The organism is Pseudomonas donghuensis (genome assembly GCF_000696345.2).
Lineage (GTDB): Bacteria > Pseudomonadota > Gammaproteobacteria > Pseudomonadales > Pseudomonadaceae > Aquipseudomonas > Aquipseudomonas donghuensis.
In genome coordinates this window covers 2,598,577-2,713,512 of record NZ_CP071706.1, presented here as the reverse complement: position 1 = coordinate 2,713,512, position 114,936 = coordinate 2,598,577, and the positions used below count along the sequence as shown (strand labels likewise).

Below are 114,936 nucleotides of genomic sequence, written 5' to 3'. Positions count from 1 at the left end.
TTCGAGCGTCGCCAGGGCCTGGGTGATGCGCTGCTTGGTGGTGTCGATGGCCTGCTGTACTTGCAGGTTGTCCTTGTCCAGCAACAGGTCGCGGGTGTTGCGCGCGTTGTCGCGCACACCGGTGGCGATGACCATGATCGGCTCGATCTTCGGCCAATCCTGTTTGACGATCACTACCGCCTGCTCCTTGAGCGTGGCCAGGTCGTGCAGTGCATAGAAGGCCAGGCCCAGGAGCGCCAGGGGCGCGATGGCAAAGCCGATGAGGATACGTTGTGCTGTGGTCAATCTGGTCATTTCAAAGCCTTACTAGTCGCGTACTTCGAACGCGGGAAACAGCGCGTGGAGGGTGCCCCACAGCTCAGGCAGCAAGCTTTGTGCCGAAGCACTGGGCAATTGCGCATCGAGCATGCGTGCCGTGCGCACCAACTGCACGACGAAGCGTTTGACCCCGAGCGCGTTCAAGCGCCGGGCCAGGGTGATGAGTCGGGGGGGATCGATCAGGTGCCAGTGCACCGTGGTGCGGCATTCGTAGTCGACGCCGCTGGCCAGCAGGTAGTCGAGGCTGCGCCAGTTGGCCTGGCCACTGCCGCGCACGCCGGTGACCGTCTGGCCGTCCTCGGCCAGCGCCTTGACGTCAAAGCCCACCCAGTCGGCGCCGGGCAGCACCCGGGCAAAGGCCTCGGGCTTGATCCCGGCACTGTGCAGGCCGATGGCAAAACCCATGGCCCGCACTTGGGCCATGGCCTCGGCCAGGCTGTCTTGCAGGGTCGGTTCGCCGCCGCTGAACACCACGGCGTCGAGCAGGCCCTGACGCCGCTGCAAAAATGTCAGCACCTGCGCCCAGGGCAGTTCATCGCTGCCCCGGGGCGGGATCAGTTGCGGGTTGTGGCAGTAACGACAGCGCCAGGCGCAGCCCTGGCAGAACAGCACACAGGCCAGCCTGCCGGGGTAATCGAGGGTGGTCAGGGGCACCATGCCCCCGACCCGTAGCGCTCGATTCATGGATGCCCGGCCGTTGCCGCACCCTCATTGAAGTGCAGCCGCTCGTGGTGCTCGGACTGTTTGCCGGGGTTGAACGCCGACACCGGGCGGTGATAGCCCATGACCCGGGTCCAGACTTCGCACCGTTGGCGTTGCGCCACGGCCGGGGTTTGCTGTGCAGTCATGATGAAGCTCCTAGCGGTTGAGGGTAAGGGGTCAGTGCACGCTGCCCTGCTGCTGGGCCAGCAGCAGCGCTTCGTCGCACTTGGGGCAGAACTCGTGTTCGCCATCCAGGTAGCCGTGTACCGGGCAAATCGAGAAGGTCGGGGTGATCGTCAGGTACGGCAGGCGAAAACGCTCCAGGGCCCTGCGCACCAGTTGCTTGCAGGCCTGGGCCGAGGAGATCCGCTCGGCCATGTACAGGTGCAGGACGGTGCCGCCGGTGTATTTGCATTGCAGCTCGTCCTGCAGTTCCAGGGCCTCGAACGGGTCGTCGGTGTAGCCCACCGGCAGCTGCGAGGAGTTGGTGTAGTACGGCGCCTGGCTGCAGCCGGCCTGGAGGATGTCGGGGAAGCGCTTGAGGTCTTCCTTGGCAAAGCGGTAGGTGGTGCCCTCGGCCGGGGTGGCCTCAAGGTTGTACAGGTGGCCGGTTTCTTCCTGGAAACGCACCAGGGTGGCGCGCACGTGGTCCAGCAGGTTCAGGGCGAAGCGCCGGCCCTGGGCGGTGTGCAGGCCCATCTGGTCATCGCTGAAGTTGCGCAGCATCTCGTGCAGGCCGTTGACGCCGATGGTCGAGAAGTGATTGCGCAAGGTGCCCAGATAACGCTTGGTGTACGGATAGAGCCCGGCATCCATATGGTGCTGGATGACCTTGCGCTTGACCTCAAGGCTCTCCATGGCCAGCTCCATCAGCGCGTCCAGGCGTTGCAGCAGGCCACTGATGTCGCCCTTGTACAGGTAGCCCAGGCGCGCGCAGTTGATCGTCACCACGCCGAGCGAGCCGGTCTGCTCGGCCGAACCGAACAGGCCGCCACCGCGCTTGAGCAACTCGCGCACATCCAGCTGCAGGCGACAACACATCGAGCGCACCTGGTTGGGCTGCATGTCCGAGTTGAGGAAGTTCTGGAAGTACGGCAGGCCATAGCGGGCGGTCATGGCGAACAGGCGCTCGGCGTTGTCGCTGTCCCAGGGGAAGTCATGGGTGATGTTGTAGGTCGGAATCGGAAAGGTGAACACCCGGCCCTTGGCGTCGCCAGCCTGCATCACTTCAATGTAGGCGCGGTTGAGCAGGTCCATTTCGGCCTGCAGCTGGCCATAGGCAAAGGGCATTTCCTCACCGCCGATCACCGGGATCTGCTCGCGCAGGTCCTGCGGGCAGACCCAATCGAAGGTCAGGTTGGTAAAGGGGGTTTGCGTGCCCCAGCGCGACGGCACGTTGAGGTTGTAGATGAACTCCTGGATGGCCTGGCGCACCTCTTCAAAGCTCAATTGATCCTTGCGCACATAGGGCGCGAGGTAGGTGTCGAACGAGCTGAAGGCCTGGGCCCCGGCCCACTCGTTCTGCAGGGTGCCGAGAAAGTTGACCATCTGCCCCAAGGCGCTGCTCAAGTGCTTGGGCGGCCCGGCCTCGACCCGCCCCGGCACGCCATTGAGGCCCTCGTGCAGCAAGCTGCGCAGCGACCAGCCGGCGCAGTAGCCAGCGAGCATGTCGAGGTCGTGGATATGCAGGTCGGCCTCGCGGTGGGCGCGGCCGATGGCTTCGCTGTAGACCTCGTCGAGCCAGTAGTTGGCAGTGACCTTGCCGGAGACATTGAGTACCAGGCCGCCGAGGGAGTAACCCTGGTTGGCGTTGGCCTGCACCCGCCAGTCTTCGCGGTTGAGGTACTCGTTCATCGAGGTGGCCACCTCGACCAGGGTCTTGCGATCGCGGCGCAGGCGCCCGTGCTGTTCGCGGTAGACGATATAGGCGCGTAGCGAAAGGAAATGGCCGGCGTCCATCAATACCCGCTCGACCCGGTCCTGGATCTGTTCGACGTGCAGTTTCGAATAGCCCTCCAGATGGGCAAGCACGGCATCGAGTAAACCGTCCGCCTCGGCTTCGGCGTATTCGCCGGTGGCCTTGCCGGCGGCGATCAACGCCTGGCGGATCTTGTCCGCGTCAAAGGCCACCAGGCTGCCATCGCGCTTGTGCAACCGGTTATGCCCTACCCTGATCAGCGTGCTGTGCATTTGCCCTCCAGACACTACATATAGGTGTTTATTTATTTAGAAACACAATATGCAGTGAAGGCTACGGGTAAAGCGGGTGGAAGAAATTGATCGATATCAAGAATCGCGGGGCAAGCCCGCTCCTACAGGGTGGGAGCGGGCTTGCCCCGCGATGAGGCCCTGACGGCCACCCTCACCCGCCGCTCATGTTCATGAACCGCAAGATCTGCACCTCCCCCTGCGGGTTGAAATCATGGCGCAAGGGTTTGCGCCGCAACGCCTGTTGCAGCGCGCTGACAATCGGCTGGTCATCCAGCGGATAGCGGCGCAACAAGCCGCGTAAATCCAGCGAGTCCTCCTGCCCCAGGCACAGCAACAAGCGCCCTTCCACCGTCATCCGCACCCGGTTGCAGCTGGCGCAGAAGTTGTGGCTGTTGGGCGAGATAAAACCGATGCGGGTCGCCGGGTGCTGCGCCAGACGCACGTAGCGCGCCGGCCCGCCGCTGTGCTCGGCGCTGTCGAGCAGGGCGTGGCGGCTGGCAATCAGCGCCCGCACCTCGTCGCTGGCGCAGAACGACTCGCCGCGCGAACGGCCAACGTCGCCCAAGGGCATCTCCTCGATGAAGGTGATGTCGATGCGCTGGTCGATGGCGTACTGCACCAGGGGCAATACTTCATCGAAGTTGCGCCCTTTCATCACCACGCAGTTGAGCTTGACGCCCTCGAAGCCGGCATCACCCGCCGCCTCGATGCCGCGCAGGACCTGATCGAGATCGCCATTGCGGGTAATCGCCCGGAAGCGTTCGCCGTCCAGGCTGTCGAGGCTGATGTTCATGCGCTTGACCCCGGCGTCTACCAGCGGCCGGGCCAGGCGCTGCAGTTGCGAACCATTGCTGGTCATCACCAGTTCGCGCAGGCCCGGCAAGGCACTCATGTGACGGCACAGCTCGACGATACCGGGGCGAATCAACGGTTCGCCGCCGGTCAGGCGGATCTTGCGCACGCCCTGGCCAACGAACAGCGTGGCCAGGCGCTGCAACTCCTCAAGGGTCAGCACCTGCTGGCGCGGCAGGAAGGTCATGTGCTTGGCCATGCAGTACACACAGCGAAAATCACAGCGATCGGTCACCGACATGCGCAAGTAATCGATCTGCCGCCCGAAGCCGTCCTGCATCACAGTGCTCATCACCGTCCCCTTATTGCACCAGCGGTGAGTCGGCGCCCTGCAAGCGGATGCCGCGAATATCGGCGGCACCGATCAGGGTTTGCAGGTACTGCACCAACGCCTTTTGCCACACGCCCTGCTGCAACTGGGTGCGAATCGCCGTGGCCACTGCCTCGTACGGCAAGGCCTGGCCTTCGATGCGCTGGTCGACACTGACCAGGTGCCAGCCGTAGCGGCTTTCCAGCGGCTTGACGGCCAGCCCCGGCGCCAGGGTGAACAGTTGGCGTTCCAGCTCCGGCACGGTCTGGCCCTTGCTGATCTGTCCCAGCTCACCGCCCTGGGCCTTCGACGGGCAGGCCGAGTACTTCTGCGCAAGCTCGGCGAACTGCTCGGGGAACTGCATCAGGCGCTCATGGAGAATCTCGGCCTGCACCAGCGCCAGGCTGCGCGCCTCGGCATCGTCCGGCGCGCATTCGAGCAGGATGTGCCGCACCGCCAGCAGCGGTGCGCTGTGAAAGCGCCCGCGGTTGCTGTCGTAATAACGCAGGCAGGTGGCCTCGTCACACACCGGCACCTGCACTTCGCGCTCCAGCAACAGGCGCGTGGCGGCTTCCTCTTGGTTCTCGCCGGCGCCAACCTGCACCGACAGCCCCAACTCGGCAATCCGCTGCTGCATCAGCTCGCGGATCACCAGGGCGCGGGCGGCCATGTACATGGCCTCCTCGCGATCGACCGCCGGGTGGTACTGCAGCTCCTGGGCCAAGGCCTCGGGGCCGATGGCGACGCCATTGACGCTGATCACCGGCCACTCCTGCTCGCTGCTGGCGATCAGTTGCGCGGGCACCTCGACCGCCACCGCCTGCTCGCCCGCCTCGGGCACAGGCGGCGTCGACAAAGCGCAGCCACCGCCACCACCATTACCGCCACCACATCCGCATCCGCTAGTCATGGCAACCTCCTCAGGCTTTCTGCCGCACGATTTGATAACGCCGGCCCAGGTACCACACCGGTGCGCTGATGATGTGCACCAGGCGGGTGAACGGGAACAGCACGAACAGGGTCAGGCCCAGCAGCACGTGCAGCTTGTACACCAGGCTTACCGGGGCAATCGCCGCCGCCGCGTCCACCGGCCGCAGCAACACGGTGTTCTGCGCCCAGTCGGCGAGCATGACCATGACCGAACCATCCATATGGCCGGTGGAGGCAACGATGGTCAGCAGGCCGAGCACCAGCTGCGCCAGCAACACCAGCAGGATGAGAATGTCCGAGGTGCTGGAGGTGGCGCGTACCCGCGGCTCAGTCAGCCGCCGGTGCAGCAGCATGATCAGGCCGATCAGGCACAGCAGGCCGAAGAAGCCACCGGAGACCATCGCCAGCAGTTGCTTGTGCTCGGTGCTGATCACATGGTGATAGACCGACGCAGGGGTCAGCAGGCCGACAAAATGCCCCGCCAGCACGAACAGCACGCCGATGTGAAAGAAGTTGCTCGCCACGCGCATGCCGCGCTTGTCGAGCATCTGGCTGGAGCCGGCCTTCCAGCTGTATTGCGAGAGGTCAAAGCGCGCCCAGCTGCCGAGCAAGCAGATGGCCAGCGCCACGTAGGGATAAATCCCGAACAACAACAGGTTCCACTTAGACATTACCCACCTCCCCGACCGGCGCGCCGGCCTGGCCTTGATGCTGAAAATCGACCCAGTGCAGCGGTACCGCGCTCTCTTCGCGCGCCTTGCCCGGGGCACTTGGCATTGAGCTGCAACGCTCCTGCTGTTCGGCCTTGAGAAAGTCCACGGCCTCTTCCTCCCAGATCTTGTCCAGGGCTTCGAGGGAGTCGTCGCGTTGCTCGGCGGCCACCTGCTCGCGCAGGTCGGCCACCGCCTGGTGCGGCTCGGCGCCGGCAATCTGCAGCAGCGCCCGGAAGCAACTGGCGTAGGCGCTCTCGCGCTCCTCCAGGCGTGCGGCAAGCAGCGCCAGCAGGTGCGCGACATCGGCCAGGCCCTCGCGGGCCTCGAGGTCTTCGCGGGTCGAGAGGTATTCCAGGTACAGCGGAATGTAGTCCGGCAGCTCCTTGACGCCGATGGCAAAGCCCGCGTCTTCATACTGGGCGAGCATGTCGACCATGGCCTGGCCGCGGTCGCGGGACTCGCCATGCACATGCTCGAACAGCAACAGCGACAACGAGCGGCCACGACCGAACAGCGCGCCGTAATGTTCCTGGCCATCCATCAGGTCGTTGTTGCAGATCAGCTCCAGCAACTCGAACAGGGCGCCGCGCTGGCGCGGGCTGATTTCCCGCGCCTGGATGATCGCCTGCTCCAGCTCGTCGCGGCCGGCCACCAGGGTTTCGCTCGGGTAATCGAGCAGCAGCGAAATCACTTTAAGGATGCGCATGCTCAGTCCTCCCACAGCTGTACGGTTTTGAGGATGTCGCGGCGGTTGGCCTTCTTCGCCCCGAACATGTTGGTGTCCGAGCTGCCACTGCAGCCGCTGCCGAAACTGAAGCCGCAACCGGAGCGCTCGGCGAAGGCATCGCTCATGGCTTCTTCGCGGTGGGCACTGGGTACCACGTAGCGGTCCTCGTAGTTGGCGATGGCCAGGTAGCGGTACATCTCCTCGACCTGGTTGACGCTCAAGCCGACGTCACTGAGCACCTTGAGGTCCTGCACGCCTTCGACCTGTTCGGCGCGCTTGTAGGCGCGCATGGCCAGCAGGCGCTTGAGGGCGCGTTTCACCGGTTTTTCGTCGCCGGCGGTCAGCAGGTTGGCCAGGTAGCGCAGCGGAATGCGCAGGCTGTCGACATCCGGGATCACCCCGTTCATGCCCACGGTGCCAGCGGCCGCAGCGTTCTGGATCGGCGACAGCGGCGGTACGTACCAGACCATCGGCAAGGTGCGGTATTCCGGGTGCAGCGGCAGCGCCAGCTTCCAGTCGACGGCCATCTTGTACACCGGCGAGCGTTGTGCGGCGTCGATCACCGACTGCGGCACGCCGTCTGCCAGGGCCTGGCGGATCACCGCCGGGTCGTTGGGGTCGAGGAAGATTTCCAGCTGCTTCTCGTACAGGTCGTGCTCGTTGGCGGTGCTGGCCACCTCGCTGATGCGGTCGGCGTCATACAGCAGCACGCCGAGGTAGCGGATACGGCCGACGCAGGTTTCGGCACACACGGTGGGCATGCCCGCTTCGATGCGCGGGTAGCAGAAGATGCATTTTTCCGACTTGCCGCTCTTCCAGTTGAAGTAAATCTTCTTGTACGGGCAGCCGCTGATGCACATGCGCCAGCCGCGGCATTTTTCCTGGTCGATGAGAACGATGCCGTCCTCCTCGCGCTTGTAGATCGCCCCGCTCGGGCAGGACGCCGCGCACGCCGGGTTCAGGCAGTGCTCGCACAGGCGCGGCAGGTACATCATGAAGGTGTTTTCGTACTCCCCGTAGATGTCGGCCTGGATCTGGTCGAAGTTCTTGTCCTTGCGCCGCTTGGCGAACTCGGTGCCGAGGATTTCTTCCCAGTTCGGGCCCCACTCGATCTTCTCCATGCGCTTGCCGGACACCACCGAGCGCGGCCGCGCCGTCGGTTGGTGCTCGCCCAGCGGCGCGGTGTGCAGGTGCTGGTAGTCGAAGTCGAACGGCTCGTAGTAGTCATCCAGGCTCGGCAGGTCGGGGTTGGCGAAGATGTTCGCCAGCACCCGGAACTTGCCGCCGATGCGCGGGTTGATCGAGCCGTTGGCGTTGCGCACCCAGCCGCCCTTCCACTTGTCCTGGTTTTCCCACTCTTTCGGGTAGCCGACCCCGGGCTTGGATTCAACGTTGTTGAACCAGGCGTACTCCATGCCTTCGCGGCTGGTCCAGACGTTCTTGCAGGTGATCGAGCAAGTGTGGCAACCGATGCATTTGTCCAGGTTCAGGACCATGCCAATTTGTGAACGGATCTTCATGACAGCACTCCTCATTCCATCTCGGTCGGCAGCGGACCTGGCAGCTCATCGCCGCGCGAACCGTCGAGCCAGTCGACCTTGGCCATCTTGCGCACCACGACGAATTCGTCGCGGTTGCAGCCGACCGTGCCGTAATAGTTGAAGCCATAGGCCTGTTGGGCATAACCGCCGATCATGTGGGTCGGCTTGAGCACCACGCGGGTGACCGAGTTGTGGTGGCCGCCGCGGGTCTTGGTGGTCTCGGCGCCTGGCACGTTCACGATCCGTTCCTGGGCGTGGTACATCATCACCATGCCTTCCTTGACCCGCTGGCTGACCACCGCCCGCGCGGTCAGCGCGCCGTTGGCGTTGAAGCACTCGATCCAGTCGTTGTCCTCGATGCCGGCCTTCTTCGCGTCGATTTCCGAGAGCCAGACGATCGGCCCGCCGCGGCTGAGGGTGAGCATCAGCAGGTTGTCGCTGTAGGTGCTGTGGATGCCCCACTTCTGGTGCGGGGTGATCCAGTTGAGAACGATCTCGGTCTCGCCGTTGCTGCGCTTGCCTTTCACCCCGGCGATGGTGCGGGTGTTGACCGGTGGCCGGTAGCTCATCAACTGCTCGCCGAACGCCTGCATCCACGGGTGATCCTGGTAGAACTGCTGGCGGCCGGTGATGGTCCGCCACGGGATGTTCTCGTGCACGTTGGTGTAGCCGGCGTTGTAGCTGACATGATCATCCTCGAGCCCCGACCAGGTCGGGCTGGAGATGATCTTGCGCGGCTGCGCCTGGATATCGCGAAAGCGGATCGCTTCGTGGGCCTTGGACAGCGCCAGGTGGCTGTGGTCGATGCCGGTGAATTGCGACAGTGCCGCCCAGGCCTTGACCGCGACATGGCCATTGGTTTCCGGTGCCAGCGAGAGGATCACCTCGGCGGCGTCGATGGCGGTGTCGATCTTCGGCCGGCCCTGGCTGATGCCCGCCTCCACTTCGCGGTAGTTCAGCTCACCGAGGAACTTCACTTCCTCATCGGTGTTCCAGTTGATGCCCTTGCCGCCGTTGCCGAGTTTTTCCAGCAGTGGGCCAAGCGAGGTGAACTGCTTGTAGATGTTCGGGTAATCACGCTCGACCACCTGCAGGTTCGGCGCGTTCTTGCCCGGCTGCGGAGCGACGCCGGCGGTTTTCCAGTCGGTGCCGCCAAACGGCTGGGCCAGTTCGCCGACGCTGTCATGCATCAGCGGTACGGTGACCAGGTCCTGCTCGATGCCCAGGTGCCCTTCGGCCATGGCCGAGAAGGCCTTGGCGATGCCTTTGTAGATCTCCCAGTCCGAACGCGATTCCCAGGCCGGGTCAATCGCTGCCGACAGCGGGTGGATGAAGGGGTGCATGTCCGAGGTGTTCATGTCGTCCTTCTCGTACCAGGTCGCGGTCGGCAGGACGATGTCGGAATACACGCAGGTCGAGGACATGCGGAAATCCAGGGTGGTGACCAGGTCGAGCTTGCCGATGGCGCCCTCGTCGACCCATTCGGCCTCTTGCGGCTTGCAGTCGCCGACCTGGCCGATGTCTTCGTTCATCACCCCGTTGCGGGTGCCCAGCAGGTACTTGAGCATGTACTCGTGGCCCTTGCCCGACGAGCCCAGCAGGTTGGAACGCCAGATGAACATGTTGCGCGGGAAGTTGACCGGGTTGTCGGGCTGTTCGCAGGCAAAGCGCAGGCTGCCTTCGTGCAGGCCCTTGACCACGTAGTCCTTGGGCGCCATACCGGCCGCCGCAGCGTCACGGCAGATGTGCAACGGGTTGGTGTTGAGCTGTGGCGCGCTGGGCAGCCAGCCGGCGCGTTCGGCGCGGATGTTGTAGTCCAGGGCGTGTTCGGGGAACTGGCGCTTGTCGGCCAGTGGCGAGAGCACGTCGTGCATGCTCATCTTCTCGTGGCGCCATTGCGAGCTGTGGGCATAGAAGAAACTGGTGCCGTTCATCTGCCGTGGCGGCCGGCTCCAGTCCAGGCCGAAGGCCAGTGGCAGCCAGCCGCACTGCGGGCGCAGTTTCTCCTGGCCGACGTAGTGGGCCCAACCGCCACCGGTCTGGCCGACGCAACCGCAGAGCATGAGCATGTTGATCAGCCCGCGGTAGTTCATGTCCATGTGGTACCAGTGGTTCATCGCCGCCCCGACGATGATCATCGAGCGGCCACGGGTCTTGTCGGCGTTGTCGGCAAACTCGCGGGCGATCTGGATGGCCTTCTCGCGGCTGACACCGGTGATCTGCTCCTGCCAGGCCGGGGTGCCGGGCACGCTGGCATCGTCATAGTCGCGGGCGACGTTGGCGCCACCCAGGCCACGGTCGATGGCAAGGTTGGCCGCCGACAGGTCGAACACGGTCGCCACCTTGACCTGGCTGCCGTCGGCCAGGGTCAGGCTGCGCACCGGCACGCGGCGGTACTGCACCGCATCGCCGGCGACATGCTGGAAGTGCTCCTGGCTTTCACCGGCGAAATACGGGAAGGCCACTTCCGCGACATCGCCGCCAATCAGGCTCAGGGTCAGGTCGATCTCGCGGCCCTCGCCGCCTTCACGGGCCAGGATGTTCCACTTGCCCTGCTCGCCCCAGCGATAGCCGATCGAGCCCTGGGGCGAGACCAGCTCGCCGCCGGCATCGACGGCGATGGTTTTCCATTCCGGGTTGTTGTCCTGGCCGAGGTTGTCGGCCAGGTCCGAGGCGCGCAGGAAGCGGTCCGGCTGGTAACCGTTGCCCGGTGCGGTACCGAGCATCGGCTTGAGCAGCACCAGCACCGGCAGGTCGGTATAGCGCTTGGCGTACTCGGTGAAGTAGGCGCTTGGCTGGTCCAGGTGAAATTCTTTGAAGATCACATGGTTGAAGGCCTGGGCCAGGGCGGCGTCGGTGCCCTGCTTGGGGTTGAGCCAGAGGTCGGTGAGCTTGGCCACTTCCGAATAGTCGGGGGTGATGGCCACGGTCTTGGTGCCCTTGTAACGCACTTCGGTAAAGAAGTGCGCATCGGGGGTGCGGGTTTGTGGAACGTTCGAGCCCCAGGCGATGATGTAGTTGGAGTTGTACCAGTCGGCCGACTCCGGCACGTCGGTCTGTTCGCCCCAGACCATTGGTGAAGCCGGCGGCAGGTCGCAGTACCAGTCGTAGAAGCTCAGGCAGGTGCCGCCCAGCAGCGACAGGTAACGGGCACCGGCGGCGTAGCTGACCATCGACATCGCCGGGATCGGCGAGAAGCCCACCACCCGGTCGGGGCCGTACTGCTTGATGGTGTAGACGTTGGCGGCGGCGATGATCTCGGTGACTTCATCCCAGCTGGAGCGAATGAAGCCGCCCATGCCGCGCTTGCTCTTGTAGCTGTCAGCCTTGGCCTTGTTCTCGACGATGGACGCCCAGGCCTCGACCGGCGCCATGCTCTGGCGCGCCTCGCGCCACAGCTTGAGCAGCGGCTTGCGGATCTTCGGGTACTTCAGGCGGTTGGCGCTGTAGATGTACCAGCTGTAGCTGGCACCGCGCGGGCAACCGCGTGGCTCGTGGTTGGGCAGATCGTTACGGGTACGCGGGTAGTCGGTCTGCTGGGTTTCCCAGGTGATCAGGCCGTTCTTCACGTAGATTTTCCACGAGCAGGAGCCGGTGCAGTTGACCCCGTGGGTGGAGCGCACGATCTTGTCGTACTGCCAGCGCGAACGGTAGACGTTCTCCCAGTCGCGCGACTCCTTGCGGGTCTCGCCATGCCCCTGGGCAAACTCGCCTTGCTTGCGGTTGAAGAACCGCAGTTGATCCAGTAAATGACTCATGGTGCTTTCCTCTCAGGCTTGCTGCGGGGTTCTGTGCCCCGCCCGTGCAAGATGTGAATTCGGGGTCATGTCAGCAGGGCGTCGCGGCGCCTTTACGCGCGTACCACCACCAGGTCACGACGATGCAGCTCAGGTAGAAGCCGACGAACATGTAGAAGGCCATCTGCGGGCCACCGGTCAGGGCCATGGAAGAGCCAAAGGTCTTGGGAATGAAGAACGCGCCGAAAGCGCCCATGGCCGAGCTGAAGCCGAGCACCGCGGCCGACTCCTTGCCGGCGTCCTTGAGCGCTTGTTCGCGGGCGGCGGCGCCTTTGCCGCTGGCGGCTTTTTCGTGCAGGGTGCGGAAAATCACCGGGATCATGCGAAAGGTCGAACCGTTGCCGATGCCGGTGGTGATGAACAGCAGCATGAACATGCCGAGAAAACCGTAGAAGTTGCCGCTCTCGCCCTGCGCGGGGATGAACGCCAGCACACCGAAGACCATGACGATCATCAGCACGAAGTTCCACAGGGTCACCCGCGCACCACCGAGCTTGTCCGCCAGCCAGCCGCCCAGCGGGCGTACCAGGGCGCCGACCAGCGGGCCTAAGAAGGCAAAGGTCAGGGCGTTGACCTGCGGGAAGGCGGTCTTGATCAGCAGCGGAAAGGCTGCCGAGAAGCCGATGAACGAGCCGAAGGTGGCCAGGTACAACCAGCACATCAGCCAGTTGTGCTTGCGCTTGAAGATCACCGCCTGCTCGCTGAACGAGGCCTTGGCGCTGGACAGGTCGTTCATGCCGAACCAGGCCAGCAAGGTGACCAGGATAATGAACGGCACCCAGATGAAGCCTGCGTTCTGCAGCCACAGTTGGCCACCGTCGGCGAGCGCCTGCGGCTGGCCACCGAACGCACCGAACAGGCCGAAGGTGATCACCAGCGGCACGCAGAACTGCATCACCGAGACGCCGAGATTACCCAGGCCGGCGTTCAGGCCCAGGGCGGTGCCCTGCTGCGACTTGGGGTAGAAGAAGCTGATGTTGGACATGCTCGAGGCGAAGTTGCCGCCGCCAAAGCCGCACAGCAGCGCAATCATCACGAACACGCTGTAGGGCGTGCCCGGGTCCTGCACGGCAAAGCCCATCCACAGCGACGGCGCCAGCAGCGAGGCGGTGCTCAGGGCGGTCCAGCGGCGGCCGCCGAAGATCGGCACCATGAACGAGTAGAACACCCGGAAGGTCGCCCCCGACAGCCCCGGCAAGGCCGCCAGCCAGAACAGCTGGTCGGTGCTGAAGCTGAAGCCGATGGCATTCAGGCGCACGATCACCGTGCTCCACACCATCCACACGGCAAAGGCCAGCAGCAGTGCGGGGATCGAGATCCACAGGTTGCGGGTAGCGGTCTTTTTGCCGCTACGGCCCCAGAACGCGGGATCTTCCGGGCGCCAGTCGTGAATCACCGGGCCTTTGTCAGGCGTGTTAAGAACCGACATGGTCTTCTCCTTGGGCAATGCTGGAAAACGGGGACGCGGTCGCTGGAGGCTGTTTGCCCAGCAGCGGGCGCTTGCGGATTTCGCTGAAGTACATCCAGGTGAGCGACACCCAGACCACGCCGTACATCAACATGAAGCAGGAGGAGCGCACGCCGGTGAGGTCGACCAGCGCGCCGAACAGAATCGGCAGGATGAAGCCGCCCAGGCCGCCGGCCAGGCCGACGATGCCGGACACCGCGCCCATGTTGTGCGGGTAATCGTTGGCGATGTACTTGAACACCGAGGCCTTGCCGAAGGCGAAGGCGATGCCCATGACGAACAGCAGCACGGTGAACAGCGCCGGGTTCAGGCCGATGTGAAAGTCCAACGGGCCGTTGATGGTCTGCACCTGCAGCTGGGTTTGCGGGTACGACAGCAGGAACAGGCAGATCCAGCTGACCCACAGCACCCACCAGGTCACGCTCTGCGCGCCCCAGCGGTCGGACATCCAGCCACCGACGGCGCGCAGCACCCCGCCCGGCAGCGAGAAGCAGGCGGCCAGCAACGCCGCGCTTTGCAGGCTGAAGCCGTATTCCTGGACGTAGTACTTGGTCATCCACAGCGCCAGGGCCACGTAACCGCCGAAGACGATCGAGTAGTACTGGCAGTAGCGCCACACCGCAGGCTCGGCCAGGGCCTTGAGCTGTTCGCCCAGGCTCGCCCCCGAAGCGCTGCGGTGGGCCTTGTTGTCGGCACTGAGAAACCAGAACAGCAAGGCAGTGATGAACAGGATGGCGCTGAACACCTTCGGTACCAGTTGCCAGCTGCCGGCGGCAATCAACGCCGGGGCGAGGAACTTGGTCACCGCCGCCCCGGCGTTGCCGGCGCCGAAGATGCCCATGGCCAGGCCCTGGTTGTCCTGCTCGAACCACTTGGCGACATAAGCGATGCCGACCGAGAACGAGCCACCGGCAAGCCCGACGAACAAGCCCAGGACCAGGAACTGCCAATAGGCGCTGGCGTGGCTGATCAGGTACAGCGGCAGCACGCAGGCCAGCATCAGCAGAAAGAACACACTGCGCCCGCCGAAGCGGTCGGTGAGCATGCCCAGCGGCAAGCGCACCAGCGAGCCGGTCAGCACCGGGGTGGCGGCCAGCAGGCCGAACTGGGTTTCGTTGAGCTGCAGCAGTTCCTTGATCGGCACGCCGAGCACGGCAAACATCATCCAGACCATGAAGCAGACGGTGAAGGCCAGCGTACTCATGCCCAGCACCAGGCCTTGGCGTATTCGCGGTTGAGTCATCTTGGGTCTCCAGTCAGGTAGCCATGGCCGGCAGACTAGAGAGGCAAACCCCGAGAAAACTTGACCCCGATCAAAGAAGCCCTGGCGCCCCTGGGCCTATGCTTGTACTGCCTACCTCCAACGAGGTAGCACCGAAAAACCTCTAAACCCTTTGTTTATCAGGGTGTTGCCAGTTTCCCACCGGGCTTGGCGGTAAAACTGGCGGTTGAAAACTCTTTAGAGGTAGAGCGCCAGGGACAGGCTGCGAAACGATCAGTTGCAACACCCTGGAGTGCTCCATGTACCGTTTTCCCCTCCTCACCCCTGGCCCGCGTCCATGATCGGCTGGCTGCGCAGCTCGTTGCCCGCGCGCGCGGGCCTGGCGGTGATTCTGATCGCCGTGCTGGCCCTGGCCAGTTCGCTCAGTGCCGGCCTGATCGCCTGGTTCAGCCAGGGCGATGCCGCCGCCATCAACACCGCCGGCTCCGTGCGCATGGAGACCTACCACCTGAGCTGGAAGCTGGCCGCCGGCGCCGAGCGCGCCGACCTCGAACGCATTCGCGACAGCCTGCAGCAGCGGCTCAACAGTCAGGCGCTCATAGCCGTGCTCGAAGACGGCAACAACCTCGAGCTGCAGGCCAGCTACCAGCAATTGCAGCAGTACTGGCAGCAGACCCTGCTGCCGGCCTTGCAACGTGGTGACGCCACGGCTTTTCAGGCCAGTACCCTGCCCTTCGTCAACCAGCTCAATCAGTTCGTCAACCTGCTGCAGCGCCAGAGCGAACACAAGCAGGGCTGGCAACAGGTGATCCAGGGCGCGGCGCTGTTCACCACCATGATCGTCCTGCTGTTCGGCCTGTACGAGCTGCAATACAACGTCATCACACCGTTGAAAGAGTTGGTGGACGCCACCCAGCGCTTTCGCCGCGGCGAGTTCCAGGCGCGGGTCAACCACCAGTCCGAGGACGAGCTCGGCGAGCTGGCCACCAGTTTCAACGCCATGGCCGAGACCATCGAACAATCCCACCGCACCCTGGAAACCCAAGTCCGGCAAAAAACCCTCAACCTGCAGCAGGCCAACGCCGCCCTCGAGCTGCTGTACCAAAGCAGCCGCAGCCTGGCCACCCGGCTGGCCAACGCCGAGGGCCTGGATGAGCTGATCCGGCGCTTTCAGCAACGCTTGCCGGGCCTGCGCCTGTCGCTGTGCCTGCAAGGCCAGTTACAGGCCCCGGCCCAACAACTGCTGGCCCTGCATGGCGCCGACAGCCGCAAGATCTGCGCCAGCAGCGATTGCGCCAGCTGCCAACGCCACCAGCGCACCCACCATCACACGTTCAGCATCAGCAACCAGGGCAGTACCCTCGGTGAGCTGAAGGCGCACTTTATCGACGGCCACGAGCCGCAAGCCTGGGAGACCGAGCTGATCCAGGCCCTGGCCAACCTGATCGGCACCTCGCTGTCGCTCAAGCGCCAGCGTGAACAGGACCACCGCCTGGTGCTGCTCGAAGAGCGCGCGATCATCGCCCGCGAACTGCACGATTCCCTGGCCCAGGCGCTGTCGTACATGAAGCTGCAGGTCAGCCGCATGCAGACGTTGATGCGTCGTGGCGAGCCGGTGGCGACCCTGGAGAACGTCACCGCCGAGCTGCGCGAAGGCCTGAACAACGCCTATCGCCAGTTGCGTGAACTGCTCACCACCTTCCGCCTGCAGATTCACGACGCCGGCCTTGTGCAGGAGCTCAAGGACACCGCCGAGGAGTTCTCCCGCCGTGGCGAATTCCAGGTGCACCTGCACGTCGACAGCCTGGCCTTCGAGCTGTCGGCCAGCGAGCAGATCCACATCCTGCAGATCACCCGCGAGGCGCTGTCCAACTGCCTGCGCCATGCCCATGCGCAGAACGCCTGGCTGCAATTGCGCCAGTATGGCGAAACCGTCTGCCTGTCGATCGAGGACGACGGCCGTGGTTTCAGCGGCACCCACGACCTGCGCGAACACCACGGCCTGAACATCATGGACGAGCGGGCCCGCAGCCTGCGCGGCCAGTTGCAGATTGTTGGCCGGGAGCCGCAAGGCACCCGGGTACAGATGGAATTTCGCCCGGAGTTTCTCGGGCACCTGACAGAAGGTAACCCTGCATGACCCCCTCCCCGCGCTACCGAATCCTGCTGGTCGACGACCACCCGATGATGCGCCGCGGCATCCGCCAGATGCTCGAACTGGAAGACGACTTCGAGATCGTCGGCGAAGCCGGCCACGGCGAAGAAGCCCTAGCCCTGATCCCGGCGCTGCAACCGGACCTGGTGCTGCTGGACAACAACATGCCGCAGATGAACGGCATCGAAACCCTGCGCCATCTGCGCAGCCAGGGCTTTGCCGGCAAGGTGCTGCTGTTCACCGTGTCCGATGCCGAGGACGACATTCGCGACGCCCTGCGCCTGGATGCCGACGGTTACCTGCTCAAGGACATGGAACCGGAGCTGTTGATCCAGTATATCCGCGACGCCATGAACGGCGCCCTGGTGATCAGCCCCGGGCTGACCCGGGTGATGGCCCAGGCCCTGCGCTCACCGCCGCGCCAGCCGGAGGTGGAGCTGACCGAGCGCGAGCGCCAGGTGCTCAAGACCATCGCCAGCGGCTACAGCAACAAGGTCATCGGCCACAAGCTGGGCATCACCGAGGGCACGGTCAAGGTCCATGTGAAAAACCTGCTGCACAAGCTCGGCCTGCGTTCGCGGGTAGAGGCGGCGGTGTGGGCCATGGAGCATCTGCGCCAAAGCGCCTGAGCCCCTGTTGCAGATGCCCCTTTGGAGGTAGACCGGCGGAGGCATAGGCCGCCGGCGTCGGGGGTTTTACCATAGGCGCCAGCGGAGGTACGCCATGCTGACCCACCCTTCTACCGTTCTGGTTTTACGTCGTCATCACTTGTTCAGCCAACTGCCGGACAACGTTTTCGAAGCCGTCTGTGGCCTGGCCATGCTCAGGCGCCTGAGCTGCCATGACACGCTCATGCACCAGGGCGACCCGGCCAAGCGCTTCTTCTTGCTGGTCAGTGGCCAGATCAAGCTGTACCGGCTCAGCGCCGAGGGCCAGGAACATCTGGTGGAGATCATCCAGCCGGGCCAGACCTTTGCCGAAGCGCTGCTGTTCAGCCAGGCGCGCAGTTACCCGGTGACGGCCACGGCGCTCAAGGACTGCGTGTTGATCAGCATCGATGGCGCCCATTACCGCAATGCCCTGGAAGACCAGCCACAGGTGTGCCTGGCCATTCTGGCGAGCATGAGCATCCACCTGCACCAGCGCCTCAGGGACATCGACACCCTGACCTCGGCCAGCGCCAGCCGCCGGGTGATCAACTTCTTGCTGCAGGAATGCGACCCCGACAGTGGCCGGGTCGAGTTGCAGGTGTCCAAGCGCCTGGTGGCCTCCAAGCTGGGCATCCAGCCAGAGACCTTTTCGCGCACCCTGCACCGTCTGGTGGAACGCGGCCTGATCGCCATGGAACGGCGCAGCATCCACATCCTCGCCGCCGATGAGCTGGCCGGTTACTCGGGTTAGCCCCAGTAGCCGGCCCTGCCCTCAACTGGCCGCCAGGCCCTTGCCGGCGCGCTCCAGGTTGCGCCACAACCACACCGGCAACACCTCGGGGTCGAGGCTGTCGATCAGGTTCTTCAGGGTCAAACCCAGCTCGGTGTCGCCCTCGATCACCAGGCGGCGGCGGAAGAACAGCGTGTCCGGGTCCTCCTGACGGCTGGCCAGCAAGAGAAACTCGCGCCAGTTGCCGCGAATGGTGACATCGGCCTTGGCCCGCTCGGCGATCTGCAGGCCATCGCGGTTGCGGGTCAGGTACCAGGCCAGGTCCAGGTCGGGAATCCGCAGGCACAACCAGCGCCCGCGCAGCAGGTCGAACTCACCGTCGCGCAGGGGCTCGGCCAGGCAGCGATTAAGCGCCTGCTGCAAAGCAACCCGCTGAATCACGAACGGCACCCGACGGATCAGCGGCAGCACCCGGTCGGCACCTTTCAACAGCCATTGCGTGCGGTTCAGCACAGGCCCACCTCCTCGACCCGCAACATGCCCGCCTGGCCGTGCCAGTAGCCGTTGCAACCTTCGACAAACAACGGCGGCGCCTCGCCCTGGCGCACCCGGGCAAAGGCCTGAACCACCTCGACCATGCCCTGGGCCCGCGGGCTCAGGCGCAACAGGTCGGCGCCGCAGGCCTCAAGCCCCGGGTAGTCGGCCAGCAAGTTGGTGACCTCGGCCGACATGGTCTGGATGCCGTTCAGGGTGAACAGCGCCTGGCCTTCCTGGCTACTCAGGGCCAGGCCGTCGGGGTAGTTGATGCAGCAGAACTGGCAGTCGTCCTTGGGCCGGTTTTCGGCACGGGCGGTAAAACAGCGCGCCGAGTAAGCCAGCGGCAGATGCCCATAGGCAAAGACTTCAACCTCAGGCAACTCACGGTTCAACTCAACGGCCTGGTCGAGCACCGCGCGGATCAGTGTGGCCGAACACTCCACCGGCGGCACCCAGCGGATCATCCCGCAATCGAGCAGCTTGGCCAACGCGTGGCCGTTGTACAGGTTGAGCGCGGGGCCGGCCACGAACGGCAGCTTGCGCTCGGCCAGGTACTGCACCGCACCCATGTCGTTGGCCTCCACCAGCAGCTCGCCGTTGTCGCACAAGCGGCGCAGGCTGGAGAGCTCGGAAGCGGCTTCGATCAGGGTCAGGCTCGACAACACGATCTGCGCCGGGCTGCAGGCCTGCAGCTCGCGGCCCAGACCAAGCCAGTGATCGAGGTTCATGGCCCGGCGTTTCGAGCACACGGTTTCCCCCAGATAAATCACATCCAGGGGCAAGGCCGACATCTCGCTGTAGAAACGCCCCAGTTGTTCCTTGTCCCAGTAATACAGGACGGGTCCCAGGCTGAGCTTCATGTCCAGTCCCTCATTGCCATGATCGATGGTAAGCACCCAGGGTGGTCTGGCTGCCTTCGGACAAACCGGCCAGCACCTGACGCCACTGGTCCTTGACCGTGAAGCGTTGCGGTGCCAGGCGATGGGCGTCGAGCGCGGCACGCCAGACCTGGGTGACCTGCTCGACATAGGCCGGGCTGCGCTGGCGGCCCTCGATCTTCACCGCCTCGACGCCCATGGCGGCGAGTTCCGGCAGCAGGTCGAGGGTGTCGAGGCTGGTGGGCTCTTCCAGGGCATGGAAGCGCTTGCCATCCACCAGGAAACGGCCCTTGCACAGGGTCGGGTAACCGGCCGGCTCGTCGGGTTGATAGCGGTCGATCAGCACTTCGCTCAGGCGTGCACTCAAGCCCTCGGCGTCTTCGCTCCAGCGCACCGCCTTGGCCGGCGAACAGACGCCGCACAGGTTCGGCGACTCGCCGGTGATGTACGACGACAGGTGGCAACGCCCTTCGGCCATGATGCACAGGCTGCCGAAGGCAAAGACCTCGATGGGCACCGTGCTGTTGGCTGCCACCTGGCGTACCTGGGCCAGCGACAGCACCCGTGGCAGCACGGCGCGGCGGATGTTGTAGTGCTGGGCGTAGAACGCCAGGGCGCTGGCGTTGGTGGCCGAGCCTTGCACCGAGAGGTGCAGGCTCAACTGCGGGTGGCGCTGGGCCGCATAGCCGAGCACACCCGGGTCGGCGGCGATCAGGGCATCGACACCATGGTCGGCGGCACGGTCGACCGCGCGCTGCCAGCGTTCCCAACCCTGGGGTTGCGGGTAGGTGTTGACCGCGACATAGAGCTTGCGTTGGTGTTGGCGGATATGGGCAACAGCGGCGTCGAACTGCTTGTCGTCCATGTTCAGCCCGGCGAAATGCCGGGCGTTGGTGTCATCGCGAAAACCGACGTAAACAGCATCGGCGCCTTGGCGCACCGCGGCTTTAAGCGCAGGCAGGTTGCCTGCCGGGCAGACCAGTTGCATGGGGTTTCCTCATCAAAGAAGCTGCTGCCATGCGCCTGCGATGCACAACACGAGCAGGCTCGGAGCAATCGAAAAAAGCGCTGCCAGTCTAGCCACAGTGCCCGGCAGGACCTTGACGGCAATCAAGGTCGCTCACTGCATCAGCTGCGCGAAAGAAAGGAACTGCACGTTGTCGTGCTTGTGCAGCTGTTGCTCGCACTCCACCACCGCCAGGCCATCGGCCCAGCAGGCGGCGCTGAGCATTGCCGAGCTTTGTTGTGGGTGCAGTTGTACGCTGGACTGGCCGTTGGCCTCGGGCAACAAGCGGGCCCGCAGGTACTGGCGGCGCTTGTTGCGTTGCAGCCAGTCGAAACCGGCTGGCAGCGCCAGCGGCCGGGGCAACACATCGCGCACGCCCTGGGCGCGCAACAGGAACGGCCGTACCACCACCAGCGCGGTAATCAGCGCCGCTGCCGGGTTGCCGGGCATGCCGATCCACGGCCGGCCCGCCACCTCGCCAAAAGCCAGGGGCTTGCCCGGCTGGATCGCCAGACGCCAGAAATCGACACTGCCCAGGTCCTGGATGGCCTGCTTGAGGTGATCTTCCTCACCCACCGAGACACCGCCGGAGGTCAGCAGCAGGTCGCATTCGGACGCAGCCAGATTCAGCGCGTGCTTGCTGGCCGCCAGTTCGTCGGCCATCACCCCGTAGTCGTGCACCTCCACGCCCCAGCCCTGCAGCAAAGCCATCAGGCAATAGCGGTTGCTGTTGTAGATCTGCCCCGGGGCCAGGGGTTGGCCGGGCTCGCGCAGTTCGTCGCCGCTGCTCAGCAAACCGACGCGCAAGGGCCGATGGACCTCGACCCAGGCCACGCCCGAAGCGGCCAGCAGGCCCAGCTCCTGGGCACGCAGGCGCTTGCCGGCCTGCAGCAACAGATGGCCTTCGCGCACCTCCTCGCCAGCCTTGCGCACGTGGTCGCCAAGGCCGGCGGCGGGTAGCCAGACCTGCTCGCCTTCCACCCGGCATAGCTCCTGGGGCGCTACCGTGTCGGCACCCGGCGGCAAGGGTGCACCGGTGAAGATCCGCACCGCCTGCCCAGGTTGCAACGCGGTGCTGGCCTGCTGGCCGGCGGCGATGCGCCCGGCCAGGCTCAGGCAACCGCCAGCAGCTGGCAGGTCGGCCACCCTGAAGGCAAAACCGTCCATGGCGCTGTTGTCCCAGCCCGGCAGACTGCGCGGGGCATGGATATCAACCGCCAGCACCCGGCCCAGGGCTTTGTCCAGCAACACCATCTGCGCAGCCGGTGGCGGTGGCGCCTGCTCGAGCAAATGGCGGATGGCCTGGTCGACCGGGATCAACTTGCCGCTGTCGCATACCCGCCCGCTCATGGCCGCGCCCCACAGGCCTCAATGGCCTGCCCGGCCTGGGCCTTGAGGTGCGGGGCGAAATTGCACGGGCCGGTACGGCTGTCGAGCTGGCTATGCAGGATTTGCGTCCAGGCGGTGCGACAGGCGCCGGGCGAACCCGGCACGCAGCACACCAGCACGCCATTGCTCATCCCCGCCAGGGCACGGGACTGCAGGCTGGACATGCCGATTTCGGCCAGCGACACCTGGCGGAACAACTCACCAAAGCCTTCGACGTGTTTATCCAGCAATGGCTGCACCGCTTGCGGGGTGTTGTCGCGGGCGGTAAAACCGGTGCCGCCGGTGGTCAGCACCACCTGTACCCTGGGGTCGGCGATCCAGCGCGAGAGGGTCGCGCGGATCTGGTAGATATCGTCCTTGACCAGGTCGCGCTCGACCAGCACATGCCCTGCTGCTTGCAGCAGGTCGATGAGGGTCTGGCCGGAGCTGTCGGTGTCGTAGGTGCGCGTGTCGCTGATGGTCAGCACGGCGATGTTCAGGGGTTCAAACGTGCGTTGTGCCAAATGGGCCATGGCCTGGGCTTCCCGTGAAAGGTGGATGGGCCCAAGCCTGAACCTAAAGCCTGGGCGAACCTATTCCTCCTTGGAGGTATCTCTTCGGGCTCACGGCGCCAGGCGCTGGCGCGTCCACTGCCCACCCTGGCAGCGATAATCGAGACGGTCATGCAGGCGATCGGCGCGGCCCTGCCAGAACTCCATGCGTTCAGGCCTCAGGCAATAGCCGCCCCAATGCTCGGGGCGACGCAGCGGCTGCTCGACGAAGCGGCGGATGGTCTGCGCCAGCAGCGCCTGCAGTTCGCCGCGGTCGGTCAACACCCGGCTTTGTGGTGAAGCCCAGGCGCCCAGGCGACTGGCTTCGGGACGCGAATCGAAGTAGGCATCGGATAACTGCGGATCGAGCCGCGTCACCGGCCCCTCAATTCGTACCTGGCGCTCCAGCCCCGGCCAGAAGAAGGTCATCGCCGCATAGGGGTTGGCCGCCAGTTCCTGGCCCTTGGCACTCTGGTAGTTGCCGAAGAAGGTAAAGCCCTGCTGGTCAAAGCCCTTGAGCAGCAGCACCCGGCAGTGCGGCCTGCCCAGGCTGTCGACGGTGGCCAGGTGCATGCTATTGGCCTCCACCGGCTCGCGCTCGGTCTCGCGGGCCTGTTGCAGCCACTGCGCAAACAGCGGCAGCGGTTCGAGCGGCGCCGCCTCCTCCTGCAGGCCACCGAGGGTGTAGTTACGGCGCATCTGGGCAAGGGACAGCGGCATGGCAGTGATCTCCTGGGAAGTTGTACGCAGTCTGTAAGCTGCGACACCGGCAGGCCTTGATCACCATCAACGCTCCGAGTGTTACTTGAGGCGCAAGCGCCTGGCCAGTTTGTGCAGGTTGCTCGGGTCGACCGCCAACAGCCGCGCGGCACTGGCCCAGTTATCCCCGCTCAGGCGCAGCGCCTGGGCAATGGCCTGGCGCTGGCAGGCATCGACGGCGTCGCTCAGGGAGGGATGCGCCAAGCTGGCGGCAACCGGTTGATCCGCCAGCGGCGCCGCTGCCGGCGCGCTATCGAGGTCGAGCACCTCCGGCTCCAGGGTAATGATCAGGCTACGGCTGCCTTCGCGGCTCAATTGCTTGAGCGCGGCGCGGCTGATCACATGCTCAAGCTCACGCACGTTGCCCGGCCAGTGGTAGGCCAGCAGCGCCCGCTCGGCCGCCGCCGACAGGCGCAAACCGCGCAGCCCCAGACGGGTGCGGTTGAGTTCGAGGAACTGCCCGGCAATCATCAACACATCGTTGCCGCGCTCGCGCAACGGTGGAATCGGTAGCGGGTACACCGACAGGCGATGGTAGAGGTCGGCGCGAAACAGGCCGTCGCGAATGCTGTCGGGCAAATGCCGGTTGGTCGCGGCGATGATGCGCACATCCACGTGCAGCGGCTTGTCGGCGCCCAGGCGCTGGATCTCGCCGTTTTGCAGGGTGCGCAACAGTTTGGCCTGTACGCTCAGGGGCAGCTCGCCGACTTCATCGAGAAACAACGTACCGCCATTGGCTGCATCGAAGCGCCCGGCGCGGTCGCTGCTGGCGCCGGAGAACGCGCCTTTGACATGGCCGAACAGCTCGCTCTCGGCCAGCGACTCGGGCAAGGCCGCGCAGTTGACCTGGATCAGCGGCTTGTGGCTGCGTCGCGACAGGCGATGCAGGCGGCGGGCGAACAGCTCCTTGCCGACCCCGGTCTCGCCCAGCAGCAATACCGGCAGATCGGCATCGGCCAGTACTTCAATCTCGTTGAGCAACTGCTGCAACACCGCACTGTGACCGAGGATCTCGCCCTCTTCCACAGGCCTGCGCAAGTCCTGGGGCTCGCTGCGCGACAGGCGCAGGCTGCGGTTCTCCTGCTCCAGGCGGGTGACCCGCAAGGCAGCCTCGATCTGCAGGGTGCAGCGCTTGAGTTCATCGCGGGCATCGCTGCCGAAGGTCCCGGCCTTAAGCGCATCGAGGGTGATCGCGCCCCAGACCTGGCCTTCCACGTAGAGGCTGACGCCCATGCAGTCGTGAACGGCCAAGGGTTCGTGCAGCGCGGTCTCGAGCAGGCCATCGTAGGGGTCCGGCAGGCGGCTGTCGGGCTCGAACCAGGTCGGCTCGCGCGAGGCCATGATCGCTGCCAGGCGCGGATGCTGGGCGATCACGAAGCGCCTGCCGAGGGCTTCGTGGACCAGGCCGACACAGGCCAGCGGCCGCAGGCTGTCGCCTTCGAGCCGGAGCAGGCCGACGGCGCCGCAGTTGAAGTATTCGCGCAGCGTCTGCACCAGACGCTGCAAGCGCACGGCATTGGGCAGCTCGACGATCAGGTCGGCGGCAAGGCTTTCACGCAGCATGGTAGTCATCACCCTCTGTGGTTATCGCTACCCTGAGGTATTCGGGTGAATTTCACCACATCCACAGCAACGGCCCTTGATTTCGGGCAATTAAAGCTGGCATGGGCGATGCAATGGTCCTGGGGAACCTTTGCCAACAGACCAGGAGCCCTGATGAACCCGACACTCTCCCCGGCCGAACTGATTGCCTACATCCTCTCCCGCTACCACGACCGCCACCGCCAGCAGTTGCCGGAACTGATCCGCCTGGCCCGACGTGTGGAGCAGGTCCACGGTGGCCATGACCATTGCCCCAACGGCCTGGCCGATCACCTGCAGGACATGCAGCAGGAACTTGAAGGGCACATGCTCAAGGAAGAACAGGTGCTGTTCCCCTTGCTGCAACGGGGCATGGGCCGCCAGGCCGGTGCGCCGATCCAGGTTATGCGTCTGGAGCATGATCAACATGGCCAGGCGCTGGAGCGCTTGAGCTTGCTGACCAACGAAATAACCGCGCCGGAGGGCGCCTGCAACACCTGGCGCACCCTGTACCGCGGGCTGGAGGAGTTTCGCGAGGATCTGCTGCAGCATATTCATCTGGAGAACGATGTGCTGTTCGTCAACGCACTGGCCTGATGGCTGGCCTTTGTGGGAGCTGGCCTTGCCCGCGGCCGTAATTCAGACGCCACTTGATGTGCTGGCTGTACCGGCCTCATCGCTGGCAAAGCCAGCTCCTACAAGTAGTGCCCGCCTTAGTACGGCGCAGGCTAGTGCCAATAGAACATCGCCTTGGCCAGGATCACGATCACCAGCATATGGCCAAGAATGCTGCAGCGGATCCAACGCGCCCGCCCCTGGCTCAAGCGTCCGCGTTTGAGCCAGAACGCCAGCAACAGGTAATGACCAATGATGCTCAGGGCCAGGACGATCTTCAGGCTCAGCAGGCTGGCAAAGCTGCTGGCCAACGGCTGGCTCAAGGCCGCGCGGTGATGCCAGGCCAGGCCAACACCGGCGCCATACAGCAGCAACACCACGCCATGCAGCACCTTGCGCGAACGCACCGACAGCGCCTGGTCGACCCCGGCCTGCGCCGCAACCGGCACATGCCGGCGCGCCGCTTGCCAGATGAGCACTTCGAAAAACAGCGTGCCGATAAAGGCGATGGCCGCCAGTAGATGAATCACCAACAAATACGGATACAACATCCTTCGCCTCTAGGCGCTTAACCAGGATGCCCGTCAACCCGGGCGCGCAGCAGCATCGGTGCATAGCGCCAGGTATACACGGCAAACGCCAGCACCCAGCACGCCCCGGCCAGCCACAAGCCCGCCATCGGCATCCACGGCACCAACAGCACCCGGCTGAGCGCAGCCAGGTTGAGCAGAGCGAACGCCAGGGTCATTCCCGCCGGCGGCTGCAACGCCCGCCCGGTATGACCCAGGCTGACCCGGGCAATCATCGCCAGGATCAACCCGGCCATGGCGCCGATAGTCAGGCAATGCACCGCCAGGCTCGGGTTCAACGGCACGCCGAAATGCCACAGGGCCATGCCCAGGCAGGCCAGGGCCAACCAGCCGTAGGCCAGGTGCAACGACCACAGCAGCGGCACCTGCCAAATCCCGCGATCGTGCCAGCGCCACAGGCGCACTACATGCCCGAGCGCCAGGGCGGCAAACAGCAGGCCGACCCCGGCATTGGCCGTCAGGGCAGGCCCTGCCGCATACAGCACCGCTACCAGCGCCGACCCCGTCAGCAACAGCCAGTCGAGCCAGGGCCAGGGCACTACCGCCTCGGTCCGACCCAAGCCGCGCTGGGTGAAGAACGGAATCACCCGCCCGCCAATCAGGCCCATCATCGCCGCCACCAGCCAGATGCCGCCGAGCACGCCCTGGCGCTGCCAGCCATCGTGGCCTTGCACCAGGCCATACACCGCCAGGCCATCGACCGCCGTCAACAACAGCAAGACCATCACTATCGGGTAGTTGCGCTTTTGCCGTACCTGCCACAGAGTGCTGCCCATCAACACCGCCACCAGCAACGGGAAGCCCAGTTCCAGCAGCGCCAGCAACGGCCAGGGCGCATTCGCCAGCCACGCCACCCGCCCGGCCAGCCACAGTAGCGCCAGGCCAGCCAGCGGCTTGCCACTCAGCCCCGGTTGCCCGGTCCAGGTCTGCACCGCCGTAAGCAAAAAGCCGGCGATGATCGCCAGGCCGAAACCGAACACCAGTTCATGCCGGTGCCAGGCCAGCCAACCGCCGGCCGGCTGCCAGGTGCCAAGGGCGCCGTTCAGCGCCGCCAGCCACAGCGGTATCGCCAACACTGCCAGCGCACAGCCAGCGAGGAACAACGGCCGGAACGCCAGGCGCAAGAGTGGCACGATGGCCAGCGCTTTACGGCGATCAAGTACTTGCATCAAGCCTCTCCTTACCTTGTTGCCGGGTCGTACTGAGCCCGGCCTCATCATCTGCCATCGGCAGGCTGCCACCCTTGTCGCACGTCAAGGCGCGCGGCGTGCAACGGCGTAGGCTGCCAATCGCTGTTGAATACGCCAGTGCAAGGGTTGTGCCCTGGCGTGATTGCGGGCTGAAGCAGGAGAAACAAGGGTAAAAATAACCCTGTAACGGTCAATTTCACCCAAGCGCCGTGGGTATTTTTCACCCTCAAGTATCAGCACGCCATACAACCCGGGGCTTGCCGCCTGGCCCGGCTCTTGCTCGACGCCTACATCCAGGTTCGAGCCCCACCCCTTTTCCGCTTGAGGATGAAATGCCATGGTGCTTCACCGCGTCCACCACCAGATCCTGCGTACTCACCACCTGTTCGAGCCCTTGAACGACGAGCAGCTCGATGAATTGATGGGCAGCAGCCAACTGCTCAGCGTCGACAAGGGCGAGCCGCTGTTCCGTCAGGGCGAGCCGGCCGAGGCGTTCTACTTCGTGATTGCCGGTGCGGTGAAGATCTACCGTTTGACCCCGGACGGCCAGGAGAAGGTCTTCGAAGTCATCGGCCCGCGGCAGACCTTCGCCGAAGCGATGATGCTGATGGACACGCCCAATTATGTCGCCTCGGCCGAAGCGGTCGGGCAAACGCAGCTCTATCGGCTCTCGACCAGCACCTACATGCGCCTGCTGCAGAGCAACAGCCGGCTGACCTTCGCCCTGCTCGGCAAGCTCTGTGTGCGCCTGCACCAGCGGGTCAATGAAATCGAGACGTTGTCGCTGAAAAATGCCACCCACCGGGTGGTGCGCTACCTGTTGGCGCAACTGATGCACGCCGAGCCGGTGCAGCGCCAGTTCGAACTGCCGATGGCCAAGCAACTGATAGCCGGCCACCTGTCGATCCAGCCGGAGACCTTTTCAAGGATCATCCGCCGCCTGATTGATGAAAAGATCATCACTCAGGACGGTCGGCGCATCGCCATTCTCGATCGGCCGCGGCTGGAGCAATTCGAATGAATGCCCTGCCGGTATGCCTGTACTGCGAACACACCAATCCCGCCAAGGCCAGCACCTGTGAGCACTGCGGCATGCCGCTGCCCGCTACCGCAGCATTGGCCGGTGCGCGACAACAGTTGCGCTTCCTGTGGTTCTGCATCGGCCTGACGCTGTTCTGTGTGGCAATGGTGTTCTGGTTGCCGCGCTAAGGCTGGGTCAACTGCCGATACAGCTGCGGCAAACGCTGCGGCAGTTGCTCAGGCTGGTGTATCAGGGCGTAGCCGTTGCTGCCGAACATGTACGGCAGGTAGGCACCGGCCTTGCGGTCGATGGTGATGCAAAAGGGTGTCAGGCCCAGGCGCCGGGCTTCACGCACCGCTTCGCGGGTGTCTTCAACGCCATATCGGCCTTCGTAAAGGTCCAGGTCATTGGGCTTGCCATCGCTGAGCAGCAGCAACAGCTTGCGCTGTCGCTTACGGCCACCAAGCACTTGGCTTGCCTGGCGAATCGCAGCGCCCATGCGCGTGTAGTAACCCGGTTTGAGCCCCTGGATCTTGCCGCGCGTGACATCGTCATAGCGCTGATCGAACACTTTGAGTTGCTGCATGCGCACCTGCTGGCGACGCAACGAAGAAAACCCGTACAGGGCAAACTCATCCCCCAGCGTCGACAGGGTTTCGCCGAACAGCAGCAGGCTGTCGCGGATCACGTCGATCACCCGCTGCTCATCGTTCAAGTGGGCGTCGGTGGACATCGATACATCGGCCAGCAACAGGCAGGCAAGATCGCGGCGAACGCGGCGCTGCTCCAGGAACAGGCCACGCTCGGCGCACTGCCCATGCACACGTTCGACATGAAAATCCAGCCAGGCCTGCAGGTCAGGTTCGCTGCCCTGGGGCTGCTGACGCAACCACTGGCGATCCGTGCGCAGGTGCTCGAACTGCCGGCGCAGGCGCCGTGCCGGGCCTTGCAGCCGCGCCGGTAGCGGTTGGGGCATGCAATCACGCGGTTCGAGCAACTGCAGGTTGACGAAACCGGCTTGCAGGCGGCCTTGGCGATAGTCCCATTCCGGCAACTTGATGCCTGCACCCAGGGGGATGTCGTCGACGTCCGCCGGCGGCAGGTCCAGGTGCAGTTTCAGGCCACCACCCTTGCGGATACGGGTGCGCGACAGGGTCAATTGATCGAGGTCTTCGGCCACCCGGGCAGCGTCCGGGTCCTGGCTATCGTCCTCCCAGCGGTCGAGGTCGACGTGTTCGGTCCAACTGAACAGGTTCTCCAGGCGCACGATCAACAGGCCGCCCTTGGCCGGGCTGTCATCGACACGGCTGGCGCGTTTGCGTCCGCCCTGCTGCTGGCCGGGGGTGTTGGGCAGCTCGTTTTGCGCGTCTTCAAGGTCACCCGCCTGAGGGCTGGCAAGGTGCAGCGGCGGATACAACCACAGCGGCAGCGGCCAGGCCGCCCGTTCACTGCGCGGAAACACCTCGACGCTGCCCGGCTCGCGCAGGGCCTGGCGCAAGGCGCGTTCAAGCAGCGCAGCATCCGGGCTTAGCGAGGCCGGATCCGGGCGCAGTTGCAGGTGCGCATCGACCAGCCGTTGGTAGCGGCTCGCCAACCCCGGAAAGCGTTGCAGCAGCTCACGCGTCCAGCGCTGGTTGTCTCGCCCCCAGTGGCGCATCGGCCCCGATTGCGCCGCGAGCAAGGCCAGCCAGCGATACAGCTCTTCGTTCAAGGCAGCGTCGGGGAATACTGCCAGGTGCGCCGGCAAGCGCACGTTGTGCGCGTCACACCAGGCCAGCGGCGCCTGCTTGCAGGTGCCGGCGATCTGCTGCAACAGGCTGCGGCGCAGCAGCAGGTCACGCTCGCTGGCGGCCTCCACACCGATGCCGCCCGCCCCGCCCATGGCCCTGAACAACAGCGCCAGGCGCCGTTGCCTGGGGGCCAGTTCGACCCGTGCCTCGGGGAAATCGACACTCGCCCGGCGGGTAATGAAACGATGCCAGAGACTGCCGACCCATTCTTCCAATTCGACCGTGAAGGCCATGCTGCCTCCTGTGTACAACGCAGAAAGCGGCCCGCTGCATCAGCCGGGCCGCAGGTGTTCAAACACTAATGCCGTTCACGAAGGCACTACCCTGGCCGGTGCGCGCAAGGCGGCGCGGCCACGCTGGCGAAAACTCAGCAGGTAGCACAACAGCCCCGCGAGAAAGCCCACGCCGCTGACCAGCCGCGCCCAGAACAGCCCGCGCAACTGATCGGTGGTGGACATGAACGGCAAGGCGCTGCCGTCTTCGGCCCAGCGCTGCAACAGCACCTGGACCACGCCGGCGGCGGTGAGCAGCAAGGTGATCATCACCATCGACAGGGTCATCAGCCAGAAGCCCCACACCTCAAGGGTCTGCGAGCGCTCATCGGCGGCCTCGCCGAGCCCGCGCAGGCGCGGCATGGCATAGCTGATCAAGGTCATGACGATCATTGCGTAGGCGCCGTAGAAGGCCAGGTGGCCATGGGCGGCGGTGAGCTGGGTACCATGGGTGTAGTAGTTGACCGGCGCCAGGGTGTGCAGGAAACCCCAGACGCCGGCGCCGAAGAACGCCGTGACCGTGGTGCCCTTGGCCCACAGGGTGGCGGCGCGGTTGGGGTGCTGGCGGCGGCGGTTTTTCACCATGCTGAAGGCGAACATGACCATGGCCAGGAACGGCAGCGGCTCCAGTGCCGAGAAGATCGAGCCGACCCACAGCCACACCTCGGGCGCACCGATCCAGAAGAAGTGGTGGCCGGTACCGATGATGCCGGTAATCAACGCCATGGCGATGATCACATACAGCCATTTTTCCACCACCTCGCGGTCAACCCCGGTGATCTTGATCAGCACGAAGGCCAGCATCGAGCCCATGATCAGCTCCCACACGCCCTCGACCCAAAGATGCACCACCCACCACCAGTAGAACTTGTCGCGGGCAAGGTTGCCGGGGTTGTAGAAGGAGAACAGGAAGAACACCGCAAGGCCGATCAGGCCGGTCATCATCACCATGCTCACGGTGGTCTTGCGGCCTTTGAGCAGGGTCATGCCGATGTTGTAGAGAAAGCCCAGGCAGACCACGACGATGCCCAGCTTGGTGATGGTCGGCTGCTCGAGGAACTCGCGGCCCATGGTCGGCAGCAGCTCGTTGTGGGTCAGCCGCGCAAGGCCGGCATAGGGCACCAGCAGATAGCCGAGGATGGTCAGCACACCGGCGGCGGCGAACACCCAGAACAGCAGGATCGCCAGCCTTGGGCTGTGCAGCTCGCGGTCGGCTTCTTCCGGCACCAGGTAATACGCCGCGCCCATGAAGCCGAACAGCAGCCAGACGATCAGCAGGTTGGTGTGCACCATGCGCGCCACGTTGAACGGAATGGCCGGGAACAGGAAGTCCCCGATCACGTATTGCAGGCCCATGATCAAACCGAACAGCACCTGGCCGAGGAATAGGATCAGGGCGAACACGAAGTAGGGTTTGGCAACGGCCTGGGAGGCAAATTTAAGATGCGGATTGGCAACGTTCATCACTCAGCCCTCCTGGTTTGGCGGCCAGCCATTGGTGTTGATGTTCGAGCTCCATTTGAGGAATTCGGCGATGTCGTCGACTTCCTGTTCGCTCAGGTTGAACTGCGGCATGGCCCGGCGGCCGGGCACGCCCAGCGGCTGCATCTTCATCCAGGCATGCATGAACGGCTTGAAGCCTTCTTCGCCGCCACGGCGCTTGAACACATTGCCCAGCTCCGGCGCAAAGTACGCGCCCTCGCCCAGCAGCGTGTGGCAGCCGACGCAGTTGTTCTGCTCCCAGACCGTCTTGCCGCGCACCACCGCGTCGGTCAATTGCGCGGCGTTGCTGCGTTCGGGAAAGGTCTGTTCGGTGTGGTAGGTCAAAGCCAGGAATATCAGGAAGAAGAACACGCTTCCCCCGAAATAGATGTTCCTGGCCATGCCCTTGGTGAAGGTCTCTGACATGGTCGCTTCCTCATTGCTTGGCCTGGCCATGATAGAAAGCGCGGGGTAAAAACCTGCTTGATGGCGATCAAGAAACGCCGATGGTTTTACTCAGGTATTAGCGACCAGGCTCAGGCCCACCAGCGCGGCCAACACCAGGGCCCAGCTCAGCAGCAACCAGCGCCAGCGCTGCGGACCGTGGCGCAGTTCCATGAAGCCATCGGTGATCAACCAGGCCTTGGCCACTGCCAGCAGCAGGATCAGCGCGCCCTGGCCGAGCATCACCGTGCCCAGGCTCAGGCATGTCAAGGCAAGCCAGCACAGCAGCAGGAATATCGATGTCGGCATGCGCCCTCCTCACCCGAGCAGGTAAACCAGCGGGAACAGCAACACCCAGACCAGATCGACCATGTGCCAGTACAGCACCCCGGATTCAAAGCCGCTGCAGGTGCCCGGGCCAAGGCTGCGACGCCAGGCCATCTGCGCCAGCCAGGCCAGGATCAGCATGCCGAGCAGGACATGGAGAAAGTGAAAGCCGGTGAGGATCCAGTACAAGGTGAAGAAAGTGTTGTGCTCGATGCCCAGCCCGGCGCCGAGCAAGTGGCGGTATTCGCCGAGCTTGAGCGCCACATAGACACTGGCCACCAGCAAGGCGGCCAGCAGCAACACTGCCGCCCGCCGCGACCGGTGCTTGCGCACCTGCACCTGGGCCAGCGCCGCCAGCAGCCCGGCGCTGAGCAGGCTCAGGGTCATCGCCAGGCCGGTGGAGCTGTCGAGCAAGGCGCGGCTGGTGGCAAACAGCTGCGGCTTGAGTTGCCGGGTCACGGCAAAGGCCAGGATCAGGATGGCGAACACCGAAAGCTCGGCGAGGATGAACAGCCACATCGCCAGGTCGCCCGGCAGTTGCCGGGGCATTGGCTCAAGGGAAGTGGACATCGACCACGTCCATCAACGCCGCGACCGTCAGCGGGTCATCGGTGAGCGGCTCGGCCAGGCAGGCCAGGCACGCTTCTCGCGGGTGCATGCCGGCAGCGATCATGCGCGCGGTAAAAATCAGCAGGCGGGTCGAGGCCACCTCTTCCAGGTCGTGTTGGTCCAGGCGGCGCAGCGCCTGGCCGAGCTTGACGATCTGGTTGGCCAGGGCGCCATCGACCCCGGCCTCACGGCGTACGATGTGCGCTTCTTCGGCTGCGGGCAGGTAGTCGAAGCGCATCGCCACGAAGCGCTGGCGGGTGCTGGGCTTCATACCCTTGAGCAGGTTCTGGTAGCCGGGGTTATAGGACACCACCAGCATAAACGACGGCGGCGCCTGCAACACTTCGCCGGTGCGTTCGAGAAACAGCTCGCGGCGGCCATCGGCCAGCGGGTGCAACACCACCACCGTGTCCTGACGCGCCTCGACCACTTCGTCGAGGTAGCAGATGCCGCCTTCGCGCACCGCACGGGTCAGCGGGCCGTCCTGCCACCAGGTGCCTTGGGCGCCGATCAGGTGGCGGCCGACCAGGTCGGCGGCGCTGAGGTCATCGTGGCAGGCCACGGTGTGCAGCGGCAGGTGCAGGCGCTGGGCCATGTGCTGGACGAAGCGGGTCTTGCCACAGCCGGTGGGGCCTTTGATCAGCACCGGCATGCCGTGGCGCCAGGCCTGTTCGAACAATGCCCGTTCGTTGCCGTGCGCTTGATAGAAGGGTTCGCAGCGAGGTTCTGTGAGGTCCATGGCTTACCTGGGTAGACAGCGGGTTCGACCACCACGCTAAGAGCCCCTGCGACAACCTGGCAAGCACCATGGCCGGCAAACTTGATCGCCGTCAAGCGGTCCGCGGCCTGCTCCGGCATAGCCTTTCCCGGCACCAAGAACCTGCGCTCTGTCCTGGCGTTCCAGCACATCGCAAAGGTCTAGCCTGAGGAGAGAAGGAATGCTGATCAGTAATCGAAAAATCTTTGCCCTGAGCCTCGCCAGCCTCTGTTCGGCGCTGGCGCTGGCGTTGCCCACCAGCGTCGGCGCCGAGCAGAAAAGCGCTGCCGCGCAACCGGCCATGGTCACCACGGCCGGCGCGCCGGACATGACCCAGGCCGATTTCGATGCCGCCAAGGAGATCTACTTCCAGCGCTGCGCCGGTTGTCATGGCGTGCTGCGCAAGGGCGCCACCGGCAAGCCGCTGACCCCGGACATCACCCAGGCCCGTGGCCAGGCCTACCTGGAAGCGCTGATCAGCTATGGCTCGCCAGCCGGTATGCCGAACTGGGGCACCTCCAACGCGCTGACCAAGGCGCAGATCACCAGCATGGCCCAGTTCATCCAGCACACCCCGCCAACGCCGCCGGAGTGGGGCATGGCCGAAACCCGCAACACCTGGAAGCTGCTGGTCAAGCCCGAAGACCGCCCTACCCGCCAGCTGAGTACGCTCAACCTGCAGAACCTGTTCTCGGTGACCCTGCGCGACGACGGCAAGATCGCCCTGATCGATGGCGACAGCAAGCAGATCGTCAAGCTCATCGAGACCGGCTACGCCGTGCACATCTCGCGGATCTCGGCGTCCGGCCGTTACCTGCTGGTGATCGGCCGCGACGCGCGCATCGACATGATCGACCTGTGGCCCAAAGAGCCGACCAAGGTCGCCGAGATCAAGGTCGGCATCGAGGCGCGCTCGGTGGAGACCTCCAAGTTCAAGGGCTTCGAAGACAAGTACACCATCGCCGGTTCCTACTGGCCGCCGCAGTTCACCATCATGGACGGCGAGACCCTGGAGCCCAAGCAGATCGTCTCGACCCGCGGCATGACCGTCGACAAGCAGGAGTACCACCCCGAGCCACGAGTGGCGGCGATCATCGCCTCCCACGAATGGCCGGAGTTCATCGTCAACGTCAAGGAAACCGGCAAGGTCATGCTGGTCAACTACGAAGACATCAAGAACCTCACCATCACCAGCATCGACGCGGCGCCGTTCCTGCATGACGGCGGCTGGGACAGCAGCCACCGCTACTTCATGACGGCGGCCAACAACGCCAACAAGGTCGCGGTGATCGACTCCAAGGAGCGCCGCCTGACTGCCCTGGTCGACGTCGGCAAGACTCCGCACCCCGGCCGTGGCGCCAACTTCGTGCACCCGCAGTTCGGCCCGGTGTGGGCCACCAGCCACCTGGGCGATGCCGGCATCTCGATGATCGGCACCGACCCGCTCAAGCACCCGCAGTACGCCTGGAAACAGGTCGGCTCGCTCAAGGGCCAGGGCGGCGGCTCGCTGTTCATCAAGACCCACCCCGACTCGCGCCACCTGTACGTCGATACCACCCTCAACCCGGACGCCAAGCTCAGCCAGTCGGTGGCGGTGTTCGACATCGACAAGCTCGACGCCGGCTACAAGGTGCTGCCGATCGCCGAGTACTCGGGGATCAAGCAAGGCGCCCTGCGCGTGGTCCAGCCCGAATACAACAAGGCCGGTGACGAGGTGTGGTTCTCGGTATGGAACGGCCAGACCGAAGAGTCGGCGCTGGTGGTGATCGACGACAAGACCCTGGCGCTCAAGCAGGTGATCAAGGACAAGCGGCTGATCACGCCAACCGGCAAGTTCAATGTCTACAACACCCAACACGACATTTATTGAGCTTCATCAACGCAAGGAGTCGTCATGAAAAATACCCTGCTGTCACTGTGCACCCTGGCCGCTGCGTTGAGCCTGCAAACGGCCCTGGCCGATGACGGGCTGGCGCTGTTCCAGAGCAAGTCCTGCGTTGCCTGCCATGCCGTCGACGCCAAGCTGGTAGGCCCGGCGCTCAAGGACGTGGCGGCCAAGAACGCCGGCGTCAGTGGCGCCGCCGACACCCTGGCCAGCCATATCAAGAACGGTACCCAAGGCAACTGGGGGCCGATCCCGATGCCGGCCAATGCGGTCAGTGATGATGAAGCAAAACAGTTGGCCAACTGGGTCTTGAGCCTCAAGTAACCCACCCAAGGAGGGCGTCATGAAAACTCACCGCGCTGTTATGTGCCTGGCGGCCCTCCTGCTCTGCCCCCCCGTTTTCAGCGCGCCTGACGCCCTGCGCCAGGCGCAGCTCAAACACCTGCTGGCCCAGGACTGCGGCGCCTGCCATGGCCTGCACCTGACCGGCGGCCTGGGCCCGGAACTGACCCCGGCGGCCCTGGCCGGCAAACCCCGTGACGGCCTGATCGCTACCGTGCGCCTGGGCCGCCCCGGCACCGCCATGCCCGCCTGGGAGGCGCTGTTGAGCGCCGACGACATCGGTTGGCTGGTCGATCACCTTGTGCAAGGAGCCCCCGCCCCATGATCCGACGCGTACTGATACCCGCCACCTGCGCACTGCTGGTGTCCGCCTGTACCCAGGCGCCGCCGCGCGGCAGTGGCGACCTGGGCCTGGTGGTGGAGCGCGCCAGCGGTAGCGTGCAAATCATCGAAAGCACCGCGGGCAAGGCCCTGGCGCGGATCGACGGGCTGGGCGATTTGTCCCATGCCTCGGCGGTGTTTTCCCGCGATCAACGTTATGCCTACGTGTTCGGCCGCGACGGCGGCCTGAGCAAGCTCGACCTGCTCGAACAACGCATCGACAAACGCCTGATCCAAGGCGGCAACAGCATCGGCGGTGCGATCAGCCAGGACGGCAAGCTGATCGCGGTGTCCAACTATGTGCCCGGCGGGGTCAAGGTCTTCGATGCGCACAGCCTGGAACTGGTCGCGGACATTCCCGCCACCCTGCTCGCCGACGGTAAAAAGCGCTCGCGGGTGGTCGGCCTGGTGGACGCGCCCGGCCAGCGCTTCGTGTTCAGCCTGTTCGACAGCGGCGAGATCTGGAGTGCCGATTTCAGCCTGGGCAACACGCCGAAGATCACCCGCTTTGCCAATATCGGCCAGCAGCCCTACGACGCGCTGATCAGCGCCGATGGCCGCTATTACATGGCCGGCCTGTTCGGCGAAGACGGCATGGCCCAGCTTGACCTCTGGCACCCTGAGCGCGGGGTCAAGCGCGTGCTCGGCGACTATGGTCGCGGCCAGGAAAAACTGCCGGTGTACAAAATGCCGCACCTGGAAGGCTGGGCGCTGGCCGACAACCAGGCCTTCGTCCCGGCGGTGGGACGCCATCAGGTACTGGTGATGGATGCCCGCACCTGGCAGCAGACCGCCGCCATCGCCGTCGCCGGGCAACCGGTGTTTGTCACCGCGCGCCCGGACGGACGCCAGCTGTGGGTCAACTTTGCCTACCCGGACAACGACCGGGTGCAGGTCATCGATACCGAGAGCCACGCCCTGGTCGCCGACCTCAAGCCAGGCCCCGCCGTGCTGCACATGGAGTTCACCGCCCGCGGCGACCAGCTGTGGCTGTCGGTACGTGACGGCAACCAGGTGCAGGTCTGGGACCCGTACAGCCTCAAGCGCCTCGCCACCCTGCCGGCCGCGGCCCCCAGTGGCATCTTCTTTAGCAGCCGCGCCCAGCAGATGGGGTACTGAGATGCCGCTACTCGCCCTTGAACAGCGCCTGATCGAACGTTTCCAGCATGGCATGCCGATCTGCGCCGAGCCCTACCTTGAGATGGCCCAGGTGCTGGACTGCAGCGAAGCGCAGGTGATTGCCTGCCTGCAGCAGATGGCCGAGCGCGGCAGCCTGTCGCGCATCGGCCCGGTGTTCGATCACCACCGCGCCGGCGCCAGCACCCTGGCTGCCTTGGCCGTGCCTGCCGAACGCCTGCAACAGGTGGCCGAACGCGTCAGCCAGTACCCCGAGGTCAACCACAACTATGCCCGCGAGCATCACTACAACCTCTGGTTCGTGCTGACCGGGCCGGACCGCCCGCACCTGCAGCGGGTGCTCGACGAACTGGAAGCCGACACCGGCCTGACCCCGCTGGACCTGCCGATGCTCACCGCCTACCGCATCGACCTGGGCTTCGCCCTGGGAGACGCACCATGAGTTGCCCGCTCGATTCCACGCAGCGCCTGGCCCTGCGACGGTTGCTCGAAAGCGGCCTGCCGTTGCTGCCCCGGCCTTACCAGGCCCTGGCGCAGCAGATCGGTGCCCAAGAGCAGCAGGTATTGGCGCAGCTCGACCAGTGGCAGCAGCAAGGCCTGTTCCGCCGCCTGGGCCTGGTGCTCAATCACCGCGCCCTGGGCTTTACCGCCAACGCCATGCTGGTGCTGGACATCCCCGATGCGCTGATCGACGAAGTCGGCCAGCGCCTGGGGCGCGAGCCGCAGGTCAGCCTCTGCTACCAGCGGCCGCGGCGCTTGCCGCAGTGGCGCTACAACCTGTTCTGCATGGTTCATGGCCGCCAGCGCGAGCGGGTCGAGGCGCAGATCGCAGGGTTGCTCGAACGGCACCAGCTCAGCGACCTGCCCTATCAACTGCTGTTCAGCACCCAGGCGTTCAAACAATGCGGCGGCCGCTTCGCCCCTGTTGGAGCCCGCCCCCATGGATGAACTCGACCGTCGCCTGATCAACCGCCTGCAACTGGGCCTGCCGCTGGTGCCTCAGCCCTGGCAGGTGCTGGCCGAGGAGCTGGGCAGCAGCAGCGAGCAGCTGCGCGAACGCCTGCAACGCCTGCTCGACGACGGCACCCTGACCCGCTTTGGGCCGATGTTCGACATCGAGCGCCTGGGTGGTGCCTTTACCCTGGCGGCGCTGAAGGTCCCCGAGGCGCGCTTCGAGGCCGTCGCCGCGGTACTTGCGGCCATGCCTGAAGTCGCCCACAACTACCGACGCGAACACCCCTGGAACATGTGGTTCGTGCTCGGCTGCGCCAGCCTCGAAGCCCTCAACGACGCGCTACGGCGCATCGAACAGGGCACCGGCCTGACCCCGCTGAACCTGCCCAAGGAGCAGACTTACCATGTCGGCTTGTACTTCCCGGTCTGAACAGGCCCTGGCCCTGCGCCTGGTGGAACTGACCCAGGCCGGCCTGCCGCTGGTCGACGACCCATGGGTCTGGCTGGCCGAACAGTTACAGCTGAGCGTCGAGGCGACCCTGGCGCTGCTCAAGCGCCTGCAGGCCGACGGCGCCATCCGCCGTATCGCTGCGGTGCCCAACCACTACCGCCTGGGCTATTGCTGCAACGGCATGACCGTCTGGGATGTCGACGATTCGCAGATGCCCCGCCTGGGCCGGCTGATCGGCGCCCAGCCCTTCGTCAGCCACTGCTACCAGCGCCCGCGCAGCGGCGACTGGCGCTACAACCTGTTCGCCATGGTCCATGGCCGCAGCAGCGCTGAAATCAACAGCTACCGCGAGCACCTGCGCTACCTGCTGGGCGATGCCTGCCGGGCCGACGACATGCTGGTGAGCAGCCGCATTCTGAAAAAAACCGGTTTACGCCTACCCACCGGCCCCTGAACCAAGGAGCGTTGCATGTTGAGGATCAGCCACTACCTGCGCACCCTGGCCGGCCACAGCCCGGCCCCTCGTACCAGCCCGGCGGGCAGCACGCGCCCGCCGGTGGTGATCTGGAATCTTCTGCGCCGTTGCAACCTGACGTGCAAGCACTGCTACGCCACCTCGGCCGATAGCGCGTTTCGCGACGAGCTGGACACCGAAGCGGCCCTGCAGGTAATCGACGACTTGGCCGAGGCCGGGGTCAAGGTGCTGATCCTCTCCGGCGGCGAGCCGCTGCTGCGCGGCGACCTGTTCCTGCTCAGCGCCCATGCCCGCGACAAAGGCATGTTCGTCGCCCTGTCGAGCAACGGCACGCTGATCGATGAAGGCAACATTGCCCAGGTACGCGCGGCCCGCTTCGATTACGTCGGCATCAGCATCGATGGCCTTGAGGCCACCCACGATGCCTTTCGCCAGCTCAACGGCAGCTTCGCCCGTTCACTGAAGGCTATGCGCCTGTGCCGCGAACACGGTATTCGGGTCGGCATGCGCACCACCCTGACCCAGGACAACCACGCGCAATTGCCGCAGCTGCTGGCGTTGATGCGCGACTGTGACGTGCACAAGTTTTACCTCTCGCACCTGAACTACAGCGGCCGCGGCAAGCGCAGCCGCAAGCTCGACGCACTGCAGCAGATGAGCCGCGAGGCGATGAACCTGCTGTTCGACCAGGCCTGGGATGATATCCAGCACGGGCGCGACAGCGACTTCGTCAGCGGCAACAACGATGCCGATGCCATCCTCTTGCTGCAATGGACCGCGCGTCGCCTACCCGAACACTACGCGCAACTGGAACAGATGCTGCGCGCCTGGGGCGGCAATGCCTCAGGCTGCGCCATCGCCAATATCGACAACACCGGCGAGGTGCACCCCGACACCTACTGGTGGCAGCACTCGGTGGGCAATGTACGCCGCACGCCGTTCCGCACCCTGTGGCTGGAACAGCCCGCCCCTCTGCTGCTGCGCCTGCGCGAGCATCCCCGGGCGGTGACCGGGCGCTGCGCCGCCTGCCGCTGGCTGAGCATCTGCAACGGCAACACCCGCACCCGCGCCTGGGCCGCCGGTGACCTCTGGGGCCAGGACCCCGGCTGCCACCTGAGCGATGAAGAAATCGGCCTGCCGCCGCCCCCCTGCATTCCTTGCGTCACGCATTGACAACCTGACCGGGCAAGCCGCCGACACAGGCGACAACCCGGCGCCCCTGATGATGGATCAAGGAACGCCCTCATGCATTGTGCCTCCGTTCTACCTGCCGCCCTGCACTCGCCCTTCAACCCCGGGGAAGTCGCCCTGGTCGGCGCCGGGCCCGGTGACCCGCGCCTGCTTACCCTGCGCGCCTGGAGCCTGCTGATGCAGGCCGATGCCGTGGTGTACGACCGGCTGATCAGCGGCGAACTGCTGGCGCTGATCCCTACCGCCTGCAGCCGCCACTACGTCGGCAAGATCAGCGGCTACCACAGCCTGCCCCAGGCACAGATCAACCAGTTGCTGGTCGACCTTGCGGCCCGGGGCCAGCGGGTGGTGCGGCTCAAGGGTGGCGACCCGTTCATCTTCGGCCGTGGCGCCGAAGAGCTCGATCACCTCCTGCAGCACGGCATCGATTGCCAGGTGGTGCCGGGCATCACTGCCGCCGCCGGCTGCAGCGCCTATGCCGGCATCCCCCTGACCCACCGCGACCTGGTCAACTCCTGCCGCTTTATCACCGGCCACTTGCAGCACGACGGCGAACTCAACCTGCCCTGGCATAACCTGGCCGACAGCAGCCAGACCCTGGTGTTCTATATGGGCCTGTCCAACCTGCGGCTGATCGCCGAGCAATTGATCGGCGCCGGGCTTGCCGCCGACACGCCGGCGGCGCTGATCAGCCGGGGCACGTGCGCCGATCAGCAGGTGCTGCGCGGCAGCCTGGCGCAGTTGCCAATGCTGGCCCGCCAATGCCCCGCCGCCACGCCGACGCTGACGGTGATCGGCCAGGTGGTCGGGCTGTTCGCCGAGCAGGCGCTGCGCTACCCGGCGCACTTTGCCGGTGCCGCGCTGGCCGCCGAGGTCGCGCCATGAAAGCCCTGGCCCTTGTCCCATGGTTATGGATGGCTTCGGCCCAAGGCGGCCCGGCCCTTGACCAGGCCGCCGCGGACTACCAACAACATTGCCAGCAGTGCCATGGCACCCATCGCTTCGGTGCCAGCGGCCCGGCCCTGCTGCCGGAGAGCCTGAGCCGGATCAAACCCGCCGAGATCCGCCAGGTGATCACCGGCGGTCGCCCGGCCAGCCAGATGAACGGTTTTGCCCAGGTATTGAGCGCAGCCCGGATCGACGACCTGGTGGCCTACCTGCAACGGCCTCCGGCCACGCCACCGACCTGGAGCGACAGCGAGATCCGCGCCAGCCACCAGGTGTTCAACGCTATCGACAGCCTGCCCGGCCCCCCCCAGCACGGCGCCGACCCGCTGAACCTGTTCGTGGTGGTCGAAGCCGGCGACCATCACATCAACATCCTCGACGGCGACCGCTTTACCGTACTGGCCCGTTTTGCCTCGCACTTTGCCGTGCATGGCGGGCCGAAATTCTCCCCTGACGGGCGCTTTGTCTACTTCGCCTCCCGCGACGGCTGGGTCAGCCAGTACGACCTGCACAACCTCAAGCTGATCGCCGAAGTGCGCACCGGGCTCAACACCCGCAACCTGGCGGTGAGCAAGGACGGGCGCTGGGTGCTGGTGGGCAACTACCTGCCGGGCAACCTGGTGCTGCTCGATGCCCGCGACCTGAGGCCGGTGAAAACCATCGCCGCCGTTGGCCAGGACGGCACGCCGTCGCGGGTCAGCGCGGTGTACACGGCGCCGCCGCGAGACAGCTTCATCGTTGCGCTCAAGGACGTGAAAGAGGTGTGGGAACTGTCCAGCGCCGGCCAGCCCGACTTCGTGCCGCGGCGCATTGCCGCCGAGGACTTTCTCGACGACTTCTCCTTCTCGCCGGACTACCGGCAGCTGCTGGCCACCTCACGCAAGGCCAACGGCGGCCAGGTGATCGACCTTGACAGCGGCCAGGTGCTCAGCCGCATCGCCCTGCCCGGCATGCCGCACCTGGGCTCCGGCACCTGGTGGCGACGCGGCGGCGACTGGGTGTTCGCCACACCGAACATCAGCAAGGGGCTGATCTCGGTGATCGACCTCAAGACCTGGAACGTGATCAAGGAGATCCCGACCCTGGGCCCGGGCTTCTTCATGCGCAGCCACGCCAACTCGGCCTATGCCTGGACCGATGTATTCTTCGGCCCCGACAACGATGCCATCCACCTGATCGACAAGCAGACCCTGGAGATCGCCCACACCCTGCGACCGGTACCGGGCAAGACCGCCGCCCACGTCGAGTTCAGCCACGACGGCCGCTACCTGTTGCTGAGCATCTGGGCTAACGACGGCGCGCTGATCGTCTACGACAGCCAGACCCTCAAGGAGCTCAAGCGCATCCCGATGAACAAGCCCTCGGGCAAGTACAACGTCGGCAACAAGATCGAGTTCGCCGAAGGTACCTCGCATTAAACCGTGCGCGAGAACTGGCCTTTGCGCCCACCGCCCAGGTAGGCGTCAAAGGCCATGGCGGTGTTGCGCATCATCAAGTGGCCCTGGGGCAGCAACTGCAAGGCGTGCCGGTCAAGCGCCAGCAACTGGTCATCCACCTGCTCGGCCAACTGCTCCAGGGCCTCGGCGAAGTAGTCGTTGAAGCGGATGCCATGGGCCGCCTCGAAGGTGGCGAAATCGACACGGCCATGGCACATCAACTGGTTGATCACCTCGCGGCGCAACAGGTCGTCGGCGTTCAGGCGGTAGCCGCGCTGGATCGGCAACAGGCCCTGGTCGAGCCGCGCATAGTACTGCGACAGCAGCTTGACGCTCTGGCTGTAACTGTCGCCGACCTTGCCGATGGCCGACACGCCCAGGCCGATCAGGTCGCAGTCGGCGTGGGTCGAGTAACCCTGAAAATTACGCTGCAGGGTGCCCTTGGCGCGGGCCAGGGCCAGTTCGTCGTCCGGCAAGGCAAAGTGGTCCATGCCGATGTACACGTAACCGGCTTCAGTCAGGCGCTGGATGGTCAGCTCCAGCAGCTCCAGCTTGCGCTCCGGCGGCGGCATGTCTTCGCGGCGGATCATCCGCTGGGCGCGGACCTGCTCGGGCAGGTGGGCGTAGCTGTAGGCGGCAATGCGGTCCGGGCGCAGGGCGATGATCTTTTCCAGGGTCACGTCGAAGCTCTGCACCGTTTGCAGTGGCAGGCCATAGATCAGATCGACGCTGATCGACTTGAAGCGCGCGTGGCGCGCGGCGGCGACCAAGGCGTAAATCTGCGCCTCGCTTTGCCGGCGATTGACCGCGGCCTGCACGTCGGCATCGAAATCCTGCACGCCGAAACTCAGGCGATTAAAGCCCAGGCCGCGCAGCATCTGGATTTGCCCGGTACTGACGGTGCGCGGGTCGACCTCGATGGAAAACTCGTGCTCGTCGCTGTCATCGAGGTTAAAGGCCTGGTGCAGGCAATCCATCAACTCGGCCAGTTGCGCATTGCTCAGGTAGGTCGGCGTGCCGCCGCCCAGGTGCAGCTGGGTCAGCTTGCGGCTGCGCTCGAACAGCGCGCCCTGCAAAGCGATCTCCCGCTTCAGGTAGCCCAGGTACTCGGCCGCGCGGTGTGTCTTGCCGGTGATGATCTTGTTACAGGCGCAGTAATAGCAAAGGCTCTGGCAGAACGGGATATGGATATAGGCCGACAGCGGTTTGGCCATCGGCGCCTGGTTGCTGGCCTGCACCGCCTGCAGGTAGTCATCGAGGGCAAAGGCCGGGTGAAACTGCGGTGCGGTCGGGTACGAGGTGTAGCGCGGGCCCGGACGGTCGTACTTTTGCACCAGGGCGCGGTTGAATTCAAAGGCTGGCATCGTGATCGACCCATTGCTGATGGAGGGAAAGCCCCGGGCTGCTCTGTTCGAACAACTGGCAGATGGCATCCACTTCCACTCGGCCTGCGGGCAATATGCTGATGTAACCTGCGCCCAACTCGACCAGCCCGGCGCGGCTCATGGCCTCCAGCTGGCGCCAGGCGCTGGCGAAGTGCTGGCGAAAGTCCAGGCCATAGCGGCTTTCGATGGCCTGGATATCCAGCTCCAGATCACAGGCCAGGCGTTCCATTACCCGCTGGCACACCTGGTCGTCGGCCTCGCAGCGCCAGCCGCGGCAGGTGGCCAGCTGGTCGTTGCCCAGCTGTTGCAGATAGTGCGCCAGGGTTAGCGCATTTTGCGCATAGAGCGCGTCGAACTGGCTGATCGCCCCCAGCCCGAAGCCGACATGGTCACAGTAACCATGGCGGGTAAAACCCTGACAATTGCGGCGCAGTCGCCCGCGCTCCTGGGCGATGGCCAGGTCGTCGTCGGCGCGCACGAACTGGCCCAGGCCGATGGGCTGGTAGCCCGCCTGTAACAGTTGCTCAAAACAGATGCGCCGCATCTGCGCCTTGTCCTGCTCGCTGCAGGGCGCTTGCCGGGCACTGCGGGCATAGCGTGGCGGCGGTTGGCTGTAATCGAACACCTGCAGGCGGTCGGGCTCAAGCTCGATCAGGGTGGCGAGCTTGCGGGCGAAGCTGTCCGGGGTCTGCCAGGCGTGGCCGTAGCCCAGGTCGACACTGACCGAGCGAAAATCAAAGGTCCGCGCCGCATCGATCAGCGAGTGAATCGGCGCCGGGTTCTGCCAGCGCGCGGCCGACAGCGCACCGTCCGATGTGCAATCCGGCACGCCGATGCTGACCTGGTTGAAGCCCAGCTCACGCAACAGGCCCATGCTCGCCCAATCGGTGTGCTGCAGATCGACCTCGACGCCGTAGTCACCGAGCTCATGCTCAAGGAAGGTAAAGCGCCTGCGCAGGTGCGCCATCAATTGCTGCAACGCTGCAGCGTCCAGCCGGGTAGCGCTCAGCTGGAACTGCTCGACGCGCTGCTCGGCACTCAGGTGACAGCCCACCAGGGCGATTTCCCGCCGCAGGCAGTGCAGATAGCGCTCCTGCTCCAGATTCTCGAGCCCGGCCGGCACTTGCAGGCTCAAGGACAACGGGCGCAGTTGCTGGCGGCTGGCACGCAGCGCACGCAATACGTCCAGCGAACCGATCCCGGCGTGAAACCTGCGGGTATCGGCATGCCCCCTGGGCTCGCTCGGCCACTGCCCATACGGGGGTATCTGCGCGGGGTAGCGATGAAGAGTATCGAGCATTGCAGGGCTCCGAGACAGGCTGCGGAACCTGAGTGTCTGCCCAGAGCGGCCGGGGGGCCTTGATTTGCATCAAGCGCCGTGCGACTGGCTACCAGGTCAGGTAGAACATGGCCTTGGCCAGCACCAGAATCAGCAGCAGATGCGCGAAAACGCTGTGATGAATGAACTTCACCCGGCCGCTGCTCATCTGCCCGGTCCTGAACAGCAGCATGGCAATCAGAAAATGCACCAGTACGCTACCGGCAACGATGACCTTCACCAGCAGCAAGGTGCCGAACGACGAGCTCAGCGGCGCGGCCAGCACCGGCAGGTAACGCTGCCAGACCATCCCCACCCCGGCGCCGAACAGTACCAGCAGCACCCAGGGCATCAACTGCCGGGCGCGCTGGCCGATGGCCTGTTCGAGCAAGAGCATGAGTTTGGCCGGCAGCTGTTTGCGGATGTGCTCCAGGAACAACAGCTCGAAGAACACCGTACCGATGAACATCACTGCGGCGAACAGGTGCAGGGTTAACAGCAGCGGGTAAAGCATCGGGGCCTCGGCGCGAGTGTGGTACTGGGCTGGAGACTAGCGCGGCGGGCAGTAGCCTGCGTTGATGGCAATCAACAAAGCGCAGCCAACGTTCATTGCCGGCCCCCACACAAGAAATGCAATCTGCCCTGCTCTATGCTGACCTGTGTGAGTGCACATTCAACGCTGCAAGGGAGCGACAACATGGCTGATCCCTTCAATCTCTCTCGTTTCGTCGACGCCCAGGAGCCGGTGTATGAGCGGGTTATGCAGGAGCTGCAGGCGGCTCGCAAGACCAGCCACTGGATGTGGTTCATCTTCCCGCAGCTGCGGGGCCTGGGGCACAGCGAAACCGCCGAGCGCTACGCCATCAGCGGCGCCGAGGAAGCCCGGGCTTACCTGCAGCATGAACTGTTGGGGCCACGCCTGGAGCGCTGCGTTGCAACCCTGCTGCAGCACCCGGACAAAAGCGCGTTGCAGATCCTTGGCCACCCCGACGAACTCAAACTGCGATCCTGCCTGACCCTGTTTGCCCGGGTAGCGCCCGAGCCGCTGCTGTTCCAGCGGGCGCTCACGCAATTTTATGACGGCAAGACGGACACCCGGACGTTGGCGCTGCTCGGCGACTGAACAGCAGCCACAGCCGACAAGCTGTCCTCCCCCTGGGTTTTTTGCGTTTCTGCGCCGCTTTTACATTTCTGTGCGACACATCCCACTTCAGGGACTCCCGTACCAGGCCCTCATGGTGGTAGCTTGGAAATGTTTTGTTGCACCTATCCTTTCTCATTATTTGCCTGCAAAGGAATGCCCCCCGCAATGAATTTCGCCCTGAAAAAACTGGCTGCGGCCACCCTGATGCTGGCTGGCCTGGCATCCATCACTTCGCCTGCCCATGCCAACATCACCGCGCAGCAGAGCGCGGCCATTCTCAAGCGCTTCAGCGACGCATCGGTCAAGGATTTCCGTCAGTTCCTCGCCAGTGTGGCGAAAAGCGAACTCGGCAAGGCCGACAAGCTCGACCAGAGCATCGCCGCCTTCCTCGGCAACAAGCAGCTGACAGCTGAACAACAGAACGAAATCCATCGCCTGCTGGGTATCTATGCGCGGGTGAAGTACGGCGATGCGGCCACCCAGACCTTGCGTGAACTGGTAGCCATTCCGACCTTTCGCGTCGACGGTGTTGCCCAGCACGACAACCCCGAGTTCATCAAGATCGCCGACAAGATCAAGGGCCTGGCCCAGGCCTTCAACCTGAACTTCCGTAACATCGACAACCGTGTCTATGAAATCTCCCTGGAAGGCCAAGGCGATGAAGTGGTCGGCATTCATGCCCACGCCGACGTGGTGCCGGTGACGCCGGAGAACTGGGTACTCAAGGACGGCACCCGCCTCGACCCGTTCAAGGTCACCCTGATCGGTGATCGCATGTACGGCCGTGGTACCGAAGACGACAAAAACGGTATCGTCGTGGCGATGTATGCGATGAAGATCATCAAGGAAGAAAAGCTGCCGCTGGCACGCAACTTCAAACTGCTGGTCGACACCACCGAAGAGACCACCGGCGACGCCATCCCCTATTACTTCGAGCGCAACCCGACGCCCAACTACAACCTGGCGCTGGACGGTGGCTACCCGGTGGTGATCGCCGAGAAAGGTTATGGCACGGTCATGGCCAGCTTTGCCCGGCGCGCAGGCGAAGGCAAAGGCGCTGAAATCATCGCGCTGACCGGCGGCCTGGCCACCAACCAGATCCCGTCCACCTCGGTGGCGACCCTGGTGACCGACAAGCCCGCCGAATTGGCTGCCAGCCTGCAAAAAGCCGGCGCTGAGTATGCCAAGGCCAATGGCGGCAACTTCGAGGTAAGCGCCAAGGTCGACGGCAAGGACGTCAAACTGACCGTCACCGGGGTCTCGGCGCACTCCTCGGAGCCGGAGTCCGGGGTCAACCCGGTGGCGCGGATGCTCGACTTCCTCAACAGCCTCGAAGGCAAGGTCGCGCTCAAGCACAACCACATCACCGACGCCGCCCGCTACGCCGCCGACAACTGGGGCCTGGACTACCTGGGGGGCAAGCTGGGAGTCGGTTTCGCGGACACATTCATGGGCCCGCTGACCACCTCGCTGACCTACGTCGGCCTCGACGACAAAGCCTTGAAGCTGGCGGTCAACCTGCGTGTGCCGAAGGGCAAAAGCCCGCAAACCCTGAAGAGTGAAATCGCTGGCAAGCTGGATGCGTGGAGCAAACAGAGCCACATCACACCGACCTTCGACTACTCGATCGCCGAGCCGATGTACCGCAACCCCGAGGGCGAATGGGTCAAGGCGCTGCTGGCAGTCGCCAGCGAGAACCTGGGGATGAAGCACGAGTTCGGCACCTCCGCTGGCGCCACCTCGGTGCATGAACTGCCCAATGGCGTGCAGTTCGGCCTGGCCATGCCCGACGTCAAGTACACCGGGCATAACGACAACGAGTTCAAGACCGTGGAGCAGTTCCTGCTGGACCTGCAAGTCGTGACGGAAATGATGGGGCGTGTGGGGCAGATGCCCAAGCTTTGACGCGCCTGGCAGGCCCGCTGTGGTGGCGGGCCCGCCTTGTTGACGGTGTTGCGCAGTTTCTTCAGCGATGTCGCCGTGCTGCAGGTTATGATCCCCACCCCACCATGGAATGGATCAAACATGCAAAAGACCTCGCCCCGGCCAAGGTTGCTCAGGGCCACACTGTTGGCATTGGCTGCGCTGAGCAGCGCCAGCATCAGTGGCTGCCTGACCAGCGCGCTGTATAAGCCGCGGGCCAGCGATGAAGTCTATACAGAGCAGGTTGGCCAGCTTTATGTCACGGCTGACCAGAAGAGCCTTGTGGTGCTGGGCAAAAAATACCACTACGTCATCCTGGTCGAACCCGAACTGTTGCAGGCGATCCGCTCAGGGCTGCATGCAAAGATGCAGGCTGAGTTTCTGCCGGTCCACGTCGGCATGTTTAAAACCCTGGATGGCGAGTTCGTACTCAAGATTCCCGGGCTTGGGCAACTTGATCCACACGAGCTCAACGAGGCACAAGCGCTGGGCTTCGTTGCGTCGGCGCAGCAGGACGCCCTGCTGCATCGCTACAGAATCCGCGGCAGCCGGTTTGAGTCCGCCAAGGACATCACGGGTTTTCAGGGCAATACGCTGAACAGCACGTACACCCTTCAGGTGTCGGCCTACAGGGAAAAGAGCAAGGTTACCCAGGTACTGCTGACGCCGGTCACCGTCACCGCTGATGGCGTGTTGATGATCCTCGCCGCACCGCTGTTGCCGGTGGCGTTCATGGTGGCTCAACCGTTCCGGGTCAAGTAGCGGTCACGCAATCAAATAATATCATTTTGACATCAACTCATTTACCATCGCCGCGCTCTTCTGCGTGGCCCCACCTTTTTTGTCGCAACGAGGTCCAGCCCCGCACGGAAGCGAAGCACCCAAAACGCCGTTAAAGGAATGAACCGTGACCCCCGTGATGTTTCGCAAGACCCTGCTCGCCCTGGCCGTAACCACCACTGCCCTGCCCGCCTTCGCAGACACTGTCCAGCTGACCAACGCCGGCTTTAAAAGCGAGCACCAGCACTACAGCGGCAATCTCGAGATCACCGGCGCCTACAACGGCCGCAGCGCTGAAGATGCCATCGAACTCAACGGTTCGAGCATCGAGAAAGACCTGATTCTCAATGCCACCATCAACAGCACCGGCGACTTCGCCGGCGGCGTCGACATGGACGTGTGGGAAGGCACGCAGCCGTGGGTCGCCAACAGCGTTGGTGGCGACGTGATCAACAAGGGCAGCATTTCTGCCATTGGTGGCGGCGCCAACGCGCTGATGATCGACCCGGCGAAGATCGGCGGCAGCGTCATCAACGAAGGCCTGCTGTACGCCGAAGGTGCGCCATTGAGCGACGACGGCGGCCGCGATGTCGCCCGCGCCGTGGATTTCTCCGGCTCGTCGGTGATCAACGGCGACCTGCTCAATGCCGCCAGCGGCAAGATCATCGCCAAGGGTGAAGATGCCAAAGGCATCAACCTTGAAGGCGGCGAGATCGTCGGCAAGGTCATCAACCGTGGCCTGATCGAAGTCACCGGCGCAGGCGCCACCGGCATCGACGCCACCACCAGCGGCTCGGGCGCGTACACCGACATGGTCGACCTGGCCGGCATCGAGAACCACGGCACCATCATTGCCAACGGCGACGACGCCGAGGGTATCCGCATCGACGGCGCCAGCTTCACCGGCATGAACAACCACCTGGTCAACACCGGCACCATCCGCGCCGAAGACGCCGCCATCGCCATCGGCTTCAGCGACTTCGACAGCCCGGGCGCCCAGCCCTGGTACAAAGAAGAAGGCGATTTCAACATCTTCAACAGCGGTTCGATCATTTCTGCCGACGAGGCCATCGACGCCTCGGAAAGCAACCGCCCGGTCGAGCTGATCCTGCGCAAAGGCAGCGTGATCGTCGGCAACCTGATCGACCTGAGCAATATCGAGATCGAAGGCGACACCTCGTTCACCGGTACCGACAGCCGGGCTGACGGCGCCAACATTCGTATGAAAGACGGCGGCTGGATCGATGTCGGCAGCGTCAGCGACAACCTGAAAACCACCCTGACCCTCGAAGCCCCGCACACCAGCATCGACGGCAACCTGTACGTCGCCGGCAATTCGGCCCTGGGCCTGAACCTGAGCAGCGCCACCGACGCCAACACGGCCGTGCTCAAGGTCACCGGCACCACCCAGTTCGGCCAGGGCGCCCAGGTGCAACTGGCGGCCAAAGGCGAAGACTTCAACGCCAATGGCAGCACCTACAAACTGATCGAAGCCGGCCAGATTGAGCTGCTGGGCGCCGACGGCGAAAGCGTCGACCCGAACGGCAAACTCAACCTGGTCAGCAGCTCGGCGCTGCTCAAGGTCGACAGCTTCACCGTCGACAACAATCAGGTGGTGGCTGTCGTCACCGGCAAGGGCAAGGAAGAAGTCGAGCAGATCATCACCAACCAGGGTGGTTCGGCCAACAGCCAGAAAGCCTTGGGCAGCCTGACCGCCGACGGCATGATCGGCAAGCTGGCCAACAACGACCCGTTCAAGCAGGCATTGCTCAACGCCGATGAAGCCCAGGTCGCCAAGCTGGCCTCGGAACTGACCCCGGAAACCAACGGCGGCGCGACCCAGGCCGCCACCACCAGCCAGAACCTGGTGAGCAACGTCACCGGCAGCCGCACCAGCTCGCTGCGCGGCGCCTCCTCGGGCGAGGGCTTCAAGGAAGCCGGTGTCTGGGTCCAGTCGCTGTACAGCGATGCCTCGCAAGACCTGCGCGACGGCGTGGCCGGCTACAACGCCTACAGCCGCGGTATCGCCGTGGGTGCCGATGGCAAGCTGAACGACAACCTGACCCTGGGCCTGGCGTACAGCTTCATCAACACCGACGTAAACGGCAAAAGCGGCAACCAGACCGAAGTCGACAGCCATGCCTTTACCCTCTACGGTGGGTTCGAGCAGGGTAACTATTTCGTTGATGCCAGCCTGACCTACGGCTTCAACGACAACGAAAGCAAGCGCAACATTGCCGGCACTCGCGCCAAGGCTGACTACGACAGCGACCTGCTGGGCCTGAACCTGATCGGTGGCTACACCTACCGTATCAACCCGCAGGTACTGCTTGAGCCACGCCTGGCCGCACGCTACAGCCTGGTGAACATCGACGGCTACCGCGAGAAAGGCTCTTCGGCAGCACTGAAGGTCGAAGATCAGCGTTACGAAGCCATCGAGCTGGGTGCCGGCCTGCGTGTGGCGGGCAGCTTCGCCCTGGGCGCCGGTACCCTGGAGCCGCAAGCCAAGCTGATGGCGTATCACGACTTCGCCGCTGACGAAGCGAAAAGCACCTCGACCTTCCTGCTCGGCAGCACGCCGTTCGTGACCAGCGGTGCCAAGGCAGCACGCAACAGCTACGAAGCCGGCGTGGGTGCCGACTACAAGCTGGGCGCGGTGACCCTGGGCGTCAACTACGACTACATCGGCAAGTCGGGCTTCGATGCCGACGTGTTCTCGGCGAAAGTCCGTTACGACTTCTGATGAGCAACCGCCTTGCCGGCCCACGCCCGTGGGCCGGCGTCTGTCGAACCGTGGGGGCGCTGCTGGTCAGCGCCCTTCTCTGTGCCTGCCAATCCTCCTTTCAAACGCTGCAGCAACTGGCTGAACAGCACGGTCGACACCTGGAGGTAGTACCGGGACAGCCATTTCCGCTCGCCATGCTGGCACCACCTGACCAGCGTGCAACCGAGCGTCTGCGGGTGTACCTGGAAGGCGACGGCCATGCCTGGGCCACGGCGACTCAGCCCAGCCTTGATCCGAGCCCGCGCAACCTGCTGGTGGCACGACTGGCGCTTGAGGACCCGACCCCGAATGCCTATCTCGCACGGCCTTGCCAGTTCGTCACCGCAGCAGGCTGTAGCTCTGCGCTGTGGACTGATCGGCGCTTCTCCCAGGAAGTGGTCAGCAGCCTCAGCCAGGCGCTGGACCGGCTCAAACAGCGCTTCGGCAATCGCGAGTTCGAGTTGGTGGGGTATTCGGGCGGCGCGGCGTTGGCGGTGCTGCTGGCCGGGCAACGGGACGATGTCACGCAGATCCAGACCATCGCCGGCAATCTTGATCCAGGCTTATGGGTACAGCTCAAAGGCTTGTCGCCGCTGAACGGTTCGCTGGACCCGATGGCCTATCGGGACCGGGTGAAATCATTGCCCCAGCGGCATCTGCTGGGAGGTCGCGACCAGGTGATTGCGGGTGAGATCGCCGCCAGCTTTCGCGGCAATCTGCGTTCGAGCGACTGCAATCAACGGGTGATCATCCCTGGCGCAACGCATGAGTCAGGCTGGGAAGCTGCGTGGAGGGTTTGGCGAAGCCAGCCGATCGACAGGTGCAACCAACACGGAAACCGCGCTGAGTCGCCGCGTGCTGAAGATCGAGACCCACCGCGGCCGGCCGGTTCAGGAGTATGACGTGCGGAACCGCTGGTTCAACCTGGTCGATCGCTCACCTGTGACTGATGACAAACCCTTCGACGACTAGCCAGCGCAGTTTGTTTATCTTGAATCTGGCCTCCCGCTTGCAGCGCCGGCAACCATGCTCAGGTATGCATTAGCAGCTTCAGTAAACCATCTACATCAGCTAGTGCAGGAGCATGGGCTCCGGCATGACGGCACGATATGGATGCGCAAGCCGCTGAAAATCGCAGGCGCTCTTTCAAGTCTGCGATCCCCAGCATCTGCGCAGCCAGCCAACCCGCCATACAAGCATCTCCTGCTCCTACCGTGTCTTCCACTTCCACGGCAATCGCTGGCTGATCAAGTTGGCTGTCCGGGGTGTGGAGAGTCATCCCGTGTTCCCCTCGGGTAAAAAGGATCTGCGCCTGAGAATTCAGAGCACGCAGCTCATCCATTGCCTGGTATTCGGTCAGCCCTGGATAAATATGCCGGAGGTCTTCGTCGGACAGCTTGATCATGTCAGCAAGGGTGGTCATCGTAGTGAAGGTCTGCTCCCGATAATGGCGATCCATTAACGTGCGCCAATTGGGATCATAGCTAATCCGTTTACCGGCGCCCTTGGCCTCCTGAGCAATTTTAACCAGCCTGTCTGCGAGTGGTTGTCGAGCCAAACTGATGCAACTGAAGTGGCACAGCTCTGCGTGGTTGAGCCATCCTTCGGGCATCTGATCTGGATCGAAAAAAAGATCGGCATCTCCCGCAAAAAAGTAACGTGGAGGACGGCTCGATAGAACAATGGCGACCAAAGGATCTCGATCTACCCGTTGGATGAAGTTCATATCCAGCCCTGCAGCTTTCGACTGCGAGACTATCTCGTCGCCCATTGAATCTTTGCTCACTGCCCCAGCAAAAGCGCTGCTAACACCCAAGCGACCTAGTGCTCGTGCAACGTTCCAAGGAGCACCACCTGGGTAGCCCTTCCACTGTCCAGGGGTGCCTTGGACAAGGTCCGTCAGGGCTTCGCCAAATACTACTGCGCGAGGCAATACCATCGTCATTTCCTCAGTTTTTTATCGTAGGGATAACTGCAGGCTCATCAGCGTTGACCGGTAAACAATGACTCAATACGCAGGGTGAAAAGCCGGGTTTGATGCGTGAAGGCGGGGTGGCCGACACGTTCAAATATTAAAACCAGGTTTCCATCTGTATACCGTATTGCCATACACCTCCGGCGTTGAAGTCCGTCGTGCCGAAGTTGTCTGTGGCGCTGTACCTGTCCAGATCCGAAGACCAGTTCATGAGACTTGCGAACACGCGCAACTCGGGACGTGTGAGAAGGTCTCCAACATCAGGTTTGAATGTCGGGGCAACCGTGAATTTCCAGAAGTTACCGTCGACCGCATTACGTTGCATATAGCCCTTGGGATCGAGGTCCATGGTTTGCCAGCTCATTTCGTAGGCCATCTCGAAATTGCTGTTGATTTCATTGGCCAAGCGCACGTTCAGGGTCATCCAACGGTAGTCGTCACCCTTGACGTATCTGTCCTTGCTTTGTTCGGCCAGCACGCTGGGACCGATGCGCCAGCCAGGTGCAATGGGTGTCTCACCGTAAAGCGCCAGACGCAAAGCGCGGGCATCGTCGATCAGTTCGCCATCCGAGCCGATGTTCTTGACCTCTGCACCCAGACCTTGCCCATAGAGCAGTGCCGTTTTGAAGAAGCCTTCCCTGCCAAGAAAGTTTTTCTGGTGATTGGCCAGCATGCTGTGCAAGCCTGAATCCGCAGGCGTCAGGCCCGCTTCATTGCTGCGGGTGCCAATGTCGTTTTTCTTTGAGCCAATGGCATTGAACATCCACTGCCACTGACCATTATCAAAGAACTGGTTAGAGGTCAGGATGTAGCTTTCCACATCGGCGTTGATACCGCCTTCACTGAAATCCCCGTAGTTACGCCCGATCAAGGAATAATTCGAGCGCCAATGCTTGTTCATCTGCATATCGTAGATTCCACCCCCGGTGCCAGCCAGATAGACGACGTCCGAGTCCAGCCAGTGGATGTCGAAGTTATCCCTGTCGAATCGCTTGCCTGCCCACAGGGTGGCGTTCTCAAACACTGAGTTCCCCTTGAATGCAGCAAGATGGTCGAGCTCTGCAAATACCTGACGCACGTTCAGGTTACTTTCATTGGCCGTCCAGTCATTGGAGCTTTCCACTCCATCGGCGATAGAAACCGTGAATTTGGAACGGGTGCCGTTTTGCGCATAGGCTTCTTTCGAGAGGTCTATGCGCATGTAGGTGTCGTCTTCGTTACCGAGTCGCCCGACGGCCCCGCCGACCGAACCGGCAGGGGTTGTATAAGGGCCACCACGACCACCGCCACGTCCATCGTTGATCAGCAGTCCGGAACGGGCGTAGCCCTTGAAACTGAAGCCGTCAGTAAGGTGTCCGCTGCTGCCCTGCTTCTCCATGCTTTGCTGACGGGCTTCCAATGTTGCAACCCGGGCATCCAACGTGGGCGCCGCAATCGCTGTCGAAGTAGACGCAGGCGGCAAGGTGGGCGTTGCACGTTTGAGCTGCTGCAATTCCCTGGCGAGTGCTTGGGTCTGCTGTTCGGCTGCGGCTGCGCGCTTTTCCGCTGCGCTGGCACGGGCTTCAAACGCGGCCATGCGTTCTTCCAGAGTCGCGGCCTCAGAGGTCGCAGCCGATGTGCCGAGCACACCTGCAAGTAGCCAGCTTGATGCTTTCTGCATGTGGGTTTCCTATCTTGTTTTTATTGTTTGCTCCTGCGACCAGCCCTTTCTACGTGCGTTTCGATTTGTTGCGGTCGACGTAAAAAAAAGGATGCCTCATCGCAAAGACGCTGCTACATTTGGCAATGTTAACGTTAACTTTTTTAAAAACAAAAATAAAGGGTCCGCAATGAAACAGCTGAAATCTGTCCTTCCAGCAGCACTCATTACCCTCTGCGCCGGACTGCCATCCGCCTCGAGCGCAGCAGATTTGACGATTTCGTGCGGTGCGGTGGGTGCGGAATTAGCACTCTGCAAGGAGGCTGTCGAGGCGTGGTCGAAACAGACCGGCAATAACGTCGAGGTGGTTTCCACGCCTAATTCGGCGACCGAGCGGCTGTCGTTCTACCAACAGATCCTCAGTGCGCAGTCCACCGATATCGACATCATCCAAATCGATATGGTGTGGCCGGGGATGCTGGCCAAACACCTGATGGATCTGCGCGAGGTGCTTCCTGCCAACGCTACCCAGGGCTACTTCCAGGCACAGGTGGATAACGCCACAGTGAACGGGCGGCTGGTGACGATGCCATGGTTCACCGACTCGGGCCTGCTGTATTACCGCAAGGACTTGCTCGAGAAGTACAACCAGCAGGTTCCCCAGACCTGGGAGGAAATGACCGCTACCGCCAGGAATATTCAACAGGCCGAGCGCACTGCTGGGAACCCCAATGCCTGGGGTTACATCTTTCAGGGACGCGCCTACGAGGGCCTGACGTGTAACGCGCTGGAGTGGATCAGCAGCCAACCGGACGGCGGACTGGTCAACCCACGCGGTGACATCGTGGTCAACACTCAGGCCTCAAGAGCGGCTTTGACCCTGGCGGAAAGCTGGGTGGGAGACATCTCCCCGCGAGGCGTACTCAACTACACCGAGGAAGAAGGACGTGGCGTATTCCAATCGGGAAATGCGTTGTTCATGCGTAACTGGCCTTATGTCTGGGCCTTGGTACAAAGCCCGGACAGTGCCGTAAAAGACAAGGTCGGGGTCGCCCCCCTGCCCCGTGGAGGCATAACCGGCACCCATGCCTCCACCCTCGGCGGATGGGGCCTGGCAGTATCGCGCTACAGCGCCCATCCCAAACTTGCCGCAGAGTTAGTGAGCTACTTGAGCAGTGCCCAGCAGCAGAAACATCGTGCCCTGGTCGGCGCCTATAACCCGGTTATCGAGTCGCTGTATCAAGATCCCGACCTGCTCGCGGCAATGCCTTATTACAGTCAGCTGCACAGCATTCTCAACGATGGGGTGATGCGCCCCTCCTCAATAACCGCCGATCGCTATCCACGGGTCTCCAATGCGTTCTTCGATCGAGTGCATGGCGTGCTGGCGGGCGAGCAGCCTGTCGATCAGGCGCTGAGCGAACTGGAAGGTGAGCTCACTCGCATCAAACGTCGGAGCTGGTAAGCCACAAGGAAGGAAATCGCCATGCCTGTCTCTACTACCCATGCCCCCCGTGAGCAGCTCCTGCTCACCCGGGAAACGCCTGTACAGCGCCGCCAAGTACGCACCGCCTGGCTGTTTCTGACACCGATGTTGCTGTGTCTGGCTCTGGTGGCGGTTTGGCCGCTACTGCGCACATTCTGGTTCAGCCTGACGGACGCCAACCTAGCGGACACCAGTGAAGGATCCTTCGTAGGCTTGAGCAATTATCTGTTCCACAACGGTTCCAACTGGTCGGGCATCCTGGTTGATCCTCAATGGTGGAACGCTGTTCGCAACACCTTGCATTTCACCGTGGTGTCAGTGGGACTGGAAGTCGTCCTGGGCCTACTGGTGGCGTTGCTGTTGAACATCAAGTTCACCGGCCGCGCCTTGGTGCGTGCGTTGATTCTGATTCCTTGGGCGATTCCTACCATTGTCTCGGCGAAGATCTGGTCGTGGATGCTCAACGACCAGTTCGGCATCATCAATCACCTGATGCTGAGCGTCGGCCTGATTGACGCGCCCCTGGCCTGGACGGCAGATGCGGATCTGTCGATGTGGGCGGTGATCATCGTCGATGTCTGGAAGACCGTCCCGTTTGTCACGCTGCTGATGCTGGCGGCCTTGCAGATGTTGCCGAGCGATTGCTACGACGCCGCCAGGGTCGATGGCATTCACCCGCTGAAGGTGTTCTGGAGTGTCACGCTTCCTCTGTTGATGCCTGCATTGTTGGTGGCGGCGATCTTCCGCATCCTCGATTCCCTGCGAGTGTTCGACGTGATCTATGTGCTGACCTCGAATTCTTCGAGCACCATGAGCATGTCGGTCTATGCCCGCCAACACCTGGTGGAGTTCCAGGATGTTGGCTATGGCAGCGCGGCCTCGACTCTGCTGTTTCTGGTCGTTGCGGTAATCGCCATGCTTTATCTCTACCTCGGACGCCGTCAAATGGAGGTTCGGTCATGAGCCTGCGCCTACTCAAAAAAACGCTGTTACGTCTCGGGTTCTGGTGTCTGATCGGGGTTTTGCTGCTGTATGCGGTCTTCCCTTTCTACTATGCCATCGTGACTTCGCTAAAGCCGTCTGGTGCCTTGTTCCAGGTGAGCTACTGGGTCGAAAGCCCCGACTTCTCCAATTACGCGGCGGTACTCCACCAAGCCTCATTCCTGCGAGCGATCGGTAACTCGCTGGTGGTTGCGCTTTGCGTGGTGACCCTGGCGCTGTTCCTCAGTGTGACCGCCGCCTATGCCTTAGGAAGGGTGAAGTTCCGTGGGCGTGGCACGGTATTGATGATGGTGCTTGGCGTGTCGATGTTTCCCCAGGTTGCCGTGCTGTCGGGGCTGTTCGAAGTGATACGTGCCCTGGGCCTGTACAACACGTCTTGGGCATTGATCCTGAGCTACACGATTTTCACCCTGCCGTTCACCGTCTGGGTGCTGACCACGTTCATGGGCCAACTGCCACATGAACTGGAAGAAGCGGCAATCATGGATGGCGCTTCGCCCTGGGTAACCCTTACCCGGGTGCTGTTGCCGCTGCTATGGCCTGCACTGATCACCACGGGTTTGTTGGCTTTTATTGCAGCGTGGAACGAGTTCCTGTTTGCCTTGACCTTCACCCTCACCGACACACAACGCACGGTGCCGGTCGCCATTGCCTTGATTTCCGGCGGTAGCCCCCATGAACTGCCGTGGGGGCTGTTGATGGCCGCATCGGTGCTGGTCACCGTCCCTCTGGTAATTCTGGTGCTGATCTTCCAGCGCCGAATCGTATCCGGTCTCACTGCCGGCGCGTTAAAGGGTTGATGCCCAACAAGTACAAGGAACAGCATCGTGATCAAACTGAAACTAGACAACGTGAACAAGCAACTGGGCGGCATGCAGATACTTCGCGACGTTAACCTGGAGATCGCTGCGGGTGAATTCGTAGTATTCATTGGCCCTTCGGGCTGCGGAAAGTCGACCCTGCTGCGACTGATCGCCGGACTGGATTCGATCTGCGCCGGCAACCTGCTGATCGACGGGCAACGGGTCAACGACCTGGAACCGCGTGAGCGTGGCGTCGGCATGGTGTTTCAGTCTTATGCGCTGTATCCGCACATGAGCGTCTACGACAACATCAGCTTTGGCCTCAAACTGGCCAAGACCGAAAAGAGCACCCTGCGCGAACGCGTGCTGAAAACAGCGCAGATCCTTCAATTGGACAAATTGCTGCAACGCAAACCAAAGGAACTGTCTGGAGGACAGCGTCAGCGTGTAGCAATGGGCAGAGCCATGGCGCGGGAGCCGGACATTTTGTTGTTCGATGAACCCCTCTCCAATCTGGATGCATCTTTACGGGTGCAGATGCGCAACGAAATCGCCCGGCTGCATGATCGACTGAGCTCGACCATGATCTACGTCACCCACGATCAAGTGGAAGCGATGACCCTTGCCGACAAAATTGTTGTGCTCAATGGCGGTCATATAGAGCAGATCGGCTCACCGCGCGAACTCTATGAGCGCCCAGCGAGCCGCTTTGTCGCCGGCTTTCTCGGTTCGCCAAAAATGAACTTTCTAGCGGCGCGCCTGCATACCCCGGGCGAAACCAGCCTGGTCGATACCCCCGTTTTGGGTATGACCTCCCTACCCTTCGACAGCTCACACCTGGCGGCAGGCACGTTACTGAGCCTGGGGGTTCGCCCGGAGCATGTTTCGCTCAAAGCGGCAGGGGGGGCAGTCGGGATCGTCGTGGCCGGGGTCGAATACCTTGGCAGCGAAACGTATGTGCACCTCGAAACAGGCCAGGAGGAGCCACTGATCTGTCGTTGCGAGGTCAGCGCCGGCTGGCAGGCGGGCGATCGGGTCGAACTGCAGCTGGACATCGACAACCTGCACCTGTTCGACAACGACGGTACGGTCTTGGAGCGTCATCCACAAGCCATTGAAACCCGTCCGAATGAAGTCTCTCTGCGCTCAGACCGAGCACCGGCCCTATGACCTTGTCTTCGAACAACATGAGCGATCCAATGTCTTCTTCCCTTGATCTTGCGCAGCAGGCACTGAGTGACGGCCTGTCTCGTGTCATCCAGGATTATCGGCCCGGTTATCATATCGCTCCCCCGGCAGGTTGGATGAACGACCCTAACGGGGTCGTGTACTTTCGTGGCGAATATCACGTTTTCTATCAACATTACCCCTTCGAAGCGAAATGGGGCCCGATGTATTGGGGGCACGCCAAAAGCGCCGATCTGGTTCATTGGCAGCACCTGCCCATTGCACTGGCACCCGGCGATGACTTCGACCGTGATGGATGTTTTTCCGGTAGTGCGGTGGTGTACGGGGATACCCTCGCACTGATCTACACCGGACACACCTGGCTGGGGGAAGTGGGTGACGAACGCTTGATCCGTCAAGTACAGTGCCTGGCCACCAGTATCGACGGCATCCGGTTCGTCAAGCAGGGCGCAGTCATCGAAACCGCGCCGCACGACACGATAATGCACTTTCGTGACCCCAAGGTATGGAAAGAGGATGACTATTGGTACCTCATTGCCGGCGCACGTCTGGGCGATAGGCCGCTGCTCCCGCTGTACCGTTCTACGGACCTGTTCACCTGGGAGTTCCTCGATTACGTGTCCAGTGGCAGCGAGGGCGATGGCTACATGTGGGAGTGCCCGGATCTGTTTCGACTGAACGGACGCGATGTGCTGCTGTACTCCCCCCAAGGCATGCAACCCCAAGGTTATGAACGGCTCAACAAGTACCAGACCGGTTATCGAGTGGGCCGACTCAACAGCGAGTGGCACTTCACTGGCGGGCCTTTTATCGAGCTGGATAACGGCCACGATTTCTATGCAGCGCAAACGTTGATAGCCGCCGATGGTCGACGACTTTTGTGGGCGTGGCTCGACATGTGGGAAAGCCCGATGCCGAGCAGAGCCCATCACTGGTGCGGCATGCTCGGTTTACCGCGCGAACTTGAACTGCGCGCAGATCGCCTGCACGTGTATCCGGCACGGGAGCTCAGCGCTCTACGCAAGGCGCCATTGCCGAGTACGCCATGGTGGGATGGGTCGGGAACCCGGCGGGTGCCGCAAGTGAAGGGCGATATGCTCGAACTCCATGTGCATCTGGATTTGCTCGGCTGCACCGATGGGCACTTGGGAATCGCCTTGCGCTGCAGCGACGATGGCCATGAAGAAACCCTACTCTACTATGATGCGTCGTTACGTCGTCTGGTGCTTGACCGCAGCCACTCGGGTGCGCAAGCCACAGGTCAGCGCAGTGTGGCGATAGACGCAAGGCAGGAGCGACTCGAACTGCGCGTGTTCCTGGATCGCTCGTCCATCGAGGTGTTCGACGAAAGCGGGTGCTTTAGCCTCAGCAGTCGCCTCTATCCGCAGCCCGACAGTCTGGGGGTGAAGCTCCTTGCAAGCGGGAATGGCGGGCGTGTCTGCATTCCCAGAGCATGGCCTCTCGCCTCGGGATGGCTATGAGCTGCGTCATTCGGATCGCAAGAAGCGCAGGCCATGTGTCATGATTCTCCGCAAACCTGACCGGTCTCGCCTCGTATGACTTCAGTGAAAGACGTTGCACAACTGGCCGGCGTGTCCCTGATGACGGTTTCTAGAGCGCTCAACAATCCGGAAAAATTGAGCCCCGAAACCTATCAGCGGGTACGTCGCGCCATTGATGAACTGCAATTCGTTCCGAGCCTGTCGGCGCGCAAGATTCGCGGCGACAACCTCCAGACACGAACCATCGGTGTGTTCGCGCTGGACACTGCGACCACGCCGTTCGCCGTCGAGCTGCTGCTGTCCATCGAACAGACCGCGCAGCAAGCAGGCTGGAACGTCTTTATCCTTAACCTGCTAAGCAACCCGCCTACCGACCAGAACATCGACCTTATGTTGTCACACCGCCCTGACGGGTTGATCTTCAGCGCCATGGGGTTGCGCCAGGTGTGCATTCCCGAGCGGTTGAAGAGCAAACCCCTGGTACTCGCCAATTGCCTGGCGGACGACAGCCACCTGGTCAGTTATGTGCCCGACGACGAAACGGGGCAGTATCGAGCCGTGCATCACGCATTGAGCCAAGGCTATCAGCGTCCTCTGTTTATCAACCTGCCCAAACAGAGTCTGGCCTGGGGGCTGCGTCAGAAAGGCATGCAGCGTGCTTGTCAGGCATTCGGACTGGCGCCTGACGCACTCCTGCAGTACGACCTGTCCGATCATGACGCCTATGGTGAAACCGCAGCCATCCTCGACCGGCACATCACTGATGGTCGTCCCCAATTCGACATTCTGATCTGTGGCAACGACCGCATTGCTTTTTGTGCCTATCAAGTGCTGTTGGGCCGTGGTCTGAAAATTCCCGACGATGTCGCCGTGCTCGGCTACGACAACATGATCGGTATTGCTGAGCTGTTCATCCCGCCGCTGACCACGGTGCAACTGCCGTACTACGAAATCGGTCGCAAGGCTGCCCGGCACTTGATCGACAGCCTCGAGGAATCGGGAGCTCAGCCAGTGGATTGTCCATTGGTGGTCAGGGCATCAGTATAAGAATGAGGTAATTCGGGAGGCTTCAACCAGGGTTGGCCAATCGCGTTGCAGCCCGCCGTCGCGTCTTGGCACAAATAGCCAGGGATAACGGGCTGGCTAAGAAGTTCGATGAACCGGGTGATGTTTTTCTCGTCGTTGGAGGCAACATGGCGTTCCTTTTCCAGGCTATTTCCTCCTCGGAAAAGTAATGAGCCTCAGGCAGCTTCATTGTCCTTGGGAACGAGCAATACCATCGCACCGACGATCACTTCGAAAATCCCGCTACCGAGGATGACCATACCGGTTTCGAACCGCGCATAAAGTGCCGCGCCGCAGGCCCCGGCAATGAGAATGGAGGCACCCAGCGCAGCAAAGCGCAACCTTGCCAGCCCGGCGATCTCGCTTTGCCTGAATGTGGTTTGAATCAGCAGAATGAATGAAATGTCGATCAGTGGCCCACCGAGCGCGGCCAGGCCGGCGCCGAACATCATCCCGGCCAGGACGTACTCCGCTGGCAAATACATCACCGCCGCACCGATCGTCGCAATGCCCAGGCCGTTGACCACGGAGCCAAAGGTAAAGCCACCATACAGGCGGTGGATATGCAGGTTCCCGACGACGAAAATAGAGATCAGGTTGCCGCAGCCATAGGCGCCCATGATCAGGCCGTAGGCGGCAAAGTCCTGTACACCGAAGCCCTGGATGTCGTATTTGACCACGGCCAGCGCCATGCCGATAGAAATGCCCAGACTCCAGGCGATGTTGCCCAATCCAGCACACACATACACCGCCTGCATCTGCCGGCGACCGACCAGGCTGCGCCAACCGGCAGTGAAGGCGGCACGCCGGCTCGTCACCTTGAGCGGTTGACGAGGCAATGCCTTGCTCAGCCTCATCACCGCCCAAGCCGAGATCAGGAAAGTCAGGCTATTGAGGGTAAACAGATGCTCAAGCGGAATCAGCAGCGTAATTGCCGCGGCCAGCATCGGCCCGATCACTCGAGCCACCCGGATGATCGCGTCGAATAGCGCATTGACGGCCTGCAACTGGTCCGACGCCACGACAATGCGTGGCAGGCTGGCGCGCAAGGCCGGTTCGAACAAAGCGTTGACAATCATCATGAGCATGACCGGCACTGCCAGCATCCACAGGCTCATGATGCCCAGCGTCCAGGCCAGCATCGGAAGCAGGGCGAGCCCGGCCCGCGTCAGGTCGGCACCGATCATCGTGCGCCGATGGTCCCAACGCTCAGCCCAGATCCCTCCCAGCAGCGCCCCCGCCAACGCGGCCCCACCGCGCAACGCACTAAGCCAACTCGCATCGGTGCCGGCGATCTGCACTGCCATCCAGGCGACGGCGATCGCGAACAACTCGTCGCCGATCGAAGATAGCGCCAGCCCTCCCCATAACAACGCCACCGGCCGCTGAAGTAACGGTCTAAACAACTTCATATAATCAATTCCGCCAATAAAGACCCGTCACACAACGCAGCTGTAAGCCCACCCTTATCGGCGCGTCAAACGTCGAAGCCGGGGCTACTCCAGCGCAGTCTGCTGTTTATATGTTCGGGCACTCCTTACAGACTGCCGGCCTCTGAAGCATGCACAGGTACTCTACCTGACGACGGGGCTCAATGAGCGTGGCCTTCACGCCTATCCACCCTGCACCACCAGAACCGCGCATAGCAGGCCCTGAGCCTCAACAGGTGGATGAGAGTACGCTGCACCTAAGCATAAATTCAGCGCCTTGGCGATCGTGCAAGCTTTCTGCTACGAGCTGTCTGCGGACGAGATCTTCAGAGAGAGAGGTTACTGGCGCAGTTGTTTTGGGGAGGCGTTCAACAGGCGGCGCATAAGTCGCCGTAGGGCTGTGGCATCCTGATATCCCACCTGCTCGGCGATGAACTCAACGGAGTACCTGCTGGTTTCCAGCAGCACGCGGGCCCTGTTCAGTTGTACACGCTGGATCAAATTCCGAGTTGAAAGACCGGTTGCTTTTTGAAGGTGCCGGGACAGCGTTCGCTCAGACATGCCGACGTACGCTGCAAGGCTCGGGACACTGGGCGGATGGGGCAGTCGTGCTTCTATGTAGGCGGTGAGGTTGGCGACCAGCGTATTGCCCTGGGCCATGATTGCCGGGTTGATGAATGGGGATTGCAACTGCCGGCCATCGAGTAGAAGGGCCTTGCCCACAACGTCGGCGAGCTCCGGTGACAGACGTCTGCGCAGCAGGTGCAGCATCAGGTCAGTTTGCGCGAAGGCTGCGCCGGCGGTCGTCAAGGGCGGGTCGCAGAGCACCATGACATTGGGGTCGACAATGCAGTCAGGCGCAATGCTCGACAGCCAAGGGGCGAGCCACCAGGACGTCGTCACCCGTCGCCCCGTCAGTAGCCCTGCGGCATGCAGGAGAAAGACCGCCGAGCACGAGGCTGCAATCTCCTTGCTTTGATTCACATGCGCCTTCAGCGCTGGCAGTGTCTGAAGGACCCAGTCGTCCTCAAGACGCTGCAGCAGCGCGTCGAAGTCGCTGATGCCAAGGCCCGGAATGACCCAGCAGGAGTTGTCCTCGACGTCTGTGGTCAGCGCGTCAACCTGCAGCAGCATGCCTTGGCCCAGCGTAATCAGCCCTGGCTGCGGCCCACAAACGCGCCAGCGTGGCACGGCAAGGCCGCGCCGTTGCGCAAGTGTGGCGGCGGTGCCGAGGATGTCCAGGGTGGCTGCGACGCTCGAGGCGAACGCCCCGGGAAAGACGAGGACAGTGAAATCGTACATTGTCCGATTATGCCCGAAAGAAGACGAATCGGTCACTTATCGAGTAGAGCAATAACTGGCCCAATAGCGCCTCCAGTTAACCGCGAGGTTTCGCCATGCCAAATATCCTGATCAAGGTGCCTACCGGCGCTTTCAACCAGCCACAGCGCCAGCAACTGCTTCGAAGCGTAAGCGACGTGGCAATGCTTAATGAGCACATGGGCGATGCCCCTCAGCAGCGTGCGCTGTGCTGGGTGCTCATCGAGGAAGTTCAGGCCGATGAATGGCTGTGCGCAGGCGTTGCTCCTCATGCCCGGGTTGTCCCCTGCATTGTCATCGTCAAGGTGCCTGCCGGCGTTCTTGATGCACCGATGCGTCAGCGCTACGTGCGTGAACTGCATTGCGCCATACAATCGAGCCTGGCAGCGGAGGATCAGCGCCAGTTGCTGAGCTCGATACAGATCGAGGAGGTTGTTGACGGAACTTGGGGGGCGAACGGTGATATCTGGCATTTGGCCGACTTCACCCGGGCAGCCGGATACGGACATCTCTAGGCCCTCCTCCCACTTCCATCCGAATCCCTGCGCTGAGTCAGCTATAGGAAAAAGCTGCTGGAGCGCATCTGGCAATATACGGGAGGCAACGCGGTGTGGAGCGCAACCGTAGAATACCAAGGCCCTGATGAAAGCAGCGGGGATGTCATAATCAATCCCCCCGAGATGCTGACGGCAATGAGCGTTGGAGTCGGTGATGAGCAAAGTCACCGGAAGTAGACATGCGCCCACACAGTCAACCCAATTGATCAACCATGACCGCATTGCTGTAGAACAGCGCACCGTCAGCAGCACGATGCCCGACCAAATGAAATTGACCGCGTTGGTCACGAGCACTTAAATAAACCCGAAATTGGCAATCAGATAATGGGCCACACTCCTGAGGCAGGATCAAATCCATCTGACTGATATCGACATCGACCATCACCTCGGACGCTTGGGTCCTTTTCAGCTGTTCTTCAGCCTCCTCAAGCCGCAGATGATCCGCCCCACTGACGTGAAAATGGATTTGCCCCAGTTCAATGGGTGTATCCTCGCTACTGGTCTTACACCAGCCTTCTATGGTCAGGGTATTCATCGGCATTGCTCCCGAGATGAACGCCCCGACAGTGATCGGGGCGTGCGCTGGGCTAGCGCTTGATGAGCGAAATCTTGGTGCCCTCAATGCTGATACCCGCCATCAATCCTTGCTGATCGAAGACAAACGCATAGGCATCCTGTTGCAACGACGAACTCGATAAATTTTTCGCCACGCCCTGATCGACAACCACGACAGTGGGCCCTACGCCGACCTCCCAGCCCTTCGTATCACGCACGTACTGAAGGGCTTTGTCGGTCATCAAGAACACGGCATAAGCGTAGGATTGCGCACCTGCCTGCAACCCCCAGGAGCCCGTCACAGAGTTGTAATAGCCGTCTACTTTAGAACCTATCAACAACTCACCCTCACCATAACTACCACCAAACACCAGGCCCGCCTTGACGATGTTGGGGAATACGAGCACAGCCTTGGCGGTGCGCGACATGGTTTCGGCCAATGGGTGTGCCTTGTAGAGTATCTGTAAGGCCTGTTGGGAGTCCTTGTCTAGGTCAGCGGCCGTTGCAGCACTCGCGCTGTTAATGAGACCTGCTGATGCCAATGACAAAACGACAAAAACTATCGAAAACAACAATCGCAATGAATTTTTCATTGTTGAACTCCAATACCAGTAATTGAAAGGAAGTGATCGTTGGTTGTGCGACTGACAGCGGCCAGTCGGTTATATCCACCCCATCAGCAGCAATACGAGGACAATGATTACCACGATACCCAACCCGCCAGTCGGTGCATATCCCCAGTTCCTGCTGTGCGGCCAGCTCGGGAGCACACCGATCAGTAGCAGGATTAAGACGATTAATAGAATTGTACCCACGCCCATGACTATTTCCTCAAGTGCGCGAAAGAACAGGTTTGATCGCTGTCGCGCATGCCCAACGATATAACGACACCAGAGTGAACCCTTTACTGGCGGCGATCTGTACGGCACCGCACACAGTACACATCGTTGGAAACAATGGGTGCCAGAAACAAGTGAGTACAACAACAGTTCCGGACCACTGGTCTGCAGGTATGTGTGTTGCCGTACAGACTTAAAACTCTTTTGCACCGAACCTCTTGTACGTGGTCGCTATAAACGCGTGACAACAAGCACGCTGTATTGCAAGCCGACACTGGAGTGCACCATGAACAAGAATCAAGTAAAAGGCAGGGTTAAAAAAATTGAAGGTACGATCAAGGAAGTCGCAGGCAAAGCCTTTGGCAACGAACACCTGGAGGAACGAGGAAAGATTGAGAAAACCGTTGGCGCTATTCAAGCGGGTCTCGGGGACCTGAAAGAAGATTTGAATCGCTGATCCAACTCAATAGTCTGGTGCATTCAGGAAACACAAACAGCGTGGCCGGCGTACAGAGCGCTGAACGCACTCTCGCAACCACACGAGAGCGTGCTGTAGCGAACAAACTGTTAGGCGAACGTCGTCCAGACTTTCTGCACGAGGCCATACAGCACCTCTGTTGCCACCGTCACAGTGCTGCAGGACAAACGCGTGCTAGCCAAAACACCACGGCAGGTGGAGAACCGACTGCTCCAGGGCCTGTCTAAAAAGGGCTATAACTCAATAGTGGATCAGTGCGAGCGCGTCGACCTGGCCTTTGGTACGGTGTTGTGTCAGCCCGGCCAGCCCCTGCTGCATGTGTACTTCCCAGGTACCGCATTTATTTCCCTGATGACGGGGTTGCGCGGCCGTCCCCCCCTTGAGATAGGTCTGATCGGCTATGAAGGCATGCTCGGTGCGACCCTTGCCCTAGGGATCGACACTGCCCCCATGCACGCGATCGTACACGGGGCCGGCAGCAGCCTGCGAATGAGTTGCGCGCAGTTGCAGGTCGCGCTCCGCGATAACCCCTTGCTGTTGCATCGGCTGAACAAATACTTGTATGAGTTGCTCAAGCAACTGGCGCAATCGGTAGCCTGCATCCATTTCCATGAGATCGAGCCGCGTCTAGCACGTTGGCTACTGATGGCCCATGACCGTGCGCACGCCAACCATTTTTATCTAACACACGCACTCCTGGCCAACATGCTTGGCGTAAGGCGCAGTGGAGTGACCTTGGCTGCTGGTGCACTGCAGCAGCGCAACTTGATTCGATACACCCGCGGTGACATTACCATCCTTGACCGCAAGGGATTAGAGGCTGCGTCATGCGAATGCTATCGCGCGATCAACACCGAAACCTGAAAATCACGCCTGGGTTGAGGTATGCGATGGCACACGTCATAGCAAAGGCGTAACGCCCGACTGGGCCAAGCAATACACCATGACAGCCGAAACAGGAAAGCTCTTCGTTTACAAGCCTCACGACGGGATAGCACGATAGTGACAGGTACACAGGCGCACTGTGAGCCTGGCTGTTGGACCTGTTCAGTGCGAAGTGGTTTGGCTGAAGGCAGTATGCACAAGAAGACGATCGGTTTCTTTCTTTACAACTGCATAACACTCGCAACACAGCATTTCAAGCTTCGCGCGATTTAACACCTCAATATGACCACGGCTGTACTCGATCACACCGAGTTTCTGCAATTTACCCGCAGCTTCCGTGACGCCCTCGCGGCGAACGCCAAGCATGTTAGCGATCAGCTCCTGGGTCATGATCAACTGATTACTCGGCAAGCGATCCAGCGATAGCAACAACCAACGACAAAGCTGCTGGTCGATTGAATGATGGCGGTTGCACACTGCCGTTTGTGCCATTTGAGTAATTAACGCCTGGGTGTAGCGCAGCAGCAGCTGCATCATTTCACCATGCCGGTTGAACTCACTTTTCAGGCGCTGCCCCGCCAGCCGGTAGGCGTTCCCGGCGCTCTGCACAATAGCCCGGCTTGGGGTGCTTTCGCCGCCCATGAAGACGGCTATACCAACGAGCCCTTCGTTGCCCACCACGGATATTTCCGCCGAGGCACCGTCTTCCATCACGTAAAGCAGGGAAATAATGGTGTCGGTAGGGAAATAGACATACTGCAGAGAATCACCTGACTCATACACAACCTTGCCCAAGGGCAAGGCCACCAACTCTAACTGGGGAATCAGCCGCTCTTGAATCTCTATGGGTAAGGCCGCCAGCAGACGGTTCTGCAGCGGGTGGGGAAGCTCAGACATGGTTTCTCCAACGGTGCCAATGGCCTGCGAACACACGTGCTTTCACAATGATAGCCCCGCAGGGGATTTCCACCTACCGGCGACGTGGGCATAGGGACTCAATTTTCTGTAGTACCTGGCCCTCCGGTAGAGGATGCTAGACAAGGTTACAACGCGCTCCAGGTTAACTGACTGCCATGTCTATTGCCCTATGGTCACTACTCCTCGGGACTTTACTCATCACCATGGTGCTGGGGGCAACCCTACTCGCTCGGTTACTGTTGAGCAGCGCCATGGTCTACCTTCTAGTCGGCTACATGCTAGGACCTGCGGTGTTCGCGGTGATCACCTTGGACCCTGCGCATCATGCCGATGTGCTGGAATGGGTCGCCGAGGTCGCAGTGCTTATCTCACTGTTCAATGTGGGATTAAAGATGGGGGCTGTTCCATTCTCCGACCGAAGCTGGAGGCTGCCGCTACGCTTGGCGCTCATATCCATGGTGCTCACGGTAGGGCTTATCACAGCCGTCGGTTTCTGGGGACTGGGGCTTCCGCTGGGGGCAGCTGTGTTGCTAGGGGGCATCCTTGCCCCGACAGACCCTGTGCTGGCCTCAGGGGTGCAAACTAACAGTGAAGTACATCCAGATCGCCTGCGTTTCAGCCTTTCCGGGGAAGGTGGCTTGAACGACGGAACGGCGTTCCCCTTCGTGATACTAGGCCTCGGGCTCCTGGGGCTGCACGACCTCGGCAGAGGTGGCTGGCGTTGGTGGGCAATAGACCTGATCTGGGCCACAGCAGGAGGCCTGCTGATCGGCGTTACGTTAGGTGCAATCATCGGTAGCCTCGTTGTTCACCTGCGTACGCGCTATAGACTGGCCGTAGGTCTGGACGAATTCCTCTCACTCGGTCTGCTGGCGATGGCTTATGGCGCTGCGCAACTGAGCCTGGCATCCGGCTTCCTGGCAGTATTCGCCGCGGGTCTGGCGCTACAAAGGGTCAAGGAACAACCGCAGCCCGACGCGGCATCACTGAGCACGAGACCTGGTGTGAGCGGCCACGCCTACAAGGCATTGGCCACGCACTCCCACCATGCCAGCGCGACCATGACCAACGCAGTGATCGGGTTCAATGAGCAACTCGAAAAGCTGGCCGAGCTTGGGATGGTGCTGTTCGTAGGGGCATTACTGCCCTACGTGGTGTATTGGCCAGCGTTGTGGTGGTTCATACCCTTGTTGTTCATGCTCCTGCGCTCGCTAGCTGTTGCGATTGGGATGCTGGGTGAATACGTGCCCAAACCACAGCGCATGATGATCTGCTGGTTCGGGATACGAGGAATAGGTTCCATCTTTTACCTGATGTTCGCCATTCGCCATGGTCTGCCCCCCACCTTGGCTCAACAATTGATAACGCTGACGTTGGTGACCGTCACTGTCTCTATCGTGGTACACGGCATGTCGGTTCTGCCTCTGATGAAGTGGTATGAGCGGCAAGACCAACCCTTGCACTAACGCTGATGTGCCCTTTCCTGGCCGGCCAGCACCGGCTCAGTCCACTCTCTGCCGCAGGTATGTGCTTCAGCGAACAGAACATCGGCCCACTATCCGTCAGACTCGGAAAACTGGATTACTGGGGGCACTTCCCGCACCACGTATCGGATTGCTCCCAGCACCGCACTTACCACGAGGAAGCTCACCAATGATCACTCACTTCAAGGTCGCCGGACATCTCGCCTGCGGCCATCATGGCGATAATCTAATCTCAACCACTGAACTGACGCGGGTGAAATGCCGCAGCTGTCGTAGCACCGACGCATTCAAAGATGCCCGCAAAGATGCACGCAACGCAGCGCGCAGAGCCGCGCGGAAAGCCAAGGGCCTTCACATCGCTAGTAATTGGCGCGAAGCCTGGAGGGACAAACTCACCGCCATGCCGGGGCTGCAGCGACTCCCAAGGGGATTTGGTGGTCAACCCTACGTTTAGCTGGGCTAAGACCTGTACGAAAAATCGCCGAACGGCGCTTAGGCAAGGCGAAAACAGGCGAGCAACGGCCGGGGTCGCGCACGACTTGACTGGCTGTCAATGAGCATTCCGAATCTGTTTTCAACGCAGCATAAGTGTCGCGCAGGCATATTTCGTACAGACCCTAGTATTTATCTCAGTCCTAAACACCTTGGTGGATAACCACAACCTCCCTCCTCAGACGTCCTGCCGACCGAACACAATCCCCTCTGTCTGCCACCCAGCGCCCTAAGTTATAGCCCTTAGCCGCGGGAAGGTCGCGGTGAATGTAGTACCCAATTCAACAGTGGAACTGACAGTGATCTCACCATGATGAGCCCTTACAATTTCACGAACGATAAACAGCCCCAGTCCCACGCTGCGTAGCTCTGCGTTATCATGGCTACCGCGAATCATAGGCTCGAATAGATTTTTCAGAAGCCCAGTGGGAATCGGCGCTCCGACGTTGTGCACGGAAATGGTGACGGTTTCTTCCTCAACATGGGTAGACACCGTGACAGTGGAGCCCTCTGCGCCATAGGCGATGGCGTTAGCCGCAAGATTACCGACCATCTGATACAACCGATCACTGTCTGCAAAGAAATCCCCCTGGCCGCTGTGTACATGAACCAAATCGCTCGTGGGAAACGACAGCCGGATTTCCTTAAGGCAGTCTGCAACGACCTCATGGAAGCTTAGAGGCGCACAAACCACGGCGATCCCACGACCAACCTGTACGAGCGTAAAATCCAACAGGTCAGCTACAAGTCGCTGAGCCCGCTCGACCGAATGGGTGATGTGACCCAGCATCTGGATAGACTTGGCATCCTGATCACGACGTGACAAAATTTCAGCCGCCATTCTGATTGCCGAAAGCGGATTGCGCAGATCGTGGCTTACGATCCCGACCATCTGTTCGGCGAAGAGCGCCCGACCTTCGGCGGCGGCATAAATTGTCCGCAGCTTACCTTGCGTGATCTCTTGAGACCTTTGAGCTTTCAGACTTTTGGCCAAATGCCCTTCAGCGAGCATTCGAGCATTAACCAGCCCCCGCTCATACCTTCGCCGATCTTCAGCTTTAAATAGTGTCAACTCATGAAATATGCCGTTTGAATGCTCGCAACTAATGGCGCTGAGCATCATGGGGATTGAGTAGCCTGCTCGATGAACAAGATCAAATTTCACATTGGCTACTGAGCCTTGAATCTGCATTAGAGGTCCCCAGTAGACCTGATGAAAGGTCCTGGACTCCAGGGTCATTAGACTCTGAATTGTTCTCCCCAGCAGTTCCTCCCGACCGAAACCGATCCAGCGACAGAAAGTTAGATTGGCCCGTTCGATTCTCCCATTTGCTGCCGCCAGCAACAGGCCGCAATCGGCGTCGTCAAATAAGGTGTCGGGCCCGAGTGGAAGCTCATTCTCTGAGGACATGCTCGTTCTATCCCGGTCGTGTAGTCGATGCCAAAGCGGTGTGATTCTGAAAAATTATAGACAACCAGCAGACACCGAGAGACCCAATCCGTCCCTTTGCCTCGCTACGACTGCACGGGTTGTTGATAGGCGGATTGGATATCAGACCACTACAACATCAAACAAGGCTTGGCCAAGCTGAGGGCCCAAGGCCCGCACCAATCAAGCTATCCACGACGTCCCGCCTGCGACAGCCTTGTTTGGACTTTGTGCACATGCGGTCCGGGTCTGCAGGCGCTGTTCGGCGCAAAGGATGACCCCGTGCTACACAGTTCGTCAGATACAACTCCCAAACTATGTGTTCGCGGGTAAATTGGCATAATATGCCATTGATCGAAAGAACCTGATTGCCGAAAGCTGGAGCTCATTATGGCGACGCGAAACGTTGTGCTCACCCCTCACCAGGATCAGGTTATCCAGGACCTGGTGCAGTCCGGCCGTTATCAGAATGCCAGCGAAGTGATGCGAGAAGGTTTGCGTCTATTGGAGCAGCGCATCGCCGAAGACACTGCCAAAATTGAGGCCCTGCGTCAGGCGACCTCGATCGGCATCATGGATCTTGAGCACGGGCGCTTTACTCAGTTGAACGAAGGGGATCTGGAGCACTACATCGAGGGCTTGAGCCTGGAGGCCACCCTCCCCGCGCGCGAGAAACATTGAGCATGCCGCAGTATCGGATTTCCAACGCGGCGCGCGCCGACATTGTCGACATCCTCAGGCTCTCCCAGACGCAGTTCGGCGATCAAGCACGCCAGCGCTACCAGGCGCTGATCCTCTCCGCATTACAAACTATCGCCGACACGCCCTATCGCATTGGCAGCCACGACCGCGATGAGCCTGCACCGAGCCTTCGCAGCTATCACCTCATTTACTCACGCCAACTGGCTAAACCCCCCCATGGAACGATCAAAACCCCGCGCCATGTCGTGTTCTATCGCGTGGCAAACGACGACGTGATCGAGGTCGTCCGACTCCTTCATGATGCCGTGGAGGTGCAGTTGCACCTGCCTACCGACTGACGCGCTCGAACGTCCAGCGCAATGCATATCACGCTGAGGTATTTTTCAGGCACAAAAAAGCCACTCATCTGAGTGGCTTTTTTCTGAATCTTGGAGCGGGAAACGAGACTCGCATCTGGTGTCCGACCCATTGAAATCTAAAGGGTTTCGTTGCTTCCTGAAGCAGGAAAGGACTTGATTCTGGACTTATTTTCAGGGTGTATCAAGAGCAAAAAAAAGATGACTCCAAGCCATGCTTGCGAGCTCTACCTACAGCCACTCGGAAGAGCAGTCGTCCGGCCGACGGTATCAATTGCGTAGGACCAATTCGAGACGAGTCCTAAAGCGAGTACAAAGCAGCAGGCCGGAGGACTCCGCATTCCGGCTCTGCCTGGAGTGAGTGGCGTTAACTACTGTGCAGTGTGTTTGAGGTACCAGTGCTGTGTCGCATCCAAAGAAGCCGCAAAAACTCCAAGGATTTCATTGATATCCTTCTCCGTTGAGATCAACGGAGGACAGAATGCCAATGCATCTCCCATGGCTCGGTTGATCATGCCACGCTCCTGGGTCTGAGAGGACAGATACCGCCCGAGTCTGCCAACAGCCTCAAAAGGCTCTTTTGTGTGCCGGTCGGCTACCAACTCTACGGCAGCGATCAACCCTACACCACGAACCTCTCCAACCAAAGGATGATCAGCAAACTGCTGAAGCCCCTTGCGAAGGATAATCCCCATTTCAGCAGCATGCTGAACCAGGCCCTCCTCTTCGATAATTTTAAGATTCTCCAGGGCGACTGCAGTAGCTACCGGGTGCCCGCTACCAGTGAAGCCATGACCTAAGGTGCCAATCGAATGGCTCTGGTCGGCAATGTCTTGGTAAACAGCGTCGTTAATCAATATGGCTGCAATGGGCTGATAGGAGGACGACAGCTGTTTGGATACCACCATGACGTCTGGTTTGATATCAAAGGTCTCGCAACCGAACATATTGCCGGTTCGACCGAACCCACAGATGACCTCGTCCGCGACAATCAAGACGTCATGCTTGCGGCACACCTTTTGGATCTTTTCCCAGTACGTCTTCGGCGGAATGATCACACCCCCCGCTCCCATCAGCGGTTCGCCATAAAACGCTGCGACCGTCTCAGGGCCTTCCTTGATGATCAGATCATCCAGTTCTCGGGCGAGGCGATCGGCGAACTGTTCTTCTGTTTCACCTGCTCGACCATATCGGTAAAAGTGCGGGCAGCTGACATGCAGGAAGCCCGGCAGGGGAACGTCAAAACCGCGCTGATTTGCCGGCAGCCCAGTGAGGCTCGCACTTACGGTAGTGGTACCGTGATATGCGTTCTGCCGACTGATGAACTTTTTCTTGGCGGGCTTCCCCAAAGCATTGTTCCGGTACCATAAAAGCTTAACTACTGTATCGTTTGCCTCAGAGCCGGAATTGGTGAAAAACACTTTACTCATCGGCACTGGAGCCATCTCCACCAATTTTTCGGCGAGCTCGATGCTGGGACGGTGTGCCTTACTCGAAAACACATGATAGAACGGCAGTGTACGTAGCTGCTTTTCGGCAGCCTCGATCAGCCGCTGGTTGCTGAAACCAAGCGCTACACTCCATAGCCCTGACATCGCCTCGATGTATCGCTTATTTTGATTGTCATAAACATGAACTCCTTCTCCACGCTCGATAATGAGGGGGCCATCCGCCTCATGAAGTCGAGCATCCGTAAAAGGATGGAGGTGATTTTTAACATCTTTTTGTGCAAGCAAATCCGTCATAATTTATGCCTCGAAGTGAGAGAGGACTCGTTAAACTAAGGGCCGTTTAGAAACCCAAATTAAATACCCAGGCAACCGCACCCGGCTCCACAGCTACAACAACTACCAGTCGCCAATAGTCATGGAGCAAAAAGCGGCATAAACACCATAATCGGTGTCCGGACTTACTCGACCAGTTCAGGCTCGCCCAGTTATGCGCTAAATCTGTGGGCGAGCCCACTCACGAAAAGGACTTTAGGGCTGTTGCCAAAAAGTCCGGATCAGAAGTAATAACCGATGTTCATGTACAACTGGTTTTCCCACTGGTTACTACCACCAGCCCCCAGACTCTGGGTGAGGCTGCCGCCACCGATGACCGGATCATTCTTGCCGTACAACCATTCCGTGGCGATCCACAGCTTGCTGAGGGAGAACGAGGTGCCGAGAATCATCCGTTGCGAGGTCTTGAAATCGTCCGCGGATTTATCGAAGGCGCTGTAGTTGGCGTACATCTTTACACCGCTGATCTGATCGAACAGATACTTGCCGCTGACGTCGTAGCTCACATCCGCTACGTACAAGTTGCCGCGACTGGCGACGTTGAAGGTGGCGTCGTAACCGCCAAAAGTCACCAGTTCATCGGTGCCGGGGTTGCGCGGGGACATCTGCTGTCGCGCGGCTTGCAGTTGCACGCCCCACGGGCCGTTTTTGCCGATATAGTGCACCGCCATGGCATTACGCCGACCATCGTTGTTGGTGTCGCGGTTCTCCAGGGACGAGGTCAGGCCGGAGATCCCGACTTCAGACTTCCACGACCCCAGGTCCAGCGCCTTGGCCACCCGCAGGACCACTGTGTTGCGTTCCTGGTTGTTGCTGCCGTGGGTGACATAGCTGTCCGCTTCGGAGACCACGGTGGAGTAGGTTTCACCATTGCTGGTGCCTTTGCCCTGCCAGGCCGGGCGCAGGTAGTAACCGGCCTGAATATTCCAGTCGCCGCTTTGCTGGATGTACTTGGCGCCGACTTCTTCCACGTCTTCCAGTCCCACGACGTTGCCCAGGGTTTGGTAGAACGTGCTGCCGAAGTACGGCTGCAAACCGAACGGCAGCTGGTTCAGGCCGACCTGGACCTGCTGGTCGGGGTTGAACTTGTAGCCGATCCACGCCAATTCGGCGAACTGGACGTCACCGACATTCTTTGTGTATTGGTAAGGGTAGGCTCGACCGTAGAACCGGTATTTGGCCTCGCCAATCCAGGTGTCGGAGTTGTACTTGGTGTTGAGGATCGCGGTGTCGAAGTTGAACTTCTGGATGTCGCGATCCGGGTCATAGTCCCAACGCGCCCGGACGGCACCGCCGAGATTGAGGTTGTCGGTGATCTGGATCGCCATCGCGGGGGTGGAAAGGGCGCCCAACAGCGTCAGCGGGGTCAATGAGCGCAAGGCCCGGGTGGTGTTCAAGTTCATGGTCGCTCCGTCTCTTGTTTATTTTATTGTTGGCAACACTCATCCCGGCCACGGCAAAAGCGCGGTCTGGATGAAAGGGGTAAAGCCCGTCAGGACAGAGGCTGCGAACAGCGTCCAGATGCCAGCGGGCCGGGAGGGTCAGCCGCCGGCGGCACTCAGGTTTGCTGCCGGTCCCGCTTCTCGCACCGAAGCCCCGGGCGCGGCGGCCAGCAGGGTCTGGGTGTAGCTATGCCGAGGCGGCACATGGCACCTCTTCACCAAGGCTGGGACGTGCCTGACAAAGCCGCGGTCGTTCATACTCCCGCGTTAGCTGCGTTGCAGTTCTTCAACCACAGCGGCACAAGCACGGAAGTTATTCACCGTCCATTCTGAATTGATGAAATCCGGCCAACTGGAAAGTTTTACGATTGCCACTTCAGAAGCCGGATCGAAATAGATACTTTGCCCAAATACACCGCGCGCCGAATAGATGCCCTGCTCACTGTCCAGCACCCAGCACTGATTGCTGTAGGCAGCGCTTGGAAAGTGTTTGAGAAAGGGGCCATACAGGACCTCAAAAGCCGGTGTGGAACCACGACCACAAGCACGAACAAAATCCTCTGGAACAATCTGCTCCCCGTTAAAACGTCCACCTTGCAGATACATCTGGGCAAACCGCCCCAGATCGCGCAGCGTGACACTCATCCCGCCATCGGCTAATGCGGATCCAACACAATCGAGGGTGATATTCGCGTCTTGTTCCGTCCCCAGCTTTGACCAGATCTCCCGACTCAGTAAAACGGGGAGCCGCTCGCCGCAGGCCCGCTCACAGACCCAGGCCAACATATCGGTATCCACTGAGCGATATTCAAAGAACTGACCATGTTCACGGTCTTTGCCCAGTGACTTTAACAAACCATAAATGCTGTCCGGAGACGTTCGCTCCCCCCGTTCACGCCAGCCCGAGGCGATATCCAACTGGATGAATTCAGCATCCGGATCGGTGTAGTCCTCCCTGAATCTCACCCCCGTACGCATATCCAGCAAATCCTGTACCCGGACGTCGCCATAACCGCTTGCCGAAAGCTCGGGCACATAATGGCTGACCGGCGCTTGGGAATCGATTCTGCCCTGACCGATCAACCTGCCGACCAGGCTGCCGATGATGGTCTTGGATACCGACTGCAACAGATGCAACGTGTGCGGCTGCATACCGTTGAAGTACTGCTCCGAAACCACCTTGCCTCGGTGGAGCACTAAAAAACCATCGGTATAGCTGTCAGTCAGAAACGTCGCTAGGTCAGTTTGACCACCGTCGACCCGCTGGAAACGTACATCGTCCAGTGAGCGTTCGTTGCGCTCGAGTTCGGTGACCGGCCCGGGACTGCGATGAATAGCGGCCACCGGAAACAGCTGGCTCATATGCTGGAACGACCAGCGGTTATAGGGCGGACTGTCCCAATTATGCAGGCCAACTTGCTTTTCCCGGGGCGGCGGATAGCCCAGCATCAGCCTTAAGTCCTGATAACCAATGCCGGGAGCGGTCATGTCTTTTTTATTGTACATAGGGTTCAGCTCTCATCGTTCAGAGGGTGGTGGCAAGAAAAGCGGTGGCCGTGATCCTGGGTCTCGGCTGGCACCTCTCGGCGACAACGCTCACTGGCCCGCGGACAACGTGGCGCGAAGTGGCACCCGACAGGCCGGTTCAAGGGACTGGGGATCTCGCCACTCAGGACTTGCAGCTGGTCACGGCGCTCCGGATCGATGGAGGGCACTGAATTGAGCAGCGCACGCGTGTAGGGATGACGCGGTCGGCCGAACACCTGCTCCACCGGCCCGGCCTCGACGATGCGCCCCAAGTACATCACCAGCACCTGCTGCGCCAGATACTCGACCGTCGCAAGGTCGTGGCTGATAAACAGGTAGCTCAGGCCATTGTCGGTCTGCAGCGTCTTGAGCAGTTGCAGCACCTGGGCCTGGACCGACACATCGAGCGCCGCCGTAGGCTCATCGAGGATCAGCAGTTTTGATTCCAACGCCAGGGCCCGGGCGATAGCGATACGCTGCAACTGGCCACCGGAGAATTCATGGGGATAGCGCTCCATGTGCTCCTCGCCCATCCCTACATTTCCCAGCAGCATGAGAATGCGCGCGTGCAAGGCGCTACCGCGCAAACCAAAGGCAACCTTCAGCGGCTCGGCAACAATCGCCTTGATCGTCATTTTCGGGTTCAGCGAGGCGTACGGGTTCTGGAACACCATACTCAAGCTCCTGCCCCGCGCCCTGGCATCAGTGGGCAGCGGCCGACCTTCGACCAGAATTTGCCCACTATCGGCTGGCAGCAGACCGAGCAAGGTCGCGGCAACCGTACTTTTGCCACAACCGGACTCCCCCACCAGCGCGACCGTCTCACCGGCCTGCACCTCCAGGCTGATATGGTCGATGGCGGTCGTCAGGCCGTCGCGGGTGGCGAAGGTCTTGTGCAACTGATTGACGCTCAACAGTGCGGGCGGTTTGTTGTTATTCATAGCCGTTTACCTTTCAAAGAAGCCTCACACCTTGACCAATATGTTGTGGCAAGCGGCCCAGTGTCCCTCGCCGATTTCCACCCTCGGCGCAGCCTGATGGCAGCGTCCGGTGGCGCGTTCACAACGTGGGTTGAAGGCACAGCCAGCCGGGGGAGCCGCCATGTTCGGCACCTGCCCCGGGATGAAGCACAGGGGCTGGGGTCCCTGCCCCAACCTGGGCACGGTGCCCATCAACTTCAGGGTGTAGGGGTGTGCAGGTCGCTTGAACACCTCGCCCACCGGACCGCTCTCCACCACTTCGCCGGCATACATCACCGCCACCCGGTCACAGAGCGAAGCCACTACCCCCAGGTTGTGGGTGATAAACAGAATCGCCAGGTCCTGCTCCCGTGCCAGCTTGCGCAGCAGAGCGATGATCTGCGCCTGCACGGTGACGTCCAGCGCCGTGGTCGGCTCATCGGCGATCAGCAGTTTTGGCCGACAGGCCAGCGCCATGGCAATCACCACTCGCTGCAACTGACCGCCAGACATCTGGTGCGGGTACTTGGCTAGCGCCAGAGGGGGGTCGGGCATGCTCACCGCTTCCAGCGAGCTCAGTGCCTCGGCGCGGATTTGTACCTTACTCAGTTGCCGATGGCAGCCGATGACATCGAACATCTGCCGCCCGACAGTGAAGAACGGGTTGAGCGCCTTCATCGGATTCTGGAAGATCATCGCCGCGCCACCGCCACGCAAAACCGCCAGCTGCGACGCCGACGCGCCGTTGACCTGCTGTCCGGCGACCCTGACACTGCCTCCCAGCCGAGCGGCCTCAGGCATCAATCCAAGGCAGGACATGGCCGTCATTGACTTGCCCGAGCCCGACTCCCCCACCAACCCGAGGATCTCGCCGCGCCTGACCTTGAGGTCAATACCGCGTACGGCCTTTACGGTCTTGAACAAACCAGGGAAGGACACCGTCAGCCCTTCCACTTCCAGCACCAGGTCTTGAGCGGTGTCGTTATTCGAAGCGGCGAGATGTTCGATAGCAGAATATTGCAAGGATTCGTCGATCATCAGCGTGTCCCCTTCTTTGGATCGAGCACATCGCGCAGCCCGTCACCCACCAGGTTGACGGCCAGCACCAGGACAAAAATCGCCACTCCGGGAAACAGCACCGTCCAGGGATTCTCGAGCAACTGCGAGCGCGACGCCGCGGCCATCAGCCCCCATTCGATCATGGGCGGCTTGGCCCCCAGCCCGATAAAGCTCAGCGAAGCAGCGGCGAGAATGGTGTAACCAAAGTCCATGGAGCCCTGCACGATCACAGGCGTGGTGGTATTGGGCAGTACATGGCGAAGCAAGATACGGCAGTGACTGACGCCCATGGAACGGGCAGCATGGATATAGGTTTCTGACCGAACCCGTACTACCGCACCGCGCATGATCCTTGCGTACCAGGGAAACCAGGAGACAGCGAGCGCTAACATGGCGTTGGCCAATCCCGATCCCAGCGCAGCGGTGATAGCGATCGGCAACAACAGCGGCGGAAAGGCCAGGAACACATCTGATAAACGCATCAGCAGCGTATCAACTCGACCACCGAAGTAACCGGAAACAAGCCCAATCGGAATCCCGATCAGCATCGCAATTAGAGTCACGCTCACTCCGATGATCAGCGAGGTGCGTGCGCCATAAAGCACCCGTGAAAGAATGTCGCGACCAAACTCGTCGGTGCCCATCCAGTGTGCCCAGTTGGGTGCCAGCAATTTCTGGGAAAAGACAATCTTGTTCGGTTCATAAGGTGCAAGCCAGGGGGCGAAGACTGCCGCCAGGATGATCAGCAGTAATAACAGCGCGCCGAATACAAACAACTTGTTATCGCTGGCAAACACCAGGGCCTTGATACGCCATGATGGGGCTCGCGAGGGCATGGACAGGGATACGTCTTGGATACTCATTGGACTCGCAACCTCGGATCAACAAGGTGATACAAGAGATCAACGATCAGGTTGATCGACAGATACGTCGTGGCCAGCACCAGGGTGGCTCCCATCACAGCGGGGAAATCATTCTGGGCAATCGAAAACACCACGAAGCCGCCCAGGCCGGGCCAATCGAAAACGAACTCAACGACTACCGCACCACCGAGCAGGTAACCGAAGGTCAGGCCCACCACAGTCAGGAGCGGAATCATTGTCGCCTTCAGGGCATAGGCGTAATGGATACGCCACTTGGGTACACCGTAAGAAACGGCCGTACGGATGTACTCCTCGGATAGCACCTCCACCATCATGTTGCGGGTGATCCGGGTGACAGTGGCCAAGGTCACGATGACCAGGGTGAGCACGGGTAGCGTCAGGTGTTTGATGGCGCTCCACAGTGCTACGAAATTACCGGCCAGAAGAGTGTCGATCAGGTAGAAGCCTGTCACACGCTCAAAGGGGCTATCGAGAAGAATGGAAGCATCGATACGCCCTTGCAGGGGCAGCCAGTTCAGCTTGCCGTAGAACAGCAACTGCAAGCCCATGGCCAGGATGAAAACTGGAAACGCCGTCCCGGCGATGGACCCCGCTCGTGCCACATTGTCGACCACTGAGTTCTGCCGCGCCGCTGAGATGACACCGATTGGCACCCCCAGCACCACCACCCAGAACATCGCCAGGAATGTCAGTTCAAAAGTCGCGCCAACCCGCCTGACCACTTCCTCCACCACCGGCCGCCCGGTGCGCAGACTAGTGCCAAAATCACCTCGGAGAAGATCGCCGATGTAATTGAAATATTGGATTGGCAGAGGCTTATCCAACCCCAGTTTTTCCCGTGCGACGGCAATTTGCTCCACCGTGGGGTGGTTCCCCAGCATCATTTCTACCGGGGAACCCGGAAGAGCTCGGCTCAGAACGAAGGTGATGGTCAACACGCCCAAAAGAATGAAGAACATCACTATCAATCGCTGAGTTATATACTTCGCCATTTGGAATACCCCTTGTGGCTAAAAAACTTGACCCTGACTTCTTACGCCCTACATAAAAACCCCAAAAGCGGATTAGCCCTTGAGGGACTAACCAGACAAATTAACTAACTGCCTGGTTATCGATTTACATGGCAAATCAGGTATTACACGTACCACTTGATCAAGGACGACTCAGCATTCAGCGATTCAAGTTGTAATAGAGAATCGCCTCATAAGCAGGATTCAGGCTCTTTTCCATACCCTTGATATCTTTGCGGGAGACACGTATCTGCTGCACGTCGGCGTACCAGATCGCAGGAGCGTCCTTGGCCAGTAGCTGCTGGGCCTGCACGTACTTTTCAGTGGATTGGGCCCGATCACTGCCTTCTAGCGCCGCCGCCTCTTCGATCAACTGATCAAAGCTTGGGTTGCTGTAGTGAGACAAATTGAATAGCGTGATTTTCTCTGTATGGAACTCACTGAAAAGCCAATCGCTGGGTGTCGGATATGTCGGCCACCAAGCCATAGATTGCAGGTTGGGAGCGGTATCCAGCTTCTTTGCCTTATCCCAGATCACACCCCACTCGCCGGGGCGTAACTCCACCTCAACGCCAACCTGAGACGCCGTCGCCTGGAACAGTTCAGCAGCGTTTGCATAGATGCCGCTGATGTATTGCATCGAGACCTTCCAGTCCTGCTTAGGTACACCGGAGGCTTCCAACAATTGTCGGGCTTTATCCAGATCGTAAGAGGCCATAGGCACGCTGGCATGCCCCCAGATACTGGTGGGCAAAGGCCCCTTGGGAACACTGCCGTAGCCATGCAAAATATCTTTGGTGACACTTTCATAGTCCCAGAGGTACTGCAGCGCCTGACGAAATTCCAGGTTGTTCGTAGGGTACTTCTGGGTATTGATCAGAAATTGGAAGTTCTTCCACGAAGGCGCGGTGCTCACCTTGATGGAGGGGTCCTCTCCCAACACCTTGAGCTGATCAAGAGGGATATCCCAGGCAACACCGGCCTCGCCATTTTTGATCATCTGGGTACGGGTGGAGGCTTCGGACACGACCTTCACGATGACCCGATCAAATTGCCCTTCTTTCCAACCTCCCCAGTAGCCATCGAATCGCTCAAGCACCACTTGCTGGCCCTGTTCGACCTGCCCAAGCTTATAGGGACCGGTACCGATGGCGTTGGGAGCCATCATCCAGTCATGCCCTTTCTCCACCGCCGCCGGGGCAATGATGTAAGCGGCATACTGGCCTGCCGCGATCAGATTGGCCGGAGCGGGAGTCTTAAACTTGAGCACTACCGTATCGTCAGCGAGGGCCTCGACGGTATCCAGACCGTTCCATACAAATGCAGCGCCCTGTTTCAGCTCCTTGACGTAATCAATGGACTTTTTGACCGCTGCGGCATTAAAGGCCGAACCGTCATGAAATTTAACGCCGTGCCGCAGCTTGAAGGCCCAGGTCTTGCCGTTGTCGCTGCTTTGCCAGGACGTGGCGAGCCCGGGGGAAAACTCCTCAGCACTGCCTGGCGCGTTATATACCACCAGTGTCTCGTAGATATTGCCCAGAACCCGCACTTCCTCCGAAAAAGCCGAGGCTGGATCCCAATCCTTGAAAGAGGCTCGATCAGCGACAACCAAGGTATTGTTTGCCGCATACGCCAAACCACTGGTCAACGGCGCAGCAACGGACAGCGCCATCAACCCCGCCATCAATGTTCTTTTTAACTTCATCGGTGTTCCTCTTATTTTTATGGTGGGCGCAGCGGATCACTTGTAGAAACAGGCACTCATTCAATTGGAATGAATGATGTGATTGGCCGTTAACGAAACTGACCTCTGAGTGGTGTATGGCATTATCGATCTGCCGCACGGCCAGCTCAATTTCGCGAGCACGAAGAAAAAAACGCCAGATGACGCCCAGAAGCGTCACCTAGCGTCTATTTTAAAAAAGACTAAAACAGCGGAGGGACAAGGTTGAACTCACCTTCTGGTGGATGTACCAGCAGCCGCGCCCTCACCTCGACGGGAATCTCAGGGGCATCAATCGGAAAACAGCTGCAACTGGTGAGAGCGTTACGCAGGTCGATCGACTCGCCTAGGTGCTCAAATACAATATGGGCACCAAAAGGACGGCGAAAATTGTCACCCGAAACGCCGAGTACCAAGCCGTTGAGAAAACGGAAACGACTGCGGTAGGAGGGATAAATCGCTGACCAGATATAGCCCCGGGACGAGAGGTACTCGCGCTCGACGATGTAAATCAGATCCGATGAGGCAAAGCAGAACCCACGATATTTATTAATGCCGAAACTCTTCAACTGGTCATCGCCCAACCTCATCCGCTCGTAGGTTTTACTCAGGATCTTTTCGCCGGAGCGGGTCAAGCGGGTAATCGACTTGATCACCTCCCCCGGCGCGGAAGGCGACATCAAATAGACAAAGTAGTAGCCCTGGTACTTCGACAACGCCTGTGCGGAACTCGGAAAAAAATCGGCTGGTACCGCACTGTCCGACTCTCGCGCCGTGCGTTGCCTGTTGAGCAGAGCGCGGAAGGATTCATGCTCGGAGAATATTTCCTCCTCATCCACCCCAAAAAAAGTGCAGATCTTGCGCAGGGTAAAGGACGAGGGTGTCGCTTGCGCCCCCAAGTATTTGTTGAACTGCTGGCGGTTGATATCAAGGGAGCGGCACACCTTCGCCACCGACTTATAATATCCGCAGAGAAGGCGCAAGTTTTGACTGAAGTCTTGCATCGACAGGGATGAACCGGAACTGGCCATAAAGAGTATTCCTAACGCCACAATTGACAACATGCTGAACTAATCGTCGCTTAAGGTCACGGCTTCAAAAGCTCAGTGCAAAACAGTGCCTGAAAGTAGCGCAGAAGCTCGGCATTGCCAACCCGTGATCGATGCGAGCATTGAGCCCGATCATAGCGACTATGGTGAGGAAATATTCAACAAATACACAAGCTTATCCTGCGATTCCTCACGCCTCGATAGAATTACCATCGGCTGAATATTTGTAATTCGCGCCTATAGCTACCCAAGAGCCGACTGCTCACTTGAACATCGCGTGAGCTCTTGGTCACGATATCCTCCCTGTAACCTGATGAATCGATGTGGTCGAGGCGGCACGAACGCGAAACAAGCACGCTACCTCAATGCTGCTATATCAGTTTGCTATGCGCCACTCCCGGCCATCCACAGAGCAATGCCCTTCCAGGCGCCACAGTCGTTGACTAACGAACAGGTATACGCTGTCACCGGCTGCATCCTGCACATGAACAAACTGACTGAAGCCAATACGACCGTCAATGCATCGACATTGGCAGCCGTAAAAATGCCGAATCAAGACGGTTTTTTATCGATGAGAGACCCGACAGCAAAGCTGTCGCCTGCATGATTAACTGCTTGAAGGCCCCCAGATAGAATCCTACCTGACCGGGCTGAGTCTGCTAATCGATGACAGTTCGATTCGCTCAAGTCAGTCGGCCCGACGCTGTGCATCGTCTTCGAGCAAACGCACGAACATGGTCAGGCTTTGCGACACCGTCCCCCGGCGCCACACCAGCCAGGTTCGCAAATAGCGAAAGGACTCCGACAACGGCCGCACACTCACCGTGGTGCAGCCCGGCATGCTTTCGAGCATGCTGCGCGGCATCAGCGCCAGGCCAGCACCGGAGCTGACACAGGCCAGCATGCCGTGATAGGACTCCATTTCGAAAATCTTGCCGGGCACCGCAGCATCCTTGGCGAATCAACTTTCAAAGTGATGTCGGTAAGAGCAATTAGAGCGAAAGGCGTAGATGTTTTCGCCGTTCACATCCTGCGCACGGTGGATCGGCAAATGGTTGAGCGGCGCGATCAGCATCATCTCTTCCTCGAATGCCGGCACGCCCTCCAGTGCCGGGTGCAGCAGCGGCCAATCGACCCGATAGCACTCCGTCGATCATGGTCCCGGAAGGACCGGTGGACAGGGCCAGTTCGACCTTGGCGTGTTTCTGGTTATAGACGGCCAACAATTCAGGAATACGCACCGCCGCCGTGCTCTCCAGCGCCCCCAGGGGAAACGATCCTTGCGGCTCTTCCCCGGCAACCGTCGCGCGCGCCTCCTGGACCAGATCGAGAATGCGTCGGGCATAGTCGAGAAAACTCTAACCGGCCGGCGACAGCCGCAGGCGGCTTTTCTCGCGGATAAACAGGTCAACGCCCAGGTCCAATTCCAGTTGTTTGATCCGCGTCGTCAGGTTCGACGGCACACGATGGATGTGCTGAGCGGCGACGCTGATGCTGCCGTGCTCGGCGACTGCTTTGAAAATCTCCAGCTGAACCAGATCCAAGTCATTCTCCATACGTGAACGATACGGTCAGAATTATTCATCTTTAAGAAACCAAAAGCCACCGTAGTCTGAACGCATTCCCACCCCGCAGGACGATGCCATGACCAACATTTCCAGCCTCACTCATGCCATTTCGATCAATCCCGTCAACGGCGAGCAGATCGGTAACTACCCTTTTGAATCCGAAGCGGCGCTGCAAACCGCACTGTCACGTGCCACGGCCGGGTTCCGTGTCTGGCGCTGCACACCGGTTGCGCAACGCGCGCAACGGCTGATCGCCCTGGCCAACGTCTTGCGCAACAACGCAGAAATGATGGTGAACATGATCACCCTGGAAATGGGTAAGCCGATCACTCTGTTGGACCATGCCGGGTAAACGGCGATGGTTGGTTAGCTGATGCTGGCGTCAGCTGGGATATTTCTGGGTATTTTTGGCTATCGAGGTGGCGTTGTGGCGAGCGGTACTTCCTACCGTAAGAACATTCAGCGGTGGGGCTGGATCGATGATTGCGCTCTGCTGGTGCAAGAGGTACTTAGGATACTCCTCTCGCCAACTGTTGACGGGTACTGCGGGATTCTCAGACCCTCTGAAGTTCCCAGTAAAGACGATGAACAAGACGTTGTGCTTTCTGGCCAGCACATCGAGGATGTACGCCCCCCCCCCCCGAATGTGAGTACCGTCGTAAGGAGCGTTGGTGTTGCCCAACGACAGGTTGAAGATCCTGCGAGAGTGTCAGACTGAGCGACTCAGGCCTGTCAGTCAGCCATAGCCTCTTCTGTTACCCGCTTAGTAGCCGTGGGCGACTCAGCACCGTTGGCTGGCCTTGAAATGCGCCGCCTTCAGATACTTGGCAAATGTCCCATCCACCTCGCCCTTGAAGAAATTTTTGCCGTAGATCAGCAAACACAACACAACGCCATTCCCGAATGCCCTGCTCGCCCCCTTGATCGCCAGTACCGCGCCGATCACGTCCGCGATACCCAAGTCACGCTGGCAACGAGCTTCAAGAATGCCCAGACGCACACTTGCATAACCCTGGATCAGCAACGTCAGCGACAGAGCAACACCGAGAATCGGCGGCTTTCACTTATGCTGAGGCAGGATTAAACCTGCCCCAGCATAAATGACTATTTGATCACTACCGGATTGACTGGTGATCCGGCAGCGCGATGTACTTTTAGCGGGGCTGCCACATAAAGGAAAGTATACTGCCTGTCTTTAGCGCAACTTTCAGCTAGCTTTTCCAGATCGCAGATCTCCGTAAAGGCGATACCAAGATTACGCATCAAAGCACAGTGTAGTGGCAGAGCCACACCTGATACTGGGTCTGTCGTGACCTCATTGGCGATGGTATCGGTGACAAGGTTTGGAATTTCCTTCTCATGGAACCATCGAACAAGCTCCTCCGAATATGTAAGGCCTGGCTCGCAGAATCCGTCGTAAAACGCCTCGCCCTGCTCATAGAAAGCTTGAAGGAAGTTAGTCCTGATAATCAGGATATCGTGGGGCTCGATCGTATGGCCCTGAGCCTCTGCGCACGCCACAAGATCTAAGTGAGTAAATGTCTCACCTTTATCCAGCATGCGCTTGCCACGATGCCGTGCCATATCCAGTAATACTCCGCGCCCGACCACTCCTCGCTCGCCGATAGGTGCGACACTGGCCTTGTCAAGGCCACCCACAGTTGTTCGCGCGTCGTAGCCGTTCCATATTTTTCCGCCGTACCAGAGGTGGCCAAGCGCATCATATTGCGTGGAGCCTTGCAGGAACGCGTCGATCTTGTCATCAGCGTAGTGCAACCCGCCGGGATAACATGGGCCATGATCATTGTCCCAGCTTGACTCATCGAGAACCATAGTACGTTCCGCCGGGGTACGGCCTGGCCAAACCGGATCGCCTGCGGGATCACCGATCATACGTTGTAAAGTAAATACGCTTCCCGTCTTAATGTGCGCCACCCCGCGCATGACTTCTTGCGCGGTCAGGTAATTCAGAGAGCCAACTTCGTCCTCCGGTCCCCACTTGCCCCAGTTAGAAGGAGCGTCCTTCAAAAAATCATCCATCGTAGGAACTGCAGTAGTCATGATTTTTTCCTTTTAAGTCGCGGTGATTATTGTTTGCTTTGAATGACTGGGTGACTAATGCTCGCTTGGCGAAAGCAAGGCGAACTTTCATTCGTGGCTAAGGCGTGGCTGGAGTTAGCCCGTGGCTCCTCCCACAAATGGATTAGTGTTGATCACAGAGGGAGTGATCAATACAAAACCTGTGGGAGGAAGCTCACCGCAATGGTGTCAGACTGAGCGACTCAGACCCGTCAGTCAGCCATAGCCTCTTCTGCTACCCGCTTAGTAGCCGTGGGCGACTCAGCACCTTTGGCTGGCTTGGCATCCGCCGCCTTCAGATCCTTGGCAAATGTCCCATCCACCTCGCCCTTGAAGAAGTTTTTGCCGTAGATCAGCAAACACAACACAACGCCAATCCCGAATGCCCAACTCGCACCCTTGATCGCCAGTACCGCGCCGATCACGCCCGCGATACCCAAGTCGCGCTGGCTACGAGCTTCAAGGACGCCCAGACGCACACTCACATAACCCTGGATCAGCAACGTCAGCGACAGAGCAACACCGAGAATCGGCTGTACCAGAGTCACTACCGGCAACAACAGCAGACCGGTGTTGGTCCCCCAACGGAACGACCCGACACCGCCGATAATCGACTTCATCGCTTTCGGCCCACCTTTAAAACGCTCGATCACCACCACCAGCATCGCCGCCCATTTTGGGCCGCACATGGCGACATCCGGGCCAAAGACACTCATGAACGCATTACGCGCGCCGAAGATCAGGTGAGAGCGATCGGCGTTGTAGTCGACGACTTCATCAGTGCGGACAGTTTCTGCCTCATCGAGGAGCGATTTCGCACTAAGCACATCGCCGAAGACAATGATGTACACCGCCAGCATGGTCGGCAGCGCGGAGATGAACATCGACAGTGGTGGCATGCCCAGACCGAACACGGTGTAGTTGCTCCACAGCCCGGCGAAATCCGGTTTGCTGATGCCCCACTGAATGGTTGGCCATGGCGCCTCACCGAACAGCGGCGCAATCACCACCGCCAACAGAATGATCGGCAAGATCCCCAGTTTGGCGAAGTTCCACCAGAAGCGGTTGCGCTGCTTCAGTTCGTTGAAATGCTGGGAGAAGATCAGATAGAAGGCGATGCCGACCGCAATGGAAATGGTCCAGGGCAGCACATTGAATTTACCGCCAACCTGGAACACCGCGATCACCGCACTCAAGCCGGCACCGACGATAATCCCGGACTTGATCGCCGAGGGCACATATTCCACAACCTTCTTCGCCATCCCGGTCGCCCCTAGGGCAATTGAAAAAACCCCCAACATCAACTGGAAGGCAATCAAAGCGTGGACACGCTCCGGGCCAATTGGAAATTGAGCACAGTAAGCCATCAACAGTGGTACCGCCGGGGTGATCCAGCCAGGTACGGTCGGGTCACCGAGCAAATGGTGCACGAGGTAAAGCAAGCCGTTGAGCATCACGACGGCCAGCGCGACCTCAAATGGCATGCCGAGCAGTTCGGTCATCAGCGGAATGGCGGCCAAATCCACGGCACACATCAGCAAGCCTTGGAGGTAGTCCGGAAGTTCGATTTTGTAGTGAATAAACGGCAACCGAACCTTGAAAGGACCCAGCGGGATGTACGGGCTTTCGCTCCGCTGCACAGTAGTGTCGGACATTGAGTTCACCTGTTTTATTGGTCTTGTAATGACGGGTGCACGCACCCGGAGGGCGGGCGTCGTGGCTTATCGGAATCAATAGGCTGCGCGATAGATTTTCTCGATATCGGCGGCTGTCAGCTTGCGCGGGTTGTTGCGCATCAAGCGGTCGATCTTACTGGCCTCTTCGGCCATCGCCGGGATGGCATCCTCAGGCACGTTGAAACTGCGCATACCTGTTGGGATATCCACATTGGCACATAGATCCGCCATGGCTTTGACAGCCTGATCCGCCGCATCCTTGTCGTTCAGGTCGGCGACACGCACGCCCATGGCTTCGGCGATGTCACGGAAGCGCTCGACGCAGGCCATCTTGTTCCACTCCATCACGTACGGCAGCAGCAAGGCGTTGCTGACACCATGGGCGATGTTGAACCGGCCGCCCAATGGATACGCCAGCGCATGCACCGCGCCTACCCCTGCGTTGCCAAATGCCATGCCGGCCATCAGGCTAGCGGTGGCCATGTCTTCCCGAGCTTGGAGGTTGGACGGATTGGCATAAGCCTTCGGCAGCGCCTTGGCGATCAGTTTGATCGCACCCAGCGCGATGGCATCAGTGATGGGCGAAGCATTCACCGAAAGATAGGACTCGACCGCATGCACCAGCGCGTCGACACCGCTGGCCGCCGTCACACTGCGTGGACATGTCAGGGTCATGATCGGGCTGACCAGTGCTACGTCAGGCAGCAGGTAGTCGCTGACAATGCCTTTCTTCAGCTTCGCTTGCTTGTCAGAAAAGATTGCCACGTTGGTCACTTCCGAACCGGTGCCCGCGGTAGTCGGAATGGCAATCAGCACGGGGCCTTTGCGTTTCACCAGATCGACACCAAACAGTTCGGCCAGCGGGCCTTCATGTCCGGCAAACACCGCGACGCCCTTGGCGATATCGATTGCACTGCCGCCACCCACAGCAATCAACCCGTCATGGCTGCCCTCGCGATAGGCGCGGGTACAGTCCTCAACGATGGCAATTTCAGGTTCCGGTTTGACTTGATCGAAAATGCCGTAACGGCGTCCACCCAGTTGCGCCAGCGCCAGATCAACAGTGCCGGATTTCAACAGAACGGCGTCAGTGACGATCAGCGGTTTTTTGACATTGAGGCGAGTCAGTTCAGCCGAAAGCTGCTCGATAGCGCCTTGTCCAGTGATCAGTTTGTTGGCGATTTTAAAAGCAGAGATGTTCATAGTGCTCGTCCAGGGATGTTGTTTTATTGGAAGACGTGCCGTATGAGTTAGCGAAAGACGTGCCAATACCCGCAAACCCCTGTGACGTGGGCCTTTGCGCGATTCACACGAAAAATAAGAGGGGTTTTACCGGTCAGTCCCGATTAGTTTTCTGATCGATTTATTCGGGGCTGATTAAAATCCTAATCAGAATGTTCCCAGCGTTTCATTTTCTGCACCACGGTCGCCTGACTCACGCCCAACGCCTTGGCCGCCAGGCGCGTGGTCTTGTGCACACGCAACGCGGCACGAATCGCACTGCGCTCGGCGTTTTCCAATACCTTGCGCAGCGGTAAGCGACTGTCATCGGTATTCAGCGGATTGAGGTTGAGGATCTCCTCAGGCATGTCAAGCGCCTCAATAGTCCCAGTCTGATTGGTCACCACCAGGCGCTCGACTATGTTGATCAACTCGCGGATGTTGCCGGGCCAGTCGTAGTCGCACATCAGGTCGAGAGCTTCGAGCCCCCATTGAACCTGGCGTTCATAACGGACATTGAATCTGTCGAGGTAGTAATGCAGAAGCGGAGCAATCTCCTCCCGACGCTCGCGCAGTGCCGGAATGTTGATCGGCACCACGTTGAGCCGGTAATACAGATCTGCCCGAAAACGACCTTCTGCCACTAGCTGTTTGAGGTCATGGTGGGTGGCGCTGATGATGCGTACATCGACCTCCTTCAGCTCCAGGCCACCGACCGGAATGAAGCGGTTTTCTTCGATGACCTTGAGTAACTTGACCTGCACCGGCAGTGGCAAATCACCAATTTCATCGAGAAACAATGTTCCGTGATGCGCCAGCTCCAGCAGGCCACGCTTGCCTTTAGGACCTGCGCCTGTGAACGCTCCAGGTGCATAGCCAAACAGCTCGGCTTCGATGAGGTTCTCGGGCAGCGCACCGCAGTTAAGTGCGAGAAATGGTTCACTGGCACGCGGACTGGCGTTGTGGATGAATTGCGCTACGAGGGTCTTTCCTACGCCGGTTTCCCCCTGAAGCAGAACCTTCACCGAGCTACTGGCAACCTGCCGGGCCAGCGAGAAGATACTGCCAGAAACCTCCTGATCGGCCATAAGCGGAGAACGCAGGAGGTTGTCTCGTTGGCCAGCATGAAGCTTGGCGGTGCTGTTGCGCAGTTGTTTAAGCTGTTGCAACTCATCGCGCTCGTGTTTCATGCGCAGCAGTTCAGTCATGTCGCGTACGGTACTGACAACATATGAAATCCGGTTTTCAGCGTCGAGAATCGGTGTGGCGCTGACTAACAAATTCTTGCCCTGACTCAGGCTCTGCATCACCGACACCGGCCGACCTTCATGCAATACACGCAGTGTGGCCGATTGCGAGAGGACGCCCTCCTTCACCAGCTCCTGCATGGATCGGCCTATGAGATCAGCACCACTGAGCCCGGTCTGGCGCTCATAGGCTTGATTGACCTTCAGCGTCTTGCCGTCGCCATCAGTGATGTAGACGCCGTCATGCAAAGCGTTGAGCAGTTCTTCGAAACTGGTGTCGTTGACGTTCACCGGGGAGGTTCCTTCGAGGGTGCGGAGCAGTAAAGTGTAAACGTTGTGCCGAGGGATGGAGAGTGACGTAAGCTTGGCCTAACGATGTAGTTTCAGATCTGCTTGCAAACCCTGCGGGCCCGATCGCAATCTCTTTCTTTGGCACCGACTACAAAAGTCTGTAGCCCCTGGCATAGCGTGTGATCTGTTTAGCGGTATTAAAGCGCCGAGAGGGGGTAGCTGATAATCAGACGGTTCTCGTCGAACTCCAGGCTACTGTAATCGCGACGCAAGGTCGTTATTGAAACGCCCGTCTGCCTTGGCTCCAGAGGTCATCGGCTTGGGCACATAGGCGGTGATGCCGGCATCGTGACAAGCCAGGATTTCTTCGCTTTTGAAGTAACCTCGATACGCCTATCCCCTTGGAGAGCTTGCAGACGAACGCGCCCTGCTACAGATAGAAAAACCGAGCAGCGCGCTGGACGTTAATAAAGAGGGGGCGAGGGAGGGATAATCCTGCCAATCGAGAATATGGCATCCACAACCCACTTCCGGAGTACTTGCGAGAGCATCAAGCTCCACAGAGCGCTCGCAAGAGCCAGTACGAAAGTGGGGGACCGGGTGGGGGACCGCAATCCTTTAGACACGAAAAAGCCCGTCTATGACGGGCTTTTTCTGGAGATATATGGCGGAAGCATAGACATTCGAACTATGAGAAAGCCCCGAATTGTCAGCCTTACATCAATTACGCCCGAACGAAGGTGAGCCAGCCTTAAAAGTCATATCGAACAGTCATTCCAGCCATCCGAGGTGTACCGATCGATCCCGTGTAGGCACCGTTGGTAACCGCCGATGCAGTTAGGAAGTAGGTTTTATCTGTCAGGTTGCGGACCCACAGCGAAGCATCCACCTGGCCGTCACCTGCATCGAAGCGAATTCCGCCAGACAGGTTGACCAGGCCATAGCCATCGATGCGCGAGAGCTGGGAGTTATCCAACGTGCCGGTCGCTTCGGAACGGTAACTGTAACTGGCGGTCAGGTAAGGCTGCAGGCGGTCACCGATGTTCCACTGGTAGCGGCCATTGAGGTTGCCGATCCAGCGCGAAGCGCCGACCACCGGCTGACCAGTCAGGTCGCATGTGGCCGAGGCATTGACGGTAGTGACTTCCGCCGGGCACGGCGCGTTCTTGAACGACAGGTAACGCACATCGTTGTAAGAGCCGTTGAGGTTCAGGGTCAGGCCAGCGATCGGCAGCCAACTGATATCCAGCTCCGCGCCGCGTGAGCGCACTTTGCCGGCATTGGCCATGACATTGACCGGCAGCGTAGAGCCGGCGGTCAGGGTACGGGTGGTAGCCTGGTAGCCGTGCACCCCGATCCAGAACAGGTTGGCATTCAGTTGCAGGCGGCGGTCGAACAGTGTGCTCTTGAAACCCAGCTCGGCATCATTGAGCCGCTCGGGGCCAATCATCAAGCTCTCTGCGCCCAGACCGGCAGCGGGTGAGGCCAGGTTGATTGCCCCGGATTTTTCGCCATGGGCGAGCGATGCGTAGCCCAGCAGGTCTTCGTCGAACTCGTAACTCAGGCTCAGCAGGCCGGACGGCGAGACACTGTGCAAGCCGAACTCGCCAGTGTCGAACGCACCCATCTGCGCATCCCGCGCCGCCTGCAACCCGGATGTAAGTGACGCGCCCCCGGCGGGTGCGAAGCGATGTACGCGTGCAGACTTCTCCTCATATGTGGCGCGGGCGCCGGCCGTGAAGGTCAGGCGATCGGTCAAATGCCAGTTGCCCTGGGCGAACAACGCATAGCTGTCGGTGTTGACCTTGCCATTCATCTGGGTGCTGACGTTGTTGTAGATACCTCGATCGACCCCGGTCAGGTACAGGTCGGCCAACGGGCCGTAGTCGGTGAAGTTCTTGTTGCCGGTGTTCTGCCGGTACAGGTAAGCGCCGAGCACGTAATCGAATCGCTCGCCCACCGGTGAGGCCAGGCGCAGTTCCTGGGAATACTGGCGCGTGGTGACTTCGGTACCGCCGTCGAGTATCGCGGGTTGATCGCTCAAGTCCGAATCGTTGTGCGGCAAGAAGTGCCAGTAACGGTAGGCGCTGACCGAGGTCAGGTTGTAACCACCGGCCAGTTTCCAATTGGCCTCCAGCGAGGTGCCGCCCTGAAACACATTGATGCCTTGTGCGCTGTCGATATTGGCCTTGCCGCTTCCGGCTTCGACCGAGGTGGCCCCGATCAGGCGCGTGCGCTCACGGTACCGATCGGCAGCGCCCAGCAGTGTGATGATGCCATTGGTGGAATCTTCCTGGTTGTAGTCGGCGATCCAACGCAAGCTGAAGTCTTCGTTGGGCTCGAACAGCAGTTGCCCACGTGTGCCCTCCCGCTCCCCGCCGTTGAAGCGCCGGCTGTCGTGCAGGTTGTCGACATAGCCATCGTCACGCGTGCGATAAACTGACAAGCGACCGGCCAAGTTATCGCTCAACGGGCCGGATACTGTGCCCTTGCTCTGCACGTAGCCAAATTCGCCGCCGCTAAGCTCGACACTGCGCTCGGGCGTGAAGGTCGGCTTGCGGGTGCTGATGTTGATGACCCCTGCTGTGGTGTTCTTGCCGAACAAAGTGCCCTGCGGCCCTCGCAGTAACTCTGCCTGCTCGATATCCAACAGGTCGAACGCTACCATGCCGGAACGGGCCATGTAGACGTTGTCGATGTAGATGCCGGTGCTGCCTTCCATGCCCTCGCCCACCTGGTTGTTGCCGATTCCGCGGACCGCGACGTTGGACACGCGCGGCTGGCTGTAGGCAACGTTGACGCTGGGCAAATACTGCTGAAGGTCCTGCAGTCGATAGATACGCTGCTCTTCCAGTTGCTGGCCGCCGAGCGTGGTCATGGGCGTGGGAATGGACTGCGCATCCTCTTCCCGCCGACGGGCACTGACAGTGACCTTTTCCAGGTGGGTGTCGGGCTCAGCCTGCACCGACGTGGTCACAGGCTCGCCCTCGGCCCAGGCAAAGCTCTGGCACATCAACAGCAAGAGCGCCGCAGGCGGACGCAGGGCAAAATGGGGGCGGTGATTGAACTGACGTTTCATGAAGCTTCCTAGGTGCGTCGCAACGCAGTGGGCAGAGGAAAACGCTGTCCGCAACGACGGGCAGCCGACGTCACTTTCCCAGGGCAAGGGTCAAGTTCAGATTGAGTACAGGAGTGGAAGGTTTTAGTTGAAGTACTGGCTCGCTGGCCGGGCTAAGCCGTAACGCTCGCGCAGGGTCTGCTGCTGATAGGCACGGCGAAACAACCCGCGACGCTGCAACAGCGGTACGACTTCATCCACGAAGGTTTCCAACAGGTTCGGCAGGGTCGGCGGCATCAAGTTGAAACCATCCGCAGCCGCCGATTCGAACCACAGTTGCATGGCGTCGGCAATTCGCTCGGGGGAACCCGCCAAGGTAAAATGCCCACGGGCGCCAGCCAGCTGCCGTAGTAATTGGCGCAAGGTCGGACGATCACGGCTGACCCGTTGGAGGTACTGCTGCACCCGGCTCTTTTCCGCCTCGATCTGCCCAAGAGCAGGGAAGTCATCCACGCTCAGCGGCGTGTCCAAGTCCAAGTGGGAGAAATCGTAGCCGCCGAAGCGCGTCGATAAATGCTCCAGCCCGCTCTGCACAGACGTCAGCTCGTCCAGCTCTTCGAGCAGTAGCCGCGCCTCGGCATCCGTGCTGGCCACCACCGCGCTCAAGCCTGGCATCACCACCAGGCTGTCCGGCCGCCGGCCCGCCTCCACGACATGACGTTTGAGCGAGGCATAGAACTGCTGCGCTGCCGCCAGATCAGGCTGCGCGGTGAACACCGCCTCGGCATGGCGGGCCGCGAACTGCTGGCCGTCAGCCGACGACCCGGCCTGGAACAGCAAGGGATGGCGTTGCGGCCCAGGCGGTACGTTAAGTGGCCCGCGTACCCGGAAGTGCTCCCCCTTGTGTTCGATGGCGCGGACACGCTCGGGGCGCAGATAGAGGCCGCTCGTTGGGTCATCGACGATGGCATCGTCCGCCCAGCTGTCCCACAACCCTTTGACCACCTCCATATACTCGAACGCTTTGGCGTAGCGCTCGGCGTGAGTGGGCAAACGATCAAGGCCGAAATTGGCCTGGGCACCATTGACCCACGAGGTCACCACATTCCAGGCCACTCGGCCGCCTGAAATATGATCCAGCGACGCGAACTGACGCGCCAGGTTGAATGGCTCGGTGTAGCTAGTCGAAGCCGTGGCGACCAAGCCAATATGGCGAGTCACACCTGCCAATGCCGACAGGAGGGTGATCGGCTCTAGATGGTTGGCTGGCGGTTGGCCGCTGGCACGCGGCCCGGCCAGCACATCGGCCAGGAACATGGAGTCGAACAAGCCCTTTTCCGCCAGCTCCGCCAGGCCACGGTAGTAGTTGAAGTCGGTCAGCGGCGTGCGTGGCGCCTTGGTATGGCGCCAGGCGCCCTCGTGATGGCCACGGCCATAGGCGAACAGGTTCAGGTGCAAGGTACGGGTCATGGGTGAGCCACCAAGGTCAGAGAATCATCGACGCCAAGGCTTCGCAGCAGCCGCTGGCGCAAGCGGGTAAAAGCAGGCAGTTCGGCCGAGCGTGACGCTAGCTCGACTGGGACATCGAGCATGATGCGTCCCTGGTCCAGTACCAGGATGCGATCGGCGAGAGCCAAGGCTTCGTCGACATCGTGGGTGACCAGCAAGACCGTCGGGCGCTCGCGCTGTACCACGCTGCGCAGCAGGGCCTGCATCTTCAAACGGGTTAGCGCATCCAGTGCTCCGAAAGGCTCGTCCGCCAACAACAACTGCGGCCGCCGCACCAACGAACGCGCCAGTGCAGCACGCTGCTGTTCGCCACCGGACAACTGGTTGGGCCAAGCCGATTCGCGCCCGGCCAGCCCAACACTGGCCAGCGCCTTGCGGCCTTGTTGTTCGGCGCTCTCGCCTTCGATACCCAAAATGACGTTGGCCAGTACGCTCTCCCAGGGCAATAGCCGAGAATCCTGAAACAAGACGGAACGAGCGGGTGGAACCTGCAGAACACCTTCTTTAGCAACGTCGTCATCAAGCCCTGCCAGCGCACGCAACAGTGTGCTTTTGCCCGAACCACTGCGCCCGAGCAATGCCACGAATTGGCCTGGTGGCACCTGCAGTTGTAATTGATCAAGTACAGCGCGGCCCTCGAACCGCCGCGTCAGGCCCTCGATACGCACTTCACGCACATCCTCGAACACGCTCATGAGCCGATCACCTTGCGATAGCGCAGTGCTCGCGCCTGCGCCAACCGGACGAGGCCATCGGAGGCCAGGCCGAGCGCCATGTAGATCACCAGACCGACAACGATGACATCGGTCTGCCCATAATCGCGGGCGCGGTTCATCAAGTAGCCGATGCCTTGGGTGGTGTTGATCTGCTCGAGCACCACCAACGCCCCCCAGCACAGGGTCACCGAATAACGCAGACCGGTGAAGAACCCTGGCAAGGCCCCCGGCAGCGCCACCCGACGCGCGAAGGCTGCACGCCCAAGACCCAGGGTGCGCGCCAACTCCACATAGCGAATATCGATACCCTTGAGTGCAGCATGGGTATTCAGGTAAACGGGCAGGCATACGCTGGTGGCGATGAGCGTCACTTTCATGGTGTCACCGATACCCAACCACAGAATCGCCAGCGGAATCAACGCCAGGGTCGGCACCGCACGCTTGATCTGGATGACACCATCAATCAGCGCATCGCCCAGCCGCGTCAGGCCGGCGAGCAGGGCTAACAACAGGCCCAAGGCAACGCCCAGGCCGAGCCCAAGCCAAGCACGCTGTGCCGAGGCCAGCAAATGTGGCATCAACACTCCGTTACGCAGCAGTTCCAAGCCGGTGAGCACGGCGGTGGACGGTGCTGCCAGCACTTTCGGGGAAAGCCAACCCGCCTGTGACGCCAGCTCCCATGAGATCAAAAGCAACAATGGCCCCCACAGTGTCGTGCGCTGCAGCGATAGCCGCCGGCCGGACCGTGGCCGCTGTGGCGCGGGCAACGCCGTGGCGTGGGAGGAAAGCTCAGCGCGCATCGGCGGCCTCCTGCTTCACGGCGGCTACGGGTGAGTACTCCTGCTCGAAACCCAGGTCGAACTCTTCGTTGGCGTCCAAATGCCGCGGCAGGTCACCCGCTCCGTGAATCAGGTCAATCTCGGCCTGTTGCGGCGCAATCATCTCCTTGAGTGCAGGCGTGCTCAGGCGCCCCTGGGCGCCGACGATACGCCGGGCGTCTTCGGCTCCCAGTCGCTGTCGCTCGACGTAATACGCCTGCGCCCATTGTTCGGGATGCGACTGCGCCCACAAATGCGCCTGGACCCAGGCCCTGGCCAGTTCACCAAGCGCCTGGCGTTTCTGCGGTTGAGCCAAAGCGTTAGCACTGGCATAGAGATAGAGCACATCTCGGGGCAACCCAACCAGTTTGCTCTCGGCCACGAAGCGCTGGTTGCGGTCAGGCCCATTGCCCACATGGCGGGAGAAATGCGGCTCGATCAATGGCGCTACATCAACCTGCCCACTGCGCAAGGCATCGACAAAATCGCTGACGCGCAGCGGCACAAGCTCGACGTCCGCCCGGGTCAAACCCGCCTGTTGGAGGGCCGCCAGCACAAATGTCTGCCGGGCCGAGCCTTCGGCATAGGCAATTCGCCGCCCCTTGAGCTCGGTCAGTTCGTCGACATTCAAGCCGGCCCTCACGGCCAGCTGGTAAGCGGGTTGGTCGCTGACCAACGCGGCGATGATGCGTACAGACTCACCCGCCGCCTGCGCCTGGATTGGCGGTGTGCTACCGGCAATACCGACATCCACTGCGCCTGCACGAAACGCTTCGAGAATTGCCGGGCCGCCTGCGAAATCGGCGTATTGCAGCTCGAACGGCAGCTTTGCCTGGGCGCCAGAGGTTTGGAACAAGGTGCGTGTCGCTTCGTACTGGTCGGCGAGTGTCAGCCGCACCGGTTGCTGCGCAGCAGCATGGCCTGCCACGGCTGCCAGCACGGGCAGCAGCCAGCGGGCCAAGGTTTTTGGCAAGTGGATCGTATGCATGAATATCGCTCCTTTCGACACCCACGAGCCGGCTTGCCGCTTGGCCGTGGGGTCATGACAAGGGATTGGGAGGAGCGAATCCAGGGATGGGTATCGTCCAAAGGCGTCCTGCCGCGCCGTCGAAGGCGTTGCACAGATGATGAGGCGCACTCTAGAGGGTTGTGTTTCTTATGTGAAATTCGAATATTAAATAAATAAATAACGATAATTGGTTATGTATCAGTTACCAATTTCGTTAACTGCTACAAAGGCCTCTCCCAACTGTCGCGCGCAATCCACGGCAATGCGCAACACCGATGTGGCTTCGGAGGGGTTATGGAACATCCACACGGATGACAGAAAGCGCGTACCCGGCAGCTCGAGCATGACGATACGGCCCGCCGTCTGCGCGCGAGCCGCCGCACGTAGCGACATCAAGCCCAACAAGTTGCCCGAGGAAATCAACGCGCTGTATACCGTGGAAGAGGTTCGCACACTGCCTTCGGCAAAGCTCTGCTGATGGGCATGCATCCAGGCATTGAGCGCTTGAAAAGCTGGAGATCCGGTCGAGGGCAGTATCCAAGGATGCCCGGCGAGGTCCTGAGGCTGCACATCCAGCTTGCCAGCGAGTGGGTGCGTCGTCCCGCATACGATGACCAGTGGGTCCTCGAACAGCACCTCGCCGGCAATCGAGCCATCGGCAAAGTGCGGCGGCACCACCCGACTGAACAGCAAGTGCAGGGTACCGTTGCATAGCAGCGAATAGAGTTTGTCGCTGGTTTCTTCCACCAGGTTGACGCCCACTGCAGGCGCTCGCTTGCGCAGTGACAGTGTCAGTGGTTCGGCAAGCTGCTGCATGACACTGGGTACCGCGCCAATGCAAACCTCCCCGCGCAAACCACTGGATAGCGCACTTAGCTCTTGTTGCGCCTGCTCCAATTGGAATGTCACTTCTCGGGCACGGTCGAGCAGCACCAGGCCCAAGTCAGTAAACGCCAGACCATTGCCCACGCGCCTGACCACGGCAACGCCAAGCCCGGCCTCAAGCTCTGCCAATTGGCGCGAAACAGCGGGTGGGCTGACGCCTAGCTTCTGCGCCACGATGCGCAGCTGCCCCCACTGCCCGAGCAACACCAACAGACGCAGATGGTGCAGCTTTAGGGCGCGACTGAAAAAATCCTCAATGCGACTCACCACTTTGTTCCCTATCGAGCATTTACATAAGATTTTCGTAAATGGGCCAAGATGCTTCTTTGTAACAAGGCCCATCTTTTTGAGAGAGAGCAATGTTTGGCCGAGGCTGGAGGCTGGAGGCTGGAGGCTGGAGCGTTTTACCAGAATCCTCGGCGCATTGCTCAAATTGATGTAAGGGTGAGCTACCAGACGGCAGACCGGCAGAGGTGGAGTCAGCCCTGCGGCGCTATTGGCTAAGCGAAATCTACTCAATGCATACAAATTAAAGAGACGAGCATATGACCATTGAGCGGTAGGGGTAAAGCGATCCTGTTGCTGGATCTCGGTGGGGTAAAAAGTGGGGTAAAATTTCAATCACAGGCAAAATGCAAACGCAAAAAAAACCAGCCACCGCTAAGTGACTGGATTTTTTTGGAGTTATTTGGTCGGGACGGAGTGATTCGAACACTCGACCCGTTGCACCCCATGCAAGGTGAGAATGGACAGCAGACTAGCTATGCCAATCGTCGCCCCTGAATCAATGAGGACAAGGTACGCTCAAAATTACCCGGTTGCACAACATCTAGCGGTGTACGCCCTTTCAGCCTGTCGTGTGGCTCACTGAGCAGACGATAGACGTCCCAGGCTTCGAGTTGAGGCAACGACTTGAATACTGCGAGTACAAGCTTGTGCTTCAGCGGATCCAGTTGCCAGTCAGGAATACGTTGGCCCCGGTTCCCCAAGCTAAGTGACAGCAGACGGCGTGGCTTGATATCCCGGTTGATTTGATCTCGCGACTTTCCAGCAAGGCGTGCAAAAGACAGGAGAGGTAAATTGGTCGCAGCTTCGTAGATCTCAAGCATCTCCGCACGCGTCCGTTGGATATCAGAAACCAGCCGAACAGCAAACGCTTCCGATGCTCCGACTCGATCCGCCAGGGCCTTGCTGCCTTCAGCGGGCATTGAACTCATTTCTGGCTTCAAAAAACTGGGTACGGGAGATAGAGGCAAACTCTGCAGCCCGAGCGACAGCTGCGATGCCCCTTCCAACCGAATAGTTAAAGACGAGCTCGCCGCCTTGGCGTGTCCCTGCAGCCAGAGATCTAACCGATTGGCCCAGTCCTGCATCATGGTACGCCGTTGCTCGACGTACTCCGCATAATTGTACGCCGAACTCACCTTGCCCGGGTCAGCATGTGAAAGCTGCGCATCGATCCAGATCTTCGGGTAGCCGATTTCGTTGAGTGCCGTTGAAATCGTCGCCCTCACACCATGGCCGGTAAGCCGGTCAGCAAACCCCATGCGTCGCACAGGCGTATACCGAGTTGCGTCTGTTGCGAGCCGCGGAACGCACGCAGTTTACCCAGGAAGTGCGGAAGCTCCTCCATGCGCAGGAAGGGATTGTGCTCCACCGGCGGCTTGGGCACCGCCACCACATCGAGATCTGCGGCAGGATTGTGCTCAAGGCCCGCTATGCGTACAAGCGCGTAGCGGAACAACTGATTGAGCCAGGTCCGGCACTTCTCCGCAGTGGTGAAGGCCTTCCTGCATTCAATACGGCTGAGCAGATCCATGAGCACATGCCGATTGATCTCATGGATCGATTGCTCGCCAATGTAGGGCTGTATGTCTTTGGCAAAAATGCGCAGGATCTGCGAAAGCGTGCTTTGTCGCCCATCTTTGAGACTAAGCCTACGAAAGGCAATCCATTGCTCGAAGACAGCATCGAAGGTCTGATCATTGGCAAGGCGCACGGCTACACGCTGCTGCTTGCGCTGTTCACAGGGATTGTATCCCTGAGCTATGAGCGCTCGCGCCTCATCTCGCCGCTCCCGCGCGTCACGCAGCCCCACCTGCGGGTAACTGCCGAAGGACATGCGCTTCTGCCGTCCCTCCCAGTAGTAACGGAAATGCCAGATCTTACTGCCTTGGGCCGTGACATTGAGGAACAAGCCGTCACTGTCTGCGAGCGTGAACTCCTTGGCGGTGACTCGAGCATGCCGAATCGCCATTTCCGTGAGTGCCATGGTGACCTCCTGAATCTGTCAGAGGCCAAATGCTCGTCTCGTTATCTGCGCTGCTCCACCGGAAAACCGAATGAGCCGATTTCCAATTCTGGACTCATTTTGTCCGGCTACCCCCGGTTTCCGGTGGTTTTCGCTGGAACGAAAAAAGGGCCTTTCGGCCCTTTTTTCAAAGACTTACAGACTTCCGTGGAACTCTGTAGATCTATAACTGGAGCGGGAAACGAGACTCGAACTCGCGACCCCGACCTTGGCAAGGTCGTGCTCTACCAACTGAGCTATTCCCGCGTCGTGATGGGGGCTATTGTAACGATTCAATAAATCTCGTCAAGCCCTTGATTCAAAAAAGCTTTATTTCTGTTCCGAGCCTTCGCGCAGGTGCGGCCAGGCGGCGCGCAGGTAGTGCACCATCGACCACAGGGTCAGGCCGGCCGAGATCATCAGCAAGGCGTAGCCCAGAATCACCCAGAACGTCAGCACCGGCGGGTTGGCCAGTAAAATCACCAGGGCGAGCATCTGCGCCGCGGTCTTCCACTTGCCCAGGTTCGACACCGCCACATGCGCCCTCGCCCCCAGCTCCGCCATCCACTCGCGCAGGGCCGAAACCACGATCTCGCGGCCGATGATCACCGCTGCCGGCAGGGTCAGCCAGAAGTTGGCGTGCACTTGCACCAGCAATACCAGGGCCACGGCCACCATCAGCTTGTCGGCCACAGGGTCGAGGAAGGCACCGAATGGCGTGCTCTGCTGCAGGCGACGGGCCAGGTAACCGTCCAGCCAGTCAGTGGCCGCGGCGATGGCGAAGACACTGCTCGCTGCGATATAGCTCCAGTGATACGGAACATAGAACAGCAAAATGAAGATCGGAATGAGCAGGACGCGAAGAACGGTAAGCAGATTTGGAATATTCATCGGCACAACTGGCTGCAAAGTGAGCGAGCATTCTACTCGCTATGCAGGTTGGCATAAATCGACTCGGCAAGCTTTTTACTGATTCCCGGTGCCTTGGCGATTTCTTCGACGCTGGCGCGGGTCAGTTCCTGCAAGCCACCGAAGTGCTTGAGCAGGTCGCGGCGGCGTTTCGGGCCGACGCCAGCGACGCCTTCGAGGGTCGAGGTGCGGCGGGTCTTGCCACGGCGGGCACGGTGGCCAGTGATGGCAAAACGGTGCGCTTCGTCGCGAATCTGCTGGATCAGGTGCAGCGCCGGTGAGTCGCCCTTGAGGGTGAACTCGTGGGCCACGTCATTGAGGTACAGGGTTTCGAAACCGGCCTTGCGCGTGGTGCCCTTGGCCACCCCGAGCAGGATCAGGTCGGGCACCGCCAGTTCCTGCAGCACTTCCCGGGCCATGTTCAACTGGCCCTTACCGCCGTCCACCAGCAGCACGTCGGGCAGCTTGCCCTCGCCGTCCTTGAGCCGGCCAAAGCGCCGGGTCAGAGCTTGGTGCATAGCCGCGTAGTCGTCGCCCGGGGTCACGCCTTCGATGTTGTAGCGCCGGTAGTCGGACTTGAGCGGCCCTTCCGGGCCAAACACCACGCACGAGGCCACGGTGGCTTCGCCGCTGGAATGGCTGATGTCGTAGCATTCCAGGCGCTGCGGGGTTTCGTCCAGGGCCAGGACCTGGGCCAGCGCCTCGAAGCGCGAAGCCATGTGCTGGCGGTTGGCCAGGCGTGCACCCAGCGCCTGTTCGGCGTTGGTCACCGCCAGTTGCTGCCAGCGCGCACGGGTGCCCCGCACCCGGTGGCTGATGGTCAGCTCACGGCCGCGCAGGGTTTCGATGGCGGCAGTGATGGCCGCGAAGTCCTCGTGCACCACGTTGACGATCAGTTCGCCGGGCAGCTCGCGCTCGGCGTTGCCCACGTAATACTGCGAGAGGAACGCGGCCATGACCTCAGCCACCTCCTCCTCGATGCCCACCTGGGGGAAGAAGTTCTTGCTGCCCAGCACCCGCCCGCCGCGCACGCTGATCAGGTGCACGCAGGCGCCGCCGGGGTTGACGAACGCCGCGACAACATCGACGTCGCCGCTGCCGCCTTCCATGCTCTGCTGGTCCTGGACCCGGCGCAACAAGGCGATCTGATCGCGCAGTTCGGCGGCCTTCTCGAACTCCAGGGCCATGGCCGCCTGTTCCATCTCGGCGTTCAGCTCGTTGGTCAGCTGGTGGCTGCGGCCCTCAAGAAACATCACCGAGTGGCGCACATCGACCGCGTACTCCTCAGGCTCGACCAGGCCGACACAGGGCGCCTTGCAGCGCTTGATCTGGTATTGCAGGCATGGCCGGGTGCGGTTGCTGTAATAGCTGTCTTCACACTGACGGACGAAAAAGGTCTTCTGTAGCAGGCTCAGGCTTTCGCGGATGGCGCCGGCGCTGGGGTAAGGGCCGAAATACTTGCCTTTTTGCTTCTTGGCCCCGCGATGAATGCCCAGGCGCGGGTAGTCGCCATCGGAGAGGAAGACATAAGGATAGGATTTGTCGTCGCGCAGCAGGATGTTGTACGGCGGCCGCCATTCCTTGATCAGGGTCTGCTCAAGCAGCAGCGCCTCGGTCTCGTTGGCGGTGATGGTGGTCTCGACCTGGGCGATGCGCGCCACCAGGGCAGCCGTCTTCGGCGCCAGGCCAGTCTTGCGAAAGTAGCTGGCGAGGCGCTTCTTGAGGTTCTTGGCCTTGCCCACATACAGCAGCCGGGCCTCACCGTCGAACATCCGGTAGACGCCCGGGCGACCGCTGCAGGTCGCCAGGAATGCGCTTGAATCGAACACAGCTGTCATGAATGCGCTCAGAGACTGGCGTCAACCATGCCGTGGCGGACCGCCAGCAGCGTCAGCTCGACGTCGCTGGTGACCGAGAGTTTTTCGAAGATCCGGTAACGGTAAGTATTGACCGTTTTCGGTGACAGGCACAGCTTGTCGGAGATGATCTGCACCTTCTGGCAGCCAACGATCATCAGGGCAATCTGGATTTCCCGCTCCGACAGGGCGTCAAACGGCGAGCCTTGCGGCTGGAACGACTTGAGCGCCAGCTGCTGAGCAATTTGCGGGCTGATGTAGCGCTGCCCGGCAAACACCAGGCGGATGGCCTGGACCATTTCATCCAGCCCTGCACCCTTGGTCAGGTAACCCGCGGCGCCGGCCTGCAACAGCCGAGTGGGGAACGGGTCTTCTTCACAGACGGTCACCGCCACCACTTTCACGTCCGGGTGGCTGCGCAGCAGTTTGCGCGTCGCCTCCAGGCCGCCAATACCGGGCATTTTCACATCCATCAGGACCACGTCGGGCTTGAGTTCGCGCGCAACCTTCAGCGATGCCTCGCCAGAGTCGGCTTCGCCCACCACCTGCAGACCGTCGATATCGGCCAGCATGCGCGTGATGCCCGTACGCACCAGATCGTGGTCATCGACCACCAGCACCCTAATCAAGCAGACACCTCGCACTGCGGCGGTAATTGGATCCCGCCACCTTAGCAAAAAATAGAGCCGTAGACCTAACGGAACAGGTCATTTGCCTGACGTCATTTTTCATTTGCCAGACAACCGTCCATAGATACCCCGCTCATGGCCGCCAACCCTCAGCGGCGGGCGCTGTACACGCTCGGCAAGGCTGCCCAGCAATTGCTGGACGGCAGCCTGGTCGGCTGCTTGCAGCAGGCGAAAGCTGCCGAGCAGCTGTTCTTCTTCGGCGTTCAGGCTGCCGTGCGCAACCGGAGTATGTACCCCGCTCAACACATACAGCGCATCGACCCCGCGCGCCGCCACCGCCGCCAGGTAGTCGGCCTTGGGCGTACGCTCGCCGCTTTCATATTTGCCCTGGGCGTTGGGCTCGACCCCGCCGATGTCGCCAAATACCCGCTGGGTCAGGCCCAGCCGTTCTCTTTCTTCCCTGATACGCGAACCGATTCCGTTCATTTGCTTGGCGTCCCTTATCCAGCATCCGGATGGATGAGCACACAACCTTCAATGGCGTGCCTCGAACGAAGCCAGAACTATGCCGCGATCAGCTCCGCTGCACAAGTCGACGCCCGCTCTACCTGTCCACAGTTGTCAGGACAAGCGCCGCAAACCCTGTAATTCACGCCTGAACTTCATGCACAAGGCATTAATAATTCCGGACAACTTCCCTTGCTAGCCAAAATGCCATCACCCGGGGAATTTCAACGCTCTACTACAACAGCGCGCAGAGAATAAAGAAGTTCAAGAGGACACAGGAAAAGCCCGTCAAAAAAACCATGAAAAATGCCAAAAGCCGTCGAAGCAACGGCTTTCTGGCGTCATTTTAACGGCAAAAAGACGATATCGGTTTTTTGACGCCCAACTAATATCAAACTTTAAATTGTTGATTTATAAGTATTTTTAAACTTTAACAAAACATTTTTAAACTTTATCCAACTCAGAGTTAGAGACAGCTTGCCGAAGTTTAAAAAACTCCCTTAGGATGTAATAAGACAACGAAAACGCCTGCATCGCCTCCTGTTAGCGCGCTGCTTTTTCTTGCGCGTCTGCCGCGTCAACCATGCCGTTTAACTGAGTATCTCGGTCAGCTTTTTCTGAACCTTGGGAGAGGGAACTATGAATATCAGCATCTTTGGATTGGGTTATGTAGGCGCTGTCTGTGCCGGTTGTTTGTCCGCGCGTGGGCACCAGGTGCTGGGCGTGGATATCTCGCCGGCCAAGATCGACATGATCAACCAGGGCAAGTCGCCCATCGTCGAACCCGGCCTGGAACAACTGCTGCTCGATGGCGTGCGCCACGGCCGACTGCGTGGCACCACGGATGTCCAGGCCGCGGTGCTGGCCACCGAGATGTCGCTGCTGTGCGTCGGTACCCCAAGCAAGAAGAACGGCGACCTGGACCTGGTCTACATGGAGGCGGTGTGCCGCGAAATCGGTACCGCCATGCGCGACAAGGCCAGCCGCCACACCGTGGTGGTGCGCAGTACCGTGCTGCCCGGCACGGTGAAGAACGTGGTGATCCCGATCCTGGAAAAATACGCCGGCAAGCGCGCCGGCATTGATTTCGGCGTGGCGGTCAACCCCGAGTTCCTGCGTGAAAGCACCGCGATCCAGGACTACGACTTCCCGGCCATGACCGTGATCGGCGAGCTGGACACGCAATCGGGCGACCTGCTGCAGTCGCTGTACCAGGGCCTGGACGCGCCGGTGATCCGCAAGTCGATCGAAGTCGCCGAGATGATCAAGTACACCTGCAACGTCTGGCACGCGACCAAGGTCAGTTTTGCCAACGAGATCGGCAACATTGCCAAGGCTTCCGGCGTCGATGGCCGCGAGGTGATGGACGTGGTCTGCCAGGACTACAAGCTCAACCTGTCGCGCTACTACCTGCGCCCGGGCTTTGCCTTCGGTGGCTCGTGCCTGCCCAAGGACGTGCGCGCCCTCACCTACCGCGCCGGCCAGCTGGACGTCGAGCACCCGCTGCTGGCCTCGATCATGGCCAGCAACCGCAACCAGGTGAAGAACGCCTTCGAGCTGATCACCCGCCAGGACAAACGCCGCATCGGCCTCCTGGGCTTGAGCTTCAAGGCCGGCAGCGACGACCTGCGCGAGAGCCCGCTGGTGGAGCTGGCGGAAATGCTCATCGGCAAGGGTTACGAGTTGAGTATCTACGACGCCAACGTCGAGTACGCACGGGTGTTCGGCGCCAACCGCGAGTACATCGAGTCGAAGATCCCTCACGTTTCGTCGCTGCTGTGCAACGACCTGCAGCAGGTGATCCGCGAAGCCGAGGTGGTGGTGCTGGGCAACAACGATGACCGTTTCGCCCAGGCCCTGGATGCCAGCGGCGGCAAGCAGATCATCGACCTGGTCGGCTTCATGGCCCACGGCAGCGATGCCCAGCGTGAAGGTATCTGCTGGTAAGGCCCCAGTACTCCATTCAGAGAGTATCCGGCGATTCACCCAGGCACCCCGCCTGACTGACTGCCCACCTGCCTCCTGCCCGGCCGACCCTGTCTGGCCAGGCGCGAAAAGTGCGCATGTCATTCAGCCGGGCGTGGCCCGAACACAGGAGCAACGACTACATGGAACGACAGCAACAGCCGCCCTCGGGCCGGCCGGACTACCTGCAGGCAGGCGCGCGGTTTTGCGCCTGGGCCTGCCTGTTCGGCCTGATCGCGCTGGCGTCGGAGATGGTCGCACCGCAGTACCTCGACCCTGCGCACCATAAGTTCATCTTCATCATCGGTGCACTGGGCATGTGGCGCTACGGCAACGCCATCGTCCACTACCTGCGCGGCATGTACTTTCTGCACTGGAAGTTCCCGCGCATGCGCAAGGCGGTCGAGCGCATGGGCGATGCGGCGCTGCCGGCGCACATGTTCATGGTGGTGACCAGTTTTCGCATCCCCACCCACACCACCTTCAAGGTCTACCAGTCGGTGTTCCAGGAGGTGCAGCGGCTGAAGGTGCCGTGCACGGTGATTGCCTCGATCGTCGAGAAAGGCGACGAGCAGTTCATCAAAGAGATCATGCGCAACGAGGTCAAGGACCGCGACGACATCAAGCTGGTGATCGTCCGCGCCCGCGGCACCGGCAAGCGTGACGGCTTGGCCCATGCCTTCCGCGCCCTGTCGCGGCAGATGCCGCTGCAGGACTCGGTGGTCGGCGTGGTCGACGGCGACACCATGATGCTGCCCGGCTGCGTCGAGCGCGCGGTCAAGCTGTTCGCCTACCTGCCCAACGTCGGCGGCCTGACCACCAACGAGTTCTGCGAAGTCGAAGGCAGCAACCTGATGCGCCAATGGCACTCGATGCGCTTCGTCCAGCGGCACATCAACATGTGTTCGATGGCCCTGTCGCACCGGGTGCTGACCCTGACCGGGCGGCTGTCGTTCTTTCGCGCCAGCGTCATGACCGACCCGGACTTCATCCGCGACGTCGAGGCGGATTTTCTCCAGCACTGGCGCCTTGGGCGGTTTCAGTTTCTCACCGGTGACGACAAGTCGTCGTGGCTGAGCCTGATGCGCGCCGGCTGGGACACCTTCTACGTGCCCGACAGCAACACCCTGACCGTCGAGCATCCGCCAGACAACAGCTTCTGGCGTGCCACCCGTCAGCTGATGTTCCGCTGGTACGGCAACTCGCTGCGCCAGAACTTTCGCGCCACCGCCCTGCTCGGCCGCGCCCGCCTGGGCCTGTTCACCCTGTACGTACTGCTCGATCAGCGGGTGTCGATGTGGACCTGCCTGATGGGCCTGAGCGCCTCGGTGGTCGCCGGCATCGTGTTCGGCATCCAGTACCTGCTGGTGTACCTGTTCTGGGTACTGCTGTCGCGCAGCCTCGTCACCGTGCTGTTTTTGTTCGCCGGCCACCCGGTCAGCCCGGTGTACCCGTTCGTTCTTTATTACAACCAGATCATCGGCTCGCTGATGAAAGTCTATGCCCTGTTCCACATGGACCAGCAGAGCTGGACCCGGCAAAAAACCACATTAAGCAACGGCGCCGTCAACTTCGATGCCGCCCTGAACCGCTGGTCCTCCAAGGCGATGCTGTTTTCTTCCATCGCGATTTTCTTCGGGGTCATCTCGGTTCTTCTCGAACTCACGCAACGTTAAGGAAAGGCGCCTGCCATGAGTAGCTCAAGCACACCCGCAGTACCCGCGAACGTAGTCCACGAAGCAATCGACGAACGCCAGTACGTGCGCACCAAACTCAATGCCCGGGTCACGCTCAGCGCGACCGGCCAGCCGTCGTTCGACAGCACTCTGCAGGATATCTCCCTGGGCGGTATCGGCCTGGTTCACTCCGAGCCGCTGAAGATCGGCAGCCTGTACCACGCCTCGATCCAGCTGCGCCTGAACCAGGTCGACCTGAACATCGACAGCCAGATCAAGATCGTCTCCCAGCGCGGCCAGGAAGTCGGCGCCCAGTTCGTCGAGCTCGACTCGCAAAAACGCGACATCCTGCGCTACATCATCAGCGCCTACCTGTCGGGCGAGATCGCCGACATCAATGGCCTGTTCAACGTGATGCAGCGGGAAAACTACATCAAGGAGCGCAAGCACAAGTACGCCAGCGCGCGCAGCTCGGGCGAGCGCCTCAAGGCCACCCTCGGCACCCTGCTGTACGCCGCCGCCGGCCTCGCCGCACTGGGCTTTGTCGCCTACAAGTGCTACTTGCTGTTCTTTCGCATCCCCGCGGTGCAGGCCCAGGTCTCGGCCAACGCTCAGGTCATCAGCATGCCCGACAACGGCTATGTGAAGTTCCTCCTGGCGCCGGGGCAGACCGAGGTCAAGGCCGGCACGCCGGTGGCGAGCATCTCCACCCAGCTGGCCACCAGTTTCACCAGCCCGGCCGACATGAAAGCGGTCGCCGACCTCTCGCCGGGCGACCTGCAGACCCTGCTCGGGCGCGCCACCATCGAGACCGTGATCAACAGCCCGTGCGACTGCGAGGTGTACTTCCCAAGCAAACCCCTGGACGGCTACGGCTACAAGCAAGCACCGCTGGTGCATCTGCTGCCCAGGGATGAAGGCCTGTTCGTCACCGCCAACGTGCCGTTCGACAAGCTCGCCGACATCGGCCGGGTGACCTCGGTGGACCTCAAGGTGTTCGGCCTGGATGAGACTTTCAGCGGCAAGGTCATTGACTCCCATGTCGATGAAGCCAACAAGAACCTGGCCCTGACCATCGCCCCCGACAGCCCGCTGCCCCGCGCCGCTTACCAGAAGCCGGTGGCGGTGGACCTGTACCTGGGCCTGCCGTTCACGGCTTCGCGCTAAGCACCCGCAAGGAAGGAATAGGCAATGAATGCGAAGACGCCCTCCCGCCTGCTGCTGGCCAGCATCGGCCTGGCCTGCGCCAGCAGCGCCCTGGCCGGACAAAGCCTGGAGCAGATCCGCTACGCGCTGTACAAGGACCCGAGCGCCAATGTCAGTGACGACCTGCGCGCCCTGGCCGACCGCGGTGACCTGGCGTCCAAGCTGCTGCTCGGTGATGTGCTGGCCAACAGCGATGGCGCCAGCCGCCCGGAAATCATCGGCCTGTATAAAGAGGCGTTTGCCGATGGCCGTGGCCAGGTCCCGGCGCTGGCCTCGCTGGCGCGCCTGCTGGACCGCACCCCGAGCCTGCAAAACAGTCAGCGCGAGTGGATGGCCCAGGCCCTGACGCGCTACCCGGCGACCCTCGACCCGCGCAATGCCAGCACCACCCTGGAGGTGTTCCTGGTTTACCCGCAACTGGTCTCCACCGAACAGGCCGGGCAGTTGCTGGCGCTGTACCAGCAGTCGTGCCTGCTCAACTGCCGCCCCGAGCTGTACCAGGCCGTGCTGGCCGAGCGCCAGGGTGACCGCGCCGGCGCCGAGCGCTGGTACCAGCAGGCGGTGCGGGTGGATGTGCGGGCGATTGATCGCTACTACCGCTTCCTCGGCGACGATCAGGACCGCGCCTTCGCGGCCTTTGCCCGCAGCCTCGAACCCCTGCGCCCGACCCTGGCCGTGGAGATCGTGCATCGCATCGGCTCGTTGCTCGACAGCATCAACAGCGTGCAGCGCGCCGAGCAGGAAGCCGACCGCTACGAGCGTCAGGCCAGCGCCATGGGCCCGGCGCGGGTGCCACCGGACGCCGCGCAACTGGCCCTGGAGAAACAGCGCAGCGATGCCCTGGACCTGGCCCGCGCCGAAGCCCACCGCTGGCGCGACAACGCCGTCGAACGCGGTTTTGTGCCGGCGATGGTGTCCAAGGCCAACTTCATGATCTCCAACCCCACCGAGCACAACGCCGAAGAGACCCAGGCGCTGATCGACCAGGTCCAGGCTCGCGAAGCGACCCGGGCCAAGGCGCTGCAGGCCTCGTTCTACATGGTCAACAACTGGCTGACCCTGGACCCGGACAAGGCCCGCGCGCTGATCGACGAGCTGCTCGCCAACCGCTACCCCGACGCCGAGCTGCTGCTGGCCGAGTACTACAGCAAGGGCGTGGCCGACCAGCCCGACCAGGACAGGGCCCTGGAGATTTTCCAGGCCCAGGCCCGGGCAGGCTCCACCGCCGCCTGGTACCGCATGGCCACCTTGCACGCTTACGGGCGTGCCATCTGCCACGACCCGGTCAAGGCCTACACCTATGCCCAGGTGGCCCTGGCACTGGGCGAGAACGGTGCCCGCAGCCTGGTCAAGCGCCTGGAAAAGACCCTGAAAAAGGATGACATCGTGCGCGCCCTGGCGGCACGCAACGATCTGTTGAAGGAGGCAACCCTGTGAAAGCCCACCACCCCTTGTTCGGCGCCCTGCTGGCCCTGGCACCGCTGTACCCGGCACACGCCCTGGAAGAAGTCACCGGCCCCGAGGCCGACAGCAGCGAGCCGGTGCGGGTCGCCGATGGCAGCGAGCCTGTGATCACCTCGGAGTTCTTCAACAAGCTCACCGTGCAAACCGGCTACGGCCCAGAGAACTCCGAAGTCGGCCGCAGCCGCGAGATGTTCTACA

The 114,936-nt window shown here is 61.1% G+C and carries 103 protein-coding genes, 1 tRNA gene and 5 pseudogenes (2 of these 109 cut by a window edge); 42 read left to right on the top strand and 67 right to left on the bottom strand.

What is annotated here, in order from left to right; all coding sequences use genetic code 11:
• The 12 genes from BV82_RS12625 to BV82_RS12570 all read right to left on the bottom strand — a co-directional run.
• Window positions 1-294, bottom strand: partial view of a methyl-accepting chemotaxis protein gene (locus BV82_RS12625; protein ID WP_036995869.1) — the beginning only. It extends 1,326 nt beyond the left edge of the window; only the first 294 of its 1,620 coding nucleotides appear in the window; the start codon lies at window positions 292-294; its stop codon lies off the left edge, out of view.
• Window positions 295-306: 12 nt separating this feature from the next.
• On the bottom strand, window positions 307-1,002 hold the full coding sequence (locus tag BV82_RS12620) for an anaerobic ribonucleoside-triphosphate reductase activating protein (protein ID WP_036995870.1): 696 nt from the start codon (window positions 1,000-1,002) through the stop codon (window positions 307-309).
• Complete coding sequence (nrdD, locus tag BV82_RS26520; protein WP_010221953.1) at window positions 999-1,166, bottom strand: anaerobic ribonucleoside-triphosphate reductase; 168 nt, start codon at window positions 1,164-1,166, stop codon at window positions 999-1,001. Before nrdD ends, BV82_RS12620 begins: the two co-directional genes overlap by 4 nt.
• Before the next feature lie 31 nt (window positions 1,167-1,197).
• Window positions 1,198-3,210, bottom strand: a complete 2,013-nt coding sequence (locus BV82_RS12610; protein ID WP_010221952.1) for a ribonucleoside triphosphate reductase — start codon at window positions 3,208-3,210, stop codon at window positions 1,198-1,200.
• A 172-nt stretch (window positions 3,211-3,382) separates the two neighbouring features.
• Entirely contained in the window at window positions 3,383-4,375 is a 993-nt protein-coding gene (moaA, locus tag BV82_RS12605) for a GTP 3',8-cyclase MoaA (protein ID WP_036995871.1), read from the bottom strand.
• 10 nt (window positions 4,376-4,385) lie between these two features.
• Complete coding sequence (locus BV82_RS12600; protein WP_036995873.1) at window positions 4,386-5,303, bottom strand: peptidylprolyl isomerase; 918 nt, start codon at window positions 5,301-5,303, stop codon at window positions 4,386-4,388.
• Window positions 5,304-5,313: 10 nt separating this feature from the next.
• Window positions 5,314-5,994: a respiratory nitrate reductase subunit gamma gene (narI, locus tag BV82_RS12595; protein WP_036995875.1), complete on the bottom strand. Its 681-nt coding sequence runs from the start codon at window positions 5,992-5,994 to the stop codon at window positions 5,314-5,316.
• On the bottom strand, window positions 5,987-6,742 hold the full coding sequence (gene narJ, locus BV82_RS12590) for a nitrate reductase molybdenum cofactor assembly chaperone (protein ID WP_010221947.1): 756 nt from the start codon (window positions 6,740-6,742) through the stop codon (window positions 5,987-5,989). The genes narI and narJ overlap by 8 nt, the downstream gene beginning before the upstream one ends.
• 2 nt (window positions 6,743-6,744) lie before the next feature.
• On the bottom strand, window positions 6,745-8,283 hold the full coding sequence (narH, locus tag BV82_RS12585; protein WP_010221946.1) for a nitrate reductase subunit beta: 1,539 nt from the start codon (window positions 8,281-8,283) through the stop codon (window positions 6,745-6,747).
• A gap of 11 nt (window positions 8,284-8,294) precedes the next feature.
• Window positions 8,295-12,062 carry a nitrate reductase subunit alpha gene (locus BV82_RS12580; protein ID WP_010221945.1) on the bottom strand — a complete coding sequence of 1,256 codons (3,768 nt, stop codon included), beginning with the start codon at window positions 12,060-12,062 and terminating at the stop codon, window positions 8,295-8,297.
• Window positions 12,063-12,132: 70 nt separating this feature from the next.
• Window positions 12,133-13,530, bottom strand: a complete 1,398-nt coding sequence (locus BV82_RS12575) for a NarK family nitrate/nitrite MFS transporter (protein WP_036995877.1) — start codon at window positions 13,528-13,530, stop codon at window positions 12,133-12,135.
• A complete protein-coding gene (locus BV82_RS12570) occupies window positions 13,517-14,812 on the bottom strand; it encodes an MFS transporter (protein WP_010221942.1) in 1,296 nt (431 codons plus the stop codon). Before BV82_RS12570 ends, BV82_RS12575 begins: the two co-directional genes overlap by 14 nt.
• A gap of 316 nt (window positions 14,813-15,128) precedes the next feature.
• Between BV82_RS12570 and BV82_RS12565 the strand changes: the two genes are divergently transcribed.
• From BV82_RS12565 to BV82_RS12555, 3 genes are all read left to right on the top strand, one after another.
• Window positions 15,129-16,931 carry a HAMP domain-containing protein gene (locus tag BV82_RS12565; RefSeq protein WP_010221940.1) on the top strand — a complete coding sequence of 601 codons (1,803 nt, stop codon included), beginning with the start codon at window positions 15,129-15,131 and terminating at the stop codon, window positions 16,929-16,931.
• Window positions 16,928-17,575: a two-component system response regulator NarL gene (narL, locus tag BV82_RS12560; RefSeq protein ID WP_010221939.1), complete on the top strand. Its 648-nt coding sequence runs from the start codon at window positions 16,928-16,930 to the stop codon at window positions 17,573-17,575. Before BV82_RS12565 ends, narL begins: the two co-directional genes overlap by 4 nt.
• A 94-nt stretch (window positions 17,576-17,669) precedes the next feature.
• Window positions 17,670-18,347 carry a Crp/Fnr family transcriptional regulator gene (locus BV82_RS12555; protein ID WP_010221938.1) on the top strand — a complete coding sequence of 226 codons (678 nt, stop codon included), beginning with the start codon at window positions 17,670-17,672 and terminating at the stop codon, window positions 18,345-18,347.
• A 21-nt stretch (window positions 18,348-18,368) separates the two neighbouring features.
• On the opposite strand, the gene ubiT is transcribed toward BV82_RS12555, so the two are convergent.
• The 7 genes from ubiT to norR all read right to left on the bottom strand — a co-directional run bounded on the left by ubiT (window position 18,369) and on the right by norR (window position 24,988).
• Window positions 18,369-18,839, bottom strand: coding sequence for a ubiquinone anaerobic biosynthesis accessory factor UbiT (ubiT, locus tag BV82_RS12550; protein ID WP_010221937.1), 471 nt, complete (start codon window positions 18,837-18,839; stop codon window positions 18,369-18,371).
• Entirely contained in the window at window positions 18,833-19,723 is an 891-nt protein-coding gene (locus BV82_RS12545; RefSeq protein ID WP_010221936.1) for a U32 family peptidase, read from the bottom strand. Before BV82_RS12545 ends, ubiT begins: the two co-directional genes overlap by 7 nt.
• Before the next feature lie 10 nt (window positions 19,724-19,733).
• The gene (ubiU, locus tag BV82_RS12540; RefSeq protein WP_010221935.1) at window positions 19,734-20,729 is read right to left on the bottom strand and encodes a ubiquinone anaerobic biosynthesis protein UbiU; all 996 of its coding nucleotides are present in this window, start codon (window positions 20,727-20,729) and stop codon (window positions 19,734-19,736) included.
• A gap of 132 nt (window positions 20,730-20,861) precedes the next feature.
• On the bottom strand, window positions 20,862-22,097 hold the full coding sequence (locus tag BV82_RS12535; RefSeq protein ID WP_010221933.1) for a molybdopterin molybdotransferase MoeA: 1,236 nt from the start codon (window positions 22,095-22,097) through the stop codon (window positions 20,862-20,864).
• Window positions 22,094-22,648: a molybdenum cofactor biosynthesis protein B gene (moaB, locus tag BV82_RS12530; RefSeq protein WP_010221932.1), complete on the bottom strand. Its 555-nt coding sequence runs from the start codon at window positions 22,646-22,648 to the stop codon at window positions 22,094-22,096. The genes BV82_RS12535 and moaB overlap by 4 nt, the downstream gene beginning before the upstream one ends.
• 90 nt (window positions 22,649-22,738) lie before the next feature.
• Window positions 22,739-23,386, bottom strand: a complete 648-nt coding sequence (gene pdxH / locus BV82_RS12525; RefSeq protein ID WP_036995879.1) for a pyridoxamine 5'-phosphate oxidase — start codon at window positions 23,384-23,386, stop codon at window positions 22,739-22,741.
• An 81-nt stretch (window positions 23,387-23,467) separates the two neighbouring features.
• Window positions 23,468-24,988: a nitric oxide reductase transcriptional regulator NorR gene (gene norR, locus BV82_RS12520; RefSeq protein WP_036995941.1), complete on the bottom strand. Its 1,521-nt coding sequence runs from the start codon at window positions 24,986-24,988 to the stop codon at window positions 23,468-23,470.
• Between the two features lie 174 nt (window positions 24,989-25,162).
• Between norR and BV82_RS12515 the strand changes: the two are divergent.
• Window positions 25,163-25,603: pseudogene (locus BV82_RS12515) on the top strand (hemerythrin domain-containing protein); the annotation flags it as partial.
• Window positions 25,604-25,734: 131 nt separating this feature from the next.
• Here BV82_RS12515 and BV82_RS12510 read toward each other — a convergent pair.
• The 3 genes from BV82_RS12510 to BV82_RS12500 all read right to left on the bottom strand — a co-directional run bounded on the left by BV82_RS12510 (window position 25,735) and on the right by BV82_RS12500 (window position 27,740).
• Window positions 25,735-26,172, bottom strand: a complete 438-nt coding sequence (locus BV82_RS12510) for a CopD family copper resistance protein (protein ID WP_010221927.1) — start codon at window positions 26,170-26,172, stop codon at window positions 25,735-25,737.
• 17 nt (window positions 26,173-26,189) lie between these two features.
• Window positions 26,190-27,380, bottom strand: coding sequence for an NnrS family protein (locus tag BV82_RS12505; protein ID WP_036995880.1), 1,191 nt, complete (start codon window positions 27,378-27,380; stop codon window positions 26,190-26,192).
• An 84-nt stretch (window positions 27,381-27,464) separates the two neighbouring features.
• Window positions 27,465-27,740 (bottom strand): hypothetical protein, encoded by a 276-nt coding sequence (locus tag BV82_RS12500; protein WP_145997604.1) that lies wholly within the window; start codon window positions 27,738-27,740, stop codon window positions 27,465-27,467.
• Between BV82_RS12500 and BV82_RS12495 the strand changes: the two genes are divergently transcribed.
• Both BV82_RS12495 and BV82_RS12490 read left to right on the top strand, forming a co-directional pair.
• On the top strand, window positions 27,739-28,422 hold the full coding sequence (locus tag BV82_RS12495; RefSeq protein WP_010221925.1) for a Crp/Fnr family transcriptional regulator: 684 nt from the start codon (window positions 27,739-27,741) through the stop codon (window positions 28,420-28,422). The genes BV82_RS12500 and BV82_RS12495 overlap by 2 nt on opposite strands.
• Window positions 28,419-28,610 carry a hypothetical protein gene (locus BV82_RS12490; RefSeq protein ID WP_010221924.1) on the top strand — a complete coding sequence of 64 codons (192 nt, stop codon included), beginning with the start codon at window positions 28,419-28,421 and terminating at the stop codon, window positions 28,608-28,610. The genes BV82_RS12495 and BV82_RS12490 overlap by 4 nt, the downstream gene beginning before the upstream one ends.
• Here BV82_RS12490 and BV82_RS12485 read toward each other — a convergent pair.
• The 6 genes from BV82_RS12485 to BV82_RS12460 form a co-directional block, all read right to left on the bottom strand.
• Complete coding sequence (locus tag BV82_RS12485) at window positions 28,607-30,445, bottom strand: nitric oxide reductase activation protein NorD (protein WP_036995881.1); 1,839 nt, start codon at window positions 30,443-30,445, stop codon at window positions 28,607-28,609. The genes BV82_RS12490 and BV82_RS12485 overlap by 4 nt on opposite strands.
• A gap of 75 nt (window positions 30,446-30,520) precedes the next feature.
• Entirely contained in the window at window positions 30,521-31,948 is a 1,428-nt protein-coding gene (locus tag BV82_RS12480) for a cbb3-type cytochrome c oxidase subunit I (protein WP_010221922.1), read from the bottom strand.
• A 3-nt stretch (window positions 31,949-31,951) separates the two neighbouring features.
• Entirely contained in the window at window positions 31,952-32,392 is a 441-nt protein-coding gene (locus BV82_RS12475) for a c-type cytochrome (RefSeq protein ID WP_010221921.1), read from the bottom strand.
• 90 nt (window positions 32,393-32,482) lie between these two features.
• A complete protein-coding gene (locus tag BV82_RS12470; RefSeq protein ID WP_036995882.1) occupies window positions 32,483-32,719 on the bottom strand; it encodes a cytochrome C oxidase subunit IV family protein in 237 nt (78 codons plus the stop codon).
• A gap of 9 nt (window positions 32,720-32,728) precedes the next feature.
• Complete coding sequence (locus tag BV82_RS12465) at window positions 32,729-33,307, bottom strand: cytochrome c oxidase subunit 3 (RefSeq protein WP_026001241.1); 579 nt, start codon at window positions 33,305-33,307, stop codon at window positions 32,729-32,731.
• Entirely contained in the window at window positions 33,291-34,085 is a 795-nt protein-coding gene (locus BV82_RS12460) for a CbbQ/NirQ/NorQ/GpvN family protein (protein ID WP_036995884.1), read from the bottom strand. Before BV82_RS12460 ends, BV82_RS12465 begins: the two co-directional genes overlap by 17 nt.
• A 199-nt stretch (window positions 34,086-34,284) precedes the next feature.
• Between BV82_RS12460 and BV82_RS12455 the strand changes: the two genes are divergently transcribed.
• The 11 genes from BV82_RS12455 to BV82_RS12405 all read left to right on the top strand — a co-directional run bounded on the left by BV82_RS12455 (window position 34,285) and on the right by BV82_RS12405 (window position 43,285).
• Window positions 34,285-35,973, top strand: coding sequence for a nitrite reductase (locus tag BV82_RS12455; RefSeq protein WP_036995886.1), 1,689 nt, complete (start codon window positions 34,285-34,287; stop codon window positions 35,971-35,973).
• 24 nt (window positions 35,974-35,997) lie between these two features.
• Window positions 35,998-36,312, top strand: coding sequence for a c-type cytochrome (locus tag BV82_RS12450; protein ID WP_010221916.1), 315 nt, complete (start codon window positions 35,998-36,000; stop codon window positions 36,310-36,312).
• Window positions 36,313-36,331: 19 nt separating this feature from the next.
• Window positions 36,332-36,655 (top strand): c-type cytochrome, encoded by a 324-nt coding sequence (locus BV82_RS12445; protein WP_010221915.1) that lies wholly within the window; start codon window positions 36,332-36,334, stop codon window positions 36,653-36,655.
• The gene (locus BV82_RS12440) at window positions 36,652-37,830 is read left to right on the top strand and encodes a cytochrome D1 domain-containing protein (protein ID WP_036995887.1); all 1,179 of its coding nucleotides are present in this window, start codon (window positions 36,652-36,654) and stop codon (window positions 37,828-37,830) included. Before BV82_RS12445 ends, BV82_RS12440 begins: the two co-directional genes overlap by 4 nt.
• Before the next feature lies 1 nt (window position 37,831).
• Window positions 37,832-38,290: an Lrp/AsnC family transcriptional regulator gene (locus BV82_RS12435; protein ID WP_010221913.1), complete on the top strand. Its 459-nt coding sequence runs from the start codon at window positions 37,832-37,834 to the stop codon at window positions 38,288-38,290.
• On the top strand, window positions 38,287-38,796 hold the full coding sequence (gene ahbB, locus BV82_RS12430; RefSeq protein WP_010221912.1) for a siroheme decarboxylase subunit beta: 510 nt from the start codon (window positions 38,287-38,289) through the stop codon (window positions 38,794-38,796). Before BV82_RS12435 ends, ahbB (BV82_RS12430) begins: the two co-directional genes overlap by 4 nt.
• Window positions 38,789-39,232 carry an Lrp/AsnC family transcriptional regulator gene (locus BV82_RS12425; RefSeq protein ID WP_010221911.1) on the top strand — a complete coding sequence of 148 codons (444 nt, stop codon included), beginning with the start codon at window positions 38,789-38,791 and terminating at the stop codon, window positions 39,230-39,232. The genes ahbB (BV82_RS12430) and BV82_RS12425 overlap by 8 nt, the downstream gene beginning before the upstream one ends.
• Complete coding sequence (ahbB, locus tag BV82_RS12420) at window positions 39,207-39,707, top strand: siroheme decarboxylase subunit beta (protein WP_036995888.1); 501 nt, start codon at window positions 39,207-39,209, stop codon at window positions 39,705-39,707. Before BV82_RS12425 ends, ahbB (BV82_RS12420) begins: the two co-directional genes overlap by 26 nt.
• 15 nt (window positions 39,708-39,722) lie before the next feature.
• Window positions 39,723-40,901, top strand: coding sequence for a heme d1 biosynthesis radical SAM protein NirJ (gene nirJ, locus BV82_RS12415; protein WP_036995889.1), 1,179 nt, complete (start codon window positions 39,723-39,725; stop codon window positions 40,899-40,901).
• Between the two features lie 72 nt (window positions 40,902-40,973).
• On the top strand, window positions 40,974-41,804 hold the full coding sequence (gene cobA, locus BV82_RS12410) for a uroporphyrinogen-III C-methyltransferase (RefSeq protein ID WP_036995890.1): 831 nt from the start codon (window positions 40,974-40,976) through the stop codon (window positions 41,802-41,804).
• Window positions 41,801-43,285, top strand: a complete 1,485-nt coding sequence (locus BV82_RS12405; protein WP_036995891.1) for a nitrite reductase — start codon at window positions 41,801-41,803, stop codon at window positions 43,283-43,285. The genes cobA and BV82_RS12405 overlap by 4 nt, the downstream gene beginning before the upstream one ends.
• On the opposite strand, the gene hemN is transcribed toward BV82_RS12405, so the two are convergent.
• The 3 genes from hemN to BV82_RS12390 all read right to left on the bottom strand — a co-directional run bounded on the left by hemN (window position 43,282) and on the right by BV82_RS12390 (window position 46,520).
• Entirely contained in the window at window positions 43,282-44,667 is a 1,386-nt protein-coding gene (gene hemN / locus BV82_RS12400; RefSeq protein WP_010221905.1) for an oxygen-independent coproporphyrinogen III oxidase, read from the bottom strand. The genes BV82_RS12405 and hemN overlap by 4 nt on opposite strands.
• A complete protein-coding gene (locus BV82_RS12395) occupies window positions 44,654-45,988 on the bottom strand; it encodes an oxygen-independent coproporphyrinogen III oxidase (RefSeq protein ID WP_051636777.1) in 1,335 nt (444 codons plus the stop codon). The genes hemN and BV82_RS12395 overlap by 14 nt, the downstream gene beginning before the upstream one ends.
• An 88-nt stretch (window positions 45,989-46,076) precedes the next feature.
• Entirely contained in the window at window positions 46,077-46,520 is a 444-nt protein-coding gene (locus BV82_RS12390; RefSeq protein ID WP_010221903.1) for a CopD family copper resistance protein, read from the bottom strand.
• A 183-nt stretch (window positions 46,521-46,703) separates the two neighbouring features.
• On the opposite strand from BV82_RS12390, the gene BV82_RS12385 reads away from it, so the two are divergent.
• From BV82_RS12385 to BV82_RS12365, 5 genes are all read left to right on the top strand, one after another.
• On the top strand, window positions 46,704-47,129 hold the full coding sequence (locus BV82_RS12385) for a DUF1810 domain-containing protein (RefSeq protein ID WP_010221902.1): 426 nt from the start codon (window positions 46,704-46,706) through the stop codon (window positions 47,127-47,129).
• Between the two features lie 186 nt (window positions 47,130-47,315).
• Window positions 47,316-49,055 carry a dipeptidase gene (locus tag BV82_RS12380; RefSeq protein ID WP_010221901.1) on the top strand — a complete coding sequence of 580 codons (1,740 nt, stop codon included), beginning with the start codon at window positions 47,316-47,318 and terminating at the stop codon, window positions 49,053-49,055.
• A 45-nt stretch (window positions 49,056-49,100) separates the two neighbouring features.
• Complete coding sequence (locus tag BV82_RS12375) at window positions 49,101-49,835, top strand: hypothetical protein (protein ID WP_244993548.1); 735 nt, start codon at window positions 49,101-49,103, stop codon at window positions 49,833-49,835.
• Window positions 49,836-49,980: 145 nt separating this feature from the next.
• Complete coding sequence (locus BV82_RS12370; protein ID WP_036995894.1) at window positions 49,981-52,596, top strand: autotransporter family protein; 2,616 nt, start codon at window positions 49,981-49,983, stop codon at window positions 52,594-52,596.
• Entirely contained in the window at window positions 52,596-53,519 is a 924-nt protein-coding gene (locus BV82_RS12365) for an alpha/beta fold hydrolase (protein WP_010221897.1), read from the top strand. The genes BV82_RS12370 and BV82_RS12365 overlap by 1 nt, the downstream gene beginning before the upstream one ends.
• Window positions 53,520-53,647: 128 nt before the next feature.
• On the opposite strand, the gene BV82_RS12360 is transcribed toward BV82_RS12365, so the two are convergent.
• Both BV82_RS12360 and BV82_RS12355 read right to left on the bottom strand, forming a co-directional pair.
• Entirely contained in the window at window positions 53,648-54,556 is a 909-nt protein-coding gene (locus tag BV82_RS12360) for a carbohydrate kinase family protein (RefSeq protein ID WP_036995895.1), read from the bottom strand.
• A 133-nt stretch (window positions 54,557-54,689) separates the two neighbouring features.
• Window positions 54,690-56,252 carry a carbohydrate porin gene (locus tag BV82_RS12355; protein WP_036995896.1) on the bottom strand — a complete coding sequence of 521 codons (1,563 nt, stop codon included), beginning with the start codon at window positions 56,250-56,252 and terminating at the stop codon, window positions 54,690-54,692.
• Between the two features lie 169 nt (window positions 56,253-56,421).
• On the opposite strand from BV82_RS12355, the gene BV82_RS12350 reads away from it, so the two are divergent.
• From BV82_RS12350 to BV82_RS12325, 6 genes are all read left to right on the top strand, one after another.
• On the top strand, window positions 56,422-57,696 hold the full coding sequence (locus BV82_RS12350; protein ID WP_036995943.1) for an ABC transporter substrate-binding protein: 1,275 nt from the start codon (window positions 56,422-56,424) through the stop codon (window positions 57,694-57,696).
• A gap of 21 nt (window positions 57,697-57,717) precedes the next feature.
• Window positions 57,718-58,680, top strand: a complete 963-nt coding sequence (locus tag BV82_RS12345) for a carbohydrate ABC transporter permease (protein ID WP_036995897.1) — start codon at window positions 57,718-57,720, stop codon at window positions 58,678-58,680.
• Window positions 58,677-59,519, top strand: coding sequence for a carbohydrate ABC transporter permease (locus BV82_RS12340; protein ID WP_010221890.1), 843 nt, complete (start codon window positions 58,677-58,679; stop codon window positions 59,517-59,519). Before BV82_RS12345 ends, BV82_RS12340 begins: the two co-directional genes overlap by 4 nt.
• A gap of 27 nt (window positions 59,520-59,546) precedes the next feature.
• Window positions 59,547-60,692 (top strand): ABC transporter ATP-binding protein, encoded by a 1,146-nt coding sequence (locus BV82_RS12335; RefSeq protein ID WP_036995898.1) that lies wholly within the window; start codon window positions 59,547-59,549, stop codon window positions 60,690-60,692.
• Entirely contained in the window at window positions 60,689-62,191 is a 1,503-nt protein-coding gene (locus tag BV82_RS12330) for a glycoside hydrolase family 32 protein (RefSeq protein WP_051636779.1), read from the top strand. The genes BV82_RS12335 and BV82_RS12330 overlap by 4 nt, the downstream gene beginning before the upstream one ends.
• A 75-nt stretch (window positions 62,192-62,266) precedes the next feature.
• On the top strand, window positions 62,267-63,259 hold the full coding sequence (locus tag BV82_RS12325; protein ID WP_010221887.1) for a LacI family DNA-binding transcriptional regulator: 993 nt from the start codon (window positions 62,267-62,269) through the stop codon (window positions 63,257-63,259).
• Between the two features lie 194 nt (window positions 63,260-63,453).
• Here BV82_RS12325 and BV82_RS12320 read toward each other — a convergent pair whose 3' ends face one another.
• Together BV82_RS12320 and BV82_RS12315 are read right to left on the bottom strand one after the other, a co-directional pair.
• Window positions 63,454-64,689: an MFS transporter gene (locus BV82_RS12320; RefSeq protein ID WP_081839669.1), complete on the bottom strand. Its 1,236-nt coding sequence runs from the start codon at window positions 64,687-64,689 to the stop codon at window positions 63,454-63,456.
• A gap of 357 nt (window positions 64,690-65,046) precedes the next feature.
• On the bottom strand, window positions 65,047-66,009 hold the full coding sequence (locus BV82_RS12315) for a GlxA family transcriptional regulator (protein ID WP_036995902.1): 963 nt from the start codon (window positions 66,007-66,009) through the stop codon (window positions 65,047-65,049).
• A 95-nt stretch (window positions 66,010-66,104) separates the two neighbouring features.
• Here BV82_RS12315 and BV82_RS12310 point away from each other — a divergent pair, with 95 nt between their 5' ends.
• The gene (locus tag BV82_RS12310) at window positions 66,105-66,542 is read left to right on the top strand and encodes a tautomerase family protein (RefSeq protein ID WP_081839670.1); all 438 of its coding nucleotides are present in this window, start codon (window positions 66,105-66,107) and stop codon (window positions 66,540-66,542) included.
• Between the two features lie 235 nt (window positions 66,543-66,777).
• Here BV82_RS12310 and BV82_RS12305 read toward each other — a convergent pair whose 3' ends face one another.
• The 3 genes from BV82_RS12305 to BV82_RS12295 all read right to left on the bottom strand — a co-directional run bounded on the left by BV82_RS12305 (window position 66,778) and on the right by BV82_RS12295 (window position 67,960).
• Window positions 66,778-67,119: a hypothetical protein gene (locus BV82_RS12305; protein WP_036995904.1), complete on the bottom strand. Its 342-nt coding sequence runs from the start codon at window positions 67,117-67,119 to the stop codon at window positions 66,778-66,780.
• A gap of 52 nt (window positions 67,120-67,171) precedes the next feature.
• Window positions 67,172-67,732, bottom strand: a complete 561-nt coding sequence (locus BV82_RS12300; protein WP_036995905.1) for a lipid-binding SYLF domain-containing protein — start codon at window positions 67,730-67,732, stop codon at window positions 67,172-67,174.
• A gap of 69 nt (window positions 67,733-67,801) precedes the next feature.
• Window positions 67,802-67,960 carry a DUF3309 family protein gene (locus tag BV82_RS12295; RefSeq protein WP_036995906.1) on the bottom strand — a complete coding sequence of 53 codons (159 nt, stop codon included), beginning with the start codon at window positions 67,958-67,960 and terminating at the stop codon, window positions 67,802-67,804.
• A 304-nt stretch (window positions 67,961-68,264) separates the two neighbouring features.
• Between BV82_RS12295 and BV82_RS12290 the strand changes: the two genes are divergently transcribed.
• Both BV82_RS12290 and BV82_RS12285 read left to right on the top strand, forming a co-directional pair.
• Window positions 68,265-68,435 (top strand): CsbD family protein, encoded by a 171-nt coding sequence (locus BV82_RS12290; RefSeq protein WP_081839671.1) that lies wholly within the window; start codon window positions 68,265-68,267, stop codon window positions 68,433-68,435.
• Between the two features lie 192 nt (window positions 68,436-68,627).
• Window positions 68,628-69,320, top strand: coding sequence for a Crp/Fnr family transcriptional regulator (locus BV82_RS12285; protein ID WP_103143295.1), 693 nt, complete (start codon window positions 68,628-68,630; stop codon window positions 69,318-69,320).
• Window positions 69,321-69,503: 183 nt separating this feature from the next.
• Here BV82_RS12285 and BV82_RS12280 read toward each other — a convergent pair whose 3' ends face one another.
• Entirely contained in the window at window positions 69,504-70,238 is a 735-nt protein-coding gene (locus BV82_RS12280) for a Crp/Fnr family transcriptional regulator (RefSeq protein ID WP_036995907.1), read from the bottom strand.
• 176 nt (window positions 70,239-70,414) lie between these two features.
• Here BV82_RS12280 and BV82_RS12275 point away from each other — a divergent pair, with 176 nt between their 5' ends.
• The gene (locus BV82_RS12275) at window positions 70,415-71,725 is read left to right on the top strand and encodes a cation:proton antiporter (RefSeq protein ID WP_036995908.1); all 1,311 of its coding nucleotides are present in this window, start codon (window positions 70,415-70,417) and stop codon (window positions 71,723-71,725) included.
• Window positions 71,726-71,912: 187 nt separating this feature from the next.
• Entirely contained in the window at window positions 71,913-72,197 is a 285-nt protein-coding gene (locus BV82_RS26390) for a hypothetical protein (protein WP_081839672.1), read from the top strand.
• Window positions 72,198-72,464: 267 nt separating this feature from the next.
• On the opposite strand, the gene BV82_RS12270 is transcribed toward BV82_RS26390, so the two are convergent.
• Window positions 72,465-73,646: a PAS domain-containing sensor histidine kinase gene (locus BV82_RS12270; RefSeq protein WP_036995909.1), complete on the bottom strand. Its 1,182-nt coding sequence runs from the start codon at window positions 73,644-73,646 to the stop codon at window positions 72,465-72,467.
• A 408-nt stretch (window positions 73,647-74,054) separates the two neighbouring features.
• On the opposite strand from BV82_RS12270, the gene BV82_RS12265 reads away from it, so the two are divergent.
• On the top strand, window positions 74,055-74,345 hold the full coding sequence (locus BV82_RS12265; RefSeq protein ID WP_036995910.1) for a type II toxin-antitoxin system ParD family antitoxin: 291 nt from the start codon (window positions 74,055-74,057) through the stop codon (window positions 74,343-74,345).
• Window positions 74,346-74,347: 2 nt separating this feature from the next.
• Window positions 74,348-74,704, top strand: a complete 357-nt coding sequence (locus BV82_RS12260; protein ID WP_036995911.1) for a type II toxin-antitoxin system RelE/ParE family toxin — start codon at window positions 74,348-74,350, stop codon at window positions 74,702-74,704.
• A 389-nt stretch (window positions 74,705-75,093) separates the two neighbouring features.
• Here BV82_RS12260 and BV82_RS12255 read toward each other — a convergent pair whose 3' ends face one another.
• The 9 genes from BV82_RS12255 to BV82_RS12215 all read right to left on the bottom strand — a co-directional run bounded on the left by BV82_RS12255 (window position 75,094) and on the right by BV82_RS12215 (window position 86,141).
• Window positions 75,094-76,467 carry an aspartate aminotransferase family protein gene (locus tag BV82_RS12255; protein WP_036995912.1) on the bottom strand — a complete coding sequence of 458 codons (1,374 nt, stop codon included), beginning with the start codon at window positions 76,465-76,467 and terminating at the stop codon, window positions 75,094-75,096.
• 260 nt (window positions 76,468-76,727) lie between these two features.
• Window positions 76,728-77,909: a hypothetical protein gene (locus BV82_RS12250; RefSeq protein WP_036995913.1), complete on the bottom strand. Its 1,182-nt coding sequence runs from the start codon at window positions 77,907-77,909 to the stop codon at window positions 76,728-76,730.
• A 306-nt stretch (window positions 77,910-78,215) separates the two neighbouring features.
• Complete coding sequence (locus BV82_RS12245) at window positions 78,216-79,454, bottom strand: serine hydrolase domain-containing protein (protein ID WP_081839673.1); 1,239 nt, start codon at window positions 79,452-79,454, stop codon at window positions 78,216-78,218.
• A gap of 5 nt (window positions 79,455-79,459) precedes the next feature.
• Entirely contained in the window at window positions 79,460-80,416 is a 957-nt protein-coding gene (locus tag BV82_RS12240) for an ABC transporter ATP-binding protein (protein ID WP_036995915.1), read from the bottom strand.
• A gap of 24 nt (window positions 80,417-80,440) precedes the next feature.
• Window positions 80,441-81,472 (bottom strand): ABC transporter ATP-binding protein, encoded by a 1,032-nt coding sequence (locus BV82_RS12235; RefSeq protein WP_051636780.1) that lies wholly within the window; start codon window positions 81,470-81,472, stop codon window positions 80,441-80,443.
• Complete coding sequence (locus tag BV82_RS12230) at window positions 81,472-82,356, bottom strand: ABC transporter permease (protein ID WP_036995916.1); 885 nt, start codon at window positions 82,354-82,356, stop codon at window positions 81,472-81,474. Before BV82_RS12230 ends, BV82_RS12235 begins: the two co-directional genes overlap by 1 nt.
• Window positions 82,353-83,369, bottom strand: coding sequence for an ABC transporter permease (locus tag BV82_RS12225; RefSeq protein WP_036995917.1), 1,017 nt, complete (start codon window positions 83,367-83,369; stop codon window positions 82,353-82,355). Before BV82_RS12225 ends, BV82_RS12230 begins: the two co-directional genes overlap by 4 nt.
• A gap of 178 nt (window positions 83,370-83,547) precedes the next feature.
• Window positions 83,548-85,092, bottom strand: coding sequence for an ABC transporter substrate-binding protein (locus BV82_RS12220; protein WP_036995918.1), 1,545 nt, complete (start codon window positions 85,090-85,092; stop codon window positions 83,548-83,550).
• A gap of 221 nt (window positions 85,093-85,313) precedes the next feature.
• Complete coding sequence (locus BV82_RS12215; RefSeq protein WP_036995919.1) at window positions 85,314-86,141, bottom strand: helix-turn-helix domain-containing protein; 828 nt, start codon at window positions 86,139-86,141, stop codon at window positions 85,314-85,316.
• 502 nt (window positions 86,142-86,643) lie between these two features.
• On the opposite strand from BV82_RS12215, the gene BV82_RS26515 reads away from it, so the two are divergent.
• Window positions 86,644-86,766 (top strand): hypothetical protein, encoded by a 123-nt coding sequence (locus BV82_RS26515; protein WP_258702558.1) that lies wholly within the window; start codon window positions 86,644-86,646, stop codon window positions 86,764-86,766.
• Between the two features lie 81 nt (window positions 86,767-86,847).
• Here the strand turns inward: BV82_RS26515 and ptrR are convergent.
• Window positions 86,848-87,703: pseudogene (ptrR, locus tag BV82_RS12210) on the bottom strand (putrescine utilization regulator PtrR).
• 100 nt (window positions 87,704-87,803) lie between these two features.
• On the opposite strand from ptrR, the pseudogene BV82_RS12205 reads away from it, so the two are divergent.
• Window positions 87,804-88,058: pseudogene (locus tag BV82_RS12205) on the top strand (aldehyde dehydrogenase family protein); the annotation flags it as partial.
• 401 nt (window positions 88,059-88,459) lie between these two features.
• Here BV82_RS12205 and BV82_RS12200 read toward each other — a convergent pair.
• From BV82_RS12200 to BV82_RS12120, 17 genes and pseudogenes are all read right to left on the bottom strand, one after another.
• Window positions 88,460-88,781, bottom strand: a pseudogene (locus BV82_RS12200) (hypothetical protein); the annotation flags it as partial.
• A gap of 50 nt (window positions 88,782-88,831) precedes the next feature.
• Entirely contained in the window at window positions 88,832-89,788 is a 957-nt protein-coding gene (locus BV82_RS12195) for a cyclase family protein (protein ID WP_036995948.1), read from the bottom strand.
• 230 nt (window positions 89,789-90,018) lie between these two features.
• Window positions 90,019-91,461 carry a hypothetical protein gene (locus BV82_RS12190; protein ID WP_215444977.1) on the bottom strand — a complete coding sequence of 481 codons (1,443 nt, stop codon included), beginning with the start codon at window positions 91,459-91,461 and terminating at the stop codon, window positions 90,019-90,021.
• A 75-nt stretch (window positions 91,462-91,536) separates the two neighbouring features.
• A complete protein-coding gene (locus BV82_RS12185) occupies window positions 91,537-92,685 on the bottom strand; it encodes an iron-containing alcohol dehydrogenase (protein WP_036995950.1) in 1,149 nt (382 codons plus the stop codon).
• Window positions 92,686-92,867: 182 nt separating this feature from the next.
• Complete coding sequence (locus BV82_RS12180; RefSeq protein WP_036995951.1) at window positions 92,868-94,241, bottom strand: sigma-54 interaction domain-containing protein; 1,374 nt, start codon at window positions 94,239-94,241, stop codon at window positions 92,868-92,870.
• Window positions 94,242-94,992: 751 nt separating this feature from the next.
• A complete protein-coding gene (locus tag BV82_RS12175; protein ID WP_036995952.1) occupies window positions 94,993-97,320 on the bottom strand; it encodes a TonB-dependent receptor in 2,328 nt (775 codons plus the stop codon).
• Between the two features lie 123 nt (window positions 97,321-97,443).
• Window positions 97,444-98,769 carry an LLM class flavin-dependent oxidoreductase gene (locus BV82_RS12170; protein WP_036995954.1) on the bottom strand — a complete coding sequence of 442 codons (1,326 nt, stop codon included), beginning with the start codon at window positions 98,767-98,769 and terminating at the stop codon, window positions 97,444-97,446.
• On the bottom strand, window positions 98,766-99,503 hold the full coding sequence (locus BV82_RS12165) for an ABC transporter ATP-binding protein (RefSeq protein WP_036995956.1): 738 nt from the start codon (window positions 99,501-99,503) through the stop codon (window positions 98,766-98,768). Before BV82_RS12165 ends, BV82_RS12170 begins: the two co-directional genes overlap by 4 nt.
• The gene (locus tag BV82_RS12160) at window positions 99,500-100,324 is read right to left on the bottom strand and encodes an ABC transporter permease (protein WP_036995957.1); all 825 of its coding nucleotides are present in this window, start codon (window positions 100,322-100,324) and stop codon (window positions 99,500-99,502) included. The genes BV82_RS12165 and BV82_RS12160 overlap by 4 nt, the downstream gene beginning before the upstream one ends.
• Entirely contained in the window at window positions 100,314-101,330 is a 1,017-nt protein-coding gene (locus BV82_RS12155) for an ABC transporter substrate-binding protein (RefSeq protein ID WP_051636782.1), read from the bottom strand. Before BV82_RS12155 ends, BV82_RS12160 begins: the two co-directional genes overlap by 11 nt.
• A gap of 219 nt (window positions 101,331-101,549) precedes the next feature.
• Complete coding sequence (locus tag BV82_RS12150; RefSeq protein WP_051636783.1) at window positions 101,550-102,503, bottom strand: LysR family transcriptional regulator; 954 nt, start codon at window positions 102,501-102,503, stop codon at window positions 101,550-101,552.
• 494 nt (window positions 102,504-102,997) lie between these two features.
• A pseudogene (locus tag BV82_RS12145) lies at window positions 102,998-104,508 on the bottom strand (tyrosine-type recombinase/integrase).
• A 209-nt stretch (window positions 104,509-104,717) separates the two neighbouring features.
• Window positions 104,718-104,793: transfer RNA gene (locus tag BV82_RS12140), tRNA-Gly, on the bottom strand.
• A gap of 63 nt (window positions 104,794-104,856) precedes the next feature.
• On the bottom strand, window positions 104,857-105,417 hold the full coding sequence (pgsA, locus tag BV82_RS12135) for a CDP-diacylglycerol--glycerol-3-phosphate 3-phosphatidyltransferase (protein WP_010221879.1): 561 nt from the start codon (window positions 105,415-105,417) through the stop codon (window positions 104,857-104,859).
• A 32-nt stretch (window positions 105,418-105,449) separates the two neighbouring features.
• The gene (gene uvrC, locus BV82_RS12130; protein WP_036995958.1) at window positions 105,450-107,273 is read right to left on the bottom strand and encodes an excinuclease ABC subunit UvrC; all 1,824 of its coding nucleotides are present in this window, start codon (window positions 107,271-107,273) and stop codon (window positions 105,450-105,452) included.
• A gap of 8 nt (window positions 107,274-107,281) precedes the next feature.
• A complete protein-coding gene (gacA, locus tag BV82_RS12125; RefSeq protein WP_010221877.1) occupies window positions 107,282-107,920 on the bottom strand; it encodes a response regulator transcription factor GacA in 639 nt (212 codons plus the stop codon).
• A gap of 99 nt (window positions 107,921-108,019) precedes the next feature.
• A complete protein-coding gene (locus BV82_RS12120) occupies window positions 108,020-108,406 on the bottom strand; it encodes a helix-turn-helix domain-containing protein (RefSeq protein WP_010221876.1) in 387 nt (128 codons plus the stop codon).
• 660 nt (window positions 108,407-109,066) lie between these two features.
• On the opposite strand from BV82_RS12120, the gene BV82_RS12115 reads away from it, so the two are divergent.
• The 5 genes from BV82_RS12115 to BV82_RS12095 all read left to right on the top strand — a co-directional run.
• A complete protein-coding gene (locus BV82_RS12115; protein ID WP_010221875.1) occupies window positions 109,067-110,374 on the top strand; it encodes a nucleotide sugar dehydrogenase in 1,308 nt (435 codons plus the stop codon).
• A 161-nt stretch (window positions 110,375-110,535) separates the two neighbouring features.
• On the top strand, window positions 110,536-112,068 hold the full coding sequence (locus BV82_RS12110; protein WP_081839676.1) for a glycosyltransferase: 1,533 nt from the start codon (window positions 110,536-110,538) through the stop codon (window positions 112,066-112,068).
• 15 nt (window positions 112,069-112,083) lie between these two features.
• Complete coding sequence (locus tag BV82_RS12105; protein WP_036995960.1) at window positions 112,084-113,235, top strand: PilZ domain-containing protein; 1,152 nt, start codon at window positions 112,084-112,086, stop codon at window positions 113,233-113,235.
• A 24-nt stretch (window positions 113,236-113,259) separates the two neighbouring features.
• Complete coding sequence (locus tag BV82_RS12100; protein ID WP_036995962.1) at window positions 113,260-114,711, top strand: SEL1-like repeat protein; 1,452 nt, start codon at window positions 113,260-113,262, stop codon at window positions 114,709-114,711.
• Window positions 114,708-114,936: the 5' portion of an alginate export family protein gene (locus tag BV82_RS12095; RefSeq protein WP_036995964.1), read on the top strand. The gene runs 1,223 nt beyond the window's last position; 229 of the gene's 1,452 nt are visible here — the first part of the coding sequence; its start codon is at window positions 114,708-114,710; the stop codon falls past the right edge of the window. The genes BV82_RS12100 and BV82_RS12095 overlap by 4 nt, the downstream gene beginning before the upstream one ends.

Bases quoted from the DNA above. Each gene is read 5' to 3' on its own strand.
- BV82_RS12460 (WP_036995884.1), bottom strand. From the start codon at position 34,085: ATGGACCTCACAGAACCTCGCTGCGAACCCTTCTATCAAGCGCACGGC.
- BV82_RS12580 (WP_010221945.1), bottom strand. From the start codon at position 12,062: ATGAGTCATTTACTGGATCAACTGCGGTTCTTCAACCGCAAGCAAGGC.
- cobA (WP_036995890.1), top strand. From the start codon at position 40,974: ATGCATTGTGCCTCCGTTCTACCTGCCGCCCTGCACTCGCCCTTCAAC.
- BV82_RS12215 (WP_036995919.1), bottom strand. From the start codon at position 86,141: ATGGCCAGTTCCGGTTCATCCCTGTCGATGCAAGACTTCAGTCAAAAC.
- BV82_RS12320 (WP_081839669.1), bottom strand. From the start codon at position 64,689: ATGAAGTTGTTTAGACCGTTACTTCAGCGGCCGGTGGCGTTGTTATGG.
- BV82_RS12425 (WP_010221911.1), top strand. From the start codon at position 38,789: ATGGATGAACTCGACCGTCGCCTGATCAACCGCCTGCAACTGGGCCTG.
- ubiU (WP_010221935.1), bottom strand. From the start codon at position 20,729: ATGCAACTGGTCTGCCCGGCAGGCAACCTGCCTGCGCTTAAAGCCGCG.
- BV82_RS12450 (WP_010221916.1), top strand. From the start codon at position 35,998: ATGAAAAATACCCTGCTGTCACTGTGCACCCTGGCCGCTGCGTTGAGC.
- BV82_RS12225 (WP_036995917.1), bottom strand. From the start codon at position 83,369: ATGGCGAAGTATATAACTCAGCGATTGATAGTGATGTTCTTCATTCTT.
- narJ (WP_010221947.1), bottom strand. From the start codon at position 6,742: ATGCGCATCCTTAAAGTGATTTCGCTGCTGCTCGATTACCCGAGCGAA.
- BV82_RS12510 (WP_010221927.1), bottom strand. From the start codon at position 26,172: ATGTTGTATCCGTATTTGTTGGTGATTCATCTACTGGCGGCCATCGCC.
- BV82_RS12395 (WP_051636777.1), bottom strand. From the start codon at position 45,988: ATGCTCGATACTCTTCATCGCTACCCCGCGCAGATACCCCCGTATGGG.
- moaA (WP_036995871.1), bottom strand. From the start codon at position 4,375: ATGAGCACTGTGATGCAGGACGGCTTCGGGCGGCAGATCGATTACTTG.
- BV82_RS12265 (WP_036995910.1), top strand. From the start codon at position 74,055: ATGGCGACGCGAAACGTTGTGCTCACCCCTCACCAGGATCAGGTTATC.
- BV82_RS12155 (WP_051636782.1), bottom strand. From the start codon at position 101,330: ATGCATACGATCCACTTGCCAAAAACCTTGGCCCGCTGGCTGCTGCCC.
- BV82_RS12290 (WP_081839671.1), top strand. From the start codon at position 68,265: ATGAACAAGAATCAAGTAAAAGGCAGGGTTAAAAAAATTGAAGGTACG.
- BV82_RS12295 (WP_036995906.1), bottom strand. From the start codon at position 67,960: ATGGGCGTGGGTACAATTCTATTAATCGTCTTAATCCTGCTACTGATC.
- ahbB (WP_010221912.1), top strand. From the start codon at position 38,287: ATGAGTTGCCCGCTCGATTCCACGCAGCGCCTGGCCCTGCGACGGTTG.
- BV82_RS12315 (WP_036995902.1), bottom strand. From the start codon at position 66,009: ATGTACGATTTCACTGTCCTCGTCTTTCCCGGGGCGTTCGCCTCGAGC.
- BV82_RS12120 (WP_010221876.1), bottom strand. From the start codon at position 108,406: ATGAACGGAATCGGTTCGCGTATCAGGGAAGAAAGAGAACGGCTGGGC.
- BV82_RS12275 (WP_036995908.1), top strand. From the start codon at position 70,415: ATGTCTATTGCCCTATGGTCACTACTCCTCGGGACTTTACTCATCACC.
- BV82_RS12600 (WP_036995873.1), bottom strand. From the start codon at position 5,303: ATGACTAGCGGATGCGGATGTGGTGGCGGTAATGGTGGTGGCGGTGGC.
- BV82_RS12455 (WP_036995886.1), top strand. From the start codon at position 34,285: ATGCTGATCAGTAATCGAAAAATCTTTGCCCTGAGCCTCGCCAGCCTC.
- BV82_RS12485 (WP_036995881.1), bottom strand. From the start codon at position 30,445: ATGGCCTTCACGGTCGAATTGGAAGAATGGGTCGGCAGTCTCTGGCAT.
- BV82_RS12340 (WP_010221890.1), top strand. From the start codon at position 58,677: ATGAGCCTGCGCCTACTCAAAAAAACGCTGTTACGTCTCGGGTTCTGG.
- BV82_RS12110 (WP_081839676.1), top strand. From the start codon at position 110,536: ATGGAACGACAGCAACAGCCGCCCTCGGGCCGGCCGGACTACCTGCAG.
- BV82_RS26390 (WP_081839672.1), top strand. From the start codon at position 71,913: ATGATCACTCACTTCAAGGTCGCCGGACATCTCGCCTGCGGCCATCAT.
- BV82_RS12355 (WP_036995896.1), bottom strand. From the start codon at position 56,252: ATGCAGAAAGCATCAAGCTGGCTACTTGCAGGTGTGCTCGGCACATCG.
- narI (WP_036995875.1), bottom strand. From the start codon at position 5,994: ATGTCTAAGTGGAACCTGTTGTTGTTCGGGATTTATCCCTACGTGGCG.
- moaB (WP_010221932.1), bottom strand. From the start codon at position 22,648: ATGGCCCATTTGGCACAACGCACGTTTGAACCCCTGAACATCGCCGTG.
- BV82_RS12380 (WP_010221901.1), top strand. From the start codon at position 47,316: ATGAATTTCGCCCTGAAAAAACTGGCTGCGGCCACCCTGATGCTGGCT.
- BV82_RS12470 (WP_036995882.1), bottom strand. From the start codon at position 32,719: ATGCCGACATCGATATTCCTGCTGCTGTGCTGGCTTGCCTTGACATGC.
- BV82_RS12240 (WP_036995915.1), bottom strand. From the start codon at position 80,416: ATGAATAACAACAAACCGCCCGCACTGTTGAGCGTCAATCAGTTGCAC.
- BV82_RS12360 (WP_036995895.1), bottom strand. From the start codon at position 54,556: ATGGTATTGCCTCGCGCAGTAGTATTTGGCGAAGCCCTGACGGACCTT.
- uvrC (WP_036995958.1), bottom strand. From the start codon at position 107,273: ATGACAGCTGTGTTCGATTCAAGCGCATTCCTGGCGACCTGCAGCGGT.
- BV82_RS12190 (WP_215444977.1), bottom strand. From the start codon at position 91,461: ATGTCCGACACTACTGTGCAGCGGAGCGAAAGCCCGTACATCCCGCTG.
- BV82_RS12475 (WP_010221921.1), bottom strand. From the start codon at position 32,392: ATGTCAGAGACCTTCACCAAGGGCATGGCCAGGAACATCTATTTCGGG.
- BV82_RS26515 (WP_258702558.1), top strand. From the start codon at position 86,644: ATGAACAAACTGACTGAAGCCAATACGACCGTCAATGCATCGACATTG.
- BV82_RS12160 (WP_036995957.1), bottom strand. From the start codon at position 100,324: ATGCGCGCTGAGCTTTCCTCCCACGCCACGGCGTTGCCCGCGCCACAG.
- BV82_RS12505 (WP_036995880.1), bottom strand. From the start codon at position 27,380: ATGCAAGTACTTGATCGCCGTAAAGCGCTGGCCATCGTGCCACTCTTG.
- BV82_RS12300 (WP_036995905.1), bottom strand. From the start codon at position 67,732: ATGAAAAATTCATTGCGATTGTTGTTTTCGATAGTTTTTGTCGTTTTG.
- BV82_RS12570 (WP_010221942.1), bottom strand. From the start codon at position 14,812: ATGACTCAACCGCGAATACGCCAAGGCCTGGTGCTGGGCATGAGTACG.
- hemN (WP_010221905.1), bottom strand. From the start codon at position 44,667: ATGCCAGCCTTTGAATTCAACCGCGCCCTGGTGCAAAAGTACGACCGT.
- BV82_RS12405 (WP_036995891.1), top strand. From the start codon at position 41,801: ATGAAAGCCCTGGCCCTTGTCCCATGGTTATGGATGGCTTCGGCCCAA.
- BV82_RS12220 (WP_036995918.1), bottom strand. From the start codon at position 85,092: ATGAAGTTAAAAAGAACATTGATGGCGGGGTTGATGGCGCTGTCCGTT.
- BV82_RS12250 (WP_036995913.1), bottom strand. From the start codon at position 77,909: ATGAACTTGAACACCACCCGGGCCTTGCGCTCATTGACCCCGCTGACG.
- BV82_RS12170 (WP_036995954.1), bottom strand. From the start codon at position 98,769: ATGACCCGTACCTTGCACCTGAACCTGTTCGCCTATGGCCGTGGCCAT.
- BV82_RS12445 (WP_010221915.1), top strand. From the start codon at position 36,332: ATGAAAACTCACCGCGCTGTTATGTGCCTGGCGGCCCTCCTGCTCTGC.
- BV82_RS12480 (WP_010221922.1), bottom strand. From the start codon at position 31,948: ATGAACGTTGCCAATCCGCATCTTAAATTTGCCTCCCAGGCCGTTGCC.
- BV82_RS12610 (WP_010221952.1), bottom strand. From the start codon at position 3,210: ATGCACAGCACGCTGATCAGGGTAGGGCATAACCGGTTGCACAAGCGC.
- BV82_RS12175 (WP_036995952.1), bottom strand. From the start codon at position 97,320: ATGAAACGTCAGTTCAATCACCGCCCCCATTTTGCCCTGCGTCCGCCT.
- BV82_RS12235 (WP_051636780.1), bottom strand. From the start codon at position 81,472: ATGATCGACGAATCCTTGCAATATTCTGCTATCGAACATCTCGCCGCT.
- BV82_RS12305 (WP_036995904.1), bottom strand. From the start codon at position 67,119: ATGAATACCCTGACCATAGAAGGCTGGTGTAAGACCAGTAGCGAGGAT.
- BV82_RS12185 (WP_036995950.1), bottom strand. From the start codon at position 92,685: ATGAACATCTCTGCTTTTAAAATCGCCAACAAACTGATCACTGGACAA.
- BV82_RS12350 (WP_036995943.1), top strand. From the start codon at position 56,422: ATGAAACAGCTGAAATCTGTCCTTCCAGCAGCACTCATTACCCTCTGC.
- BV82_RS12345 (WP_036995897.1), top strand. From the start codon at position 57,718: ATGCCTGTCTCTACTACCCATGCCCCCCGTGAGCAGCTCCTGCTCACC.
- pdxH (WP_036995879.1), bottom strand. From the start codon at position 23,386: ATGCCGCTGTCCCTTGCCCAGATGCGCCGTAACTACACCCTCGGTGGC.
- narL (WP_010221939.1), top strand. From the start codon at position 16,928: ATGACCCCCTCCCCGCGCTACCGAATCCTGCTGGTCGACGACCACCCG.
- BV82_RS12105 (WP_036995960.1), top strand. From the start codon at position 112,084: ATGAGTAGCTCAAGCACACCCGCAGTACCCGCGAACGTAGTCCACGAA.
- BV82_RS12435 (WP_010221913.1), top strand. From the start codon at position 37,832: ATGCCGCTACTCGCCCTTGAACAGCGCCTGATCGAACGTTTCCAGCAT.
- BV82_RS12100 (WP_036995962.1), top strand. From the start codon at position 113,260: ATGAATGCGAAGACGCCCTCCCGCCTGCTGCTGGCCAGCATCGGCCTG.
- BV82_RS12545 (WP_010221936.1), bottom strand. From the start codon at position 19,723: ATGAAGCTCAGCCTGGGACCCGTCCTGTATTACTGGGACAAGGAACAA.
- BV82_RS12555 (WP_010221938.1), top strand. From the start codon at position 17,670: ATGCTGACCCACCCTTCTACCGTTCTGGTTTTACGTCGTCATCACTTG.
- BV82_RS12365 (WP_010221897.1), top strand. From the start codon at position 52,596: ATGAGCAACCGCCTTGCCGGCCCACGCCCGTGGGCCGGCGTCTGTCGA.
- BV82_RS12245 (WP_081839673.1), bottom strand. From the start codon at position 79,454: ATGTACAATAAAAAAGACATGACCGCTCCCGGCATTGGTTATCAGGAC.
- BV82_RS12255 (WP_036995912.1), bottom strand. From the start codon at position 76,467: ATGACGGATTTGCTTGCACAAAAAGATGTTAAAAATCACCTCCATCCT.
- norR (WP_036995941.1), bottom strand. From the start codon at position 24,988: ATGCTGCGTGAAAGCCTTGCCGCCGACCTGATCGTCGAGCTGCCCAAT.
- BV82_RS12620 (WP_036995870.1), bottom strand. From the start codon at position 1,002: ATGAATCGAGCGCTACGGGTCGGGGGCATGGTGCCCCTGACCACCCTC.
- BV82_RS12280 (WP_036995907.1), bottom strand. From the start codon at position 70,238: ATGTCTGAGCTTCCCCACCCGCTGCAGAACCGTCTGCTGGCGGCCTTA.
- nrdD (WP_010221953.1), bottom strand. From the start codon at position 1,166: ATGACTGCACAGCAAACCCCGGCCGTGGCGCAACGCCAACGGTGCGAA.
- ahbB (WP_036995888.1), top strand. From the start codon at position 39,207: ATGTCGGCTTGTACTTCCCGGTCTGAACAGGCCCTGGCCCTGCGCCTG.
- BV82_RS12385 (WP_010221902.1), top strand. From the start codon at position 46,704: ATGGCTGATCCCTTCAATCTCTCTCGTTTCGTCGACGCCCAGGAGCCG.
- BV82_RS12575 (WP_036995877.1), bottom strand. From the start codon at position 13,530: ATGTCGGTTCTTAACACGCCTGACAAAGGCCCGGTGATTCACGACTGG.
- BV82_RS12270 (WP_036995909.1), bottom strand. From the start codon at position 73,646: ATGTCCTCAGAGAATGAGCTTCCACTCGGGCCCGACACCTTATTTGAC.
- BV82_RS12260 (WP_036995911.1), top strand. From the start codon at position 74,348: ATGCCGCAGTATCGGATTTCCAACGCGGCGCGCGCCGACATTGTCGAC.
- pgsA (WP_010221879.1), bottom strand. From the start codon at position 105,417: ATGAATATTCCAAATCTGCTTACCGTTCTTCGCGTCCTGCTCATTCCG.
- BV82_RS12465 (WP_026001241.1), bottom strand. From the start codon at position 33,307: ATGTCCACTTCCCTTGAGCCAATGCCCCGGCAACTGCCGGGCGACCTG.
- BV82_RS12195 (WP_036995948.1), bottom strand. From the start codon at position 89,788: ATGACTACTGCAGTTCCTACGATGGATGATTTTTTGAAGGACGCTCCT.
- nirJ (WP_036995889.1), top strand. From the start codon at position 39,723: ATGTTGAGGATCAGCCACTACCTGCGCACCCTGGCCGGCCACAGCCCG.
- BV82_RS12495 (WP_010221925.1), top strand. From the start codon at position 27,739: ATGGTGCTTCACCGCGTCCACCACCAGATCCTGCGTACTCACCACCTG.
- BV82_RS12325 (WP_010221887.1), top strand. From the start codon at position 62,267: ATGACTTCAGTGAAAGACGTTGCACAACTGGCCGGCGTGTCCCTGATG.
- BV82_RS12390 (WP_010221903.1), bottom strand. From the start codon at position 46,520: ATGCTTTACCCGCTGCTGTTAACCCTGCACCTGTTCGCCGCAGTGATG.
- BV82_RS12535 (WP_010221933.1), bottom strand. From the start codon at position 22,097: ATGAGCGGGCGGGTATGCGACAGCGGCAAGTTGATCCCGGTCGACCAG.
- BV82_RS12115 (WP_010221875.1), top strand. From the start codon at position 109,067: ATGAATATCAGCATCTTTGGATTGGGTTATGTAGGCGCTGTCTGTGCC.
- BV82_RS12310 (WP_081839670.1), top strand. From the start codon at position 66,105: ATGCCAAATATCCTGATCAAGGTGCCTACCGGCGCTTTCAACCAGCCA.
- BV82_RS12330 (WP_051636779.1), top strand. From the start codon at position 60,689: ATGACCTTGTCTTCGAACAACATGAGCGATCCAATGTCTTCTTCCCTT.
- BV82_RS12165 (WP_036995956.1), bottom strand. From the start codon at position 99,503: ATGAGCGTGTTCGAGGATGTGCGTGAAGTGCGTATCGAGGGCCTGACG.
- BV82_RS12440 (WP_036995887.1), top strand. From the start codon at position 36,652: ATGATCCGACGCGTACTGATACCCGCCACCTGCGCACTGCTGGTGTCC.
- narH (WP_010221946.1), bottom strand. From the start codon at position 8,283: ATGAAGATCCGTTCACAAATTGGCATGGTCCTGAACCTGGACAAATGC.
- BV82_RS12500 (WP_145997604.1), bottom strand. From the start codon at position 27,740: ATGGCATTTCATCCTCAAGCGGAAAAGGGGTGGGGCTCGAACCTGGAT.
- BV82_RS12565 (WP_010221940.1), top strand. From the start codon at position 15,129: ATGATCGGCTGGCTGCGCAGCTCGTTGCCCGCGCGCGCGGGCCTGGCG.
- BV82_RS12230 (WP_036995916.1), bottom strand. From the start codon at position 82,356: ATGAGTATCCAAGACGTATCCCTGTCCATGCCCTCGCGAGCCCCATCA.
- BV82_RS12490 (WP_010221924.1), top strand. From the start codon at position 28,419: ATGAATGCCCTGCCGGTATGCCTGTACTGCGAACACACCAATCCCGCC.